The organism is Marinomonas maritima (genome assembly GCF_024435075.2).
GTDB classification, from domain to species: Bacteria; Pseudomonadota; Gammaproteobacteria; order Pseudomonadales; family Marinomonadaceae; genus Marinomonas; species Marinomonas maritima.
The window spans coordinates 345,344-460,686 of record NZ_JAMZEG020000004.1 but is presented as its reverse complement, the minus strand read 5'-3'; the positions used below and the strand labels follow the sequence as shown (position 1 = coordinate 460,686).

At 43.8% G+C, this 115,343-nt stretch carries 97 protein-coding genes and 1 pseudogene (2 of these 98 running past the window's edge); 41 read left to right on the top strand and 57 right to left on the bottom strand.

Annotated features, from left to right (window positions below):
- A protein-coding gene (locus M3I01_RS17260) for an aminotransferase class V-fold PLP-dependent enzyme (RefSeq protein WP_255897169.1) crosses the window boundary here: on the bottom strand, positions 1 to 549 show its 5' portion. 669 nt of this gene lie to the left of the window's left edge; the window shows 549 of its 1,218 coding nt (coding positions 1–549); it begins with the start codon at positions 547 to 549; its stop codon lies off the left edge, out of view.
- A gap of 207 nt (positions 550 to 756) precedes the next feature.
- On the opposite strand from M3I01_RS17260, the gene M3I01_RS17255 reads away from it, so the two are divergent.
- Entirely contained in the window at positions 757 to 2,355 is a 1,599-nt protein-coding gene (locus M3I01_RS17255; protein WP_255897168.1) for a GntR family transcriptional regulator, read from the top strand.
- A gap of 40 nt (positions 2,356 to 2,395) precedes the next feature.
- Here M3I01_RS17255 and M3I01_RS17250 read toward each other — a convergent pair whose 3' ends face one another.
- The 3 genes from M3I01_RS17250 to M3I01_RS17240 all read right to left on the bottom strand — a co-directional run bounded on the left by M3I01_RS17250 (position 2,396) and on the right by M3I01_RS17240 (position 4,857).
- Positions 2,396 to 3,022: a DsbA family protein gene (locus M3I01_RS17250; protein WP_255897167.1), complete on the bottom strand. Its 627-nt coding sequence runs from the start codon at positions 3,020 to 3,022 to the stop codon at positions 2,396 to 2,398.
- Positions 3,023 to 3,167: 145 nt separating this feature from the next.
- A complete protein-coding gene (locus tag M3I01_RS17245) occupies positions 3,168 to 4,364 on the bottom strand; it encodes an amino acid aminotransferase (protein WP_255897166.1) in 1,197 nt (398 codons plus the stop codon).
- Positions 4,365 to 4,662: 298 nt separating this feature from the next.
- Positions 4,663 to 4,857, bottom strand: coding sequence for a PA3496 family putative envelope integrity protein (locus M3I01_RS17240; RefSeq protein ID WP_176336646.1), 195 nt, complete (start codon positions 4,855 to 4,857; stop codon positions 4,663 to 4,665).
- A gap of 183 nt (positions 4,858 to 5,040) precedes the next feature.
- Here M3I01_RS17240 and uvrD point away from each other — a divergent pair, with 183 nt between their 5' ends.
- The 3 genes from uvrD to M3I01_RS17225 all read left to right on the top strand — a co-directional run bounded on the left by uvrD (position 5,041) and on the right by M3I01_RS17225 (position 9,743).
- Complete coding sequence (gene uvrD / locus M3I01_RS17235) at positions 5,041 to 7,254, top strand: DNA helicase II (RefSeq protein WP_255897165.1); 2,214 nt, start codon at positions 5,041 to 5,043, stop codon at positions 7,252 to 7,254.
- Between the two features lie 81 nt (positions 7,255 to 7,335).
- The gene (locus M3I01_RS17230; RefSeq protein ID WP_255897164.1) at positions 7,336 to 8,394 is read left to right on the top strand and encodes a Gfo/Idh/MocA family protein; all 1,059 of its coding nucleotides are present in this window, start codon (positions 7,336 to 7,338) and stop codon (positions 8,392 to 8,394) included.
- Positions 8,395 to 8,630: 236 nt separating this feature from the next.
- The gene (locus M3I01_RS17225; protein ID WP_275565212.1) at positions 8,631 to 9,743 is read left to right on the top strand and encodes a TRAP transporter substrate-binding protein; all 1,113 of its coding nucleotides are present in this window, start codon (positions 8,631 to 8,633) and stop codon (positions 9,741 to 9,743) included.
- Between the two features lie 100 nt (positions 9,744 to 9,843).
- Here M3I01_RS17225 and M3I01_RS17220 read toward each other — a convergent pair whose 3' ends face one another.
- From M3I01_RS17220 to M3I01_RS17195, 6 genes are all read right to left on the bottom strand, one after another.
- The gene (locus tag M3I01_RS17220) at positions 9,844 to 10,527 is read right to left on the bottom strand and encodes a 1-pyrroline-5-carboxylate dehydrogenase (protein WP_255897163.1); all 684 of its coding nucleotides are present in this window, start codon (positions 10,525 to 10,527) and stop codon (positions 9,844 to 9,846) included.
- Between the two features lie 14 nt (positions 10,528 to 10,541).
- Positions 10,542 to 13,664, bottom strand: coding sequence for a bifunctional proline dehydrogenase/L-glutamate gamma-semialdehyde dehydrogenase PutA (putA, locus tag M3I01_RS17215; protein WP_255897162.1), 3,123 nt, complete (start codon positions 13,662 to 13,664; stop codon positions 10,542 to 10,544).
- Between the two features lie 314 nt (positions 13,665 to 13,978).
- The gene (locus M3I01_RS17210) at positions 13,979 to 14,752 is read right to left on the bottom strand and encodes a helix-turn-helix domain-containing protein (RefSeq protein ID WP_255897161.1); all 774 of its coding nucleotides are present in this window, start codon (positions 14,750 to 14,752) and stop codon (positions 13,979 to 13,981) included.
- 195 nt (positions 14,753 to 14,947) lie between these two features.
- A complete protein-coding gene (locus M3I01_RS17205; protein ID WP_255897160.1) occupies positions 14,948 to 15,910 on the bottom strand; it encodes an NADPH:quinone reductase in 963 nt (320 codons plus the stop codon).
- A gap of 57 nt (positions 15,911 to 15,967) precedes the next feature.
- Positions 15,968 to 17,356, bottom strand: a complete 1,389-nt coding sequence (locus tag M3I01_RS17200) for a TRAP transporter large permease (protein ID WP_275565211.1) — start codon at positions 17,354 to 17,356, stop codon at positions 15,968 to 15,970.
- Positions 17,356 to 17,892: a TRAP transporter small permease subunit gene (locus M3I01_RS17195; protein ID WP_255897159.1), complete on the bottom strand. Its 537-nt coding sequence runs from the start codon at positions 17,890 to 17,892 to the stop codon at positions 17,356 to 17,358. The genes M3I01_RS17200 and M3I01_RS17195 overlap by 1 nt, the downstream gene beginning before the upstream one ends.
- A 947-nt stretch (positions 17,893 to 18,839) precedes the next feature.
- Here M3I01_RS17195 and M3I01_RS17190 point away from each other — a divergent pair.
- The 3 genes and pseudogenes from M3I01_RS17190 (at position 18,840) to M3I01_RS17180 (ending at position 21,379) form a co-directional block, all read left to right on the top strand.
- Positions 18,840 to 19,322: a hypothetical protein gene (locus tag M3I01_RS17190; RefSeq protein WP_255897158.1), complete on the top strand. Its 483-nt coding sequence runs from the start codon at positions 18,840 to 18,842 to the stop codon at positions 19,320 to 19,322.
- A 192-nt stretch (positions 19,323 to 19,514) separates the two neighbouring features.
- The gene (locus M3I01_RS17185; RefSeq protein ID WP_255897157.1) at positions 19,515 to 20,318 is read left to right on the top strand and encodes a hypothetical protein; all 804 of its coding nucleotides are present in this window, start codon (positions 19,515 to 19,517) and stop codon (positions 20,316 to 20,318) included.
- A 72-nt stretch (positions 20,319 to 20,390) separates the two neighbouring features.
- Positions 20,391 to 21,379, top strand: a pseudogene (locus tag M3I01_RS17180) (IS5 family transposase).
- A gap of 644 nt (positions 21,380 to 22,023) precedes the next feature.
- Here the strand turns inward: M3I01_RS17180 and kwaB are convergent.
- The 3 genes from kwaB to M3I01_RS17170 form a co-directional block, all read right to left on the bottom strand.
- Positions 22,024 to 22,989 carry an anti-phage protein KwaB gene (gene kwaB, locus M3I01_RS17175; protein ID WP_255897156.1) on the bottom strand — a complete coding sequence of 322 codons (966 nt, stop codon included), beginning with the start codon at positions 22,987 to 22,989 and terminating at the stop codon, positions 22,024 to 22,026.
- Positions 22,986 to 23,567: an anti-phage protein KwaA gene (gene kwaA, locus M3I01_RS18595; RefSeq protein WP_394358987.1), complete on the bottom strand. Its 582-nt coding sequence runs from the start codon at positions 23,565 to 23,567 to the stop codon at positions 22,986 to 22,988. The genes kwaB and kwaA overlap by 4 nt, the downstream gene beginning before the upstream one ends.
- A gap of 296 nt (positions 23,568 to 23,863) precedes the next feature.
- A complete protein-coding gene (locus M3I01_RS17170; RefSeq protein WP_275565210.1) occupies positions 23,864 to 24,034 on the bottom strand; it encodes a hypothetical protein in 171 nt (56 codons plus the stop codon).
- A gap of 176 nt (positions 24,035 to 24,210) precedes the next feature.
- Between M3I01_RS17170 and M3I01_RS17165 the strand changes: the two genes are divergently transcribed.
- From M3I01_RS17165 to M3I01_RS17140, 6 genes are all read left to right on the top strand, one after another.
- On the top strand, positions 24,211 to 25,179 hold the full coding sequence (locus tag M3I01_RS17165) for a PstS family phosphate ABC transporter substrate-binding protein (RefSeq protein ID WP_255897154.1): 969 nt from the start codon (positions 24,211 to 24,213) through the stop codon (positions 25,177 to 25,179).
- Positions 25,180 to 25,309: 130 nt separating this feature from the next.
- Entirely contained in the window at positions 25,310 to 27,571 is a 2,262-nt protein-coding gene (locus M3I01_RS17160) for an ABC transporter permease subunit (protein ID WP_255897153.1), read from the top strand.
- An 11-nt stretch (positions 27,572 to 27,582) separates the two neighbouring features.
- The gene (pstA, locus tag M3I01_RS17155; RefSeq protein ID WP_255897152.1) at positions 27,583 to 29,283 is read left to right on the top strand and encodes a phosphate ABC transporter permease PstA; all 1,701 of its coding nucleotides are present in this window, start codon (positions 27,583 to 27,585) and stop codon (positions 29,281 to 29,283) included.
- A 36-nt stretch (positions 29,284 to 29,319) separates the two neighbouring features.
- Positions 29,320 to 30,150 carry a phosphate ABC transporter ATP-binding protein PstB gene (gene pstB / locus M3I01_RS17150; protein ID WP_176336631.1) on the top strand — a complete coding sequence of 277 codons (831 nt, stop codon included), beginning with the start codon at positions 29,320 to 29,322 and terminating at the stop codon, positions 30,148 to 30,150.
- Positions 30,151 to 30,164: 14 nt separating this feature from the next.
- Positions 30,165 to 30,878, top strand: a complete 714-nt coding sequence (gene phoU, locus M3I01_RS17145; protein WP_255897146.1) for a phosphate signaling complex protein PhoU — start codon at positions 30,165 to 30,167, stop codon at positions 30,876 to 30,878.
- A gap of 210 nt (positions 30,879 to 31,088) precedes the next feature.
- Positions 31,089 to 31,589 carry a GAF domain-containing protein gene (locus M3I01_RS17140; protein ID WP_255897144.1) on the top strand — a complete coding sequence of 167 codons (501 nt, stop codon included), beginning with the start codon at positions 31,089 to 31,091 and terminating at the stop codon, positions 31,587 to 31,589.
- 5 nt (positions 31,590 to 31,594) lie between these two features.
- Here the strand turns inward: M3I01_RS17140 and M3I01_RS17135 are convergent, their stop codons facing one another.
- From M3I01_RS17135 to M3I01_RS17100, 8 genes are all read right to left on the bottom strand, one after another.
- Positions 31,595 to 31,927, bottom strand: a complete 333-nt coding sequence (locus tag M3I01_RS17135; RefSeq protein ID WP_255897143.1) for an Hpt domain-containing protein — start codon at positions 31,925 to 31,927, stop codon at positions 31,595 to 31,597.
- Positions 31,920 to 33,743, bottom strand: coding sequence for a sensor histidine kinase (locus tag M3I01_RS17130; RefSeq protein ID WP_255897138.1), 1,824 nt, complete (start codon positions 33,741 to 33,743; stop codon positions 31,920 to 31,922). The genes M3I01_RS17135 and M3I01_RS17130 overlap by 8 nt, the downstream gene beginning before the upstream one ends.
- A 4-nt stretch (positions 33,744 to 33,747) precedes the next feature.
- Positions 33,748 to 34,257 carry a hypothetical protein gene (locus tag M3I01_RS17125; RefSeq protein ID WP_255897137.1) on the bottom strand — a complete coding sequence of 170 codons (510 nt, stop codon included), beginning with the start codon at positions 34,255 to 34,257 and terminating at the stop codon, positions 33,748 to 33,750.
- 188 nt (positions 34,258 to 34,445) lie between these two features.
- A complete protein-coding gene (gene oppF, locus M3I01_RS17120) occupies positions 34,446 to 35,447 on the bottom strand; it encodes a murein tripeptide/oligopeptide ABC transporter ATP binding protein OppF (protein ID WP_255897136.1) in 1,002 nt (333 codons plus the stop codon).
- A complete protein-coding gene (gene oppD / locus M3I01_RS17115; protein ID WP_255897133.1) occupies positions 35,447 to 36,436 on the bottom strand; it encodes an ABC transporter ATP-binding protein in 990 nt (329 codons plus the stop codon). The genes oppF and oppD overlap by 1 nt, the downstream gene beginning before the upstream one ends.
- A 9-nt stretch (positions 36,437 to 36,445) precedes the next feature.
- Complete coding sequence (gene oppC / locus M3I01_RS17110) at positions 36,446 to 37,372, bottom strand: oligopeptide ABC transporter permease OppC (RefSeq protein ID WP_255897131.1); 927 nt, start codon at positions 37,370 to 37,372, stop codon at positions 36,446 to 36,448.
- A 12-nt stretch (positions 37,373 to 37,384) separates the two neighbouring features.
- Entirely contained in the window at positions 37,385 to 38,305 is a 921-nt protein-coding gene (gene oppB, locus M3I01_RS17105; protein WP_112135990.1) for an oligopeptide ABC transporter permease OppB, read from the bottom strand.
- Positions 38,306 to 38,412: 107 nt separating this feature from the next.
- Positions 38,413 to 40,023, bottom strand: a complete 1,611-nt coding sequence (locus tag M3I01_RS17100; RefSeq protein WP_275565209.1) for an ABC transporter substrate-binding protein — start codon at positions 40,021 to 40,023, stop codon at positions 38,413 to 38,415.
- Between the two features lie 329 nt (positions 40,024 to 40,352).
- Here M3I01_RS17100 and cysZ point away from each other — a divergent pair, with 329 nt between their 5' ends.
- Together cysZ and M3I01_RS17090 are read left to right on the top strand one after the other, a co-directional pair.
- Positions 40,353 to 41,132, top strand: coding sequence for a sulfate transporter CysZ (gene cysZ / locus M3I01_RS17095; RefSeq protein ID WP_275565208.1), 780 nt, complete (start codon positions 40,353 to 40,355; stop codon positions 41,130 to 41,132).
- Positions 41,132 to 41,974 carry a response regulator gene (locus M3I01_RS17090; protein WP_255897128.1) on the top strand — a complete coding sequence of 281 codons (843 nt, stop codon included), beginning with the start codon at positions 41,132 to 41,134 and terminating at the stop codon, positions 41,972 to 41,974. Before cysZ ends, M3I01_RS17090 begins: the two co-directional genes overlap by 1 nt.
- A 52-nt stretch (positions 41,975 to 42,026) precedes the next feature.
- On the opposite strand, the gene phoR is transcribed toward M3I01_RS17090, so the two are convergent.
- The 9 genes from phoR to M3I01_RS17045 form a co-directional block, all read right to left on the bottom strand.
- A complete protein-coding gene (phoR, locus tag M3I01_RS17085; protein ID WP_255897127.1) occupies positions 42,027 to 43,370 on the bottom strand; it encodes a phosphate regulon sensor histidine kinase PhoR in 1,344 nt (447 codons plus the stop codon).
- Positions 43,367 to 44,062: a phosphate regulon transcriptional regulator PhoB gene (phoB, locus tag M3I01_RS17080; protein ID WP_255897126.1), complete on the bottom strand. Its 696-nt coding sequence runs from the start codon at positions 44,060 to 44,062 to the stop codon at positions 43,367 to 43,369. The genes phoR and phoB overlap by 4 nt, the downstream gene beginning before the upstream one ends.
- A gap of 84 nt (positions 44,063 to 44,146) precedes the next feature.
- Complete coding sequence (gene ubiA, locus M3I01_RS17075; protein ID WP_255897125.1) at positions 44,147 to 45,001, bottom strand: 4-hydroxybenzoate octaprenyltransferase; 855 nt, start codon at positions 44,999 to 45,001, stop codon at positions 44,147 to 44,149.
- Complete coding sequence (locus tag M3I01_RS17070) at positions 44,998 to 45,558, bottom strand: chorismate--pyruvate lyase family protein (RefSeq protein ID WP_255897124.1); 561 nt, start codon at positions 45,556 to 45,558, stop codon at positions 44,998 to 45,000. The genes ubiA and M3I01_RS17070 overlap by 4 nt, the downstream gene beginning before the upstream one ends.
- A 6-nt stretch (positions 45,559 to 45,564) precedes the next feature.
- The gene (locus tag M3I01_RS17065; protein ID WP_255897123.1) at positions 45,565 to 46,833 is read right to left on the bottom strand and encodes an HDOD domain-containing protein; all 1,269 of its coding nucleotides are present in this window, start codon (positions 46,831 to 46,833) and stop codon (positions 45,565 to 45,567) included.
- Positions 46,834 to 46,929: 96 nt separating this feature from the next.
- Positions 46,930 to 47,709 (bottom strand): amino acid ABC transporter ATP-binding protein, encoded by a 780-nt coding sequence (locus M3I01_RS17060; protein WP_112135976.1) that lies wholly within the window; start codon positions 47,707 to 47,709, stop codon positions 46,930 to 46,932.
- Positions 47,710 to 47,731: 22 nt separating this feature from the next.
- Positions 47,732 to 48,832, bottom strand: coding sequence for an amino acid ABC transporter permease (locus M3I01_RS17055; protein WP_255897121.1), 1,101 nt, complete (start codon positions 48,830 to 48,832; stop codon positions 47,732 to 47,734).
- A 10-nt stretch (positions 48,833 to 48,842) separates the two neighbouring features.
- Complete coding sequence (locus M3I01_RS17050; RefSeq protein WP_255897118.1) at positions 48,843 to 50,018, bottom strand: amino acid ABC transporter permease; 1,176 nt, start codon at positions 50,016 to 50,018, stop codon at positions 48,843 to 48,845.
- A 115-nt stretch (positions 50,019 to 50,133) separates the two neighbouring features.
- Complete coding sequence (locus M3I01_RS17045; RefSeq protein WP_255897116.1) at positions 50,134 to 51,156, bottom strand: amino acid ABC transporter substrate-binding protein; 1,023 nt, start codon at positions 51,154 to 51,156, stop codon at positions 50,134 to 50,136.
- 542 nt (positions 51,157 to 51,698) lie between these two features.
- Between M3I01_RS17045 and lrp the strand changes: the two genes are divergently transcribed.
- Positions 51,699 to 52,175: a leucine-responsive transcriptional regulator Lrp gene (gene lrp / locus M3I01_RS17040; RefSeq protein WP_112135968.1), complete on the top strand. Its 477-nt coding sequence runs from the start codon at positions 51,699 to 51,701 to the stop codon at positions 52,173 to 52,175.
- A 40-nt stretch (positions 52,176 to 52,215) separates the two neighbouring features.
- On the opposite strand, the gene M3I01_RS17035 is transcribed toward lrp, so the two are convergent.
- From M3I01_RS17035 to M3I01_RS17025, 3 genes are all read right to left on the bottom strand, one after another.
- Positions 52,216 to 52,902, bottom strand: a complete 687-nt coding sequence (locus M3I01_RS17035) for a helix-hairpin-helix domain-containing protein (protein ID WP_255897114.1) — start codon at positions 52,900 to 52,902, stop codon at positions 52,216 to 52,218.
- Between the two features lie 136 nt (positions 52,903 to 53,038).
- The gene (recG, locus tag M3I01_RS17030) at positions 53,039 to 55,120 is read right to left on the bottom strand and encodes an ATP-dependent DNA helicase RecG (protein ID WP_255897113.1); all 2,082 of its coding nucleotides are present in this window, start codon (positions 55,118 to 55,120) and stop codon (positions 53,039 to 53,041) included.
- 8 nt (positions 55,121 to 55,128) lie between these two features.
- Positions 55,129 to 56,034: a hydrogen peroxide-inducible genes activator gene (locus M3I01_RS17025; protein ID WP_255897112.1), complete on the bottom strand. Its 906-nt coding sequence runs from the start codon at positions 56,032 to 56,034 to the stop codon at positions 55,129 to 55,131.
- A gap of 164 nt (positions 56,035 to 56,198) precedes the next feature.
- Here M3I01_RS17025 and M3I01_RS17020 point away from each other — a divergent pair, with 164 nt between their 5' ends.
- Positions 56,199 to 57,050, top strand: coding sequence for an NAD-dependent epimerase/dehydratase family protein (locus M3I01_RS17020; protein ID WP_255897111.1), 852 nt, complete (start codon positions 56,199 to 56,201; stop codon positions 57,048 to 57,050).
- Positions 57,051 to 57,172: 122 nt separating this feature from the next.
- Here the strand turns inward: M3I01_RS17020 and M3I01_RS17015 are convergent, their stop codons facing one another.
- From M3I01_RS17015 to gmk, 4 genes are all read right to left on the bottom strand, one after another.
- Complete coding sequence (locus M3I01_RS17015) at positions 57,173 to 57,559, bottom strand: RidA family protein (RefSeq protein ID WP_024024215.1); 387 nt, start codon at positions 57,557 to 57,559, stop codon at positions 57,173 to 57,175.
- 52 nt (positions 57,560 to 57,611) lie between these two features.
- On the bottom strand, positions 57,612 to 59,729 hold the full coding sequence (locus M3I01_RS17010; protein ID WP_255897110.1) for a RelA/SpoT family protein: 2,118 nt from the start codon (positions 59,727 to 59,729) through the stop codon (positions 57,612 to 57,614).
- 62 nt (positions 59,730 to 59,791) lie between these two features.
- Positions 59,792 to 60,016, bottom strand: coding sequence for a DNA-directed RNA polymerase subunit omega (rpoZ, locus tag M3I01_RS17005; RefSeq protein WP_112135958.1), 225 nt, complete (start codon positions 60,014 to 60,016; stop codon positions 59,792 to 59,794).
- Positions 60,017 to 60,073: 57 nt separating this feature from the next.
- Positions 60,074 to 60,697, bottom strand: a complete 624-nt coding sequence (gene gmk / locus M3I01_RS17000) for a guanylate kinase (protein ID WP_255897109.1) — start codon at positions 60,695 to 60,697, stop codon at positions 60,074 to 60,076.
- Between the two features lie 312 nt (positions 60,698 to 61,009).
- Between gmk and M3I01_RS16995 the strand changes: the two genes are divergently transcribed.
- The 4 genes from M3I01_RS16995 (at position 61,010) to M3I01_RS16980 (ending at position 66,633) form a co-directional block, all read left to right on the top strand.
- Positions 61,010 to 63,211, top strand: a complete 2,202-nt coding sequence (locus M3I01_RS16995; RefSeq protein WP_255897108.1) for an EAL domain-containing protein — start codon at positions 61,010 to 61,012, stop codon at positions 63,209 to 63,211.
- 4 nt (positions 63,212 to 63,215) lie between these two features.
- Entirely contained in the window at positions 63,216 to 65,102 is a 1,887-nt protein-coding gene (locus M3I01_RS16990; protein WP_255897107.1) for a sensor histidine kinase, read from the top strand.
- Positions 65,103 to 65,251: 149 nt separating this feature from the next.
- Positions 65,252 to 66,103: an AraC family transcriptional regulator gene (locus M3I01_RS16985; RefSeq protein WP_255897106.1), complete on the top strand. Its 852-nt coding sequence runs from the start codon at positions 65,252 to 65,254 to the stop codon at positions 66,101 to 66,103.
- A gap of 20 nt (positions 66,104 to 66,123) precedes the next feature.
- The gene (locus tag M3I01_RS16980; protein WP_255897105.1) at positions 66,124 to 66,633 is read left to right on the top strand and encodes a DUF6622 family protein; all 510 of its coding nucleotides are present in this window, start codon (positions 66,124 to 66,126) and stop codon (positions 66,631 to 66,633) included.
- Here M3I01_RS16980 and M3I01_RS16975 read toward each other — a convergent pair.
- A complete protein-coding gene (locus tag M3I01_RS16975) occupies positions 66,630 to 67,847 on the bottom strand; it encodes an MFS transporter (RefSeq protein WP_255897103.1) in 1,218 nt (405 codons plus the stop codon). The two genes, M3I01_RS16980 and M3I01_RS16975, sit on opposite strands and share 4 nt — an antisense overlap.
- Positions 67,848 to 67,954: 107 nt before the next feature.
- Here M3I01_RS16975 and M3I01_RS16970 point away from each other — a divergent pair, with 107 nt between their 5' ends.
- On the top strand, positions 67,955 to 68,761 hold the full coding sequence (locus tag M3I01_RS16970) for an AraC family transcriptional regulator (RefSeq protein ID WP_255897102.1): 807 nt from the start codon (positions 67,955 to 67,957) through the stop codon (positions 68,759 to 68,761).
- Here the strand turns inward: M3I01_RS16970 and M3I01_RS16965 are convergent.
- Positions 68,758 to 69,075: a DMT family transporter gene (locus M3I01_RS16965; RefSeq protein WP_255897101.1), complete on the bottom strand. Its 318-nt coding sequence runs from the start codon at positions 69,073 to 69,075 to the stop codon at positions 68,758 to 68,760. The two genes, M3I01_RS16970 and M3I01_RS16965, sit on opposite strands and share 4 nt — an antisense overlap.
- A 107-nt stretch (positions 69,076 to 69,182) precedes the next feature.
- On the opposite strand from M3I01_RS16965, the gene M3I01_RS16960 reads away from it, so the two are divergent.
- From M3I01_RS16960 to M3I01_RS16930, 7 genes are all read left to right on the top strand, one after another.
- Positions 69,183 to 70,079, top strand: coding sequence for a LysR family transcriptional regulator (locus M3I01_RS16960; RefSeq protein WP_255897100.1), 897 nt, complete (start codon positions 69,183 to 69,185; stop codon positions 70,077 to 70,079).
- A 99-nt stretch (positions 70,080 to 70,178) separates the two neighbouring features.
- Positions 70,179 to 70,472, top strand: coding sequence for a helix-turn-helix domain-containing protein (locus M3I01_RS16955; RefSeq protein WP_255897099.1), 294 nt, complete (start codon positions 70,179 to 70,181; stop codon positions 70,470 to 70,472).
- Positions 70,462 to 71,751, top strand: coding sequence for a type II toxin-antitoxin system HipA family toxin (locus M3I01_RS16950; protein ID WP_255897098.1), 1,290 nt, complete (start codon positions 70,462 to 70,464; stop codon positions 71,749 to 71,751). The genes M3I01_RS16955 and M3I01_RS16950 overlap by 11 nt, the downstream gene beginning before the upstream one ends.
- Before the next feature lie 236 nt (positions 71,752 to 71,987).
- A complete protein-coding gene (locus M3I01_RS16945; protein ID WP_255897097.1) occupies positions 71,988 to 72,299 on the top strand; it encodes a hypothetical protein in 312 nt (103 codons plus the stop codon).
- A 153-nt stretch (positions 72,300 to 72,452) separates the two neighbouring features.
- A complete protein-coding gene (locus M3I01_RS16940; protein WP_255897096.1) occupies positions 72,453 to 73,619 on the top strand; it encodes a DNA cytosine methyltransferase in 1,167 nt (388 codons plus the stop codon).
- 67 nt (positions 73,620 to 73,686) lie between these two features.
- Positions 73,687 to 76,656, top strand: coding sequence for an ATP-binding protein (locus tag M3I01_RS16935; protein WP_255897095.1), 2,970 nt, complete (start codon positions 73,687 to 73,689; stop codon positions 76,654 to 76,656).
- Complete coding sequence (locus M3I01_RS16930; RefSeq protein WP_255897094.1) at positions 76,649 to 78,415, top strand: response regulator receiver domain; 1,767 nt, start codon at positions 76,649 to 76,651, stop codon at positions 78,413 to 78,415. Before M3I01_RS16935 ends, M3I01_RS16930 begins: the two co-directional genes overlap by 8 nt.
- A 108-nt stretch (positions 78,416 to 78,523) precedes the next feature.
- Here M3I01_RS16930 and M3I01_RS16925 read toward each other — a convergent pair whose 3' ends face one another.
- Positions 78,524 to 79,213, bottom strand: coding sequence for an NYN domain-containing protein (locus M3I01_RS16925; RefSeq protein ID WP_255897092.1), 690 nt, complete (start codon positions 79,211 to 79,213; stop codon positions 78,524 to 78,526).
- Between the two features lie 433 nt (positions 79,214 to 79,646).
- On the opposite strand from M3I01_RS16925, the gene M3I01_RS16920 reads away from it, so the two are divergent.
- Positions 79,647 to 80,480: an ion transporter gene (locus M3I01_RS16920; protein ID WP_255897091.1), complete on the top strand. Its 834-nt coding sequence runs from the start codon at positions 79,647 to 79,649 to the stop codon at positions 80,478 to 80,480.
- Positions 80,481 to 80,490: 10 nt separating this feature from the next.
- Here M3I01_RS16920 and M3I01_RS16915 read toward each other — a convergent pair whose 3' ends face one another.
- A complete protein-coding gene (locus tag M3I01_RS16915) occupies positions 80,491 to 81,357 on the bottom strand; it encodes a YicC/YloC family endoribonuclease (RefSeq protein ID WP_255897089.1) in 867 nt (288 codons plus the stop codon).
- Positions 81,358 to 81,535: 178 nt separating this feature from the next.
- Between M3I01_RS16915 and rph the strand changes: the two genes are divergently transcribed.
- The 4 genes from rph to M3I01_RS16895 all read left to right on the top strand — a co-directional run bounded on the left by rph (position 81,536) and on the right by M3I01_RS16895 (position 86,313).
- Positions 81,536 to 82,255 (top strand): ribonuclease PH, encoded by a 720-nt coding sequence (gene rph / locus M3I01_RS16910; RefSeq protein ID WP_255897088.1) that lies wholly within the window; start codon positions 81,536 to 81,538, stop codon positions 82,253 to 82,255.
- 209 nt (positions 82,256 to 82,464) lie between these two features.
- The gene (locus tag M3I01_RS16905; protein ID WP_255897087.1) at positions 82,465 to 83,256 is read left to right on the top strand and encodes a substrate-binding periplasmic protein; all 792 of its coding nucleotides are present in this window, start codon (positions 82,465 to 82,467) and stop codon (positions 83,254 to 83,256) included.
- A gap of 97 nt (positions 83,257 to 83,353) precedes the next feature.
- Positions 83,354 to 85,690 carry a sensor domain-containing protein gene (locus tag M3I01_RS16900; RefSeq protein WP_255897086.1) on the top strand — a complete coding sequence of 779 codons (2,337 nt, stop codon included), beginning with the start codon at positions 83,354 to 83,356 and terminating at the stop codon, positions 85,688 to 85,690.
- Positions 85,691 to 85,797: 107 nt separating this feature from the next.
- Positions 85,798 to 86,313 carry a hypothetical protein gene (locus M3I01_RS16895; RefSeq protein ID WP_255897085.1) on the top strand — a complete coding sequence of 172 codons (516 nt, stop codon included), beginning with the start codon at positions 85,798 to 85,800 and terminating at the stop codon, positions 86,311 to 86,313.
- A 102-nt stretch (positions 86,314 to 86,415) separates the two neighbouring features.
- On the opposite strand, the gene ushA is transcribed toward M3I01_RS16895, so the two are convergent.
- From ushA to M3I01_RS16860, 7 genes are all read right to left on the bottom strand, one after another.
- A complete protein-coding gene (gene ushA / locus M3I01_RS16890; protein WP_255897084.1) occupies positions 86,416 to 88,023 on the bottom strand; it encodes a bifunctional UDP-sugar hydrolase/5'-nucleotidase UshA in 1,608 nt (535 codons plus the stop codon).
- Between the two features lie 249 nt (positions 88,024 to 88,272).
- Positions 88,273 to 89,382 (bottom strand): ABC transporter ATP-binding protein, encoded by a 1,110-nt coding sequence (locus M3I01_RS16885; RefSeq protein WP_112135287.1) that lies wholly within the window; start codon positions 89,380 to 89,382, stop codon positions 88,273 to 88,275.
- 89 nt (positions 89,383 to 89,471) lie between these two features.
- The gene (locus M3I01_RS16880; RefSeq protein ID WP_112141418.1) at positions 89,472 to 90,356 is read right to left on the bottom strand and encodes a carbohydrate ABC transporter permease; all 885 of its coding nucleotides are present in this window, start codon (positions 90,354 to 90,356) and stop codon (positions 89,472 to 89,474) included.
- 10 nt (positions 90,357 to 90,366) lie between these two features.
- A complete protein-coding gene (locus tag M3I01_RS16875) occupies positions 90,367 to 91,296 on the bottom strand; it encodes a carbohydrate ABC transporter permease (RefSeq protein ID WP_275565207.1) in 930 nt (309 codons plus the stop codon).
- A 90-nt stretch (positions 91,297 to 91,386) separates the two neighbouring features.
- Positions 91,387 to 92,634 carry an ABC transporter substrate-binding protein gene (locus tag M3I01_RS16870; protein ID WP_255897083.1) on the bottom strand — a complete coding sequence of 416 codons (1,248 nt, stop codon included), beginning with the start codon at positions 92,632 to 92,634 and terminating at the stop codon, positions 91,387 to 91,389.
- A 255-nt stretch (positions 92,635 to 92,889) separates the two neighbouring features.
- Entirely contained in the window at positions 92,890 to 94,356 is a 1,467-nt protein-coding gene (locus M3I01_RS16865; RefSeq protein ID WP_255897082.1) for an ATP-binding protein, read from the bottom strand.
- The gene (locus M3I01_RS16860) at positions 94,346 to 95,080 is read right to left on the bottom strand and encodes a response regulator (protein ID WP_255897081.1); all 735 of its coding nucleotides are present in this window, start codon (positions 95,078 to 95,080) and stop codon (positions 94,346 to 94,348) included. Before M3I01_RS16860 ends, M3I01_RS16865 begins: the two co-directional genes overlap by 11 nt.
- 226 nt (positions 95,081 to 95,306) lie before the next feature.
- On the opposite strand from M3I01_RS16860, the gene M3I01_RS16855 reads away from it, so the two are divergent.
- From M3I01_RS16855 to M3I01_RS16825, 7 genes are all read left to right on the top strand, one after another.
- Positions 95,307 to 96,278, top strand: coding sequence for a carbohydrate kinase family protein (locus M3I01_RS16855; protein WP_255897080.1), 972 nt, complete (start codon positions 95,307 to 95,309; stop codon positions 96,276 to 96,278).
- Between the two features lie 447 nt (positions 96,279 to 96,725).
- Complete coding sequence (locus M3I01_RS16850; protein ID WP_255897079.1) at positions 96,726 to 98,078, top strand: ABC transporter substrate-binding protein; 1,353 nt, start codon at positions 96,726 to 96,728, stop codon at positions 98,076 to 98,078.
- Positions 98,079 to 98,192: 114 nt separating this feature from the next.
- The gene (locus M3I01_RS16845; protein WP_255897078.1) at positions 98,193 to 99,203 is read left to right on the top strand and encodes a carbohydrate ABC transporter permease; all 1,011 of its coding nucleotides are present in this window, start codon (positions 98,193 to 98,195) and stop codon (positions 99,201 to 99,203) included.
- Position 99,204: 1 nt separating this feature from the next.
- A complete protein-coding gene (locus tag M3I01_RS16840; protein WP_255897077.1) occupies positions 99,205 to 100,347 on the top strand; it encodes a carbohydrate ABC transporter permease in 1,143 nt (380 codons plus the stop codon).
- Positions 100,348 to 100,419: 72 nt separating this feature from the next.
- A complete protein-coding gene (locus M3I01_RS16835; RefSeq protein ID WP_255897076.1) occupies positions 100,420 to 101,520 on the top strand; it encodes an ABC transporter ATP-binding protein in 1,101 nt (366 codons plus the stop codon).
- Positions 101,521 to 101,617: 97 nt separating this feature from the next.
- A complete protein-coding gene (locus M3I01_RS16830) occupies positions 101,618 to 103,237 on the top strand; it encodes an alpha-glucosidase (protein ID WP_255897075.1) in 1,620 nt (539 codons plus the stop codon).
- A 117-nt stretch (positions 103,238 to 103,354) separates the two neighbouring features.
- A complete protein-coding gene (locus M3I01_RS16825; protein WP_255897074.1) occupies positions 103,355 to 104,431 on the top strand; it encodes a LacI family DNA-binding transcriptional regulator in 1,077 nt (358 codons plus the stop codon).
- A 14-nt stretch (positions 104,432 to 104,445) separates the two neighbouring features.
- Here the strand turns inward: M3I01_RS16825 and M3I01_RS16820 are convergent, their stop codons facing one another.
- The 9 genes from M3I01_RS16820 to M3I01_RS16780 form a co-directional block, all read right to left on the bottom strand.
- Complete coding sequence (locus M3I01_RS16820) at positions 104,446 to 105,162, bottom strand: 3'-5' exonuclease (protein ID WP_255897072.1); 717 nt, start codon at positions 105,160 to 105,162, stop codon at positions 104,446 to 104,448.
- The gene (locus tag M3I01_RS16815; RefSeq protein ID WP_275565206.1) at positions 105,163 to 107,019 is read right to left on the bottom strand and encodes a putative nucleotidyltransferase substrate binding domain-containing protein; all 1,857 of its coding nucleotides are present in this window, start codon (positions 107,017 to 107,019) and stop codon (positions 105,163 to 105,165) included.
- Between the two features lie 27 nt (positions 107,020 to 107,046).
- On the bottom strand, positions 107,047 to 107,613 hold the full coding sequence (locus M3I01_RS16810; RefSeq protein ID WP_255897068.1) for a TMEM165/GDT1 family protein: 567 nt from the start codon (positions 107,611 to 107,613) through the stop codon (positions 107,047 to 107,049).
- 297 nt (positions 107,614 to 107,910) lie between these two features.
- Positions 107,911 to 109,500: a BCCT family transporter gene (locus tag M3I01_RS16805; RefSeq protein ID WP_255897067.1), complete on the bottom strand. Its 1,590-nt coding sequence runs from the start codon at positions 109,498 to 109,500 to the stop codon at positions 107,911 to 107,913.
- 441 nt (positions 109,501 to 109,941) lie between these two features.
- A complete protein-coding gene (gene hemW / locus M3I01_RS16800) occupies positions 109,942 to 111,111 on the bottom strand; it encodes a radical SAM family heme chaperone HemW (protein WP_275565205.1) in 1,170 nt (389 codons plus the stop codon).
- On the bottom strand, positions 111,108 to 111,716 hold the full coding sequence (rdgB, locus tag M3I01_RS16795; protein WP_255897065.1) for an RdgB/HAM1 family non-canonical purine NTP pyrophosphatase: 609 nt from the start codon (positions 111,714 to 111,716) through the stop codon (positions 111,108 to 111,110). Before rdgB ends, hemW begins: the two co-directional genes overlap by 4 nt.
- 79 nt (positions 111,717 to 111,795) lie before the next feature.
- Positions 111,796 to 112,386 carry a methionine biosynthesis protein MetW gene (gene metW / locus M3I01_RS16790; protein WP_275565204.1) on the bottom strand — a complete coding sequence of 197 codons (591 nt, stop codon included), beginning with the start codon at positions 112,384 to 112,386 and terminating at the stop codon, positions 111,796 to 111,798.
- Positions 112,386 to 113,543 carry a homoserine O-succinyltransferase MetX gene (metX, locus tag M3I01_RS16785; protein ID WP_255897064.1) on the bottom strand — a complete coding sequence of 386 codons (1,158 nt, stop codon included), beginning with the start codon at positions 113,541 to 113,543 and terminating at the stop codon, positions 112,386 to 112,388. The genes metW and metX overlap by 1 nt, the downstream gene beginning before the upstream one ends.
- A 226-nt stretch (positions 113,544 to 113,769) precedes the next feature.
- Positions 113,770 to 115,343, bottom strand: partial view of a methyl-accepting chemotaxis protein gene (locus M3I01_RS16780; protein WP_255897063.1) — the 3' portion only. The gene runs 313 nt beyond the window's last position; only the last 1,574 of its 1,887 coding nucleotides appear in the window; its start codon lies beyond the right edge, outside the window; the stop codon is at positions 113,770 to 113,772.

Genomic DNA, 115,343 nt, shown 5'->3' with positions numbered 1-115,343 from the left:
GATTTGCAGTGGTGTGCTGGTGCCAATGGCATTGGAAATTTGCGTCGCGGCAAAAATACGAGTGCGATCGGTGAAGTAATGACTGAACTCCGGCTCCCATTCGCCCTTAGAGGTTAAGGGCAAAATGCGTAATCGTGCACCGGTTCGAAACGCCAGTTGTTGCCAAGGAACGAGATTCGCATGGTGTTCTAGGCTGGTAATAAGGATTTCATCGCCTTCTTCCAAAAGGTGTTCTAAGCCAAAGGCCACCATGTTGATGGCTTCTGTGGCGCCTTTTGTCCAAATAACATGGCTTTGTGCTGGTGCATTGATAAAACGCGCAACGGTGTCTCGTGCTTGCTCAAAACGATTGGTCGCTCGGTCACTGAGGAAGTGTGCGCCACGGTGAACATTGGCATTGGCGTTTCGATAGTAATCTTGAATGGCATCCAACACCAATAGCGGCTTTTGCGTAGTGGCCGCATTATCCAAATAGGTTAAAGGATGATCGTGGGCCTGCAGCGACAAAATAGGGAAAAGGGGGCGAAGTGATGAAGGGTCAAAAGCCATGGATACTCTACTTTGTATTTGAATAATCAGGATGTTTAAAGGGCTTTTAGCTTAAGAAAAACCGTAAAAATAGCCGTAAACAGAGTGAAATTGTACCTTAACTCCCATCAAAATCGCGAATTATTGGCCTTTTACTTGCGTTTTCTTAAGACAGCTATAATGATTGATAACAGATACTAGATAACAAACTAGAAAAGGTACAAAGCGGTGGCGGATTTTTTATACAAAGGGGTGGTGGATTGGTTTTTGGATCAAATGTCGCAAGACGCGATTTTGCCTGGCGATCGGATGCCATCCTTACGAGTGTTATCGAAACAATTGGGTCTGAGTTTAAACACCATTATTCATGGTTACGAATTACTGAGCGAAGACGGTTGGATCGAATCACGTCCTAAATCTGGTTATTTTGTTTGCCATCGCAGTGAGACGAAGCCCGCGCTTTTACTGACGGGTGAAGCATTAAGACCCTTAGGTAATGATGGTACTAAGCCAGCGTGGTCTTGTCTTGCTCACCGCGGTGCTTTAGTTGATCAAAGTGATACCTTTTTAGCGCCAACGGTTCGCCAAGAAGAGGTGCATTTACCGGTGTTGGGCAAGGGTCATTTAACGGCGCGTGAGTCGGTCAGTGATTATTTGAAAGGGCTGGGAATCAAAGCGCATGCGTCGCAACTTTGGTTGGGTCATTCGCCTTTGGCGATGTTTACACAGAGCGTGCAAACGCTGACGCAACGAGGCGATGCGGTTTTAGTACTGACGCCGTGCGATCCAAGAATCACCACCACATTACAAAGCTTAGGTAGACACGTTATTGCTTTAGGAGCGGGTGAGCGAGGTGTCGATTTAGATTTAGTGATTCGTTGTCTACGCGATGACTCGATTCGTTTGATTGTCTTACCGAGCCAGTTCTCATTTCCCGCAGGGCAACTGATTAGTAATTTAAGCCTGCGCCGTTGGCTTGCCATCATTGAAGAAACCAAGCTGCCAGTGATTGAGTGGGATATGTGCTCGCATTTGGCTTATCGTGCGGGCTCCATGATGACTTACAAGTCTTTGGATTCGTCCGATCACATTGTTTATATTGGTGGTGTGGAATCGAAAGGCGCGGGTCGGTCGGCTAGTTGGTGTCTGTCTGGTCGACATCATGCTGTGTTAGAAGGGGCTTTTTTAGGCGCCGACATGTCGTTGAGCGATGCTCAACAGACAGCATTAAGTGATGCGCTGCAGCCAAATAGTAAGCGGTCATTAACTCGACGAGCGAGAGAAGTCTGGGCCAATTCAGAGCGTGTTAAAGCGCATTTGGAAGCGCGCCTTGGTGAACACGTCAGTTTTGCGGCAAGCAAAGGGGGAATGTCTCTCTGGATGCATTTATCCACGCCATTGGGCATTGCAGGCACCACTGCCTTATTGGCCAATTTTAGACATGCTTTTGTGCCGGGGACATTGGTGAGTCATGAACCGGATGCGAAACATTGGTTGGCGGTGAATGTTACGTTAGACGATGTACAGCCGTTGGCAAAAGCCTTGGCTGAGCATTTGATACCTGATGATAATCAACTTATTGAAAGGCCGCTTGATGAGGTGGTTTCCGAGACTATTGAAGCAAGTAATCCTATTGAAGAGACCGAGCAAACAGAAGAAATAGTCGAAGCCATTGAGAATGATTTAGCGCCGTCTGACGCTATTGAAGAGGAAAAAGAAGAAAAGACTGTTGCGGCAACGAAAGCGGAAGATAAAAAACCTCGAAATGCGACCACGGAGCCACTTTATAACCCGATGTTGGATTTAATCAATCACGATTTTGGTTAAAAAGAAGCGTATTATTTATCTTAATAAAGCTAAAAAGGCGCTAAGACAGCGCCTTTTTTATGGCATTCAACATGCTTGAGTGATCTTTATAATCTAATGGAATTGGCGTAAGTTTATCGCCGATGAGTAATGTGAGAGAAGGAAATGAATTCAGACCAAGATGTCTGGCTTGTTCTATTTCTTCTTCCAATAATCGCTCACTTTTAACGTGCTGCATATTTTTCTGAAAGCCATTTGGGTTTAGCCCTATGTGTTCTGCGCACTGTGTTAATGTATCGAGATCCGACGGGTTTTTCGCTTTCAAGTAGTAGGCTTCTTGAATGGCGTGATACATCTCTTCTTCCAATCCCATGTCTCTTGCGACATAACACGCTCTGCAGGCGGGATAAGTGGAGCGACGTGGTGACGCAGTTCGCCAAAAATCAAAATTAAACTCCGTTCCCAGTGACGACTGAATGTTTTTCCAAGAGCCCTCTAGCTTGTCTTTCATGTCTTCTGCCATAGGCGCATCGGAATCAATCGCGAGGCCACCCAGCATTGGTTGAATGGTTAACTGGTCTGAATCAATCAAGCTCTGCAACGCTTTTTGCAGCTTTGTCCACGTTGGGCGGAATCCCCAGCACCAGCTACACATTGGGTCATAGCAATAGATTAGTGTGGCGGTCATCGATGGCTCCATTATTGAATTGGGTTTAAAAAGGCGAGGCCATAAGGTAACAGTCTCTTTGGTGATAAAACAACTGACAGAAATAATAGTCGTAAAAAAACGGCTTCAGCTCGCGAGCTGAAACCGTTTTATTCACAACCTTAAATTAATCTTTCAAGATGGCGGCAATGGCGTCACACAGTGGGCCCATATTGTCATGAGTCATTCCTGCCACACTAATGCGTCCAGAACCAACAATATAAATACCGTATTCTCTACGCAGCTGAGCAACTTGATCTGGTGTAAGACCAGAAAAAGAGAACATGCCTTGCTGGTTTGAGATAAAAGAGAAGTCTTGCTTAACGCCTTTTGCTCGCAACGTGTTCACAAACAAACTACGCATTTCATGAATACGAAGGCGCATGTCTTTCAGCTCACTTTCCCATAGGGCATACAGCTCTTTATCATTGAGTATTTCAGCAACAATCGCCGCGCCGTGAGAAGGTGGATTTGAGTAGTTTGTACGGACACAACGTTTGATTTGTGTGAAGGCGGTTTCAGCTTGTTCTGTTGTTTCACACAAAATAGTGAGCGCGCCAACACGTTCGTTATAAAGACCAAAGTTCTTTGAAAACGAGCTTGCTATCAACATCTCAGGAACGTGCTCTAGGAAGGTACGTAACCCTTGGGCATCTTCCGTTAATCCTTGACCAAAACCTTGATACGCAAAATCAAACAATGGTAAGAAACCTTGTTTGCTGCAAAGCTTCGCCAATTGATACCATTGCTCTGGCGTTGGGTCTATGCCTGTTGGGTTATGGCAGCAACCATGAAACAACACCACGTCGCCTTCAGGAATTTGCGACAAGCTAGCCAACATGGCTTCGAAATCTAACGATTTAACATTGGCGTCGTAATAGGCGTAACTGCCCACTTCTAAACCAACAGATTGGAAAACAGACTGATGATTTGCCCACGTTGGGTTACTGACCCAAATGGTAGCTTCAGGCAAATGCTTTTTAATAAATTCTGCTGCGACGCGTAGTGCGCCTGTGCCGCCAGGAGTGTGAGCTGTTTGAGCAAGCTGCTTGGCAATAATAGGGTGTTGGTTACCAAATAAAAGCGTTTGCACGGCGGATCGGTAAGCGGGTGCGCCTTCGATGCTGAGGTAACTTTTGGTTTTTTCTTCAGCCAACAAACGTTCTTCTGCTTGTTTTACGGCTTTTAAAATGGGTGTGTTGCCTTCTTCATCTTTAAAGACACCAACGCCCAAGTTGATTTTATTGGGATTTGGGTCTTTTTTGTAAGCGTCATTCAGACCAAGAATTGGGTCTGCTGGTGCGGCTTGGATATGTTCAAACATAGTAACTCCCCCAAGAGGGTTATTTTCTTTTTATTATGGATTAGAAGATTTAAAAAATCAGTGCGTATGGTACTCCAAGACGTGAATAACCGCCATAAGTTGAGAAAACGAGGAGATAATTGCGATGTAAAAATGCGGTAATAAATGACATACAATGATTTTTTACCCACAAATAGACAGATTACTCATCTATTCATGGGCAAGGCGCTTTGTTTTTTTTGAGTGAAACGAATCTCTAAACCTAGCCATAAGCTAAGTCGAGTTGATTCCGCTGACTGTGTCGTTTGGTTAGATAACGCTAATCATCCCAACCGTTCGATATATCATGGTACAAACGTTTTTGCTCTAAATGCTGCTCAATGGCACGTCTGGCTTTTAACAACCGTAGCGCCTCTTCTTTTTTACTCAGCTCTTTTGTTTCATTTTCTAAGCTAATGGAAGCGTGCATTATGTCAGTTTTTACTTCAGTTAGTGTTTCAGTAAAATAGTTCATCGTTATACCCTTTTGGACGTTCGACGACATGAAGTGCATAGATCACTGTCATCGACAGATAAAAAAAGTCAAAATAGACAGACAATTCATTTCAAGCTAATAAAAAACGGAATTAGATTAAAAATCAACCTATTTTTACACGCTTGATATGACAAAAATATTAATTAACCATGGCAGAATGTAATGGACGTTTCTTTTATCCTCGACTCACTGAATGACAAACAGCGTGAAGCCGTCGCCGCGCCGTTGCAAAATAGCCTTGTTTTGGCGGGGGCTGGGTCAGGTAAAACCCGTGTCTTGGTGCACCGTATTGCGTGGTTGATGCACGCTTATGAACTATCTCCTTACAGTTTGATGGCGGTAACCTTTACTAATAAAGCCGCGCGTGAAATGCAAGGACGTATCGAACAACTTGTTGGCGTTCCTCCTCAAGGCATGTGGGTGGGGACTTTCCATGGTTTGGCGCATCGATTGTTGCGCGCTCATTGGCGTGACGCAGGACTGAAAGAAAATTTTCAGATCATGGACAGTGATGACCAATTACGTCTCATCAAACGCATTATGCGTGAGCTCAGTATTGACGATACTCGCTGGCCACCGAAACAAGTGTCTTGGTTTATCAATGGACAAAAAGATGAAGGTCGTCGTGCGGCTCATGTGCCAGATAGCCATGATCCCTTCACCAAAGGGATGCGAGAACTGTATTACCATTATGAAGAAGCTTGTGAACGCAGCGGCTTGCTCGATTTTGGTGAGTTACTGTTGCGTGCCCATGAGTTGATGCTCAGCACGCCGGCGTTACTTCGTCATTACCAAGATCGCTTTCGTCATGTGCTGGTGGACGAGTTTCAAGACACCAACACCATTCAATACGCTTGGTTACGCATCATGGTGGGTGATCACGGCACGATTACCGCAGTGGGTGATGATGATCAGTCTATTTACGGCTGGCGTGGGGCGAAAATCGAGAATATTCAAAGCTTTACGAAAGATTTTAAAGACGTTGGCACCATTCGACTAGAGCAAAACTACCGCTCTACCGGCCATATATTGAACGCGGCCAATGGCTTAATTAAACATAACGACGATCGCCTAGGGAAAGAGCTTTGGACCGAAAGCGGTGAAGGCGATCCAATTTCGCTTTATGCGGGGTTCAATGAGCAGGACGAAGCGCGCTTTATTGTTGGCATTATTAAACAATGGCGCGACAAGGGCACATCGTTGACTGACATGGCGATTCTCTATCGTTCTAATGCGCAATCTCGAGTCATCGAGGAATGCTTGGTTAGGGAACAGATTGCTTATCGTATTTACGGTGGACACAGATTCTACGACCGTCTCGAAATTAAAAACGCCTTGGCGTACGCTCGTTTAGCGCTTGATCCTAATGACGACGGCGCCATGGAGCGTGTCGTCAATGTACCGCCACGCGGTATTGGCGAGCGGAGCATTGGAACATTGCGAGAATTCGCCCGTGATCATGGCTGTTCTATGTGGAAAGCTGCGCAAGAAGTGGTCAGTCAGTCATTAATGACGGCTCGAGCGACCAATGCCATTAAAACGTTCCTGTATCTTATCGAAGGTTTGAGCACCACGGTGCAACAGCCAGATTTGAACTTGAACGACATTTTTGAGCAAATCATCGAAGAAGCCGGTCTGATCCCTTTTCATGAAAAAGAGAAAGGTGAAAAGGGCGAAGCGCGCATTGAAAACTTAAAAGAGTTGGTTGGCGCGGCGGGTAGCTTTAGCTGGAGCGACGAAGACGAAGAATTCAGTTCACCCTTGATGGCATTTTTAGATAAAGCTGTGTTGGATGCTGGCGATGCCCAAGCAGATGAATACCAAGATGCAGTGCAATTGATGACACTTCACTCTGCCAAAGGTCTGGAGTTTCCATTGGTCTTCTTAACGGGCGTGGAAGAAAATATTTTCCCAAGCAAAATGTCGTTTGAAGAACCAGGACGACTCGCAGAAGAGCGTCGTCTTTGTTATGTCGGCATTACCCGAGCGATGGAAAAGCTGTACATCACCTACGCCGAATCGCGCCGTTTGTTTGGCAGCGAATCCTTTAATAGTCCATCACGCTTTATCAAAGAGTTACCGCCGGAATGCTTGGAAGAAGTGCGACTTCGTTCTCAAGTCAGTCGACCTGTTTCGATGCAACGACCGGATTACAATTTTGAAAAGAACAAACTGCAAAACAGCAGTGTGTTGAACAACTACAAAGCGCCAGAAATTACGGTCAGCATGGGCGATCGCGTGAATCACCCCGTGTTCGGTGAAGGTTTGGTCATCAACTATGAAGGCCAAGGCCCACAAGCACGGGTGCAGGTTAACTTCGACGACGAAGGCTCAAAATGGCTGGTGTTGTCGTTTGCTAAGTTGGAAGTTATTTAGTCTATTGTATTCTGGTTTATGTCGAGTTGTTTATCGATAAAACTGTCCATAAATATAAAGTTTAGGTGAAGAGGGTAAGGGATGGCTATTTGTGTTGGTTTGATCGGTTTTGGTTTGTCTGGGCGTGTTTTTCATGCGCCGTTTGTGATGAACGACCCTAACATGACGATGTCGTATGTTTGCAGTTCTAAGGCAAGTGAGGTGAAAGCGGTATTGCCTGATGCCATGGTTGTGTCGTCTGCCGAGGCTGTGTTTACGGCGTCGGATGTGGATTTGGTGGTGATTACGACGCCGAATGCGTTGCATTTTGATCAAGCCAAACACGCGTTGGAAAACGGTAAACACGTGTTGCTAGAGAAACCCTCTGTCACTGATTTATCTCAGATAGAAGCTTTGTGTACCCTTGCTAAGAAAAAAGGCTTGGTATTTTGTGTTTATCAAAATCGTCGCTTTGATGGCGATTTTCTGCGTCTTAAAGCCTTGATCGAAAGCGGAGAGTTGGGTGAGTTGAAGCATATTGATTCTCGCTTTGATCGTTTCCGTCCGACAGCTCAAGCGCGTTGGCGTGAAGAACCTGGGGTGGGAACAGGGATTTTTTGGGATCTTGGCCCGCATATATTAGATCAAGCTTTATGTTTGTTTGGGCCGCCAAAATGGATGCACGCCAGTATTGATCGTTTGCGTGAAGGCAGCCAAACCCATGATTGGTTTGAAGTTGAGTTAGGCTACGATGATAAACGTGTTCGTATTGCGTCAACGCCGTTTGAAGCGGGTGAAATGCGCCGTTTTAATGCCAGATTCACCAAAGGCAGTTGGCAATGTGTTGGCTTAGACCCGCAAGAAGAAGCACTACGTGCAGGGCAAATGCCGTGGGATGAGAGCTTCCCATCACGAGCGGCACAACAGCGAAATACGCGATTTGTGGCGCATTCCCAAGATGATATTGATATTGTTCTAGAAGAGTCCACACAAGGCGAGTACGCCGCGTTTTATGCTCAGCTGCGTGATGCGATTCTTGGCAAAGGTGAGGCTCCGGTATCGATGGAACACGCTTGTCAGTTAATTTATGGTTTGTGTTTAGCGGAACAGTCTGCAGAGAGCGGTCAGCGTATGTCGTGGAGTTATACTCCAACGCTATGAGGGGTAAATGAATAATAACGAGGCACATAAAAAAAGAAATAAAATTAAAAAGGCCTTGAGAGCTGAGACGGCAATTCATACTATCTAATGCACTTAGTGCACAGAATGTGTCTAAAGGGTCAATATTACTTCATAATGCTGACCCGAATCGCACAATTAGGGTTGTGTGATGAGCTGAGCTGGAAGGCTTGGTCTTATAACAATAAATTTAACGCGTCTCCTGAGGGATAAAGTGAATGAATAAAATAAAGTTGTGGAGCAAGCTGGCATTAGTCGGTTTGACAGCAGCCACCTTGGTGGCTTGTGGCGGATCCGAAAAAGCGGAAGAAACGGCAAAAGTAGAGAAAAAAGTCGACGTCATTAACTGGAAAATGGTCACAACGTGGCCAAAGAACTTTCCGGGTCTGGGAACGGGTGCAGAAGCCCTTGCCAAAAATATCAATGAAATGTCCAATGGTCGCTTAAACATTAAAGTGTATGCGGCAGGTGAACTTGTTCCACCATTGGAAGTGTTTGATGCGGTATCTCGTGGTACGGCGCAAATGGGTCACGGTGCAGCGTATTACTGGAAAGGTAAAGCGCCAGCGGCTCAGTTCTTTACAGCAGTGCCATTTGGTTTTACAGCACAAGAGATCAACTCTTGGATTCACCATGGTGGCGGTTTAAAACTATGGGAAGAAATTTATGCACCGTTTAACCTAATTCCAATGGCCGCCGGTAACACTGGGGTACAGATGGGCGGTTGGTTCAATAAAGAGATTAATTCCCTTGAAGACTTCCAAGGTCTAAAAATGCGTATTCCAGGTCTTGGCGGTGAAGTCTTGAAGAAAGTGGGTGGTACACCAATTAACTTACCTGGTGGCGAAATCTTCACTTCTTTGCAGACTGGCGCTATTGATGCGACGGAATGGGTTGGACCATACAATGATTTAGCATTTGGCTTATACAAAGCGGCGAAATACTACTACTACCCAGGTTGGCATGAGCCAGGTTCAACAATGGAAGCGCTTTACAACAAAGAAGCGTTTGAAGCTTTGCCAAAAGACCTTCAGTTGATCGTGCGTGCGGCGACTCGCCAAGCGAACGCTGACATGCTTGATGAGTTCACTGCCTTGAATAACACGGCACTAGAGACGTTGGTTAATGAGCATAACGTCATACTAAAACCTTTCCCTAATGATGTCTTGTCGGCGCTGAAAAAAGCCTCTACTGAAACATTAGAAGAAGTGGCAGCAGCGGATCCGATGAGCCAGAAAGTGTATGACTCATTCAAAGACTTTGGTAGCAAAGTAAGAGCGTGGCACGAAGTGTCTGAACGCGCTTACATCAATGCTCGCGAGATTGATTAATCTTTTTTAGATTAATGTTGTGAAATGAAATAAAAAAACCTCTTTGTTTCCAAAGAGGTTTTTTTGTATTTGTTGCTTATGAAAAGTGAAACTAAAGGCTTTAGTCGTTCATGCTGCCCAATTCAAGCAAGGTCGCGTTGCCACCAATTGCTGTGGTGTTGTTCGACACGGTGCGTTCGGTAACAAAGCGCAGTAAGTAATGCGGTTTGGCGATAACACTGAGGTTCTCGCTGTCGACTTCTTCGATCAACTGACAGATGAGACCGCCTTTCGCGGCAAGACGCTGGCTAAGCAATTGCGCTTGTATAGGGTTGCAAAGCGTTGCAATTCCAGCCAAGTGATTGGCTTCAATCAAAGAGTCTTGTGCGGATTCCGCGATATTTTGGATAACGCCTTCTGGCACGAAAGGTGAAATCAGGTCCATGATTTCTTGGCCCGTTGGGCCAACGGTAATCACGGGGTTTCCCGCGATTAACGCGGTAAACACCTGACCCACCAAACCAACTTTTGCTTTGCCGCTTTCTACGAAAGACATGCAAAGGAACGGGCCACGACCTTGGTTTGATAGCTCGTTGCGTTCACCGGTTGGGCCAGGCATCACGCGAGTTTCAGCTATTTCTTTTTGTGCATTATTGATCTGCCAAGTGGCCATTTTCTTTTCTTCATTAGAAAATGACGCCAGTGTGTTAAGCAGTTTTTCCGCTCGACCATTTACCCCAATCTTGTCCCATGATTCGAAGACTTTTTGAGCGACCTGAATTTGGATAGGTTGTACGATTGTCATGATAGTGTCTCCCCTTAAAGGTCTTGCTCAATGGCGAAGCGTTGTAGATAGTGCGGGCCACCAGCTTTTGGGCCAGTACCTGACAAACCTTGTCCACCGAAAGGCTGAACGCCAACCACGGCACCAACTTGGTCGCGGTTGATGTACAAGTTACCCACGCGGGCTCGGCTTGCAATACGAGCACAGGTGGTTTCGTTACGGCTATGAACGCCTAACGTCAGACCAAACCCTGAGTTGTTAATCGTATCGATGATTTTATCTAAGTCGCGTGCTTTGTAGCGTACAACATGAAGAATTGGTCCGAATTTCTCATCGGTAAGCTGATCGATACTGGCGATTTCAAATGCCGTTGGCGCAACATACGTGCCTTTGTTTGCAAACGACGGCAGTTCTGATTGAGCAATCAGCTTGGCTTCTTTTGTCATGTGTTCGATGTGTTCTAGCAACATGGTTTGTGCTTTTTTATCGATCACTGGGCCCACATCCGTGCTGTGCAAATACGGCAAGCCTACAGACTGCTCTTGCATCGCGCCTTTGATCATCGGAATAACTCGATCGGCAATGTCTTCTTGTACGAACAAGACACGCAATGCGGAACAACGTTGACCAGCTGACGCGAAAGCAGAACGAACCGCATCGCGTACGACTTGTTCTGGCAATGACGTAGAGTCCACCAACATGGCGTTTTGACCGCCTGTTTCTGCGATAACAGGCACAGGCGCCACACCACGTGCCGCAAGTGTGCGGTTAATCAATTGTGCCGTGCCTGTCGAGCCCGTGAACGCCAAACCTGCAATGCGTTTGTCGCTGGTGAGCGGAGCACCAACCGTCGCGCCATCGCCTGGTAGAAGATGCAGAACATCGCCCGGTACACCAGCTTGATGTAACAACTCAATGGCACGAAAAGCGATTAAGCTAGTTTGTTCCGCTGGTTTTGCCACCACGGTATTACCAACCACAAGTGCCGCCACTATTTGGCCGGTGAAAATCGCCAATGGGAAGTTCCAAGGGCTGATACAAGTAAATACGCCACGGCCGTTTAGCTTAGCGTGCTTTGCTTCGCCTAAGAAATCTGTGTAGCTGGTTGGATTGGCAAAGTGACTACGAGCTTGTTGTGCGTAGTAGCGGCAAAAGTCCACAGCCTCACGTACTTCATCGATGCTGTCTTGAATGGTTTTACCCGCTTCACGGTGGCAAAGTGCCATCAGTTCTGCGTAGTTTTCTTCCATCAAGTCTGCCATTTTGTCTAAGCAATCAGCACGTTCCGTCGCTGGACGAGTAGACCACGCAGGGAAGGCCGCTTCCGCAAGGTCAATGGCTTTTGTGACGATGGTTGTGTCTGCCCAGTCAATTTGACCCGCAGACTCACTGTGATCGTAAGGGCTAAGTACTGCGTGAGTGTGTCCTGTTTCTACCTTTTCACCGCCCACGATGGGGAAAGCGCGCCATTGGGTGTCTTGTCCCATGAAAACGTCGATTTTGGCTTTGAATGGTGTCCAGTCAGAATCGATCTCAATATTGGGTCCAAATGAATTTTTACGATCGTCAAACAAGCCTGATGGCAGGCTAATATGAGGGTTAGCCAATGATTTACGACTTTCTAGCGTCGTCACTGGGTGATCGATCAAATCCGCAATTGGGTAGCTGGCGTCGATTAAACGGTGCACGAAGGAGCTGTTAGCGCCGTTTTCTAACAAACGACGAACCAAGTAAGGAAGCAAGTCTTTGTGACTACCGACTGGCGCGTAAATACGTACGCAAATGTCGCTGTCTTTGATCAAACGGTTATAAAGCGCATCGCCCATGCCGTGTAAGCGTTGGAATTCGAATTCTTTTGTCGTTGCGCCCAATTGTGTTGCGATGCAGTTAATGGTCGCAATGGTGTGCGCATTATGGCTGGCAAACTGTGGAAAGATATTCGCGCGAGTGTGCTCGCTGAGTAAGAAGTGAGCGCAGGCTAGGTAAGACACATCGGTCGATTCTTTGCGTGTGTAAACAGGATAACCATCAATGCCGCGTTGTTGGCAAAGTTTGATTTCAGAATCCCAATAAGCGCCCTTTACAAGGCGAACAGGCACTCGATCGCCATATTCTTTGGCAAGAGCAGCCAACCAAACTAAAACAGGCAGAGCGCGCTTTGAATAAGCTTGTACCACTAGCCCAAACAAGCCCCAGCCTTTTGTTGCTTCATCGCGGTACAGTTTTTCAAATAAATGCAAAGAAAGTTCTAGGCGATCTGCTTCTTCCGCATCGATAGTAATGCCGACGTTCAAGGCGCGAGCCTTAGTGATTAAGCCTTTAACGCTGTCAAAAAGCTCGGTCATTACACGTTCTTCACAACCCACTTCATAACGAGGGTGAAGGGCTGATAGCTTAATAGAGATCGTTGGGCGGTGGCCTTTGCTGTAGGTATCTTTGCCTACAGACTCGACGGCTTGCTCATAAGACTTGAGGTACTTATCGGCATCGGCGGCGGTTAACGCCGCTTCACCCAACATATCAAAGGAGTAGGTGTAACCTTTGTCACGGTAGCTTTTACCACGAGACAAGGCTTCTGTGATACTGCGACCTAAAACAAACTGATGACCCATGACTTTCATCGCTTGGTTCATCGCTTTACGAATCACAGGCTCAGAAACACGGTTTACCATCCGATTGACAAGGTTGGCTGGTGTGCCGTCTTGGTTTTCGTCCATGGTGACGATTTTGCCTGTCAACAAAAGACCCCATGTGGACGCATTAACAAAAAAGGAATCAGAATTCTTAGCGTGAGAAGCCCAATCGGCCACACTCAAACGGTCTTTAATAAAGGCGTCTGCGGTTTCTTTGTCTGGTACACGCATGAGCGCTTCAGCCAAACACATCAACAAAATACCTTCTTTGGTGTCTAGACTGTATTCCAACAGTAAAGCGTCAATCATTGACATGCTATCGTCATCGTTACGTACTTCAGCAATGAGTTTAGACGCCGCATTAGTGTGCTCAGCGAGCGCCTCGTCTGTTGGTTTTGCTAAAGGTAATAACTCTTTCAACCACTTTTCTTCATCCATCTTATAAAGAGGGGAAATCAGCTGCCACAATTCATTTAGTGGTCGCTGGATAAAGTTAGGTTGTAACACCTCAATCGCTTTAAACATGGTTGGACTCTCCCGCGTTAACATAAAAAGCTGCATGGCTTTTTATTAAGGCCGCGCATATTGTTATAGAGCATAAAACACTTTTTTGATTATTTTTTATCAGGTAAAAAATGAAAAGCGCATATCTGGATAATATTGACACTTTAGTGACAGAAGGGATTAAGTGTCTTTCGAAAAAGTCGTTTTTTTTTATAAGAAAGTCCGACTTATTCAGAATACGTTGAAAGATGTCGTGTTCTTGTGACGATATAAGGGGAAAAATGAGAGAAATGATGACAAGCGAAAAAGTTTCTTAACGTGGAAGAAAAGACACGTTAGCGGCCACCAAATTGCTTCTGGTATTTTAAAGGGGTGATGGAGAGCGTTTGAGAGAACACATTGGTCATCGCACTTTGGCTCGAAAATCCACACATTTCGGCGACCTGTATCGGTGGATGGCCTTCTCTTAATAGCGATTGAGCGCGTTCTAAGCGTTTGCGCATTAAGTATTGATGAGGCGTCATCCCCGTTCGGTCTTTAAAGCGCTCATGAAATTGGCTGACACTCAAAAAACAGAAGTTAGCGAGTTGGTCGATGTGGACGCGACGCGACAAGTTGAGCTCAATAAATTGATCGAGTTTGTCGATATCAAGGTGATTACCTCGAGTACGAACATCTTTGTTATTGATCTGATGACGAATGGCACTGAGTAACGTGTTGCCGCACGCTCGGGCCAAGATCATGTCATTTGGGTATTGTTGTAATTCGCCGGACAATGCCGAGGCTAAGATTTGTAAGCGTGGGTTTAACTGAAAATACGCCGCTTGATCAAACAAGCGAGACACAATTTCATATTCTTCGTCGGTAATGCCTTTTTGCGGTGGAATAGGCAGGTTAATCACCATGATTCGATTATCGCCTAGACCCGCAAACGCATGGCTGTTCTCTGACGGAAGGATACACCCTTCGCCAGTATGCAGTTGCTTGCCTTTGCCTTGAATATCGAAATCGGTATTGCCATCTAATACGACCACCAATTGATGAAAGTCGTGATCATGGATATCCGCTTCATTTGGCAGGCTGAAAACGTCGGAATCAGGCTGAGTCAAAATGTGCCTTTTGGATAGATTAAGTCGAAAGTATAGCGGCCTTATAGACGCTTTAGTAGCGTATTTTTTTGAAGATACCCGACTTTAGGGTGTTTTTACTACTTTCGAGGGCGGGATAGTTAGATAAATAGGTTAGGAAAGCAAACTCGACGTTTTGTCTTATCAATGCGTCGAGTTTGCCAAAGTGCGTACTTACTACTCGCCAATACGAATAACAAGATTACCCAATGCGCCAGACTTCAGAACGTCTTCATGGGCTTGTGCTAGTTCCGTTAATGCGTAGCTATGACGAACCACAGGTTTTAATACGCCTTTTTCAAAAAGAGGGCGCAAAGACTTCGCGATCAAGGCGAGTTCTTTTGGCTGCACATTGGCCAAAGCGACACCAACGACAGATGCATCACGCGCCATCAGGTCACGAGGGTTAATCTCAACCGTGCCACGGTTACCAATCACGGCCACACAACCACCAAAGGCCAAGGCTTTTAAATCTTGGTCCAAGTTATGGTTAGCAAGCATTTCAATGACGATGTCGAAACCGCTGGCTAACGTTTGGAAAGGCGCAAGGTGATCGGCTTCATTGTGCATGATGACGGTTGTAACACCTTGCTGACGTAATAAATCCGCGCCTGCCACTGTGCCGGCACTGGCCACCACTTCCATACCTGCCGCTAACGCCAATTGTACAGTCGCAATGCCAACCGCACCGGTCGCACCATGAACTAAGACTTTATCGCCCGCTTTGGCATTGGCTCGGCCAAACAAAGCACGATGAGCCGTTGTGTAAGGTACGCCTAGACAAGCGCCTTCTTCGAACGACAAGGCATCGGCCAAAGGATAAGTATGAGTCGCTGCACACACAGTGAATTCTGCCGAAGAACCGCCAAGATTACGGCTAAAGTAAACGCGCTGACCCACCTCAAACTCGGTGACATTTTTGCCCAACTCAACAATGGTGCCTGCGCCGTCAGAACCCGGTGTATGGGGAAACGTCGTTTTGTAATTATTAGTGCCTGAGCGAATGTAGGTATCGACTGGGTTTACACCTGCTGCACCAACTTGAACCAACATTTGATCTTCATTAATGCTCGGTTTATTGGCGTCAGCCAGTGTTAAATCGCTGGCTGGACCGTAGTCTTTCATTTGCATTGCTTTCATATTTTTGTCCTCACGTAATGAGTGTCTGTTTTGCTATGCCAAAAATTATTTTGTTTATCAGTTTGCGTAGACTTGTTCTGGTAACCACGTTGCCAGTTCAGGCCAGACCGATAGCATTAATAGCACGAAAAGCTGAATCAAAATAAACGGCAATACGCCTTTGTAAATCGACTGTGTCTTAAGTTCTGGTGGCGCTACGCCACGTAAGTAAAACAGAGCGAAGCCAAATGGCGGTGTTAGGAAAGACGTTTGTAAGTTGATCGCCATCATAATGCCTAACCATACTGGATCTAGACCCATTGCGAGTAAAACAGGTGCAACAATCGGTACGACGACGAAGGTAATCTCAATGAAGTCTAGGATAAAACCAAGGAAGAACATCAGCAACATCACCACAATCATGGCGCCGACAACCCCACCCGGAAGTTGAGAGAAGAAGTCTTGAATCAATTCTTCGCCACCAAAGCCACGGAATACCAAGGAGAAAAGCGACGCACCGATAAGGATCATGAACACCATACAGGTGACTTTCGTGGTCGAATGCACGGTTTCTTTTAAGGTTGGGAAACTAAGTTTGCCACTTCCCCACGCCAACAACGCCGCGCCTAATGCCCCCACGCCCGCCGCTTCTGTTGGTGTGGCAATACCGCTTAGGATAGAACCTAGTACCGCAAAAATAAGCACCAAAGGCGGTAATAAGCCTTTTATAATTTGTATGGCAAGAGGTTCCGTAGAGCCGTTGCGTAATTCCTCACGAGGTACGGCGGGGGCTTTGTGAGGTTGCAACCAGGCCACAACGACGACGTATAAAATGTAGAGAGCAACAAGGATCAATCCGGGAATCAGCGCACCAACAAACAAGTCGCCCACAGAAATGGTTTTAGGTGAAAAAATTCCCATTTCCAACTGCGCTTTCTGGAACGCATTGGACATCACATCGCCCAATAAAACCAACGCAATAGACGGCGGAATGATTTGCCCCAATGTACCGGTTGCGCAAATGGTGCCGGCCGCTAGCGCTGGGTCATAACCGCGACGCAACATAGTCGGCAGCGAGATCATGCCCATGGTAACCACCGTCGCACCAACAATACCGGTACTCGCGGCCAACAGCATACCGACCAAAATAACCGAAATGCCTAAACCGCCACGCAAGGTGCCAAATAACATTGCCATGGAATCGAGTAACTTCTCAGCCAGCTTTGATTTTTCTAGCAGGACACCCATCAATACAAAGAGCGGCACCGCCATGAGAGTTTCATTGCCGACAATACCAAACAAACGGTTGGGCAATGCTTCTAGAAAAACGCTGTCGAAGGTTCCAAAAAAGGAACCCACCGCCGCAAAAATTAACGCGGTGCCACCCAATGAAAACGCCACAGGGTAGCCAAATAATAAGCAGACACAAACACCGGCAAAGAGCCATAAAGGAATAAATTCAGCCATTAGTTTTGTCCTTTAGCGTGTCTAGTAATGGGGGAGCGAGCCGCGTTTACAACGCCAATATTTTTCAGAATATCCGCTGTACCTTGAATGATCAGACTAATCATCATCATTGGAATCAGCGTCTTTAATAGATACACAAAAGGCAAACCACCCGGTTCTGGAGACGTTTCGAATACGCGCCAAGACGCACTCACGTAATCCATACTTAAATACGCGGTATAAAGCGTAAAGGGCAATAGAAAGAAGATACCGCCAATGATATTGACCCATGCTTTTTTAGAGGCAGAAAAACCACGATAAAAAACATCAACACGAACGTGTTCGTCGTCTTTAAAGGTATAAGCCGCGCCCAGCATAAAAACCATCGCGTGAAGATAAAGAACAGACTCTTGTAGCGCGATAGAACCGATGTCGAAACCATAGCGCAACAGTACGATGAGACAGGTAATTAGCATCATCGCTAACGTAAGCCAAGCAACACATTTCCCCGTGTAATAGGAAATGGCCTCAGCAGAACAGACCAGTTTGTTAAACATTAAAGTACCCACAGTTTTAATCATTATTATCGGATGTGTCTCTAGTGGACTTAATCCGGACGGCTAGTCTATTGGATAACGTCACGCTTGGGAATATTGCAGGCGCCTACATATAAGGCCTTCGACGCCTTTATCGTATAAAACAGCTCTGAAATAGGGTGTTCATACGATTTAAGCACTACGTTCCCTCCCTTTACTTCACAAGGGGAGGGTTTTTCTGATTTCCTCGTTCCCATACTTTTGGAGCCAACCAACCCCATTCGCTTTGCTCACGTTATTGGCTTGATGTTCTGCTACTCAACCTTTGCAAGTCGATGGGACTCTTTCTTGGTTCTTGTAGGCATGATTAGACGAGGAACGAGGCGTAATCAGGCAATCAAAGGAGTGCGCAATCGCAGATTAATCGTATCCTCGTTCCTGAGTTGGAATGCATAAGGGCTTTGCTCCATACCTTTGGAGCCAACCAAACCCATTCGCTCGACACTATCGTTTGACCTCGCTCATCGGCTTTGCTTTGCGCTTACAGCGTCATTTCAATACAACAAACGGATTTTAAAGGCACCTCAATTTAGGTGATCAATTCACCATAGGAAAAAACAATTAAGAGAAAGGTTATTTTTCACCCCGTCTATTTTATGCTCGTTTTGTCTAAAAAATAATCACTGCTTTGCGCGTTTATACTGGTAGATAAATAAAAAGTCTTTTAATATCAATGGATAAGCATTTTCAGTGCAGAGATAACACGCTGGGGATAAAAGGAATAACGCGCACGCTCGTTTAGCCAGTTTTGGACTTTATGAATAATTTTATAAAATACTGAAAATTCAGTTAGTTATAGGGATATTTAAAGAGTTTTACAAATGTGTAAACGCGCATGCGCACTATTAAAGATGTTAGAGCTTTAGTATTCAATTCAGTCGTATTTAAATAAATTAACAAGGAATAAAATGGAAAGTTTTTTATCGTATGGTTCTATAGGTGTTGGACTAGCAGGTATGATTATCGCTGTAAAATTGCTTTATACGGAGCAAAAAAGAGATGTGCCTAGAACCTCTATGTTGATGGGGTTTTATACTCTAATTTTAGTTACATGTGTACTCGCTGGTTTTGGTTTTATGAATGAGCGTAGTGAGCAAGTTAGCGCGAGTAATACATTACCAACATTTTCAATCGGTAAAGGAAGCCATGAAGAGTCTCCAGATAAAAAACTAGTGGTGCTGTTAGATCGTGTGTATATCGGTGTAAATGATAATGTTTATGCCGATATTAGGTTAGGCGTAGCGCCAAACGAAAACAATGTTTATAAGCTTATTGTGAACCAAGGTTACTCTGATGTATTCAGTATTAATGGAAATGAATATGCTTTCACAATCAATGAAATTAGTGAAAGTGGAAACTTAATAACAGTAGGCTGGGGCAAAAAACTCTAACAAGTTGCTCAAACGGACAAAAAACAGCTGGCTTTTGCTCGTTCCTCGCTAATTTTAGCCAGCTATTTTATTGCCGCTTAGCAAAGTGTTAGGTGTCCCAATGTTTATCGTAGCTAAATCTTAGCCTGAAAAGCTAATTATTATTTAAGAGAAAATTTCCTTTATCTAAAACTTAAAAAAGTGATGTTCATTATGGCAAATTACATAATTGAAAAAAGAAATATGTTCAATAAAGATTACTTAAAAGTAATGCTAAAAGATAATACTCATTTAGCTACTATTCAAAAGCTATTGCAAGAAATTCAATCGATTTCAAAAGTGAATATAACTGATAATAAAAGGACAGATATAACAATATACCCATCTGAATTTTATTCAGCTGAAGAAACTGAGGAGGAAGTAAAAATACAATTGGAAAGCTTTTATACTTCTCAGCCCTTAGATCCTATTTTTGAAGCCGATCTATTGTCAAAAATTAGCAGTAAAGCTTATGATCAAATAATTAACGAAATAAATGTTTTTGGTCTAAATCTAGAAAAATATAAATCCCTCTATTCTAAGTTTGATGAAGAAGGGTTTAGAGATTTTTTCTTGCCTCACTTAAATTCAATTTCTCGTAACCACACTGCAACAGGTGAAACATTTAATAAAATTGGAAAAACAGATATGTTAATCCAAGATAGTATTGGGCAAAATGTATTTATTGCCGAATGCAAAATATGGTATGGGGAAAAAGAACTACTTAAGGCAGTTGATCAATTACTTGAAAGGTATGTCACGTGGAGAGATGAGCAAGTAGCCCTAATTATTTTTAATAAACACAATGCTGGTTTCACTAGTATTCTAGAAAAATCTAAAGAAGCAATGAAGACCCATTCAGGTTATTCATCACTTGTAAAAGAAAACACACAAACTTCTGTTTCCTATTTATTTATGAATGCAGATGATAATAAAAAGAAAATTAAAATTGAACTCATGATTTTTAATTGTAGTTAAAAAACACCTAAGGAACATGCGAATAAGTCCCTCTCATGAGACAATCTCTTTTTAAGTCTTCGAGCCTCAACCATGTCACTCCAACTCACCTTTGCCGACAGCGAATTTAACAACAAACGCCGTAAAACACGTAAGGAAATTTTCCTTTCTCGCATGAATGAGTTGATGCCTTGGGATCAACTAGAAGCGGTTATTGAGCCGTTTTATCCTAAACCAGGGAATGGCAGAAGACCTTATCAGCTATCAACAATGTTCCGCATTCACTGCATGCAACATTGGTACAACATGAGTGATCCAGCGATGGAGGACGCCTTGTATGAGATCACGTCCATGCGCTTATTTGCTGACTTATCGTTAGATAACCCAATTCCTGATCACACGACCATCATGAATTTCAGACACTTATTAGAAAAACACAAACTCTCGCGCCAGCTTTTTAAAGAAGTGAATCGATGGCTGTCTGATGCAGGCATTTATCTCAAAGAAGGCACCATTGTGGATGCGACTATTATTGAAGCGGCCAGCTCAACGAAAAATAAAACCAAAGAAAGAGACCTTGAAATGCATCAAACTCAAAAGGGTAAGCAGTGGTTCTTTGGCTTAAAAGCCCATATTGGTGTTGACGCTAGAACGGGGTTAACTCACAGCATGAGTACAACGGCGGCCAACGTTCATGACATCACAGAAACAGCGAACCTTCTTCATGGCGAAGAGTGTTTTGTCTCGGCGGATTCTGGCTATCGTGGCGCTCAAAAGAGAGAAGAGTTAAAAGGTGTCAAAGCAGACTGGTTGATTGCAGCTATTTTTCGAAAAGAAGGGCAAGCAAAATAAAAACCTTAAAAAATCACCCTAGGAAAAATAAACAGCCCATCCGAACGGAATACATAAAAGCCAGTATTCGAGCAAAAGTCGAACATCCCTTTAGAATCATCAAGTGTTAGTTTGGTTTTAGAAAAGCTATTTATCGTGGGTTGGCTAAAAATGACAGTAAGCTCGCCATGCTGTTTGCTCTTGCAAACGTGTTTCGAGTTGACCAGATGACCCGAGCCGCAAGGAGTTAATCCGTTTACAAACCACTAAACAAGGTTCAATTATCTTGTTTAGTGGTAGAAAAGTGATAAACCAGCCACATTACTGACTGCCATTGGGCTTTCAGAATGTTAAGGCGCGCAGTTTGGCTTGATGGCATGTTCCCTAGCTAAGCAATTCACTTAGAAAGATACAAGGTTAGGATGGGATTATTCTTTGTACTGAGCCTTTGTTGTCATCGACCGAATAACATTTCTCCTCGAAACTACCGCCTACCTCGCCGAAATGTTGTTTACCCTTGATGTGTTTTTGCTTCCATACACGAAGCTCCGAAAGGGTCGACCCCCTTCTTCCTTTAAGACACTTCATGAATGTAATAAAAACTGATGAAAAAGGGCTTTGACCCAGAGTATATGGTGGAGGATGAAAAAGAGTCATAGTATCAAAGGGATAAATCAGAGATCCTAGTTAAGTACTGTATGTCAGAGGTAAAACTAACTAGAAAATCATTTAAGAATATTGCGGGGGAATCGTTAAATCATCAATATAACAACTAAAACTTATAGTGATAGAGCAAAAGCGCCTCTATTTGTGAGGCACTTTTACGGAGAACGTTTATGCACAGAAGTACGTAGTTACCCTGTCGATTAGCAGAAAATTCTAACGGGAGTATATGTTAAGACTCTTCAACTGCAACATTGTCATCTGCACCATCTTTAGCAAGACTTGTATAATGAAATTTTGTTAACTCTGATGTCAGAAAATCATCCATTAACAATTGTATAAAAAGGGCTTTAGACACCTTTGTATCAAGTTGTATTTTATCACCATCTGCATTAAATTTTATTTTACCTTTCAATCTTGGGAAAGACTTACAAAATTGAATTATTTTATCATTTTCAATTCCTGATTTTAGAACAGGGGATGCTTTAGCTACTTTAGTGAGCTTTCTTGCTGTTGTTACATTATCTATTAGTTCATGTAATGTTTCAGGGTTTTCTACTAAAGAAATCGCTTCTATAGCCTCTACACCTAATTTAGCTTCCTTCTTTATTATTTCCTGAAAACCAAATGATTTTTCTAACGTATCTAAACTTAAAACTAATAAAGAATTATCAACTTGGAGTAAATGAAAGTTAGGACTTATCCGAAAAAACTCTTCTTTTAACTCCTCGAATCTTTGAGGAGATTTCTTTAAGAAAAAACTCGATCTTCCATAAATATTAATCTGAGCCATTGTTTTAAACAAAACAACTTGCTTCTGTTCATCACCTAATTCGATAATCATTGCCACTACTGAGTTAATATTATCATCAGCTAAATCAAACATTTCATAATCATCTGAACTAGTAATATGTTGCAAACATTGGAGAGATTCAGGAACTTCAATGTCATATTCATATATAACATTCTTTCTTTCATCTGATGTAGATAGTAATACGACTGAAACATCTGTATTCGATATGATTTCACTACCTATACTATCAACAAACATCTTTTTAATGTTAGGTAGATCATCCGATTTAATATCAAGTTTTTTAGGAGTTGTTTCACCTTTAAGCAGAACGTAAACAACAGCTTCAATCTGTTCTATATTATCTTGAAGATATTTCAACTTCGTATTCAATTCTTCCTTATTCATGATTTAATCATCGCTCCGTAATAAATTCTTTCATCGAGTTTAATATATGATATTCGTTCGTTTTTACTTAACTTCGATCTCGTGATAATAATAATATTTTCCCTAGTATCATTATTCTTAAATAATCCATCAGCTTTATAAATATGAAATCCTAATAAAGCTAATGAGGGGTTTGCATAAAACAAATCTGTTTTAATGTAAATTACGCCCATGAAAATTAATAATAGAGTTAATACAATTAAATATCTAACACTTTCAAAGTCAAAAGTTACTAATGGAATTATATATGTAGCTAAAAAAGTTAGGTGTTCATAATTAATACTTTCAACTTTAACTAATTTAAAAGGAATATTAGTCGAACCCTCAATATCAAACTTGAAACGCTTGAACTCGTATATCCCCCACAGCAAGCAAACCGAACAAATTATAGGTATTACTATTCCAGTATTAAGTTGATCAAATCCAATAAAATGACAGTTATCCCCCCAACAAAAAGGAATTTTTACCGTTATGATAATTACGAGTAAAAACAGAAGCCATAGTGAAATAACATATAATCCAACCTTCCTGCGTATCATCAAAGCCTCCTAACTATAAAGTGAACCAATTTAATTTTTTCCACAGGAGTATCCAGAAAATAATGTAAAAAATAAACCTGTTAATACATTGGTAACAAATCATTTCATGAAGCTTACATCTCAATAATAGTCATAGAAGAGATAACCAGTTCCTTATGTGTTTCAAGTACCCACACAATTTAGCAAGGTGACCTATAAATGAACAACTAATATAAGCAACTTACTCAGAAAAAGCGATACCAAACTCAGGCCTTATAAAGAACTAGGATTCTCGGCTCTTAAATTACAAGATAATTCTAACGTAGCAAAGCCATTTTTCGTGAACTATATTTTTCAGGAATAAAGTCTTGCTGTGCAGAAAAATCGTTTTCAACCTCATCAGTGACAATACTGTGTTCCTGTACTGCACCGCCTACTGACCAACTTTGAATTATTCTAAAGTGCTCGTTATAGCTGAATTTAGGCATGGTGGTTTCCGGTGTTTTTTGGAAGTGAGCTTTTAGCAGTAGATCACTGCTTAAATTTTTTTGAAATATTTCACTGTGTAACATTTTTGTCACAAGACTTTTTTATAGTAGCTCTATCGAACGAGCTATGGGCACTTGCTCATAAATATTTGACTATAACCACTGAGGTTTATGTGATGAAAAAACTAGTTGCAGGTTTAGCAATGACAGCAGCAGTAGGCGTTTCTTTTAACGCTTTTGCCGATGTTGATTCAAATTTAATGTCTTACAACAAGGCAAGCGGCGTTTCAGGAAATATTTCAAGTGTTGGCTCTGATACTCTAGCGAACTTGATGACATTGTGGGCAGAAGACTTTAAGCGTCTATACCCAAATGTAAACATTCAAATTCAAGCGGCCGGCTCTTCTACTGCGCCACCAGCATTGACGGAAGGTACATCAAACTTCGGTCCTATGTCTCGTATGATGAAAGACAAAGAAATCGCAGCGTTTGAGAAAAAATATGGCTACAAGCCAACTGCAGTCCCAGTGGCAATCGATGCGCTAGCGGTTTTCGTACATAAAGATAACCCAATCAAAGGTTTGTCACTTCCAGAAGTGGATGCGATCTTCTCTTCTACACGTAAGGGCGGTCACAGCGAAGACATCACTAACTGGGGTAAAGCTGGTCTAACGGGTGCTTGGGCAAACCGTGATGTTCAGTTGTTTGGCCGTAACTCAGTGTCTGGTACGTACGGTTACTTCAAATCAAACGCACTTTTCAAAGGTGACTTCAAAAACAGCGTAAACGAGCAGCCAGGTTCTGCGTCTGTTGTTCAGTCTGTTTCTACTTCTCTTAACGGTATTGGTTACTCTGGTATTGGCTACAAAACGTCTTCAGTTCGTGCCGTGGCATTGACTAAGAAAGAAGGCGGCGCTTTTATTGAAGCAACCTCTGAGAACGCAGCAACGGGTAAATATCCTCTGTCTCGTTTCTTATACGTTTATGTAAACAAAGCACCTAACAAGCCACTTGCTCCATTGCAGCGTGAGTTTGTTAAAATGGTCCTTTCTAAAATGGGCCAAGAGGTTGTCGTAAAAGACGGTTATGTACCTCTACCAGCAAAAGTAGCGAATAAGTACCTAAAAGATCTAGGTATTAACTAAGCAACGCTGTAGCGAGCTTACGGATGAGATGCTAATAATAGGAGGGCCGAAACGCTCTCCTATTTTTCTTGTTCCGTTAGCTGTCACACTACTGTCATATAAAAACATCACACAACTAAGATGAAAGCGGATGACTAAATCAACTGACCATCAGATGCCTGAACTGGATTTCAATACACCAGCTTTAAAGCGTCATCGTAAAATTCGCGCCCTGAAAGACCGCATGGCTGGAATGGGTATTGCGCTAGGAGGCAGCAGTGTTATTTTGGCTGTGCTGCTAATTTGCTTTTATTTACTTTACGAAGTGGCGCCTTTGTTCTCAAGCGCCAGTATTGATGCTGAAGCCAGCTATACGCTACCAGCAGAAGATCAAGGTGAAAGTCTTTACTTAACGACAGAAGAACAAGCTGAAGTCGGCATGCGCGTGACGAGCAATGGCAGTATTGTGTTCTTCTCTGTTGCGGATGGTAGCGTGATCGACACGGTTAAAAATCGTCGCACTGAAAAAGTCACCGCCTTTGCCGTTGAATCTGATACCAGTCACTTGATGGCGTTTGGTTATGAGGATGGTAAAGCGTTAATTGTGAAGCACGATTACCGCATTTCCTATCCAGATGGGAAACGAAAAATTACTCCCATTGTTGAATACCCTTACGGCGAAGAGCCTGTTGATGTTGCTGATTTCTTGATTAAGAAATTAACGATTCGTGATGGCAGCGACAGTTTAACCATGGCGGCGATTGGCGAGTCGAGTAGTGCTATTACTAAGGTGACGAAAGACGTTAATTTTATCACCGAAGAAGTGGAACTGAGTGAACAAAGCGAGCCGTTACCTTTTGTTCCAAATGCCGCGAGTATGTTGCTGAGTGGTAATCAGCGTTACCTTTATGTGGCAACACGTTCTGGTGCGATGAGTGAATTTGATCTGCGTGATTTTGATAACATTGAACTGAAAGATGAAGTTCCCTTATTTAAAGACGCCAGTACTGAGCTTGTTTCGATGAGCTATTTATTGGGTAAGTCTTCTATTATGGTGGCGGATTCTTCTGGTCGTGTGAGCCAGTGGTTTAACGTTCGAAATGATGAGACAAACGAAGAAAAGCTGACGTTTATCCGCGATGTAAAACAGCCCATTACTTTAGTGGACTTAGCGATGGAGCAACGTCGTAAAGGTTTTGCAACGCTGGACGAACGTGGTCTAGTCGCGATTTATAATGCGACGTCGACTCGACAAGTGGTCAATGAAAAGTTGAGTGACAACACGGCTCGTATGATCAGCTTTGCACCGCGTGCGAATGGTTTACTGTTGGAAGACAGCAAAGGTTTGCACTTCTTCCGAGTGGACAATGAGCACCCAGAAGTATCTTGGTCTTCTTTGTGGGGCAAAGTGTGGTACGAAGGCTATCAAGAGCCGACTTACACCTGGCAGTCTTCCGCAGCAAATAACGACTTTGAACCTAAATACAGCTTGATGCCATTAGCATTTGGTACCTTGAAAGCGGCGTTTTATGCCATGTTGATGGCGGTGCCCTTGGCTATTTGTGGTGCGATTTACACTGCTTATTTCATGGCGCCAGCGCTGCGTCGTAAGATCAAGCCGGTGATCGAGTTAATGGAGGCCTTGCCTACGGTAATTTTGGGCTTCTTGGCGGGTTTGTTCTTCGCGCCTTTTCTGGAAGAAAACCTAGTGGCTACTTTCAGCATTTTGGTGATATTACCAGTCGGTATACTTCTTTTTGCCTACCTTTGGTCTCGCTTACCTCAGAACATTCGCTGGTTGGTGCCTGAAGGTTGGCAACCATTGGTGTTGATTCCTGTGGTCGTTTTCCTTGCGTGGTTCTGTTTGGCATTGAGTCCGGTCATTGAATTGAACGTCTTTGACGGTAACGTTCGAGGCTGGATCACGAATGATCTGGGCATTACTTTCGACCAACGTAATGCGCTGGTGGTGGGTTTTGCGATGGGCTTTGCGGTTATTCCAACTATCTTCTCTATTACCGAAGATGCGATCTTTAGTGTGCCGAAAGCGTTAACTCAAGGGTCTTTGGCATTGGGTGCAACCTACTGGCAAACCATGACTCGCGTGGTGCTACCAACCGCGAGTCCAGGGATTTTCTCTGCGGTCATGATTGGTATGGGGCGCGCTGTTGGTGAAACCATGATTGTCTTGATGGCAACGGGTAACACGCCAATTATGGACGTGAATATCTTTGAAGGAATGCGGACTTTAGCGGCCAACTTGGCAGTGGAAGTACCGGAATCTGAAGTGGGAAGTTCTCACTATCGTATCTTGTTCTTGGCGGCCTTTGTGCTCTTTATCTTCACCTTTATTGTGAACACAATCGCCGAAACCGTGCGTCAGCACCTACGCAAAAAATACGGGTCGCTATAATGAGTACTGAGATGAAAATGAAGAAAAAGTCCGTATCCGAATGGGTCAAATCAGGTGATCCATGGGTGTGGCTGAATGCGGGTGCTGTGGCGATTTCGGTCATCATGGTGGTGGGTTTATTATTACTGATTGCGGTGCGAGGTCTTGGACACTTTTGGCCAGCGGATGTTGTGGAGTCTCATTACGCTTTGCCGGGTGAATCTGAATACAATATCGTGGCGGAACGGGTAGAAAGTGTTGAGGTATCGGCTGCGCAGTTACGCGGAGCAGGAATCGATATTCCTGACGAGCATCAGTTGATGCAGCGTACCTTGATGAAAACGGGTAACCGTGATGTGTACGGTTCAGATTTTCGTTGGGTAATCGACGAGTACCTCACGAAAACACAGCGTCCGGAAATGCTATTCACAGCGGAACGTCGTGAGTGGGGGAACTTGTACGGCTACTTAAAAGCCGTAAAAGAAGATGGAAACATCGTTTCTGAAACAAGCGATTTGACCCCTACCGAGTCCGCTTTGGCGACGTGGAGTACGTTTGAGAAAAGTATTGAACGCGTAGAGAGCATTCACAATGCCATTCATGACATTGAGAAAGGCGATATTGGTAAGATTAACCATGCTCTTGAGCGTATTCGCTTAACACAACGCCGTCTTGAACTTGAAGGCAAGTTAACGCCAGCGGCGCAAGCAGACCTTGCGGTAGAGCGAAGCCAATACGACGAAGAGTACAAAGGGTTACAGCAAAGCTTGATCGACTTATATGCCCAAATTAATCGTGATACGTTCGTGGTACAAGTGATGGACGGTACTGAGCACGAATTGCCAGTGGCTAAAATTGTTCACGCTTTCCGTGCGAACTCGATGAATATTGGTCAGAAGATGCGTTTTTACTTCACTAAATTGTGGGAGTTCTTGTCGGATGAACCTCGTGAAGCCAATACAGAAGGTGGTGTGTTCCCTGCTATTTTCGGTACGGTGATGATGGTGTTGTTGATGACTGTTCTGGTCACACCGTTTGGTGTGGTGGCTGCCGTGTATTTGCGTGAATACGCATCGCAAGGTTGGGTGACTCGTATTATTCGCATCGCGGTAAACAACTTAGCGGGCGTGCCATCTATTGTTTATGGTGTGTTTGGCTTAGGTTTCTTTATTTACTTCCTAGGGTCAGGCATTGACCAAGCGTTCTTCCCTGAAGCCTTACCGTCACCAACATTTGGTACTGGTGGTTTAATGTGGGCGTCTATCACTCTGGCTCTCTTGACAGTCCCTGTGGTGATTGTGGCGACCGAAGAGGGATTGTCTCGTATTCCTCGTAATGTTCGTGAGGGGAGCTTGGCATTGGGTGCAACGAAAGCGGAAACCTTGTGGCGTGTGGTGTTGCCGATGGCAAGCCCTGCGATCATGACGGGTGTTATTCTTGCTGTTGCTCGGGCGGCCGGTGAAGTGGCGCCATTGATGTTGGTGGGTGTGGTGAAACTCGCGCCATCATTGCCGTTAGATGGCAATTATCCCTACATCCATTTAGACCAAAAATTCATGCATTTAGGGTTTCATATTTACGACGTTGGTTTCCAAAGTCCGAATGTGGAAGCGGCACGACCTCTTGTGTACGCCACGGCCTTATTGCTCGTGATTGTTATTGCTTTGCTTAACCTATCAGCAGTAACGATTCGTAACCATTTACGTGAAAAATACAAATCGCTGGAAATGTAAGCGGCTAAGACGAGATTACTTTAAGAAGAGAACAGTATGAGCGACGTAAAAACACACTCTATCGATATTTCAGCATTGCAGCGCAGCCAACAGGCATTGCGCATTGAGAATGAAACTGTTTGCCTAGCGGTGAATGATTTGCACCTTTATTACGGTGAAAAAGAAGCGCTAAAAGGGGTGAATATGATTATCCCTGAGAAAAAGGTAACGGCATTTATCGGACCGTCCGGTTGTGGTAAATCGACGTTATTGCGCTGTTTTAATCGTATGAACGATTTAGTCGACGGTTGCCGTATTACGGGTGAAATCAATCTACGTGACCAAAATATCTATGCAAAAGGCACCGATGTAGCAGAATTACGTCGTCGTGTTGGTATGGTATTTCAAAAGCCCAACCCGTTTCCAAAAAGTATTTACGAGAACGTCGCTTACGGCTTGCGCATTCAAGGCATTAATAAAAAACGCCTGTTAGACGAAACCGTTGAATGGGCCTTACGTTCTGCCGCGTTGTGGGACGAAGTAAAAGATCGTCTACATGAAAGTGCGTTGGGTATGTCTGGTGGTCAGCAGCAGCGTTTGGTGATTGCGCGCACGGTCGCGGTAAAACCTGAAGTATTGTTGTTGGATGAGCCTGCGTCGGCATTGGACCCTATTTCAACTTTGAAGATTGAAGAATTGATTCATGAGTTGAAGAACGAGTTTACCATTGCGATTGTGACTCACAATATGCAGCAGGCGGCGCGCGTATCTGATTATACGGCGTTTATGTACATGGGGGATTTGATCGAGTTTGGTGATACCAACTCTTTATTTACGAATCCAAGCAAGCAGCAAACAGAAGACTACATCACGGGTCGCTACGGCTAGAGGGAGGACGCATTATGAAAGAGTTAACAACGGATCATATTTCTAAGCAGTTTAATAATGAGCTAGAAATGCTACGCCAACACTTTTTGACCATGGGTGGCGTTGTTGAAACGCAGGTACAGTATGCGGTTCAAGCCTTGCTCGACGGCAATGGTTCTTTAGCTGAAGAAGTAAGAGATAAAGACCTGACGGTGAATCAATTAGACGGTCTTATTGATGAAGAGTGCCGACGAATTTTAGCGAAACGTCAGCCTGCAGCGTCAGATTTACGCATGATCTTATCCATCAGCAAAGCCGTGAGTGAATTAGAGCGCATTGGTGATGAAGCGAAGAAAATCGCTAATCTTACCTTGAACTTGGTTGATGAAGGCGAATCTCCACGCGGGTATGTGGAGATCAACCGAATTGGCCAAATGGTGTCACGTATGATTCATGACACTTTGGATGCCTATGCTCGTCTTGACATAGGTGCGGCCATCAAAGTCGCCAAACAAGACCGTCTTGTAGACAAAGAATATAATACAGCCATGCGATCCTTGGTAACCTACATGATGGAAGATCCGCGTAGTATTTCACGTGTGATTAATGTGATTTGGGTACTTCGTTCACTTGAACGTATTGGTGATCATGCACGTTATACTTGTCAGCATTTGATTTTTATGGTCAAAGGAATCGACGTTCGCCACATTAATGCGAATGACCTTGCTCGTGAAATAGAAGACAAATAGTACAAGAACGGTTCTGTGTTACTGAAAGTATGAGCCATCGCTCTCTTGTGACTTGTTGAAAACGAACAAGGGAGTCGATGGTTTTTTGCGCCTTTTTTATCGATACGGTCTTCTTGGCCTCTATTTTTCTTTCATTCGCAGTGTTTAGTCGTTGGCTAAGGTGTGGACTTTGCTATTATCAGACTTTCGTTTTATCTGGTGCAAAATGCGATGTTTACCATAGAAGTTGATTCAACCGCCTCCCTTGAGATTACTTATCAAGAGCTCAATGCCCAGCTGGCGGCGTTATTAAGCGGAGAGCGAGACCTTATTTGTAATGCGGCTCAGTTTTCTGCCTTTGTCATGCAAACGATAGTGGATCTGAATTGGTCTGGCTTTTATTTTGCTCGTAACGAAGAGTTGGTTCTGGGGCCTTACGTGGGAAAAGTGGCCTGTACGCGAATTCCATTCGGTCGTGGCGTATGTGGTAAAGCGGCTCAAACCTTACAGGTTCAGCGCATTGATGATGTTCATGCATTTGATGGGCATATTGCGTGTGATGCCATGTCGGCCTCTGAATTGGTGGTTCCGGTTGTTGTAGACGGTAAGCTGGTGGCTGTTTTTGATATGGACAGCCCAAAAGTAGGCCGGTTTTCTGAGACCGATCAAGCTGGAATTGCGTCCTTTGTGGCGACGTTCATCAAGGCCACAGACGTTACTTGGTCACTATGAATGCGTTATGAAAAATACGCTGCCAGCGCTTTTAATGAGATTTTATGCAGGGCAAGCAGGTCATCTATGATGGCTTGTATTTCCTGTTCATTGTGTTGTGATGCAAAATTTTCGATCAGCTGACATTGTTTAGCAAATACTAACATCGCCATATTTAAGCTGGAGGATTTGAGTGAATGACTCACGTTCTGCAACTCTTGATAATTTCTTTCCTCCCAAGCGTCCAATAATATCGTCATTTTTTGACGGCTGTCTTGAACATATTCTAAGCGTATTTGATTTATGGTGTCTTTGCCTAATAACTGGGTGAGCGTGTCCAGCTGTGCGTGATCAATCATGGTTATTAGCCTTTTTCGATCTGCTTTGGTGAGTAAACACACTCGCAATAAGCGGCTCTAGTTGGCTTTGTGTTAACGGAAAATGCAACGCTATGACTGGGTATTCTGGGGTGTTAATAGCCTGAGGGTGATAGCTGAATATCGGACATGCTTTTGCTTGTCGCTGCGAGATTGCGTCGTTGGCTTCTCGTTCGAATTTTGGCGTGTTACCTATGATGACAAGATCAAAGTCTTTGTGTTCTTGGAAACTGCCATCCTTTGAAAAGGCAACATCAATATTAAATGTCGCCAGCTGTAAGCTGATCACTTTTGCGAGGTGTGCGTCGGTTTCTATGAGTAAGGCGTGTGTTTTATCTGGACAACGAAAAGTGGTTTGTTGTGCTGTTAGGCTGGTGTTCGGTACATAGAATGGGATGTCAATCCAGAACTCAGAGCCTTTTTGTGGCGCGCTGGAAAAATGCATTTCACCTTGCATCAAGTAAACCAATTTATGACACAGCGCCAAACTTAACCCTACCTTGCTTGGCATAGGCCCTTCTTTTTGCATGGGTAAAGCTGGGTTGATTCTTAAATTCTGCTGTAAATCATTTGGCATGCCAAGGCCTGTGTCTCGAAGGGCAATTTGCAGCACACTTGCTTCTTTCATACCAGTTGGGAGCGATATTTTAGGCGCACTTAATGCGGATGGTCTGATTTGTAAACTGATGCTGCCGGAGGGTGTGTGCGCAATGGCATTTTGCAGTAAGGCAATGATGATTTCTTTGGTGCGAATAAAATCTAAGTGGATGAGCTTAGACAGAAGAGGGTCTATGTAGACAACACTCTGCAGATCTTTGCGAGCCATCTGAGGTTCAAAAAGAGTAAGACAATCTTCGATGATACTGGGTAGGTGTTCAGTGGTTGGGGTTAGTGTCAGTTTTTTTGCGTCAATAAGCGCCAGATCAGACAGCATTTCTATGGTTTGAAGAAGCTGATGCCCTGACTCTTCAATATGTTTCGAAAGGACTTTCGTATCGTTTATTGAGGTGGGGTGATTTAATGTGTTAGCGACACCCATAATGACATTAACGGGGAAGCGTATTTCTTGGTTAATAAAGGACAACATGTTGGCTTTGTCTTCATGAACGGTCTGTATGCCTAGTGTGAGGTTTTTATTGTGCCTAAAGACCCTTCTTAGCTCTGATAGTCCCTTTATGGTAAAAAAACAGAAGAGCAATAAGCACACTAAGAGCGCCATCGATAAAAGCTGAATGTAGTTTAAATTCTTTTGAAGTATTTGATGTTCAGCCGTGATGTATTCATTGCTGCCTTTGTTGACTAGAGTGACAAACTCATTAATTTGATCTTCAATACGTTGAACACGATCAATTAAATTGGGGAGATAAGACGAGTCGCCGCCCTCCATTCTGGACAAATTGAAACTGAGTAATTCGAGTTCACCGTTAATAATGTTCAGTAGTCTTATTGTGCGTCCACCCTCAAAGGTGCGGATAAGTGACCCTACCGCACCCTCTCTTAACAGGTCGACTCGGCTCATTAACAAGTCATATTCAAAGAACGCGTTACCGTTAAGAGGGTAGTCGTTTTCATCTAGTGCAATTAAGTAGTTGAGAAAGCGATAAGACTGCACTTGAAGTTGCAGGGCATTCCATAAAGAGCTTTCAAAAACGCGACGGCTGTTATCTTTTGAACTGTCATTGGTGTAGGTAATGATGCCAAACACGGCGATAGAAATAGTAATGATAAAAGCAATAAAGCCGTAAAGTACCGATTGCTTAAATTTTGATTGCCAAGCACTTTCTTTGAATAAGCGCATTTTTTTACTCCGTTAACGCAATCAATTTGATGCGGTCTACTTGCCAGATAGAGCGACCGTAAAACACTTCAGATTTTAGCTCTTCACGCTCATCAAACGGGTAGATCACCATAATAGGACCAAGACCTCTAACGCTCATCGGCTTGCCGTCTTGATGCGTGGCAAAAATAGCCCCGTTTTCTATAAAATCGCTGAGTGGGATTTCCGTCATGTACTCATTGAGTGCAGTGACTTTCAAGAGAGTGCCTTGGCTTTCTAAGCGTTTTAATAGGTCTATGGCAGAAAAACCTTGATAGGTATGTATGCCTTTTGTCCATGGGTTATGGGTGGTGATCACGTACTGAGGTAATGCTTGTAACATGGCCATATCAAACGTTGCATACTGTTCTGAGTTGGTTGTTTTAATTACCCCCGATACCGTTAGCATTATTCTGCTGTTCGGTTTTTCTAAAGCATAAGACGAAGTAGAACTAAGACCGAAGAAAAGAAACACAAGAAGATAGAGTGGATGCATAGATGAGGACCTTAACGCCATTGAGTGAGAAAAAGGTACATGATAGACAAAAATAGCGGGCTTTTGTCGTTAATACTAGGTGGATATGAAATAACATCGTATTCGAAACACAAAAAAGCCGCTTTGACGTTAATCAAAGGAGTAATGTCAAAGCGGCTTTTTATGTCTTGATTGTATTTACTTTCCCGTCATGTAATTTCAGCTAAACGCGAACAGGCCACCTGATGTTCTTTGGACAGCACTTGCAAGAGAGGCTTTTGTTGCGCACAGCCTTCGTTTGCATGCGGGCAACGGGTACGAAAGACACAGCCCGAAGGCGGACTAATCGGAGACGGTAAATCTCCCGTTAATAACTGGATTTTTTTACCGCGCTCTACTTTTGGGTCAGGTACTGGCACTGCTGATAGCAATGCTTTGGTGTATGGGTGCTGAGGGTTGTCATACAGTGTTTTTTTGCTGGCTAACTCGACGGCGTTGCCTAAATACATTACCAAAACGCGGTCTGAAATGTGTTTTACCACACTTAAATCATGGGCGATAAACACCAAAGACAAGCCCATTTCCGCTTGTAGCTCTTTTAGTAAATTGACCACCTGAGCTTGGATGGATACATCCAAAGCAGACACGGGCTCGTCGCATACAACTAACTTGGGTTTTAGAATCAAAGCACGCGCAATGCCAATACGTTGGCATTGTCCACCTGAGAACTCATGTGGGTAGCGGTTAATCACATTAGGTAACAAACCTACGCGATCCATAATCTTACGAACCTCAGCTTTCACCTCGTCTTTTGAAAGTTCTGGTCGAAAGGTATTGAGCGGTTCGGAGATAATGTCGCCCACCGTCATGCGAGGATCAAGCGACGCTAATGGATCTTGAAAGATCATTTGCAGTTCTTGGCGTTTGCTGCGCATTTGTTTTTTATCAAGATCCGTTAGATCTTGGCCAAGCCACACTACATTGCCTTCCGTAATGGGCACAAGACGTAACAAAGCGCGGGCAAGAGTCGATTTACCACAACCAGATTCGCCCACGACACCGAGCGTTTCGCCTTCATAAATAGTGAGATCAATGCCGTCAACGGCCTTTAACGCTTGGCCCTTTTCCCACGGCCACGCGTTATCGGATTTGATATTGAAGTGGACTTTCAAGTTGTTCACTTCCATTAAAATAGTATCTGAGGTGTTCATTAGGCAACCCACCCATCAAGGGATTTATGACAAGCACGTAGCTGACCCGGTGCAAACTCTTGCAAGGGCGGCATACTTTCTAAGCAGCGATCTTTGGCGAATTCACAGCGCGCATGGAACGGGCAGCCCGGTGGTAAATGCAATAAGTTAGGCGGATTTCCTAGAATGGTAGACAGCACCTCGTCATCGGCATCTAGGCGTGGAATGGCTTTTAGCAGACCTTGCGTATAAGGGTGTGTTGGACGATAAAACACGTCTTCTGCGGTGCCGTATTCCATGGTTTGCCCAGCGTACATCACCAATACTTTGTCACATAACCCTGCGACCACACCCAGATCATGAGTGATCATAATGATGGACGTATTGAAGTCGCTTTTTAATTCGTTTAACAAGGTTAAAATCTGCGCCTGCACGGTGACATCGAGGGCTGTGGTTGGCTCATCGGCAATCAGCAGCTTAGGTTGGCACAGCAGTGCCATGGCGATCATCACGCGTTGTCTCATTCCGCCGGAAAACTCGTGCGGATACATGCTCATGCGTTTTCGTGCTTCGGGCATCTTGACGGCGTCGAGCATCTTGACCGAGGCTTCAAATGCCTCCGCTTTGCTCATGCCTTTGTGTAGGGTCAACACTTCCATTAGCTGCTTGCCAACTTTCATATAAGGATTCAATGACGTCATTGGGTCTTGGAAGATCATCGCAATTTCTTTAGAGCGAATGCGATTCATCGCTTTTTCATTTAGGGTAAGAATATTTTGCTCGTTAAAGCGCGCTTCTCCTTCGATAACGCCATTGCCGGCCAGCAAACCCATGAGAGCAAAGGCGGTTTGGCTTTTGCCTGAACCCGATTCGCCAACGATACCTAACGTCTCGCCTTGCGCTAAAGTAAAATTTAGGTCATTCACTGCTGTCACAAAACCATCTGGCGTTCTGAAATTCACGCGCAAGTTAGTGACCTCTAATAAATTTTTTGTCTGTAATGCGTTCATAAGGTCTCCTTAGCGGTCTTTTGGGTCAAGCGCATCGCGTAAGCCATCGCCGAGGAAGTTAAAACAAAATAAGGTGACGACTAAGAAACCGAGCGGCCAAGCCAATTGCCAGATAGCAATTTCCATATTCTGAGCGCCTTCTGATATCAACGCCCCCCAGCTAGTCATAGGTTCTTGAACCCCTAAGCCTAAGAAGCTGATGAAAGATTCCAGCAAAATCATGTTTGGAACTAACAGTGTGGCGTAAACCACCACAATCCCGAGCACATTTGGCACAATGTGACGCATAATTATTTTCGGCGTCGACACGCCACACGCGTAAGCGGCCTCAATGTATTCTTTGTTCTTCAAGCTTAAGGTTTGTCCACGAACGATCCGCGCCATATCGAGCCAAGAGATCGCGCCGATGGCGACAAAGATCAAGAAGATATGACGACCAAATAAGGTCATCAAAATGATCACAAAAAACATAAAAGGGAATGAGTTAAGAATTTCTAAGAAGCGCATCATCACACTATCGACACGCCCGCCAATGTAACCAGACGTAGCACCGTAAAGTGTACCAATAACAATGGCTACGGCGCTGCCCATGATGCCGACCAGTAATGAGATTTGGCCGCCTTGCATGGTACGCACAAAAATATCGCGACCCAATGTGTCGGTACCAAAGTAGTGACCGTTTTCTATGTTTGGACGGCCCAGTACTGCAATGTCAGATAACGCTTCCCAATCGATGTCTTCGTAATGCCATTGGCTGAATAGCGGCGCCAGTAGAGCTATGGCAGCAATCAAAGTGAGCATAATTAAGCTGATCACCGCGGCGTGGTTAGAAAAAAAGCGACGACGTGCGTCTTGCCATAAACTACGACCTTCTACGTCCACCACTTTTTCGGCGAACTGTTCGACGGCCTGAATTTTGTCTTTTGTAGTCATCATATTAACGAGGCCTTAGTAGCGAATTTTTGGGTCAATAACAGCGTATAAAACATCGACGATGGCATTGAAAATAATCGTGAGTGTGCCAACCAAAATAGTGACCCCCATGACCATGGAATAGTCGCGATTCAATGCGCCATTAATGAAATGCTGGCCAATACCGCCAGTTCCAAAATACACATCCACAATCACGGAACCTGTCACAATGCCGACAAACGCAGGCCCAAGATAAGAAATGACGGGTAGCATGGCGGGACGCAACGCATGCTGGAGAATAATTCGATATTTCGGCAAGCCTTTTGCCCGCGCGGTGCGGATAAAATTGGAATGCATGGTTTCAATCATGCTGCCGCGAGTGATGCGGGCGATTTGTGCAATATAGCTGGTGGACATGGCGATCACCGGCATAACCAAATAAGGCCACGCGCCGCCATTCCAACCACCTGGTGGAAGCCAATGATTATAAATGGAGAAAAATAGGATACACAAAGGCGCTAAAACAAAATTAGGTAACACAATCCCGAGGTTGGCAAAGCCCATGACACTGTAATCCAGCCATGAGTTCTGGCGCAATGCGGCGACAATACCGCAACCCACACCAATAATAAGCGCGATAAGAAAAGACCAAATACCAATTTCAGCAGAGACAGGAAAGCTCTGCGCAATCAGTTCGTTAATGGTGAAATCTTTATAGCGAAAAGACGGACCTAAATCCCCTTGCAGTAAACCGCCTAAATAGTAAAAGTACTGGTTAATCACCGGCTCATCTAAGTGATATTTTGCGTTAATGTTTGCTAACACTTCAGGTGGCAAGGTGCGCTCGCTAGAAAACGGACTTCCTGGCGCAGAATGCATTAAGAAAAAAGAAACCGTGATCAAAATTAACAAGGTTGGAATAGCTTCTAAAATGCGTTTTGAAATAAATGTAAACATAAAAATTACCTGATTAGGTCTGAAAGCAATAAACAGGAGCTAATACTAGGACTCAATGAAATAGAAAGGAGCCCGATACAGCAATCTGTATCGGGCAGATAACACATTTAGTGCTTGATGATGTACATATCACGCGTGTAGATGCTGTCTTCTGGATTTGGCGCATAGCCGCCAACATAGGACTTAACCAAACGCTTAGATGTGTATTGGTAAATAGGTGCTACCGCCATGTCTTGCTCGATAGCAACTTTCTCCGCTTTGTTGTAATTCGCGGAAGGGTCTTGCATGGTGCGAGCATCGTGCAATAACTCGTCGTATTCAGCATTGCTGTATTTGCCGTCGTTATTACCATGAGTTGAGGTTAGCAAATCCAACATAGTTGACGCTTCGTTGTAGTCACCAATCCAGCCTGCGCGAGCCACATCAAACTGCTGATGCTTTTTCGTTTCTAGGTAGGTTTTCCATTCTTGGTTTTCAAGTGTCACGTTGACTCCCAACGTCTTTTTCCACATAGAAGAAACCGCGATGGCGATTTTCTTGTGATCTTCATTTGTGTTGTAAAGCAAGTTGAAAGACAGAGGATGGTTTTTATCGAAGCCTGCTTCTTCTAACAGTGCTTTGGCTTTTTCGTTTCGCTCTTTTTGTGTCCATGTGGCGTAATCTGGTGTCTCAGGTGAAAAACCATTCACTATTTCTGGCGTAAATGAATAAGCTGGGATTTCTCCTGTGCCCGTTACAAATTTAGCGATGATGTTACGGTCAATGGCATAAGAAAGCGCTTTACGAACTCGAACATCATTGTATGGTGCTTTTGTTGTGTTGAATTGGTAGTAATAAGTACCGAGTTTAGGGGTGACCACCACTTCGTCTGGAATATCACGTGTTAATTGTTTGAAGTGATCATTTGGTAATTCGTAACTCATGTCCATTTGTCCCGCTTGGAAACGCTTAAGTTCAGCGTTTGGCGATTCAATAGGTAGGAAGGTTACTTGGTTAATAACGGTTTTAGCATCATTCCAGTAGTTTTCATTACGGGAGAAAACCATTTTTTCGTTGACGACCCAGCTGTCCATTTTGTAGGCACCATTTGAAACAATGTGCTCTGGTTTCGTCCAATCGCTACCCCATTTCTCAATCGTCGCTTTCGGTGCAGGAAACATGGTTTGGTGCGCGGTCATTTTTACAAAATAAGGGACAGGGCGCTCAAGAGTGACTTGGAACGTGTAATCATCGATTGCTTTTACGCCTAAAGTCGAAGGCTTTGCTTCCCCTGCGATGATTTTAGATGCATTTACGATAGAGGGAATTTCGATAAACCAAGCATAGGGTGACGCCGTCATTGGATCGACAGCGCGAGTAAAACCATAAACAAAGTCATGAGCGGTAACAGAATGACCATTTGACCATTTTGCATCTTTGCGTAAATGGAATGTGTATTGGGTATTGTCGTTGTTCGCTTCATAATGCGTTGCGACACCTGGAATAAGATTGCCGTCACCGTCTAGGCTATAAAGGCCTTCAAATAAATCTCGTGCACGTTGAGAGCCTGGCGTACCTTCGATTTTTTGTGGATCAAGTGTTGCCGGCTCAGAACCTCCACCGCGGATAATTTCTTGTTTCGCGGCTAACTCTACACCGGCTGGTACGTCGGCAGCTTGGGCTTGCAGAGCAATAAATGACGTGGCCATGATGGCACTGGCGAGCAATGTTTTTTTCATTTTGATAATGTCCCTTTTTAGTTATTTTGGGTGTGCACTTTTTTATATCTAAAAGCTATATCTGCACGGATTTTTATCAGTCTTACATTTCCATAGTTCCCCAATTCATTAAAGGTCACAATCGAAATTGCGTATCAGGTTATGCGTCTGATAAAGGTAAGATTAATAAGCGTATGATGAAAAAATGACTTCTTATGCCTATCAGGCTTGAAAATACGATGGATTCGGATGATTGACTTCTTTAATTGGAAAGGCGTTGTGGAGCCGTGAAAGTCCTCATGATATTCTTCACTTCTTAATATAAATTAGAAAAAAGGTAATACGACATCGTGATAACACACCCATTTAAAGCCGCCGGGGCTTTTTTAAGAGCGTTCCCCTTGGTCTTATCGAAAGAGTTAAGGTTGTTTATATTGGCGCCTTTATTGGCAAACTTTATATTAGTGGGCCTGTTGTATATGGTTGCCTTTAGCTATTTCCAAGCGCTAATGGACTCTGCAATGGGGTATTTACCGGAATGGATTTCTTTTTTGAATTGGCTGTTTTATCTGATTTTCGCCGCTATTATTAGTGTGCTTTTGTTTTATAGCTTCTCTGTAGGCGTTAATATTTTAGCCGCGCCTTTTATGGCATTTTTGGCAGAAAAAGTAGAAGAAAAAGAAACAGGAAAAGTCTTTGATGAAAGCCTAAGCACCAGTGTTATCATGGCTATTATAGGACGTAGCCTACAAAGGGAGTGTCAGAAAATATTGTATTTTTTACCACGCTTTATTTTACTGCTTTTGCTGTCTTTTATTCCGCTTGTTAATGTCATTGCGCCTGTATTGTTATTATTATTTTCAGCTTGGATGTTGTCGCTTCAATATATGGATTATGCCTTTGATAACAATAAGGTTAAGTTTCATGATATGAGAATGGCGCTGCGTTCTAAGCCTTTATTATGTTGGACGTTTGGCGCAATAGTCATGGTTGGCCTGACGATTCCGTTCTTCAATTTATTTGTTATGCCGATAGCTGTTGTGGCAGCCACGTTGTTGTGGATTTCGGTTTTCCGGTCAGAGCATGGCGATTTTTCCGCTTTGTTAGATCGCACTAATGGTACTGTTTAATGTCGTTAAAAATTTTGGTAGTAGATGATGCCTCTTTTACACGTGACTTGATTCGACGAACCTTGCGTAAGCAGTTTCCGGCGGTTGAAATCGAAGAAGCGGTGAATGGTCGTAAAGCTCAGCAAATGCTGACGAAAGCACAGTTTGATATGGTGTTATGTGACTGGGAAATGCCTGAAATGACAGGTGTCGAGTTACTTAAATGGTGTCGAGAACAACCAAAATATAAAAAAGAAGATGTCCCTTTTGTGATGATTACCAGCCGTGGTGATAAAAGCCATGTGGTGGAAGCGGTTCAGTCGGGTGTGACGGATTATCTGGGTAAACCATTTTCGAGCGAGCAGTTAGTTAATAAAGTGATATCTGCTGCGAAAAAGCACAACCTTGATGGTAAATTGTCTTCACAAAAACCACGTGATTCTAATGCCCCTGGTGGCGTTAGCTCTGCATCATTGGATGTATTGATGGGGGCTGGAAAATCCGCGCCAGTGCAAGCGACGAAGTTTATAAACCCTGATGCTCCTGTCGCGTCGGTGAAAGATGTCAAAATCCCTACATTGGTACGATTTGAAGCCAAGCAGTTCCGTTGTATGATTGTCCAGTTTAGTAAGACCGAAGCGACCATGTTCATTAAAAGCGACGATGTGGTGCCACAGGTGCTGGGGCAAGCGGTATTAGATTTGGAATTTGGCGGAAAGATAAATAGGCTTAACTACTACATACAATCGGTTGCCACGACAGAGAAAAAACACGATTCCACGTTTTTGACTGTGATATTGAGTTTGATCGATCAAGACAGTGAGAAAGAAGCGTTTATAAAGCAGTTATTTGACAGTTTATAACCCCACCCTAACCCTTGTATCTCTCCCCTTAATAAGGGGAGGGGGTCATATTTTATTCTTGAGCATTTGAAGGTATTTCATTGTGGGATGTGATGGCGGGAATATTGTCCGTGCGTGTTCTACTGGCGGGAAAATGACAGGAAAAAGTGCTTCCTTGACCGGGCTCACTGCGTATTTGCAGTTTGGCGTCATGGTGTAATAAAACATGTTTTACGATTGCCAATCCAAGACCCGTGCCGCCTGTCTTTGATCCTCGACCCTTATCCACTCTGAAAAAACGCTCTGTTAAGCGTGGAATGTATCTTGGATCGATACCTAGTCCAGAATCTTTGACTGAAAAAACGCCGTTGAATTCACTCGATTCCCACTTAATCGTGATATCGCCGCCATCCGGTGAATATTTAATGGCATTGACGATAAGGTTCGAGAAGGCACTGTATAGCTCTTTATAGGAGCCGTACAGACGGGCTTCCTCAGGGATATTGACTATCAGCGTATGCTTTGCGTTCAAGATGGCTTCTGTGGCGTTGGTAACGGACTGTACTAAGTCTGAGACCCTGTGCCACTGGTTTTCTTCGCGCTTGTCGTCGCTTTCTAAACGAGACAACAGTAAGAGATCTTCAATCAGTTGCTCCATCCGTTCAGATTGCTCAGACATATTCACAATGCCTTTCTGCATGCTTTTCGGCAGACTGTCTTTAAACATGTCGAGCGTTTCTAAATAGCCTTTTATGACGGTGAGTGGCGTTTTTAATTCATGGGAGGCGTTGGCAACAAAGTCTTTGCGCATTTGTTCCAGTAAATGTAAGCGGGTCACGTCACGTACAAAAATCAGGTGATCGTTCTTATCGTACAAAGTGGTTTGAATTTCCAAATAGACGCCGTCTTTCGCTGGAGATTTGATAATCAAGGGTTCGCCAAATCGCTTTTGGCTGAAATAACGGAAAAACTCAGGACTACGGACAATATTAGTGATTACTTGGCCGCGATCTACTGGGCGCATCAGGCCAAGAAAGTGTGCTGCAGAGTTATTCCACCACTCTAAATTGCCTTGGTTGTCGGCCATGATAACGCCTTCTTTTAAGGCGGTTGTGGAGCTTTCTATTCGCGTTAGTGCTTGGCGCATACGGCGCTTGGACTTGCGCTGTTTTTTATGCAAACGATATACGGCATCAAAGACTTCGCCCCAAATGCCGCTGGCTTCTGGTGGCGCTGCGCGACCAGAATGGCGTAACCAATAATGAAATTGATACAGTTGATACAGCTGCCAGTATAAAGACCCCAATACGTACAGCAGTAAAACACCTAACAATTGCCCAATAATAAGGCCTATCACAACACAAGCCGCGAGACCTGCTAACCAAGTAATAATGGTGTTTCGCCAAATCGTTTTCATAGGGGCCTTTTTGCTGAGAAGCGGTAGCCAGTACCTCGTACTGTTTGTATCAAGGAATCGTGAGTGCTACCAATGGCTTTTCGTAAGCGACGTATATGAACATCAACCGTACGCTCTTCAACGTAGACATTGCCACCCCATACTTGATCCAACAGCTGAGCTCTTGAATAAGCACGTTCTTGGTGGGTCATCAAAAATTTTAATAAGCGATACTCTGTTGGCCCCATTTCTAATGGGCGAGTACCAATAGTGACTCGTTGGCTGATCGGATCAAGGATCAAGCCTTCTATTTCGATAGGCTCATCAACGCCTTGAGGTGTCGCTCGTCGTAATACAGCCTTGAGTCGCGCAACCAGCTCACGTGGTGAGAAAGGTTTGGTGATGTAGTCATCAGCACCTACTTCTAGACCTTGGATTTTATTGTCTTCTTCACTTTTTGCGGTCAGCATAATGACTGGAATTTCAGCGGTTGTGCTGTCTTTTTTGAGTCGGCGAGTCAGTTCAATACCGCTACCACCAGGCATCATCCAATCGACCAAAATAAGATCTGGTCGATGATCGACAATGATTTCATGGGCTTGCTGAATGTTTTCAGCTTCTAAATATTCGTAGCCCGCCATTTCGAGTGCTATAGCGATCATTTCGCGTATAGACGACTCGTCATCAATAATTAATACTTTTTTACCGGTCACAGGATTTATCCTCATCTCAGGAACGGTTTCATTAAAGCGGCCTAATGTGACAGTTTGGTTAAAATGTCACAACTTTGCCATATATTACAAAAAATAGTTTACTGTTAGGCCGATGAAAACACAGAAGCCAACGCGATTATTGTCTAAAAAAGAGCGAAAACAGGCTTGTCTATCGCGATTTTTTGCTTGTTTAAACTGCAAATAAAAGAGTACTACACAAACTAGCAAAGACACAAAATAGGGCCAACTCAGTCCTGCGAGTAAGCCAATCCATGTTAATAAGGACAGGGTTAACCCTTGCAAACAAAGAATGACGAACAAGTCGTATTCTGCAAATAATATAGCAGTAGATTTCACGCCAATTTTGAGGTCATCTGGACGATCAGTTATTGCATAATACGTATCGTATGCAATCGTCCAAAAGCAGTTTGCTACGAATAACATCCATAATTCTGGGTTGGTTAAATCACCGCCTTGCGCACTGTATGCCATAGGGATAGCCCAAGAAAAAGCCAATCCAAGAAAAAGTTGTGGCAGATGAGTGTATCGCTTCATAAAAGGGTACAGAGCAGCCAGCCCTAAGCCGACGAATGACAGCAATATGGTCTGTAAATCGGTAAACAGTACCAAAATAAAACTCAGTACGCAGAGTGCGGAAAAGAGTAAAAGGGCTTCTTTTTCTGACACACGACCAGAGGGTAAAGGCCGATTCTTTGTGCGATCAACGCTTCCATCGACTTTTCTATCGGCGTAATCATTGATTACACAACCCGCTGAACGCATGCTAAAAACGCCCAATATAAAAATGATGAGCAGATGCCACTCAGGCATGCCATCAGCGGCAAGCCATAATGCCCACAACGTCGGCCACATTAATAAAAATGAACCAATAGGGCGGTTAAATCTCGTTAATTCTGCGTAATTTTTTAGTTTACTCATAAAAATCCAAACAGCGGTTTTAGGTGGTTAATATCATCGAAGAAGGCTTCGTTCACTAATATGCCGGGTCCAAACTGATGAAATACAGAGCGTCTTGCCCATAAAGCACTTTGTTGATTGGGAAACATGCTTTTTGGCAATTGCGTTATTTCAATGCCGCTTCGAGTCAATGCTCGATGTTGAAAAAGATAGCCGCCTAAGGGCTTGTCTTTTAGATGCTTTACTTGACGCCAATGGCCTCGTAGAGATTTGGCTGGGATAATTGAGCGAGCATATATGACGGCCTTACCATCCACCTTAAGCAGTACGGTGCGAATTCGAGCCGCCTCCCTTGGGCGTAACTTGAGACACTTTCGCTCTCGAGCTGTTGGTGCCCCCCAAGCGTCCTCTATGACGTGAACCGTTAATGTGCCGAGGCTTTGTAGTTTTGCGGTCAAAGAATCGTGAGTGACCAACCAAGGCCAGAGTGTTTTAGGCACTTTAACTTTATTGATCCGATGAACAGGTGCCCATCGATAATCAAATTGCTGGGCGGCAGAGGGGTTCATTAATGTCATAAGAGGTTAAGCATTCATTTTATTAATCAAAGCGACCATTTTATGCAGCTCTGTAGATTTTTGATAAACCGCATCACGGCACGCTTCGGCCTCTTCTAGTGTCAGGCCTATTTCCTGCAGAACGGATGGCTCAATGATCCCTTCATTGCGTAACTGGAATGAGACATACAGCAGTTTTGCTAAAATGGCATGTTCGCCGTAATAGTGTGGTTTTTTGCTGTATCGGATGGCGGTCCAAATATTGTCAGGCAAGCTCCAGTAACGCAATAACCAAGAACCTAATTGTTCTTTGGTAAAGTGCAGTATCTGCATTTCAATCAGCTCAGAAGGCAAATGCGCGTTCGCTTCTTGATACCGAGACAGGATAGAAAAATGTGGTGGTAGAATAGTGCTTATGGCCAAATAACCAAAATTATGTAGCAACCCCGCAAGGTAGGCGTGACCGATTTTTGGGCGACTTTTGTTTGGCATGGCTTTGACCAAGGACTCCACAAGCACGGCATTAGAGACAGAGTCGAGCCAAAAGTCTTCGTAGTGACGTGGACCGTCTTCGGGCGCTTGAAATGCATTTCCCATCGAAAGCCCAAGCGCTAGATTCATTACCATATCAAAGCCTAGGACTCGAATAATAGCGTCCTCTACTGATTCTATGTCGCCTGGAGCACCATAATAGGGTGATGACGCCCAACTGACGACTTGTGCCGCTAGGCTTGGGTCAAGAGCGATGACCTCACATAGTTCATTGGTTCCCGCCTTTGTGTCAGATGATAAGCGAATAATTCTATGTGAAGACGCCGGTAAAGGAGGGATTTCTAATGTTTCTTCTAACCGCTGTTTAAGCCTAATAGATTGAAAGCGTCCGAGTGCTTGAAGAATCTGTTCCTCATCGTCTTCATGATTGTCTACGGGGCGTTTTATTAGTTGCGTACTAATGGAAATGTTTTCGAAGCGGTTTAATGGGCCAGAGAACATACTCTCTAATTCTGCCGATGTCGTATCGCGATAGAACCCATTCACTTTTGTTCGAATTGACACAGAAGCTTCTTTGAGAATATTGGCTTCTAATATAGTCGTTATACTGTTGGGTTTGATGAGAGGGTCGCCCGAACTGTGATAGTTGGTAACGGGCTCAAAACGCCGCTTAGTTATTCGTGATACCGCAGCAATATCGAGCATATTGCTATCAGGAAAAATAACCTGCAATCGACCTGTGTGATCAGCTAAATGCACAACCCGTAATTTTTTGTTTGGCTGAAGGTCTCGAGACGGTTCCATTCAATTCCTTGTAAAACAATGGTTAAGCTGCAGAAATAAAAAAGCCCCTAACAGGGGCTTTTGTCAATATAACAGATTTTAAAACCAAGTAACTATTTAGTGATTTAGAATTTGGCTTAAAAACATTTGTGTGCGGTCATGTTGCGGGTTATCAAAGAATTGATGTGGCTCATTTGCCTCAACAATTTCCCCTGCGTCCATGAAGACAACACGGTCGGCAACGGTTTTCGCAAAGCCCATTTCATGTGTTACACATATCATGGTCATGCCTTCTTCCGCTAACTGAACCATAACATCCAGTACTTCTTTGATCATTTCTGGATCAAGTGCTGACGTAGGTTCATCAAACAACATGATGCGAGGCTGCATACAAAGACCGCGAGCAATCGCCACACGCTGTTGTTGACCACCAGATAACTGACCAGGATATTTCAATGCTTGGTTGGCGATTTTGACGCGTTCCAAGTAATGCATCGCCATTTCTTCAGCTTCTTTTTTAGGTGTTTTACGAACCCAAATTGGTGCTAGCGTTAGGTTTTCCAGAATCGACAAGTGTGGAAATAGGTTGAAATGCTGAAAAACCATGCCCACATCCTTACGGATTGCTTCAATGTTTTTCAGATTGTTGTTCATTTCAACACCATCAACCAGAATCGAACCTTTTTGGTGCTCTTCTAAACGGTTGACGCAACGTATCATTGTCGACTTACCAGAACCAGAAGGGCCACAAACAACAATGCGCTCGCCTTTTTTGATGCTGAAGTTGATGTTCTTTAGTACGTGAAAATCACCGTACCATTTATTAACATCGTTAAACTCGATGATTGCTTCTTCGCCCTGCTCAAGTTGGGCACGAGCCATATTTGTATCTGTCATTATAAAGACCTCAAATTCTTAACTAATTTCGCTTGTGCCCAGTTTCTAACTTGCGCTCGATTCTCATACTGTAGCGTGACATACCAAAGCAGGCCGCCCAGAAAACAAAACCAGCAAAGGCATAACCTTCAATTGTTGTTCCTAACCAGCTTGAATCATGCGTAGCGGCTTGGACCCTACCTAGCAAATCAAACATACCTACAATGTAAACGAGGGTTGTGTCTTTAAACAAACCAATGAAGGTGTTTACGATACCAGGTATAACCAATTTCAATGCTTGTGGCAAAATCACCAAAATCATGGACTGCCAGTAGTTTAATCCCATTGAATCAGCGGCTTCGTATTGACCTTTTGGAATGGCTTGTAAGCCACCACGAATTACTTCTGCCATGTAAGCAGAAGAGAACAAGGTAATACCGATCAGAACACGTAATAGCTTGTTGAAGTTCATACCTTCAGGCAGGAACAATGGAATCATTACTGACGCCATAAACAAGATAGTGATCAAAGGAACAGCACGAACGGTTTCAATGAAGACGATACAAATAGATTTCGCTATCGGCATGTTTGATTGACGACCAAGTGCCAACAAAATACCTAAAGGAAACGAAGCGACAATACCTACTACACCGATGAGTGTGGTTAAGAACAAGCCACCCCACAAAGAAGTTTCAACGACTTCCAGTCCGAATACACCGCCAGCAAATAGGAAATAAGCAATAACTGGGTAAATAATTAAAATCCCAATGGAAAGGAATAGTTTATTAACCGTTTTTACTGCGAAAGTACCAATCAAAACCACCAATAGAATCAAGGCTAAGTTAATACGCCACGTTTCTTCTGATGGATATAGACCATACATAAACTGTTCAAAGTACACACCGATGAAAGCCCAGCATGCTCCTCCACCCGTACAGTCTGCTTTAGATGCCCCTTCAAATGTTGCAGTAAGAATGCCCCATTCTATTACCGGTGGAACAAGCAAGTACAAAACATAAAAGCTGAACAAGGTTAAAAATATATTGAGAGGGGACGACAATAAGTTTTGACGAACCCATGCCACAGCACCAACAGAATTCACTGGTGGTGGAAGGCTTGGTGATGGTTTAAATTCAATAGCCATGATCTTCCTCCTAGCGCTCTGTTAACGACATTTTTTTGTTGTACCAATTCATAAATAGAGAAATAGTCAAACTCAATGTACCGTAAACCAGCATACAAAGACCGATACTTTCTACTGCTTGACCTGTTTGATTCAGTGTCGTGCCCATAACTACAGCAACTAACTCAGGATACGCAATAGCGGCACCAAGTGATGAGTTTTTCGCTAAGTTTAGGAATTGGCTAGTAAGTGGTGGAATAATAACTCGTAATGCTTGAGGTAAAACAATCAAACGTTGAGTCAAGCTGTCTCTTAGCCCTAAAGAGCGAGCGGCTTCAGTTTGTCCCCAATTTACAGACAAAATACCAGCACGAACGATCTCTGCAATAAAAGCACCAGTATAAGTAGACAGTGCGACAAGCACAGCAACAAACTCTGGTGGAAGAACCATCCCGCCTGTGACGTTAAAGCGGCTTTTTTGTGGAAGATCAAACTCGATAGGGAAACCTGATGCTGCTAACGCTAAAAAGGTAATAACAACGATCATACCTAAAGAAGCCCAATAAGCAGGAAACCAAAGGCCTGTTTTTGTTTGACGTTTCTTCGCCCAAACGACTAAAGCAATAGATGCAACAATCGACAGTACAAATCCAGCCACTACAAAACCAAAACCGTCTTGGATCATTGGGTTTGGAGAGTAGATTCCACGTTTATTTAAGAAAAAATCCGCAAATACTATGCTGTTTTTAGGTATGGGTAAGGCTGCAAGAACAGCGAAATACCAGAAAAACATTTGTAACAATAAGGGAATATTACGCAGAGTTTCAACGTATACCGTTGCTAAGCGCGCTACCAACCAGTTATTAGATAGACGGGCTAAGCCCATGACAACACCAATAATGGTCGCTAATACGATTCCCATTAATGAAATAACAACCGTATTAATTAGGGCAACAAAAAACGCTCGTCCGTAGGTGTCAGCCTCAGTGTATTCAATTAGGTGGATAAGAACGGGAAATCCAGCTGGTTGGTTTAAAAACGCAAAACCAGTAGAAATACCTTGGTCAGCTCGGTTTGCTTGTAAATTACTAAATAAATAATAACCTACGAAGACAACCGCTGCTAGAAGCACAATTTGAAAGATTAAGGCGCGAGTACCGGCGTCATTCAAAAGGCTTTTATTACTTGAAGTTGTTTTATCGCTCATCTTAGTTCAGGCAATTGAAATGCTCGTCAGATGTGTAAGGAAGGGGGGAGAAACCCAGCGACTCTAGTATTTTAGAGTCGCTGGGTAAATACCCGAAGCAGGTAGCTTTTAGGTATTAACGTACTGGTGGCGCGTACATAACTCCACCGTCAGTCCATAATTTGTTAATACCACGTGGAAGATTTACTGGAGTAGATGGTCCAACGTTACGTTCAAACACTTCAGCGTAGTTACCGACTTTAGCGATGACGTTGTAAGCCCAATCAGCAGATAGGCCTAGTTGAGCACCCATATCGCCTTCAGCACCTAGTAAACGCTTGATACCTGGATCGTTAGTTTCTTTTTTGATTTTAGCAACATTCTTAGAAGTAATGTTCATTTCTTCAGCATTAACCTGAACGAACATTGCCCACGTTACAATATCTTTCCACTGGTTGTCGCCATGACGGACAACAGGGCCTAGAGGCTCTTTAGAAATAGTTTCTTCAAGAATAATGTGAGCGGCTGGATCAGCTAACTTAGAACGGTGAGCTGCTAGACCTGATTTATCCGTAGTGAATACGTCACAACGACCTGAAGCGTACGCTGCCAAAGCTTCATCTGCTTTTTGAACAACAACAGGAACGTAAGACATTTTATGCTTACGGAAGAAGTCAGCCATATTTAATTCTGTCGTTGTACCCTGTTCTGTACAAACTGTTGCGCCATCAAGATCGAGTGCAGACGTAACCCCAAGCGTTTTACGAGCCATGAAACCTTGGCCGTCATAGAAGTTAACCGCAGTGAAATCTAGACCTAGAGAGGCGTCACGAGTATAAGTCCACGTCGTGTTACGAGTTAGAATGTCGATTTCACCTGACTGTAGCGCAGTGAAACGCTCTTTCGCTGAAAGAGGAGTGAATTTTGCTTTTTGAGCATCACCGAAGATTGCAGCAGCGGTTGCGCGACAAGCGTCAACATCAATACCAGACCAATTACCATTTGAATCGGCGTTAGAGAATCCTGGTACGCCTAGGCTTACGCCACATTGAACAAAACCTTTTGCTTTTACATCTTCAAGAGTTGATGCAGCTGCACCAGCGCTGATAGTTGCGGCGATGGCTGCAGTAGACAGTAGTTTACCAACATTCGATTTCATTATATTGAGCCTCCCAGGCGTTTTTATATATGTTGTTATCTTGCTGAACTTTAGATACCAGATCCTAAGATCTGTTTGTTAATCAAAGCAAAGTTAGTGCCAACATTTAATTATTCTTGTTGTTTGGAATATGTAGATGATTCCTCTACAAAGGTCATCACATTCCCCTATAGAATTACTCTTTGGAGGCGTAGTCAAGGATAAAATATCAGTAAGGAGGTGTTCTATACTTATTTTTTGCACTTTCAGTTAATTAAAGCGTAATTTTTTATATTTTTGTGAAGGAGATACGATTTTTTCAAAGGCGCGGAGAGCAAGGGCTGTAGCCTATTCCGAATAAGAACGGTGCACAATAGTGGGGCAATTATGACTATGACGTGTTCTATTTTGCTCGAAAATATCTTTTCGCGACATTTTGGTGCTTTTTTGTAACCGGTTCAAATACCCGTATTAAATATATTGAATAAAGCACTTTCCATACTTCGTAACCTGCATGGTAGACTTAAACTTCAATTGAAGTCATGTAAGGAGATCCACATCAGATGGATAACTCATCAAAACCGCTCGATCGCCTAGATAAAAAAATTCTACGTGAACTGCAGATTAATGGTCGCTTATCGAATGTTGAATTGGCGAGTCGGGTAGGATTAAGCGCCACTCCTTGTTTAGAGCGAGTGCGTCGTTTAGAGCGTAATGGTTATATTACAGGCTACTGTGCTTTAGTAAATCCAAAGAAAGTTGACGCGGGATTGCTTGTTTTTGTCGAGATTCGCCTTAAGACAACGTCACCTGAAGGTTTTAATGAGTTTAAAACGGCCGTTTCAGAAATTCCAGAAATCTTAGAGTGTCACCTCATTGCTGGAGACTTTGAATACCTTCTAAAAGCACGTGTATCCAATATGGATACGTATCGTCTGCTATTAGGAGAAACGTTATTAACGCTACCGCATGTTCGAGAGTCTCGGACCTATGTCGCAATGGAAGAAGTAAAAAACACTACGGTCGTTAATATTCCTTAGGTAATTAACGAATGGCTGCTGATTCGAAATAACGTATTGATTAGTTTGTTAACTCGACGATTATTTTGCTTAACATGGCAGGCCCCATTCCTTTGACATTGAGTACGGCCTTTTCTGAACGAAAAGGGCGCTCTGCTACTAACTTATCGAGTAATTTTTTCGGTACCCCTTTCACCTTTAAAATCTTTTCCACTTTTGATTTGTTGATGGCGCGATAGCCATCGGCGTAACCAATGGCGTTTTTTTTTACAACTTTTTGTGTTGTAGGTATTTGTGGAGATGACGTCACGCTTTCTTCTACTTTATCATCAACATTCGTGGTCGATTCAAAATTAGCCGGAATGGCTTGTACCTGATAAAGCGTATCGAAATAGGCAGAATTGCACAGCGTGTAATCTGCTCCGTCCCATTCGCTGAGTTGCAGTGCTAACTGCCAAGTGCCGGTAGTTGGCAGTTGAAAAAATAGGTCATAGTGACAATCGGTAAGAAAGTGTTGCCCTTTTATTTCACCAATAGTGGTAGACGCTAATACGAGCGGTTCTGAACGGTTGTCCACATCCTGAAGAAATGCGCATAATTGAAGGCGTAAAGTACCACTTAGATTGCCTTCCGTTCTCTCGTTACCAATACGCTGAATAGAAATAATGACACGATCATTTTCGATCCTATAGCCACAGTCCTTCAGGGTTAGGCTCGTATCTTGAGGTGCCTGATTTAAAATAGTCATGTTAGTTCCTTCTAGCGAATCAATTAAGTAAGAGAAAATATGGATTCTTTTAAGCTAAGTGAATTCTTGATCAAATTTCACTCATCTGCAAGTAAATACAATGTTTCGTTAGATGAATATGTCATCATTGAGGTGTTTAGACATTTAAGTATTGATCGTGGTTAGGTAACCATCTAGATAGAAGTGGTGAAATACGGTCTGGATAACGGTTATACAGAAGTGCGGCGGCTTTTTGAACGTCATCCAGTAAGTTTTTATCGCGTTGCAAATCCGCTACTTTAAATTCCCAAAGTCCTGTTTGTCTTGTGCCAAGTAATTCACCAGGCCCACGTAACTCAAGGTCTTTTTCTGCGATTTTAAAACCATCGCTGGTTTCTCTCATGGTAGAAAGGCGTTCTTTACCTTGTTGTCCTAAAGGCGCTTTATAAAGCAGTACACAGTGACTTGCCGCCTGTCCTCGACCAACACGCCCACGCAGCTGATGAAGCTGTGCAAGCCCTAATCTCTCAGGGTTTTCAATTACCATTAAACTGGAATTTGGCACATCCACACCCACTTCGATCACGGTTGTGGCCACTAAAAGCTGAATGTCACCGGCCTTAAACTTTGCCATGATGTCGGCTTTTTCTTGTGCCTTGAGACGACCGTGCACCAAGCCAATGGTTAAATTACCAAGCTGTTCTTGTAATAAGATAGCAGTGTCTTCTGCTGCTTGGCATTGCAGCGCTTCAGACTCTTCAATCAGTGTACAAACCCAATAGGCTTGTTTGCCTTCTTCGCAGCCGCTTTTCACCCGATCAATGACCTCTTGTCGGCGATGATCCGATACGACAATGGTATTGACGGGGGTTCGACCTGGAGGTAATTCATCAATGATTGAGCAATCTAAATCGGCATAAGCGGACATGGCCAAAGTACGAGGAATAGGCGTCGCCGTCATGATCAACTGATGTGGTTGAAAACCATGCTTCATGCCTTTTTCGCGTAAAGCCATACGCTGGTGAACCCCGAAGCGGTGCTGCTCATCGATGATGGCCAGCGCTAAGCGATCAAAATCGACTGAGTCTTGAAACAAAGCATGAGTCCCAACCACAATTTGAGCTGCGCCAGAAGCAATATCAGCGCGCTCTTTTTCTCGAACCTTACCTTTAAGCTTGCCCGTCATCCATGCGACTTTAAGGCCAAGAGGCTCAAACCATTGAGTGAAATTAATATAGTGTTGCTCGGCAAGAATTTCCGTTGGCGCCATAATGGCAACTTGATAGCCAGCCTGTACCACAGAGGCCGCAGCTAACGCGGCTACCAAGGTTTTCCCTGATCCTACGTCACCTTGCACCAAACGCAGCATCGGGTGGCCAGTATTCAGGTCATTGAGAATTTCTTGAAAGACACGCTGCTGGGCGTTAGTTGGCGAAAAAGGCAATTGCTGCAAGAATCGATGACTTAATTCACCGGCGCTCTGTACTTGGATCGCCACATCTTGCTTTGCCTTCACTCGCTTACCGATGAGGGACAGCTGATGCGCCATGAGCTCTTCAAACGATAGGCGATATTGTGCGGGGTGGCTTCCTGATCTCAGCAGTTCTAAATCGGCGTCTCGTGATGGATGATGTAGAAACTGAATGGCATTACAAAGCGGTGGTAAGTTGAACTGCTCACGTATTTCGTCAGGCAGCCACTCTTGTAGGTTATAAGGTGTTAAGCGTTCTAGTGCTTGCTCACAAAGTTGACGGATTTTAGTTTGTGTCAGTCCTTCGGTAAGCGGATAAATTGGCGTAAGCTGCGCCGACTCTTCTTGTGTTTCTTTGTCACCAATGACCTTGTACTCAGGGTGATAAATTTCAAACCCTGAGCTGCCTCGACGAATTTCACCAAAACAACGCACACGCTTACCGGACTCTAATTGTTTTTTTTGTGCGGCAGAGAAATGGAAAAACCGCAAACATAATGTGCCGGTATGATCTTTGATTCGACACAGTAGACTCCGGCGCTTCCCCATCTTTATTTCGCTGCCGGTGACTTGCCCTTCAATGACAGCTTCGTCACCAAAGTGAAGTTGGCCTATTGGCACAACTCGCGTTCTGTCTTGATAGCGAATAGGCAAATGAAACAGCAAGTCTTGTACTGTGTTCAGGTGGAGCTTAGCCAGCTTTTCGGCCATCGCATCTCCAACGCCTTTTAGGTCACGAACATCTTGAGTATCTAATCCGTCGATCATACTGGTCTCTATAGATTTAGATGTTTACACGCATCACGAATCGATTGGCTAACGGCTTCAATGGCTTTAGGCCGTGGAAAACTGACTCGCCAAGCTAATGCCACCGTACGTTTTGGTGCAGGAGCCGTAAAGGGGCGTACTTCTAACAAATCATGATTGATATGGGTTACGGCGGATTTTGGTAAAACGGTCACACCTAAGCCAGAAGCTACCATGTAGCGAATGGTTTCTAATGAGCTGCCATTAACGATGGTACGGCCGTCCCCAAATGCACTTTCTGTGACCAAAGGACACGCTTCTAATACTTGTTCACTAAAGCAGTGACCTTTGCCAAGCAGTAATAGATTGTCGGTAGAAAGCTGGTCCGTTTGTATGCTTTCAAGCTTGGTCCATGGGTGATTTTTTGGCATCAGCACCACAAACTCTTCTTCGTAAATTGGTTGCGTCACCACATCGGTTTCCCGAAAAGGCAGTGCCACAATAATCGCGTCTAGTTCGCCGTTACGGAGTTTAGGTCGTAAGTTTTCGGTGAGATCTTCTTCAATGATCAATGGCATCCCGGGGGCCATTTTATTTAAAGATGGAATCATAAAGGGAAACAAATACGGTGCAATAGTGAAAATAGCCCCAACTTTGAGGGGGCCTTTTAATTGGTTTTTACCGGAGTTTGCTAGCTCTTTTATCACGCTTGCTTGATCTAAAACACGCTTGGCTTGCGTAATAATTTGCTCACCCAGCGGTGTGATATAGACAGAGCTTTTACTGCGTTCAAAAATCGCTGTGCCGAGCTCTTCTTCTAGCTTTTTAACCGCGACACTTAAGGTTGGCTGTGAAACATAGCAGCGATCTGCAGCGCGGCCAAAATGTTTTTCATCTGCCAGCATTACAATGTATTTCAATTCCGTTAATGTCATATCGCACCATTTACCTAGGCTGATTCATTGTTAATAACTATGATAATACATAATTTGATAAAGTATACTTGTTCCTTTTGATTGCTGAGAATTTCTTTTTTAAGGCGGCTTTATCAAAGCTAGACAGGTCACGTTAGCTCATCGTAAGGATTTGGAGAAGATAAATGGCAAAGATACTGATAGCAGGTTGTGGTGATTTAGGCTCCGGTTTGGCAACGAACATGGTGGCACAAGGCCATACGGTCACCGGTATTCGTCGAACAAAAAGCGACTTTCCCTATGGTGTTAAAGGCCTCACTGGCGACCTTGTTGGAATGAGCGATGACACGTTGCCAGATGTGGATCTCATTTTTTTGATTATGACGCCCAACGGTCGTCATGAAGCGGCTTATCGTGCAGCTTACTTTGATACGGCGCAGGTGTTGATTCGTCGATACAAAGACATGTCCAAGCCGCCTATGGTCTTTTTCGTTTCCAGCACCAGTGTGTACGGACAAAGCCAAGGTGAATGGATCGATGAAACCACACCAGCGCAACCTAAGTCGGCAACCGCTAATATTTTACTTGAAACGGAGCAGGCTCTGGCGGCTGCCTTACCCAGCGTGGCGATACGTTGCTCTGGCATTTATGGTGCCGGACGGTTTAGATTGTTAGAGAAAGTACTGAGTGGGGAAGATTGGCAAGCGAACAGCTGGACCAATCGAGTGCATCGAGACGACGTTGTATCGGCTCTCGTGTTACTGGCAAACGTGGCACTAGCGAACACGGCGCTGGCGGACAAATCATTGCCTCAACAGGTGATTGTGACCGACCAGACACCGGTTTCCATGTGGGAAGTTAAACTCTGGCTGGCTACTTGTCTTGGTGCAAAAGTCGCAGTGAGCGACAGTTGCCAATTTACGCCAACATCAGGGAAACGCATTCAAGGTCAATACCTGCTTTCGCAAGGCTGGACATTGCGTTATCCAAGTTATGTCGTCGGCTATCAGGCTTTATTGGCTGAATTTAAGCCATAAAAGCGCTTCTTTCTCTTTTTTAAGCACAATATGTTTTAAGTACAAGATGCACAGCATAAAAAAAGAGGCCGAGGCCTCTTTTTTGTTTTATTGCTTTATTTCTTCATGTGATTTTGAAGCGTTTAGTCTTCTAACACCATTATGCCTTCAATTTCTACCTGAACGCCTTTTGGCAATGCACGAACACCCATTGCAGCACGAGCAGGGTAAGGCTGTTTTACGAATTGAGTCATGACTTCGTTTACGGTGGCGAAGTTACCCAAGTCAGTCATGAAAATATTGAATTTCACAACGTTTTCTAATGAACCACCAGCGGCTTCGCAGACTGCTTGTAGGTTTTTAAAGACCTGTGTCGTTTGCTCAACGATGTCTTCACTGATGACTTCCATTGTTTCAGGAACCAAAGGAATTTGGCCGGATAAGTAAACTGTATTACCAGCGCGAACGGCTTGTGAATATGGGCCAATAGCAGCTGGTGCGTTTTCTGTATGAATTACTTGTTTTGACATAATGAGCATCCTTTTCGGGAAGGTGATAAATAAAAGGGTAAATAAACGCGAGTTAGCGCCCCACGATGGTTTCGCGTGATACTTTTTCCACACATCGTACCGCTTTTATACGACGCATGACATCGGCCAAACCAATGCGACTGGAAATGGTGATGCTTAATCGTAAGCGGCTGACTCGGCCTCGTTCAATAATATCGAGGTTTGATACTTGGAAGTCTGTGTCACTAATAGAGCTGGCTATTTTTGCTACGGCGCCGCGCTCGTTGATGTAAGTGACGATGAGGCTAATGTGTAGCTCTTCTTCGATGTCTTTACCCCATGCCATATGAATAAATCGTTCAGGGTTGGATAGATGGTCTTGAACATTTGGGCAATTAAGGTGATGAATGACGATGCCTTTATCCACCTGAACATAGCCAACAATCGGATCGCCAGGTATAGGGGCACAGCATTTCGCATAGGAAATCAGCATGCCCTCAGAGCCATTTACTTTGAAAGATTTTGGTGTGATAAGGGTGTCTTCATCAATGTTAGGGAACAGTTCACGAGCCACCAGATAACCGACATGACGACCTTTACCAATCGATTCCAACAGGTCATCCATTGTGACGATTTGATGGTTTTCTAATACTTGTGCGATTTGCTCGGTGGTCAATTCTTCAACATTGGACTTAAATGCATTGAGAGAACGAGTTAACAGACGGTGACCGATAGAGATCGCATTTTCGCGTTGTTTGTCTTTCAAATAATGACGAATATTGGTGCGCGCTTTACCCGTAATCGCGAAGCTAAGCCAAGCGACATTCGGCTGAGCGTTTTTGGCAGTAATGATTTCTACCGTTTGGCCGCTTTCTAATTGAGTGCTTAGTGGTGCAAGGCGGCGGTTTATACGACAAGAGATACAAGTGTTGCCGATTTCAGTGTGAACGCCATAAGCAAAATCGACGGGTGTCGCACCTGACGGTAATTCAATTATTTGGCCATTGGGAGTGAATACATACACTTCATCAGGGAATAAGTCGCTTTTTACGTTATCGACAAACTCGATAGGGTTGCGTGCTTTTTGCTGAATTTCTAATAAGCTTTTGACCCACTTGGTCGCTCGGTCATGGTTGCTTGGCATGCTGGAAGAGCCGCCAACCTTGTAAGCCCAATGAGCCGCAATGCCATTGTTGGCCACCAAATCCATTTCTTCTGTTCGGATTTGAACTTCCATTGGAATGCCGTTGGTGCCTAATACGGTAGTATGAAGCGACTGGTAGCCATTAGATTTTGGGACAGCAATGTAGTCTTTGAAGCGGCCTTCGATCGGTTTGAAGAGCGCGTGGATAACGCCAAGAATTCGGTAGCAGCTGTCATGGCGATCGGTGACAATACGCACACCCATAACGTCCATGATTTCATCCAAAGATCGACGTTTTTTGTCCATCTTCTGATAAATACTGTAAATGTGTTTTTCTCGAACACTGATACTGGCTTCGATATAGTCGGCGGCCAGTTCAGATCGAATCGTGTCTTCCAGTTTTTGGGTGTCTTTAATGCGCTGCTGGCCATATTTTTTATGGATAGCCCGTTGTAGCATTCGAGCACGCATTGGGTAATAAGCTTGAAACGCGAGAGACTCTAAATCAACTCGAACCTTGTACATGCCCAGACGATTTGCGATGGGCGCATAAATGTCTAAAGTTTCGCGGGCAATACGGCGCTTTTTATGGGCTGGCATGGCATCTAATGTGCGCATGTTGTGCAATCGATCTGCCAGTTTTACCAAGATGACACGAATGTCATCGGCCATGGCCATGGCCATTTTTTGGAAATTGTGGGCTTGCTTTTCGATTTGGCTATTGAATTCAAGATGCGTCAGCTTACTGACGCCATCAACAAGACTTGCGACACCTTCCCCAAACTGTTCGGTGAGTGCTTCGCGGCTGATGCCAGTGTCTTCAATTACGTCGTGCAAAAGTGCCGCCGTCAATCCATCACAATCCATCCGAAGTTCAGACAAAATTTCAGCGACAGCGAGAGGATGGGTGACATAGGGCTCGCCACTTTTACGCCGCTGCCCATCATGGGCTTGCTCGGCATAATAATAGGCGCGTTTTACCTTAGCGACTTGGTCGTAAGGTAAATATTGACTCAAGGTCAGTGCTAAATCTTCAACGGTATACATCGCTCACCTCACAAAGGTAAAAAGGAAGTGCGACAGTTGTGCTATGAGCGACACCATTGAGATTAAAACTCGTGAATTGGGCGTTTTTGCAGATCAACATTGCCTGCGTTGATCAAGTTTGCTGCTATTTCACGTAGTGCAATAACAGTTACTTTGTCCCCTTCAGCAGGTACTTTCGCTTCTTCACCACCAGTTGCTAGTTGGCGTGCGCGTTTTGATGACACCATCACTAATTCGAAGCGGTTATCAACGTTTTCTAAACAATCTTCTACGGTAACTCGAGCCATTTTGACCTCTGTATTCGGTTATCTATTTATCCAAGGGTAATTCTACTTAACGGCTTCTCATAATGACAAGAGATCATTTATAAGATTGCCTCTTTTTTCTTGCATAACGGGTGTTTTTGCTCTCATTGCCATAAATATGGCCGCCATTTGAGAAAGTGCAGCATCAAAATCATCATTTACGATGACAAAGTCGTATTCGTGATAGTGAGACATTTCATTTACGGCTTTCGCCATGCGGCGCTGAATGACATCGTCTGTGTCGGTTGCTCTGCTTCTGAGTCGTTCTTCTAAGGCGAGTAATGATGGCGGTAAAATGAATATACCGATGGCCTCAGGGTACAACTGACGGATTTGGCGTGCGCCTTGCCAGTCTATTTCTAAAATGACATCTAAGCCTTGTTCCAACATGCCAAAAATAGATTCTTTCGACGTGCCGTAATAATTATCAAAGACCTGAGCGTGCTCGAAAAAGGCGTCTTCCGCAATCATGTCTAGGAAGGATTCATCGTCGATAAAATAGTATTCTCGACCATGTTCTTCGCCGGTTCTTGGCGCACGGGTTGTATGAGAAATCGAAATACGCACCTTGTTATCTTGGCTTAGTAGTGCCTTGTACAAGGTCGATTTACCTGCTCCAGAAGGGGCTGATAAAATGAATAAATTGCCTTTATGTTTGTCCATGAGGTTCTTTTAATCCGCCTGCCAGTGTCTTTTTCAACGTTGTACTATATCACAAACAAAGCATCTGAATATTGGTGTCTAGTGTCGTGAAAATTCTCGGAAAAATGATAAACATTAGCGTTTCTTGATATAAGAAGTTGATGTGAACACGAACAAATTTACGAGCTAAATTGTCAAAGAGTTATAACGTAGGCATTAATTATATTTTGTTACAATTTTTTTATTGTCCTATGAGGCAGTTTTTATATAAAGCGCTAAGCTTCAATAACTATTTAATAGATAAAACCACGAAAGACAAGGATGGGAAATACAATGGATTTACCCTCTGATACAACGCAATACCAATCAAGGTTTAATTCCAAGAAATACTGTAAAGTCTTATCGGTAGAGGATGATCCTGATTATCAAGCGGCGTTAATGAACGGTTTAAGTGCGCTTAATTATGATGGTAAACAGGTAGAGTTTCTTGTTGCATCGTCCGCCAGCGAGGCAGCGACCGTGATTGCGGCGAACCCAGATATCTCGGTAATCTTCCTGGATGTCGTGATGGAAACGGATAAAGCTGGCTTGCGCTTAATTCGTACTATTCGTGATGTTATTGGAAATGATTTGGTACGGATTGTTTTGTTGACAGGGCAACCAGGTATGGCGCCAGTGGATGACCTAATCGGACAATATGATATTGACGATTATTGGTGTAAATCGGATCTTACTCAGGCGCATTTGCAAACGATAGTGTTGAGTAATCTACGCACGTGGGAGCACCTTTCAGACATGAAAGAAGCTCGTCACGGTATGCAGTTGTTGCTTGCAGCGAGTCAACGCATTGCCTCAAAGAGTGATATTTTAGAATACACGCATTCTATTTTGGATGAAATTAGCCTGCTCTTGAAAATGAATCAAGGCGGCATTGTGTGCTTTTTTCACCCTGAAGAAGAGTTGCTAGATAAAGCATTAATTGTTGCGGCCAGTGGTGAGTTTACACCTCATATACATCGATATGTTTTATCCGTCATTCAAGAAGTCGTTTTAAAAGAAGCGATTGAGCAAGCGAATACAAAGAAGAGTCATGTTTTTCTTGATGGCTTCTCTGTGTTGTATTTTTCGAACAAAGAATTAGACGGTCGTGAGTATATGATCGTGGTGAAGCTGGACCGTAGCCTCGCCACAAATGAAATTAACTTACTTCAAGTTTTTTGTGAAAATATTAGTGCTGGTTTTCGTAATGTCGCACTACACAGTAAATTAACCGAGTTGGCTTATATTGATCCCACTTTAGGCATTCACAATAAAAACTGGTTGATACGAGAAATTCGTGACATGTTCTCTTGGGAGCGAGAAAAAGCCACCTTATTAATGTTATATGTCGAAGATTTGGCGTATATCGAATCGGTTTTAGGGTCTAAGTATTGCGACCAGCTTACTGTGTCTTTGTATGACCACTTGAGTCATTTTTTCGACAAATCGGTTGATATTGCGTTACTAGAGCGGGACACTTTAGTCGTGATTGTGTATGACGATAAAGATTACTGCGAATCATCACTAGAATCTATTATTCATACCAGCATTGAAGTAGATAGCTCCACGTACTCTCTCGACTTGACCATTAGTTTGGTGAAGTTTTCAGACTTTCCTTCTTATAAAGCCGAGCAATTAGTCAGTGTCGGAAAAAGTACGTTAGAAAGAGCCAAATATGAAGGCGTTTCTTATTTGGCCTTTTCTGAAGCACTCGCCTCCGCCATGTTTGGCCGTTATGAATTATTAAAAGATTTGCGCGAAGCGATCTTAAATAACGATATCGTTGCTTATTTCCAGCCTAAAGTAAGCTTAGAAGACAACACACTGATTGGGTTTGAAGCGCTGGCTCGATGGACACATAAAAACGGCAGTTCTATCCCACCAGATCAATTTATTGTGTTGGCCGAAAACAGTGGCCTTATTGATAAATTGGATCAACAAATGTTACAGCAGTCTTGTAAAGCCATTAATACGCTTAAAGGCATGGGGATTCATGTGCCTATTTCTGTCAATGTCGCTGGTAATGAAATCATCCGTCCTAATTACTTCGATCACTTTAAAGCGCTGCTTAAAGAAGAAGGTGTTCCCAATGAGATGATAGAGCTGGAAATTACCGAGTCTCAATTCATTAAAGAGAAAAGTTCCATTAACAAACACTTATCTGTTTTAAAAACGTTAGGCGTACGGGTCAATATTGATGACTTTGGCACGGGTTATTCTGCCTTGGCCTACTTATCTACCTTACCTGTTTCTACCATTAAGATAGACCATAGTTTTGTGTGGAGAATGGAGGAGTCTGAGAAAGACTGGAAAATTTTGAAGATGATTATAGAGCTGGGAAATTCTCTAGGGCTGAACGTTATTGCTGAAGGTATCGAGACAGAGCAGCAAAAAGAGCACCTTCTTGCTTTGGGCTGTGGCGATGGGCAAGGCTATTTATTTGCCAAGCCGATGTCATTAGACGATACGATAAATTGGATTCAATCAGGTCTGTAACCTTATGATTTTTGGTAAATTTTTTTCACGGAAGACACCATTATTGCTGGTGTGTTTATCCGGCATTATGATTTTTATATTGTTGCTTAGCTGGGGAGGTTATCGGTTCTTTTTAGACAATAAAATCAGTCAGTTGGCGTGGAATGAATCGGAAGTTCTGTCCCGTAGCGCGACTGTTTTTAGTCGTGAAATGGGACACATCAAGCGTGTTACCTTGTTGTTGAGAAACAGCGTTAATGCGCGATTGACATCGAAAAACCAAACCGCTTTTTCGGCTGATTGGGAGGAGCTGGTTGTCGATGAGTTTAGCCAATTTGCTCGAACGTCTAGTTTGATTTCACAAGTACGTTGGATTATGCCAAATGGTCTAGAGCGAGTTAGAATCAACTCTCAAGCGGGCGTAATTACTCGTGTTGACGACTCTCAGTTACAAGATAAATCCGATCGAAACTATATAAAAAATGCCCCCCGTGCTACAGAAAATGATGTTTATGTCTCATCTCTGGATTTGAATATAGAGAATAAAGAAATAGTTCGTCCTTTTCAGCCAACGGTGCGTGGTGTCGTAAAAATTACCGGTGATCAGTCAGGTTTTTTGGTGGTTAATTACGACTTGAGTAAGTTGTTTGAACTGATTCGCACATTTAGTACTGAAGAGGTGTCTTTAGAAATAGTGGATGCAAAGGGTCAGTGGGTATTAGCAGCAGACAGCAGCCTTGAATGGGGGGCGTTACTTCACTCTAATGACTCTCGGCTTAATATAAAAACGCACTTGCCTATTATTTGGCAATCAATGAATGCGACCGATGGATTAGAAAGGGTTTTCAATAATGGCCGCTTATGGAGCTTCCTTAAACAGAACATTGATGATGTAATAGGTACTCAAAGCGAACAGGTTTCTTCTTTGTATTTTGTTGCTCGTTCTTATTCTGAGGCGTTTTCCATATGGCAGGGGAAATTACTCCTCGCTATTATTGGGATTGCAGTGTTTTGCTTTATCGCTATTGCTTGGCTTGTTTGGCGACAAATTACCGCACAATTTGAGACCTATCGATTATTAACATTGCTCCAAGAAGAAAAGGCTCAAGCGGAACATGCTAATCGAAAGCTTAATCTAACAAATAAACGGTTGGTAGATCTACAGGATGAGCTAGTAGAGACCAGTAAGCTGTCTTCCTTGGGTATGATGGTCGCAGGTTTAGCCCATGAAATGCATACGCCGCTTGGAGGCGTCAGAATGGCGATGTCATCTTGTAAGGTCTGGCTAGACAAAGAAATCGGCCGATCACCTTCTGATGGTCTAGATAAAATGAATGACTCTCTTCTTATCGCAGACAAGAACCTCACTCGAGCGCTCGATATTGTTTCTAGTTTTAAACGAATTGTTTCGGATAGAACGGCGCAAGATGCACAACTTTTCTTTTTTCATAATGTGTTAAACGATATTGTATTAACCTATAAATCCACCTTTAAAAACCGTGTAGGGATTAGCCTTGTAATCGAATGTCCAGATGACATTGAAATGATAGGGTATCCTGGCGCGATGTCTCAGATTATTCAAAACCTCTTTGATAATGCCTTTGAATATGCTTTTCAGCGGTCAGCAAAAGGCCAGATAACGATTACGGCCTCAAAAGAAAAGGAGAATTTAATATTCTCTTTTGAAGACAGTGGCAATGGAATATCGCCAGATGTTTTAGGCAGTGTTTTTGAACCATTCATCACCACTGGCCGTCAAAATAACCACACCGGTTTAGGGTTGCACCTAGTGAACCAATGGGTCTATCAACTGATGAAAGGACACATTGAGGTCACTTCTGAAGTTGGGGTTGGAACTAAATTCATCTTCACCATTCCTTTAAAGCAGAGCCTTGAAGACGGCGCAACCTAATTCGTCTTTTAGGTCTGTGGTCGCATTTATATCTTCTAAGGTTTTCAGTGCAGCAACTTTGGTCAGGTTTTTGGTTATTTTTTGAGAGATACTTTATGGCTACTTATTTGGGTGGCTAAGCATCATGAAAATGGTATTCAGTGGTGGCAATGAAATATTATGAAAAGCGCATGCACATTGTATGCGATTATATTTATAAACATTTGAATGAAGAACTTACGGTTGACGCATTATGCAATGTTGCCGGCTTTTCTAAATATCATTTTCATCGACAGTTTTCTAACTATATGGGGATGGGGGTCTTCAAATTTGTGCAACAACTGAGGTTGAAAAGGGCATCCTATGAACTTGTCTTTTATACCGACAAACGCATTATAGACATCGCAATGGACGCTCAATTTGATCATCCTGAGTCCTTCTCCAGAGCCTTCAAAAAAGTGTTTCTACAGTCCCCAATGGCGTTTCGTCGACAGCCTGACTGGTTACAATGGCATCGAGAATATAGAGTCGTCGAGAACCGCATGGCGCTCAATCTGGATGTTAAGTTGGTGAACTTTGTTGGCACTCAAGTTGCGGCCTTTGAACACCGAGGTCCTGTTGAACGAATGCTAGAGTCTTCAGCAACCTTTCGAGGGTGGCGACAACGTACGGGGATTTCACCTATTGGAACAAGCCGAACCTTTGGTATTATTTATGATAACCCTGAGTGCGTACCTGCAGAAGACTTTCGTTTTGATATTGCAGGTGAGGTACATCAGACTATTGGAGATAACCAAGAGGGTATTGTAAATAAGTTCTTGGCGGGAGGCCGCTGCGCCGTTGTGCGTCACTATGGTACGCACGACAATATGGGCGACGTCGTCTGCGCTTTATATGACGTATGGTTGCCTAACTCTAACGAAGAGTTAAGGGACGCACCTTGTTTCTTTCATTGGCATAATTTCTTCCCACATGTGGCGGAGCACGAATTAATTACGGATATCTATTTACCACTTAAATAATGTTTAGCAGGGAGGCTTTTATGATAAAGGCCATTCTAGTCAACACTCCTATGTGGGTGTGGCTTTTGTTATTGGTATTGATTTATCTTGGTTGGATGCAGAGCCGTGATCGTCACGTCTCTAAAAATAGAGCGTTTACGTTTCCCTTGATTATGATAGTACTTTCTTTATACGGTGCACTGTTCAGCTCTGGTGATACCGAAGAAACGCTGTTGTTTTGGTGTGTGGGTTTTGTTGTCGCGACGTTATTGGGTGTTCTCATCTTTCCTTTACGAACCGTACGTTATGATGCCCAAACAAAACGTTATTTTTTTAGTGGCAGCTGGATGCCAATGCTACTGATTTTAGGTATTTTTATAATAAAATACTGTGTTGGTGTTCTAGAAGGGATGCAAAGTCCACTTCTAGAACGTCCAGATATAATGAATGGATTGTCGTTAATTTATGGTTTACTTAGCGGCGTTTTCGCGGCTCGAACGATTGGATTGCTGTCTTTAAGTTCGAATAAAACTGTTCTTTTTGAACGTTAGTTTTTTGGCTTAGGGCTGGCCATCCACCCCAGCATTATCCAGATAACACAAATTACAAGAATGACATACAAAGGCGCTTGCCAAGATCGCTGCCAATCATAAAGCGCACCAATCAATACCGGTCCGACGGCCGCAAGTGTATAGCCAATGAGCTGCGCCATACCGGATAACGCCGCCGCTTGCTTTGGACTGTTTGTTCTTAAGCCAACGAAAGATAATCCTAAAATAAAGCCCATACTGTTACCAAAGCCGAAACAAACGGACCAAAGACCAGACCAGTTGGGTAGAAACAAAAAGCCAAAAACACTCAAGCAAGTTAAGCTCGTCGCAGATAAACAGAGCCGTCTATGGCTTCCTAAACGACTGAGAAAAGGCGCTAGAATCAACGATGGCAACGCTCCTGCGAGTTGCAAATATCCCTGATACAATCCTGCTATTGAATCAGCGTAGCCATTGCTTATTAAAATAGAAGGCACCCAAGCCACCACAATGTAATTAATTAATGAATTGAACGCGAGGAACCCAGTCACTTGCCAAGCGGTGATGGAGCGCCAAAGCTTTTGAGTGGTTTCGACTGTGCCTGTTTGCGGCATTTGATGTTGAGTGATTTTAAAACAAAACCACGCGATCAAAGGTAAGAGGATCAGCGCCATTTGGCAGATTAGCGCAAATGACCAACCACTCATGTTCGATGACGTCATCGGCAACGCGATGGGGTTTTGCTCTGCAAACAGGCTTAATGGCACGGCGAAGCTCGACATCAAAAAACCGCCGATACTCATCATTAATACGTAAATCGCCGTAAGCTGAACAATGTGATTCGGGAACTCGCGCTTTAATAAACTGGGCAGCAACACATTACCAATGGCAATCCCGGCGCCAATAAACACGGCACCTAAATACAAGGTGCTGATTGAGCCAAAAGATCGAATGATCATACCAATGGCAATTAGGCCGACGCCCGAGGCCAGAAGGCGTTCAATTTGAAAATACCGTGTGAGCCAAGAGGTAACAGGTGCGAACAGGGCGAATGCCAGTAATGGCAAGCTGGTCATCAGCCCCAATTGGGTACTGCTTAGCTGCAAATCTTGGCTAATTCGATCCAATAATGGCGGGAGCCCTGTCACCGGCCCGCGCAAATTTAAAGCCACTAAAAAAATAAATAACAATAAATACGCAGCATCGTGTTGCGCTAAGCGCTGTAAACGTTTCATCTCTGTTCCATCAAGGTATTGGGTAAATACAACCCGTAAAGTGTGGTTGTTGGGTGCGTATTATAGGTGTTAGTCTCTTAACTTAATTGAGCTATTTGGACAAAAAATTGCTAAATACAGACAATGATTCATCGCGTCTTGTAACGGATCTAAGTTTTGCAGATGAGTATCCCCAACGAGTGTTGGTATTACGCTCAAAAGCGGCTCCGCATATCGAAGAAACGCCGTGGCACCAACATCAAAAAGGCCAGTTGGTCATGCCATTGACGGGTGTTGTGACCAGCTTTATTGATGATAAAATGTGGTTGGTTCCGCCACGTTGCGCTGTTTGGATTCCTAGCATGGTAATGCATCGAAATCAGATTTCATCCTGTGCGGATGTTTGTATGCTATTTGTGGATTCAACCGATCTTTCTATGCCGGATAAAGCCTGCACCTTAACGGTCTCGTCGTTATTAAGGGAGCTGACCACGTCATTGGCCACCCAAGAACCAGACTACGAAGCAGGCTCTGCGACAGACAGACTGGTCACGGTTTTGCTCGATCAATTGGTTGAACAAGAGCGCGAAGCGTTTGATTTTCCTATTCCTGATGAGCCAATACTTAATCGTCTTGCTTTAGCCTTGCTCGCCAAACCCAGTGAAAAACGCACGTTGGGGCAATGGGCTAACGATTTTGCCATGAGCGAGCGAACGTTGGCACGGATGATTAAACGCCATGTTCAACTCACTTTTGGACAATGGCGCAGTCAGCTTCACATTGTTCTCGCGTTGCAGAAACTGGCGGTTAATACACCAGTGCAAACCATCTCAGAAGAGCTTGGTTATGAATCCGTTAGCGCGTTTATTACCTTCTTTAAAAAAGCGTTGGGGAAATCTCCAAGACAATATCGGGTAGAGCGATGGGGGCGTTAGTGTGCAAACTTCAATACAACCACGCCGAGAATGATGAACAATACGCCAAGATAACGCGTTAACGACGTAGGGTCACCATACAGCCAAATTCCTATCAGAAAAGTGCCCGACGCCCCAATTCCAGTCCAAACAGCGTAAGCGGTCCCCATGGGAATCTCTTTTTGCGCCAACCAAAGAAGCGTACCGCTTATAGTCATAAAGAAAATCGCGATGGCAATGCCCGTGATTTTCGATTCTCCAGATTGCGCCATCTTTAATCCAATAGGCCAACCCATTTCTGTAATGCCAGCAAGCAGCAAATATAACCAGCTCATTTTTATGGTTCCTTACGATGAATATAGGAGAGTGAGTGAACGAATTTGATTTTTATACTATCAATAATTATGATGTTTAAAAGTTAATAACCATCGATATTATTCATATGTTAAGTTTAGAACAAATCAAAATGCTGGTGTTATCCGCAGAGCTAGGGTCATTTTCAGCGTGCGCAAGAAAGCTGGGAAAAGTGCAGTCTGCTGTTAGTCATGGGATAAGCAATCTAGAAGTCGATTTGGGCGTCGAGCTGTTTGATCGATCGTCACGCAGTCCGATATTAACCCCAGAAGGAGAGCGCTTACTGCGCAGCGCGAAAGCCCTTTTAGCGCAATCTCATGAGTTTGAAAAAATCGCCGAATCCATCCTACGCAAAGAAGAAAGTGCGCTCACCATAGCTGTGGACGATGCGTTATTGGCGCCCAATGTGTCGGCGGCTCTCAAACTATTCGCGCTTACCTTTCCTTATGTTCAGCTCGACCTCGTGTCTCTGGCCTCCCCCGACATCATCCATGCGGTTGCCGATGGCAATGTCGATATTGGCGTGATGTTTTCAGAAGTGGAAGCGAACAAACAAGTCGATTTTTGCTACGTGGGTGGTGTGGATTTTATTGCCGTATGTCATGTGGATTTTCCGTTGGCGGCGCAGCGAGTATTGTCTGAATCAGACCTTGTACCATTTCGACAAATTGCCGTGCGCGGATCGCTAAAAAAAGAACCCCAAGCCCTGATTAGCATGACACCCAGTGCATGGTGGTGTTCTAGCAATTACGCTGTTTTGGAACTGGTGAAACAGCAAATAGGCTGGGCCTACTTACCTGCATCTTTGGTTCATCCGCTGGTTGAACAAGGTGATATTTGTAAGATTGACGTAGCGTTTGACCACAAACCGTGGTCAGCACCCGTGGATCTTGTGTTTAAAAAAGGCGCCAAACGCGGGCCTGCACATCAATGGCTTTTTGAAGCATTAAAAAATGCGTTCTCGGTGACGGGATGGAAAATATAAATAATAATAAATTATTCAATAGATACAATAATGTCCAAAAAATTCATTATTAACCTATAATAGATACCATTGTATCTATTTGGATGAACGCTTATTTCTATGAATCACTTTCTGTTACTGGATGATAACGATGTACAGCACGCGTTTGCGGCTCATCTTCGTCGTCTGCGGAAGCAGGCAAAGCTGTCTCGCGATGGGTTGGCCGAGCGCAGTGGTGTACCCGCGTCCACCATTAAAAAGTTCGAACTGACAGGACAAATTTCCTTTCGCCAGTTATTACTACTCTGGCAAAGCCTCGATGATCTATCGCGGCTCTTTGCCCTGACTCAAAACACCAGCAACCAACCTAGCATGCCAACGTCCATAGAAGAGGTGCTGAAAGATGGCTTTTAAACCGATTCAAAAACTAGTGGTTCAGCGCACTCTATCAACAGGAAATAGAGTAAATGTTGGAAGATTAGCGCAAAACCAACAAGGCGTTTTTTTTCAGTACGACGCGGATTATATTCAGCAATTTGGTAACGTATCGCCTATTACTCTAAACGCTAATACTGATTTACAACGGGCGCCAAAAACGCCCCATCACGGTGTTCATGGTGTGTTTGGCGACAGCTTACCCGATGGCTGGGGGCTGCTATTACAAGACAGAATATTTCGTCAGCATGATATTTTGCCTGCACAAATTACGGCAATGGACAGGCTCACTTTTGTCGGAGATTCTGCGATGGGTGCGCTTTCCTTTAGCCCTGAGTCGGACTTTAAGCAATACGATGATAGCGATATAGATATTCAGATACTTGGTTTAGAAGCGCAAAGCCTGTTTGACGGACAAACCGAAGAGGTATTGGCTGCTTTGGTTGCTGCTGGTAGCTCTGGTGGAGCAAGGCCAAAAGCCCAAGTGTATCTTGGTCCAGATCAACCAACTTGTTGGCGGACTCAAGCTCAAAAAAATGATGAAGCTTGGTTAGTAAAGTTTACCTCAAAAAATCTAGCGCTCGGTCATGAAGAAGGGGGATGTGAAGCGGCTTACCTATCATTGGCAGCAAAAGCAGGACTTCAACCTCAAGAGTGGAAGCTAATAGAGGCGCCTGCGAAATCTGGCGCTAGCCATTGGCTGGCTTTAAAACGCTTTGATCGAGTGTTAAACAGACAAGGTTCGCTAGGTCGATTACACATGCACAGTGTATGCGGCTTATTAGATTCTGACTTTCGGACGCCAAGTTTAGATTACGAAGACTTGATTAAACTCAGTCGACACCTTTGTAAATCGCCTATGGTCGGTCAAATGCAATTTCGTCGTGCCATGTTTAACCTATTTGCCTGTAATCAGGACGACCACAGTAAAAACTGGGCCTTCTTACAAGACGATAAGGGCACTTGGCAACCAGCCCCTTTTTACGATGTTACTTTTAGCCCTCATCCATTTGGCGAACAAGCCACGTCATTTGCGGGTTACGGCAAAAAACCACCATTAAAAGCCATTCAAAAACTCGCCACGACCGCCAGCTTTGCGAACTGGAAACAAGCCCAACACGCGATAGAAGAAGTCGTAGAATCTCTTTCTGGCTTTCGTGACGTCGCTTTATCGTTAGGCGTGAAACCCGATACCGTGCGTTTGATCGAGAAACAACTGGATGCCTGCTGGCAAGACAATAAAGGCTTGTTGGGGTGATTTTAGATATGTTTAAAAAACACGAAAAAATAGACATGTCATAAGGATTTGCTCCTTATCATGTCGAAAAAGTAAAAGAATTTCGACATGACAACTTGATGTGTCGATGACATCGACATACGACACAAGATAGCAACGACGTGAGTTCTCACGATGCAGAGTGAGTCTTGGGATCTATTGCATTACTTTAACTTGGGAAGCCGTTTTATATACCGTTAATATGATTTTAAGGATAAATGATGAGCCGATTTGAGTTGGGTTTTAAGTCAAGCGATCTCCCTGTTACGTTAAAAGATTGCCGCTATGAGAATGACACTTGTGCCTCATTCTATTTTCGAGTGGACGATCAGTACTACCAGCTATGGGTGGATTACAAAGAAAAAGCCCAACGAGAAGACCCTGATAGTCCTCGTTACACGGTGTGTAAAGCGATTAATGAAGGATGTGACGCTTCCTCAGAAATCTATACGGATCATGATTTTAAAGACCTTTTTCAAACGGAAGAGCCAAGTGCGATGATTCGGTTTGTGAGTGAGATGCAGCAATAGATATGTATAAAAAATCGGCTCTTCTATACATATTTGCTAACTAATATATAACAAAGAGAGTTTTGTATACGTGCAACGTGTTTGTTGTATTGTGCTATGACAATAAGCTTGCCTTACGTATAATTACGTCATTTTTGAACTCGCGAATTTACGATGGCACAGAAACTGACGGCAATAGATTTATTTTCAGGGGCAGGTGGTTTTTCACTTGCTGCGCATAACGTCGGTGTTAATGTGCTTGCTGCTATTGAGTTTGACCAAAGTGCAGCTGAAACCTATCAAAAGAATCTAGTTGAACGGCTAGGTGCTCCTACTCAAGTGTTTGCTCAAGACATTACTAAATTTGATATCGACTCGCTTATACGTGATCAAGGTATTAAAAAAGGTCATTTGGATATTCTGCTTGGTGGCCCGCCATGCCAAGGCTTTTCATCTCACCGTTTTAAAGATTCTGGGAAAGACGACCCAAGAAATGCCTTACTTATACGTTACTTCGACTTCGTTGAGCACCTAAAGCCCAAAGCGTTCTTAGTTGAGAATGTCCCAGGTTTATTGTGGCCACGCCATGAAAAATATCTTAACGATTTTCTCCAGCTTGCCAAAGATCATGGCTATCGAGTGATTACTGGTGCGCCATTGATCTTAAATGCTAAAGACTATGGTGTTCCGCAAAACCGTAGGCGCGCTTTCATCTTTGCTTTACGCAATGACGTGATACGGGACGATATCGAATGGCCGCCGAAAGCAACACACTACAAATCTGGTGACTGCCAATGGTTAACCGCTTCATCTATTTTTGAAGAGCCAAAGCCTTCGACGTTAAATGAATTCAAACGCCGGTTAGAGGAGAAGTTTGGCTATACTGAAGATGAGTCAGCTAAGAGAATGGCATCTTTAAAGTGGGGTAAAGAGCTAAAGCCAGAAGACCCATGTAATTTAAACATGGTGCACTCAGAAGCACTGACTCAAGTTTTTGAAAATACGCCATTACTGGGTAGTAGAGACGAGTCTGGACGAGTTTTAAACTGCCATAAAGGCGATTATAAAGGCCACAAAGATGTATATGGCCGCATCTTTCCGCATCAACCTTCAAACACGATTACAACAGGATGCAATAACCCTTCAAAGGGGCGTTTTGTACATCCTTGGTTACCACATGGTATAACCTTACGTCATGCCGCACGTTTACAAACCTTCCCAGATGATTACATGTTTACTGGTGGGTCAATGGCGATGGCGAAACAGATAGGGAACGCAGTACCTATAAAACTAGGTGAGGCCCTTATATCTGAAATATCTAAGTTATTATCAGCTTCATAAAAAAGGCCACTTTCTTTGATTGTAAGATAGCGGTATTTTTAAAGGACAATATTCAGGAAGATGCACAATGACTGCCCCAGTTACTTTTCAAACACGAGCAAGAACCATAGATCACCTAGGCCGAGAGCAGATAGCAGACTGTCCGACCGCTATATCTGAACTTTGGAAAAATGCCTATGATGCTTATGCTCAACATGTTGAGCTGCATTTATTTGATGGTGATGTCAAAGTGGCTGCTATTTTTGACGACGGCCACGGTATGAACCGCCAAGAGTTCGAAAGTAAATGGCTAACCGTTGGCACAGAATCCAAAACTAATGGGTTTGAAATTCCTGAAAAAGATCGTAATGGATTATCTCCTAGACCTAAACAAGGACAAAAAGGCATTGGCCGCCTTTCATCAGCGGCATTAGGCCCTCTTCTGTTACTCGTTTCGAAGCGTAAAAATGAAGACTTCGTTGCCGCTTTGATTGACTGGCGATTGTTTGAAAACCCCTTTCTTTACCTTCACGATATTCGTATTCCAATTACTGGTTTTTCTAAGGCTTCTGACCTTATAGAAGAACTGCCTGCATTATTTGATCAGATGATGGGTAATATCTGGGGGGATGCGGATGATCCAGCACGTAACCAGCGGTTAGCAGAGGCTTGGAAAGCCTTTTCTGAGCAAGAAGAAAAAGATGGAAAAGATGAGCTAACGAAAAAGCTAATAGAGCACACGCTTATCAAAGAAGTCTTTTCAGAGGAACAGCTAAATAAATGGTCTGTTTTCAACGGTGAATCCGAGCACGGCACAGCGATGCTGATCGCAGAGATTATGTATGACCTTGAAGTACAGCTTTCGACCATTCCTCTTTTAGAAGCGGATGAATCTGAAAAGTTAACTAGAGAACGTTTTTTCCAGACCTTATCAAATTTTACCGACCCTTTTTCCAAAGGCTCGGAGCCTATTGCAAACGACTTTGGTTGTTTAGTGCGCTGTTGGCGTAAAGGTCTCCCATTTGACTTAATCGGTGAAGGTAGAGAGTTTGACCTGAAAAATCTCGAAGACCTTGAACATATATTAGAAGGTCATGTGGATGAAGAGGGCTACTTTCATGGTCGAGTAAAAGTGTTTGGTGAATGGATTGAAAACTACACTGTGAAGCCTAGAACAGCTTATAAAGTTCGGAAAGATTCTCTATTTGGAGCTTTTGACTTAAGGGCTGGAACCTTTGAGCAGCTAATCGGCAGTACTTCCTTATCCGATCAACAACACGCCTCATTTATGGCTCAGGCGGATAAATACGCGGGCTTTAGAGTATATCGTGATGGCTTACGGGTAATGCCCTATGGCCGTGTTGATAGTGATTATTTCTCGATAGAGGAACGTCGGTCTAAAAATGCTGGCCGTTATTTTTGGTCAAGCCGGAGAATGTTTGGCAGAGTATCTATATCAAGAGAAAACAACCCCAATTTAAAAGATAAAGCTGGTCGTGAGGGGATTATAGAAAACCGTGCAGCCAAGCTTTTTAGGGAAATCGTTGAAAATATATTACAAGACTCAGCAGACAAATATTTCGGAAGAAAGTCTGATAATAGAAAAGTCACAATTGAAAATATAAAAGAGCAAAAAGCATTAGAGAAAGCGGAAGAAGATCGTAAAAAGATCCAGTCCAAAGAGCGAACTAGAATTCGCTCCTCTATTAAGAAGAATCTTAATCAGCTAATTTCACACGTCGATAAACTATCGGAGTTGAAAAATACCTTTGAAAGCCGCCTATCGCTCAATTCCATCGATGAAATTCAAGAACTTAAGTCAGAGGTGGATAACTTCAATGAAACAACGCAAGCGTTTTCATTAAGCCCAGTACCTGCCAATTTAGGTCGTTTAGAAGACGATTACCGTGGCTATCGCAAGCATGAGCTTGCAGCGAAAGAGCTAGTCAAAGAGCTTACTTTTGTCGTTAACAAAGCGCTTGCTGAATCCAAACAAAAATCCGATTACGAAAAAGCCTCCGAGGTATACCGCAGCAAACTAGCCAGTCTAAATAACAGCATTACACGCTATGCGGCACAAGGTAAAGCTATGCTAGCCAAGCAACAGCAAGAGTTTGATGAATTAGTGAAGCATTGCCGAGAGCAATACAAACTTGCTGTAGAGGAGGATCTAGAAGATCTAAGGCTTGAAAAAGGCTCATTAAGTCTTGCGCTAGAAAAGCTGGATGACATGCAAGCTAAAGTCGAAATTGAGAACGCCCAGAAACTTTCTCCCTACGTGACGGCTCTAGAACGAATTAGTGAAGAGATAGATCTAGAAAATCTGGCAGTTCATAGCATGAATCAGACAGAAAAATATCGTGAAGAGATTGCGAGGCTGCATTCGCTGGCGCAGCTTGGCATTACCGTTGAAATCATCGGCCACGAGCTAGAAGGATTCGATCAAACCATAGCATACGGCTTAAAACATCTAAGCTCGGATGCTTTGACGGAAAGACAAATTTCTCTGCTGGAAAGTACTTCTCATGCGCATCAGGCGTTGACAGAAAGACTGCGTTTTCTGTCGCCGCTTAAACTTTCGGGTAGGAAAACAATAGAGAGAATTAAAGGCTCCAAGATTACTGAATATATTCAATCGTATTTTGGCGATCATTTTGAGAAAGCAGGGATTACCTTTGAAGTCTCTGATTCTTTTGACTCGATAGTGATTCAAGAAGTGCCTGCACGCATCTATCCTGTTTTTATGAACTTGATTAACAACTCTCTTTACTGGTGTCAGCGTGGTGATACTGATAACAGAAAAATTGCTTTAGATGTTAAAGATGGTGACGTCTACATATCAGATACAGGGCAAGGTGTGGATCAAGACGATTATGATCAGCTTTTTACTCTTTTCTTTACTCGCAAGCAGCGAGGTGGGCGAGGAGTAGGGCTGTATCTATCTAAGCAAAACCTACAAGCTGGCGGCCATAAAATCCGTTATGAAACACGCTCCGAGAAAAAATTATTATCAGGTGCTAACTTTGTCATTGAGTTTAAGGGACTAACGCATGAGTGATACGGCAACAACTTATCAAGACCTAATCAAAGAAGCATTTATTGACCCTATCAGAACCGTAACAGTAATTGACGATGAATATCCGACATTACAAGAGCTGCTACAGAATTCAGGCAATACTCCTGACACGGATAACCCAAATATAGCTCGTTTGATAAATATTACAAAGATGTGTCATGAAAATCACAAATGGAGTTTAGACGTCTTTAATGGTAAGTCTCCAAAAATAGATGATGACAACTATATTCCTGAACATTTGCATCACAGCGATCTATTGATACTGGACTACCATTTAGATGGTAATCAAGATGATGGGAAAAGAGCTAGAAAGATCATTAATAAACTAGACTTTAACAATCACTTTAATATTGTTCTTGTTCATACCAAAGGTGTTGCTGACGATAATATCAAGCAGGTTTTCGAGGAAATACTTGGGGATTTTTATACGGTTAATGGTGATATTTTCTCGTCTTTGTCTGAGAAGAAAGAGCTTATAGAAGAATGGCTCTACGAAAATTCTGATAGCTACAAATGGTTAGATAAAGAAAATGTTTATTCAATAAAAGAGGTTGTTGAGTTTGTTTCTAATGGGAGTCTAAAGAAGTATAAAAAACCCGAACATATTTTTAATTCGTTTTCCGATGAAATTTCTGCGATAAATGAAAGTCTACCTCCTGTAAGTAATATAGGATTTTCAATAGGCGATCTAATTCTATTTCGGCTTAGAGAAGTAATAGCTCATTGTGAAATGAGCATCGGAGCGATAAGAAATGATCTAGTCTGGAAGTGGGAAGACAACAACTTGAACTATATTTCCACAGGAAAAGTTTTTATTTCTGTTGTGCATAAATCTTCAGATGACCCAGAAGAAGAACTTTATACAGCTCTATGTGACTCTTTAAATCATTTTAATGCGTCCCCTATGCATCTACTGATGGCGAAGATACGCCATGAAATAGATGAAAGAGGTTTGGAGCAAGCCCAAAGTATTCTCTTAAATCGCTCTGCCCAAGCGGGATGGCTATATAGTCTGCTATCAAATAGTAAAGATACTCTTGCTCACGATAAGGCAATTGATCTTCACTGGGAGCAATTGGGAAGATCTTCTAAGAGCTCACTTCGAGAATTTTCAATCCGCCTCGCTTCAGTTCTTTTATCTGAAGACAAAAAAGTTGTTATCGAACGTTTCTTTAAAGAGTGTATTGAAAATGTAGACCTTTCCTGTGGGCATCTCAATGCCTTCACCTGTTCCATGCCCGTGATCGGTAAACACCTCAATACAGGTACAGTTTTTTCTGTAAATGATGAATTTTGGGTCTGCCTAACTCCTGCATGTGATTTAGTGCCAGGACAAAAATCAGCTCCGTGGAAAAGTAGAATTGGTACCCATTATTTAGCTTTTAAAGCCGTTAAACTAAACAATGCGAAGCTTCCTAGAGCAAACGAAGATGCAAATACAAATGAATTTGTTTATTTAAACTGCGAACTCTTCTCTGAACCCAAAGCTTTTGCTTTTACTGGAGGAGGAAGTCCAATTTGGGATACGTTTTATGCATCTAATCAAGGGCTTTTTACAGAAGAAAAAAAGATTGGTTTGGCACAGGTTAGAGAAAATGAAGGTAATCTAAGTATTAAGAAAGTTGAAGCCCAAGTAGTTGCAGAGCTTCGTTATGAGTATGCCCTTAATCTTCTACAGAGGTTTGGAGCAAATCAAACGAGAGTTGGTTTGGACTTTATTCAGAAAGATAACCTTTGGTAGATAATAAAGCCAGTGACCACCAAATTAATCCGCAATAGCACGGCTGAGTTTGCTAGGCGGTATTTGTTGTTTATAGAATTGAAGCAGCGTTTGGCTATTTCAAAGCATCTACCAGTACTTAGGTTTAAAAATCGGTTTTTTATGAGTTGGTATTCTGTCTGGAAACTGATGAGCTTCAAGCTCGACATCTTTAACAACGGTCCGCATCCAGTTTGCTTGATTCTTTAATGTTCCTGGTGCACCACGATTGATGCCTTCTCTATGCGGAAGAATGACCCCAATCGTTATATGAGGAAAGTCTTCTTTGATTGCTCGAAGAGCAGGGCCAATATCAGTATCTGCAGAAACCAACACAACTTGTTGAATTTGATCTTCCATATGTAGAGCTTGTTGCTTAGATAAGAGGCGATACATGCTGACCGCTAAATTAACATCTGTTTCTTTTTCTTCTAATTTCCAGATATCAACCTTATCTTGTCGGGAAGGTCGAGTCGATTTGTCAATAAACCTTGGAGCTTGCGCTGGTTCGAGAGTGTGTCTACCTAGTGTAACCGTTACGTGATTTACTTTTAGCGCTCGGATATAAGAGTCCTGCGCTTCTTTTGATTGAGTTCCTCTACTAGCCAATTCTGGCTTTACTGGTGAGCTAAAGTAGTAGATTTCTGCTGTTTTTGCTTTAGGGTTTTCGATTGTAGTGATGTGCGTAAGTAAGGTGGGTAGGTCGAGCCACTTATAAGGAGTATTAGCGAGCAAGCCGTAAAACAGGTTATATCCATCAATAAAAAAAGCCGTTCTCATTTTATCTATCCTTAGATGTGAAAAAACCGGCTAAAGCCGGTTTTTTCACCTTAACAGCCAGCGTAACTTAATCGCTGCGTACAAGGCTGAGTTGTAAGACTTATGATAGTTACCACTATGATAACTTTAAATTTAATATAAGCTATCTCTTTAATCTTAATCTATAGTTTTAAACTATAATAAGATTGGTTAATTCGTTGCTCCCATAGTATAGATAAAGCGGTATGACGATGTTGGTTTGTTCCCGCGTTTTCCTTAATAACATCCACGGGAAGCAGGGCGTTTTCACCATCCTCTAATAGGTCAATTTGTTTACATCAAAAGAGATTGACCTTCTTCTTCTCTGGCATAAAATGGCGTCAATTTAATCCCAGTATGGGACAGTTTAGGACAGTTTAGGACAGTTTAGGACAGTTTAGGATTGAGGTAGCTCATGGCCAGTACATCGCTTGTTTCAACAGATTCCATTCGTCAGCGTTTGAAGATGTTCATTGAAAACATTAGGATACAGCGTTTTTTATTGGCGTTGATTTTAATCAATGCCATTATTCTCGGTTTAGAAACCTCGCCTGAGGTGATGACAGCCGTTGGCCCGTTTTTAATGGCATTAGATAAGGCTATATTGGCGGTGTTTGTTATTGAGCTCACCATTCGTTTGCTTGTACACCGTTTTGCTTTTTTCAAAGATGGCTGGAATGTATTTGATTTTATTGTCGTGGGGATCGCATTAGTCCCTGCTAGTGGCCCGTTTGCTGTGTTGCGTGCGCTCAGAGTATTGCGAGTATTACGCGTACTGACTTTTGTTCCGTCGATGCGAAAAATTGTCGGGGCATTGATCAAATCCTTGAATGGTATGTTGTCCATCGCCATGGTGTTGGGGCTTGTGTATTACGTGGCCGCCGTGATGGTCACCAAATTATTTGGTGAGGCGTTTCCGGACTGGTTTGGTAGTCTAGGCGCTTCACTGTATACGCTGTTCCAAGTCATGACTCTAGAAAGCTGGTCCATGGGCATTGCACGACCCGTAATGGAAGCCTTTCCTTATGCTTGGGTGTTTTTTATTCCCTTTATCCTCATTGCTACCTTCACCATGTTAAACCTCTTCATTGCTGTCATCGTCAACGCAGTACAGACCATGCATGACGATGATAACAAAGACGAGCTAGACGCTGAAAAAGCCACACAGCAACAGCTATTGGAGCAAATGCAACAACTCCAGCTGGAGCTACAGGCGCTGCGTCGAGATATGAACAAGCCGCAAGAATAAGAGAGAATAATTACTCAATATTTTGGATCTGCTCTCTCATTTGTTCGATTAATACTTTCAATTCCACGGCGCTTTGGGTGGTTTCTACGACGATGGATTTAGATGAAAGGGTGTTGGCTTCACGGTTGAGTTCTTGCATTAAGAAGTCTAGACGGCGGCCGATTGGGCCTGTTTGTTGTAGCTGACGGCGTACTTCTTTGTTGTGTGTTGCAAGGCGGTCGAGTTCTTCGGCGACATCGGCTTTTTGTGCCAATAGTACGATTTCAGCTTCGACGCGCATTGGGTCAAGGTCGACTTTGGCCGCTTCTAGTTTGTTGATGAGGTTTTGCTTCTGCGCGGCGATGATTTCTGGCAGCTTGGCTTGAACTTCAACAACGATGGCGTCGATCGCATCGAGGCGCTGTTCGATTATTTCTTTCAGTTGAGTACCTTCGCGTAGTCGAACTTGAATTAGCTCTTCGACAGATTGGTTAAAGAGTTCCACGACCGCTTTTTTCATGATGTCAGCGTCTGTGCCTGAGTCGCTTAAAATACCAGGCCATTTTAAAATGTCGAGCGGGTTGGCTGGGTCTAAGTCTTTGAACCACGTGCCAAGTGTGTCGATGGCGTTTGCTAGGGCTTGGGCGTTGTCAGGGTTAATGGTCAGGCTGGTAGCGGCTTTGTCGACGGCTTGAAAGCGCAGTTGGCACTCCAGTTTGCCTCGGTTGATTTTCTTACGCAGCACGTCACGAAATGCAAACTCAAGCTCGCGAAAGTTTTCTGGCAGGCGGAAGTTAGGTTCTAAATAGCGTTGATTTACTGAGCGGACTTCCCAGCTGATGGTGCCCCAATCGTATACGGCTTCTTGGCGTGAGAAGGCGGTCATGCTTGCAGTCATGTTGAATACCTAAATGTAGAGGTGATGTGAGATAAAAGTAAAGGCGATAGTGTAACGCAAGGAAGGCGTGTTCGACAGTTTCGCTTATTGTTGTGTTTTCCTATCGCTGGGGGCGCAATTTTGTGTAGGTTCGTTATAATTGCGACTTTATGATGGTTGACCAATAGAGAGAACCAGTATGCGCCCAAGCGGAAGAGCAGTAGATCAGTTACGTCCCCTTAAAATCACTCGTCATTTTACAAAACACGCGGAAGGTTCCGTTTTAATTGAGTGTGGCGATACCAAAGTTATTTGTACTGCTACCGTGGTTTCTGGCGTGCCGCGTTTTTTGAAAGGCAAAGGCCAAGGTTGGATCACGGCAGAATACGGTATGTTGCCTCGTTCAACACACAGTCGTATGGACCGTGAAGCGGCTCGAGGTAAGCAAAGTGGCCGTACTGTTGAGATTCAGCGTTTGATTGGTCGTTCTTTGCGCGCGGCGGTGGACCTTAAAAAACTCGGTGAAAACACGATTACAATCGACTGTGATGTTATTCAAGCAGATGGTGGCACTCGCACGGCGTCTATCACTGGCGGTTTTGTTGCTTTGTCGGACGCAATGCGTGTTTTAGTTGGAAAAAAGAAGGTTAAAGAGAACCCAATTGTTTCCCAAATCGCGGCGATTTCTGTTGGTGTTTATAAAGGCGTACCTGTTTTAGATTTGGATTACCCTGAAGATTCTAATGCGGAAACCGATATGAATGTCATTATGAACGACAAAGGCGGTTTCATTGAGATCCAAGGCACCGCTGAAGGTGAGGCCTTTAGTGATGAGCACATGATGGGCATGCTGGCGGTGGCGCGTAAAGGCATTACGGAAATAATGGAAGCGCAACGCGCGGCTTTATCCGATAAGTAATGGATGTGGTGTATTTAATAAAATCTAGCTTCGGCTAGATTTTTTTTGCGTTGTGTTTAGTCATTGGGCTCGTTTTTTGCTGATAATTAAGAGTATTAATGCATTTATAATGCTTGAGTCGGGTTGTGTTCTGCTTCATATTTAAACATCGTGAAATGGGCGTAAGTTGGCTTATTTCAACGAAAAATTGAGTGACGGGGAACATAATAATGATAAAAATACGCCGTTTTTTACTTTCTTTTGTGGTGATAATGTTGTGCGTGCCAAAGGTTTTGTACGCTGAAGAAATTGTATTGCATACGATACATTTTCCTCCTCATGTTATTGATGCTAATAAGTTGCCGCCTTCGTCAAACTTTGGAGTGGTGGATACTGTTTATGGTTTTGATGTCGATGTGCTACGTGCCGCATACGCTACTCAGGGCGTGACGGTTCGAATCGAATTAATGCCTTGGAAACGTATCATGCGTGATGTGGAAGCGGGCTTGATATTAGGCGCTGTATCGTGTCGACCCATTCCTATTCGTGAAAAATTTGCACTATTTTCTGACAACCTGAGTGATTCTGCCAATACGTTTGTGACTCGCCGATCTTTTCTGGATGATGAGATTCCTACTTTAGATATTCTCAAAAAATACAATGTTGCGGCTGTAAATGGTTGGTCTCAAACCAACATTTTAGACAGTGCTGATATTCCTTACTCTTCTGTGTCAGGGCTAGAGCAAGGAATTAATGTGTTATTACGTCGTAATCAAGATGTTTTCATGACGGAGCGTGATAGTGCTATTTTTGCAGCTAAACGTATGCAGGTTATCGATTCCCTTAGTTTCTATGATGTGTCAGAGTTGGGTTTAGACCATTACTCTGTCTGCTTTAGTAAATTGCATCCAGAAGCCGAAAAGTGGCGTAATGTATTAAATAAAGGTTTGGATACATTGAGCAAGAGTGGCAAGAGAGACGAAATACTAAAGAAATACGGTTTTTCTTTAGTAACTCAATAGCCGTATAGAGTGAGGGATTATGTTAGCTCTGCGTAAGCGACTGTCGTATAAACAAGCTAAATGGGCCTTGGTGCTTTTGTTGCTATTAAGTCTCTTAATGAGTACTTTTCAAATTGCTATTGATTGGAAAGAAGAGCAGGTAATCATTGAAAATCAGATCATGTCGACGTTACGTATTGTCGAAAGTTCGGCATCAGAAGCGGCTTACTATTTAGACGATGATTTAGCCAAGACTGTTTTGACTGGCTTAATGCGCTCCAATAGCTTTCATAAAGCAAAATTAGAGGATGATTTAGGTTACGAATTGGCAAGCATGTATCGGTCATTAGCTCCTTTACCGTTACGCTGGTTATCTTCAAAAATTTTTAGTGGGTTACCCGCACGTTTTACCTTGCCTTTAAAACGTGACGATCAATTGGTGGTGGGTACTCTTGTTGTTTCAATTGATAATGCAGCAGCGACGAATGGTTTTATTCGACGAAGTATTCGCTTAGTTGCTACGTCCTTTATATCCGCGTCTTTACTCAGCCTAGCCATGTTTATGCTGTTTTATTTCCAAATTTCGAGGCCGCTTTATCGTGTGATTGAGCAACTAAATTGGCTGGAAAAAGAAGAAGACGAACCAGCCGAATTGAAGTTTAAACAGACGTCCCGTGAAGACGAACTGGGTATCTTAGCGCGTACTATTACGGCACTTTGGCATAAACGTAAGAAAGTAGAGAGTGAACTGGCGAAAAGCGAGGCGTATTTTAAAGCGGTGCTGCACCAATCCAGCGAATGCATGTTACTCACCAATTTAAAAGGCCAAATAGTGGATTGTAATAGCGAAACTTGCCGACTATTAGATTATGACACTCCCACGTTACTGACGTTAAATATTCAAGATATCGATCCAGAGCAAGAGCCGAGCACATTGAAAGGGTGGACGAGTAATTCGCAGGGAGATCCCAAAATATATGAGACGAAATACCATAAAAGTAATGGTGATTGCTTTCCTGTGGAAGTGTGTGGAAACATCATTACGCTAGACAATGAGGCCTTTTTCTTAGCGTCCTTTAGAGACATTACCCAGCGTAAAAAAGACCAAGAACAAGTGAACTTTTTGGCCTATTACGATGCGCTAACTAACCTACCCAATCGACGGTTTTTAAATCAAAACTTACAGCAAGTCATTACCACGGCTCGGGATAATGGACAAATAGGAGGGTTGTTATTTATTGATTTAGACCGTTTTAAAAATATTAATGATTCCATGGGGCACCATATGGGGGATGCCCTTTTAGTTGAAGCGGCTAAACGTATTGTTTCCTGTCTGTCTGAGGCGGATACGGCGGTGCGCATTGGTGGCGATGAATTCGTTTTGTTGATACCAATGCTTGATATAGAGCTTAATGAAGCACAGAAAAAAGTAACCTCGTTGGCTGAGACCTTGTTGGCTCAGATGTCTCAAGTGTTCCATTTAGAGAAAGCTGATTTATTTATTTCAGTAAGTATTGGCATTAGCTTGTTTCCTTTAGACGATGCGGATGACATGGAGGCTCTACGTCAAGCGGATACGGCTATGTATGAGGCGAAAGAGGGCGGCCGTAACGGTTTCCGCTTTTATCGTCAAGAAATGCAAGCGCAAGTAGCCGAACGGGCCACGTTAGAAAAAGCCTTACACAGTGCGGTTCGCAACGATGAATTCTATTTAGTCTATCAACCACAAGTGAATAAAAACGGAAAATTGATAGGTTTTGAAGTGTTGTTACGTTGGTTTAGTGAAGAACTTGGCTTGGTTTCTCCTTCGCGCTTTATACCCATTGCAGAAGAACTTGGCATCATTGATGATGTCGGATACTGGGTGTTAGACAACGCCTGCCAGCAATTAAAGGTATGGCAAGACTTGGGGTTACCGGCATCTTTTGAAGGCATGGCCATTAACATTAGCCCTTATCAATTCGCCAAGGACAGTTTTGTAGGCACAGTGAAAGAAGTCATAGAAAACACGCAGATAGAGCCTAGATTGCTCGATTTAGAAATCACTGAAGGTATGTTGGTTGAAAACATCGCGTCGGTCGCGGAAAAAATGGGGCAGCTTAAAGAGCATCAAGTTCGGTTTTCTATTGATGATTTTGGAACGGGCTATTCTTCATTGCGTTATTTGCAACATTTCCCTATCAATCAATTAAAGATAGATCAATCCTTTGTTCGTGACCTTTCTAACGATCCAAACAGTCATGTCATCATCAATACGATTGTGTCGATGGCGAATCACATGAATCTGTCTGTCTTGGCTGAAGGGGTAGAAAGCGCGATAGAAAAAAATATTTTAGAAAAAATAGGTTGTGCGAGATATCAAGGTTATTACTTCTCTAAACCTGTTACCGGTGATATTGCCACTCAATATCTGTGTGGCAGCGTGTCTTTCCCATTAGAGCGTCAAAGCATCTAAAGCCACCTTCGTGGCGCTAAATGTCAGTCATTGTGCGCGTTTTTGCGCCTTACAATCTTGCGGTTCTTTGCGATCATCTATTCACAATAAAAATAAGGAGAAGTAAGGTGAATAGACTGATTGGTGTTGGTGTATTAAGCGTTGCGCTCAGTTCAGGTGTACAGGCTGCGGGCGTAGACTTAGGTGGAAAGTGGATATTACAAGATGCTGACAGCACGCAAGCTAAGTTAGATGTCGCTGTTGAGAACGTGGCCCAGGAGATGAATTTCTTTATTCGCGCTTTGGCGAGGCCTGTATTAAAAAAACAGACGCAAATCTGTCATCAGTGGCTATTGGGTTTGCAGGAGACGCAATTTCAGTGGCAATGTGATGATGCGGAAGTGGATACCATTCCACTAACGGCCAACGCAGAAGTGATTAAAAAAGACGAAGAAGGTGTTGAAATCTCCGGCACTTATCAGCAAACGAGCGACTCGGTTGTTGTTATCCTTGAGTCCGAACGAGGCAAACGTACCAATACTTGGAAACAGGTCGGTGACCAAGAATTACTGTTTACCGTTAAGTTAGAGTCTGAAAAACTACCGACACCGCTGACTTGGTCGTTAACCTATAAGAAGCAGTAACCTTTTTTTGATTTTGTGACGTATTAAGCGAAAAAAGCGCCAGTAGATGAATACTCTACTGGCGCTTTTTTTATATCTGTTATTTATTCGTGTTTGCTGATATTAACGCTTCACTGCGCCCGTTGGCGCAAACTTAGCACCATCAAGCGGGGAGTGTTTTTGAATGTATTCCACCAACACATCAGCATCAACATAACCTGAGTTTACATAGTTTGGATGATCAACGATTTTAGGGTAACCGTCACCACCTGATGCGGTGTAATTGTTCATCGCGATACGGTAGGTTTTGCTAGCATTCAGCGCTTTACCATTCACCATGATGTTGGTTGCTTTGCCGTCTTTTAGCATTAAAGAAACGCCATCAAACTGTGCAAAAGCCCCTGTACCTGCTTGTTTTGCCGCTGCGGCAGTCAGGTAATCCGTTAACTCTGTTGCACTAAAGTCAACATAAGACACCATGTTTCCAAAAGGTTGTACTTTCAATACGCTTTTGTAAGTAACGATGCCTTTTTCTAAGTTGTCACGGATACCGCCAGAGTTCATGACACCGATGTCTGCACTTACTTTTTCTTTCATCGCAACAGAAATCAAGTTACCTAGGTTAGTTTCTTGATTACGAACAATGCTACGCTCGCCAATGAAGTCGTCGGTTGAAAAACCGATTTCAACATTCAGTTCGTCCTGGCCTTTTTCTTGGAAAGGCGACAACATTTCAAGCATCGTCGGGTCTTGTGCGATTTCGTCTTCAATGAAAACACGCACAGACTTGCCTTCAGCGTCTTTGACTTTTTTCTTCAAATTAACAGGGATTAATTGGTATTCAGACCACACAATAGCGCCATTTTTATAGACAAAGTCTAAACGTCCAACGTATTTACCCCATTCGTGTGCTTGCAAAATCAACGTGCCATTTTGCTCGTCTGGCTGGAATAAAGGGTTCTGAGAGTGCCCACCCACTACAACGTCAATACCAGGAACCGCTCGTGCTAGCGCGACATCACCAGGGGCATTACCGCCGTGATTACCATCTTGATAGTGGCCCATGTGGGTTACCGCGATAACGATGTCGGCTTTTTTACGTAACTCTGGAACCAACTTCTGAGCCACTTCAATCGGTGACTCGATTCGGATACCTTCTAAGAATTCTGGGTTACCCAATTTCACCGTGTCGTCTGTGGTTAGGCCCATAACAGCGATTTTAAGGTCATTTACTTGGAAAATCTTGTACGCTTCGAACAGTGGTTTGCCTGTTTTCGCGTCTAGAATGTTGGCAGATAGGAAAGGAAAGCCTGCCCAGTCATGTTGTTTTTTCAATACAGAAAGCGGGTTGTCGAACTCATGATTACCCAATGCCATGGCATCGTATTTCAGCATGTTCATGCCACGAAAATCTGGTTCAGCGTCTTGAAGATCTGACTCTGGAACGCCGGTGTTAATGTCTCCACCGGAAAGCAACAAAGAGTTGCCATCGTCTAGTGCGACTTCTTCACGGATGTTATCGATTAATGTTTTGCGAGCGGCCATGCCGTATTCGCCATTACTATTTTGCCAAAAGCGACCGTGGTGATCATTGGTGTGCAAAATAGTCACGCGGTATTCTTTGTCTTCTTGCCAGTCTGGCTTTTGCGGTCCCATCATAGAACACGCAGTTACGGAGAGCGCGACACCAGTAATGGCTAGATGCGTGATAAAACGCTTTGGTAATTTCATGGTTTAGTTCCCTTCATGATATTCGTCGACAGTACTTCGATTCTTGATAATCAAGTGTCACTATAGAGTGGCTTGTTTGATTACAGTTATGAAAATGTATCTCATATTTGTGACAAATTCGAGAGACTGTGCAGTAATTTTGACCATTTGTGCAGTAATACAGTGTTTTTGGCAAAAAAAAGCCTGCGAGAGCAGTAAACTCTGTCGCAGGCGTGCTTTAAATAGCTAAACCGTTATAAAAATAGACAATTAGAGGTCTAGACGTCGACCTGATTCTTTATCAAAGACAACCGCTTTGGAGGTATCAAACATCATCTTGATGATTGAGCCTGCTTCAGCTGGGTACATAGGGTTAGAGCGACAGTTGATTTCTGCATTGTTCACACGCGTCAGGATCATGGTGTCGGCACCCATTGGTTCAGTCACTTCTACTTCTACGTCGGTCGTAGTAACAAAAGGCTGACCTTCTTTGTGTGGCTGAGGTTCAGTGATCATTTCTGGGCGCAATCCCAATAGGATGGTTTTGCCTACGTACGCTTTTAGCGATTCTGGTTTAGGGAATGGCAAGGCGACGGTTGTGTTGGTGGCCAGTTCCAACATCGGTACGCCATTTTGTTCGACGACTTTGGTTGGAATGAAGTTCATCGCAGGCGATCCCATGAAGCCCGCAACAAACAGATTGGCTGGGTTGTCGTAAATTTCTTGTGGCGAACCTAGCTGTTGCACTTCACCGTCTTTCATTACCGCAATGCGATCTGCCAAGGTCATGGCTTCAATCTGATCGTGTGTTACATAAACGATGGTTGTGCCTAGTTTTTTGTGCAGCTTCTTGATCTCTGTACGCATCTCTACACGCAATTTAGCGTCTAGGTTAGAAAGTGGCTCATCAAATAGATAAAGCTGAGGGCGACGAGCTAAGGCGCGCCCCATGGCAACACGTTGGCGTTGACCACCAGATAATTGTGCTGGCTTACGATTTAGCAAATGATCAATTTGTAACATATCAGCAACACGCTGTACTTCGATTTGACGCTCTTCTTTTGGCACTTTGCGCATTTCTAAACCAAAAGAGATATTTTGCTCTACCGTCATATTTGGATACAAAGCGTAAGACTGAAACACCATTGCAATATCACGGTCTTTCGGGCTTGTGTAAGTCACGTCGTTATCGGCGATCAGAATGCGGCCTTCGGTGACATCTTCAAGACCGGCAATTGAGTTCATCAGGGTGGATTTACCACAACCAGAAGGCCCCACCAAAATCAGGAACTCGCCTGCTTTAATGGAAATATTGATGCCTTTTAGTATCTCTGTGCTGCCGTAGCTCTTTTTAACATTTTCAATGACGAGGTTTGCCATGTTATTACTCCAAATTTTATCGAGTCACTCGTGTGGTAAAAAATGAAAAGCACGAGTGCGTTGTTCGCTAGTGTTTGTAAATGTCGCGGTTAGCCTTTCACCGCACCGGCGGTTAAGCCACGGACAAAGTATTTTCCAGCGAATACATAAACAGCCAGTGTGGGCAAAGCGGCGATAATGGCAGCGGCCATGTCGACATTGTATTCTTTACCGCCAAAGCTGGTGTTTACCAAATTGTTTAATGCCACGGTTACTGGCTGAGTATCAAAGCCAGAGAACGCTACACCGAAGAGGAAGTCATTCCAAATTTGAGTGAACTGCCAAATCACGGTGACCACAATAATAGGGGTCGATACTGGCAAAATAATGCGGTAGAAAATAGTAAAGAAGCCAGCGCCATCAAGGCGTGCCGCTTTGACCAATTCATTCGGGATTGACTGGTAGAAGTTACGGAAGAACAGTGTCGTGAACGCCACACCGTAAACCACATGCACAAATACCAAACCGGAGGTCGTGTTTGCAATGCCTAACCAGCCCAATGTACGAGCCATTGGCAACAAGATTACTTGGAATGGAACGAAACAACCCAACAACAACAACGCGAAGAACAAATCACTTCCACGGAACTTCCATAGGGAAATCACGTAACCGTTAATCGCACCCAGCAGTGTTGAAATCAGCACGGCTGGTATCACGATTTGAAACGAGTTCATGAAGTAAGGCGAAATACCGCCACAGCTACTGCCTGTACAAGCGCTGGACCACGCTTTTACCCAAGAATCAAAATGCAATGAAGCCGGTAGAGAAAGTAATGTTCCAGTACGAATCTCTTCAACGTCTTTTAGCGATGTAATGAGCATGACGATAAACGGGATGAGATAGAAAGCCGCAACGATGGTCAATACAGTGTACAAGGCAACGCGTAATACTTTGTCTAGGCCAGATGTTTTACGGCCAACGGTACTTTTATTCATAGAATGACCGTTACTCATGGCGTTCACCTCGCAATTCTGAGTACAAATAAGGAACCAAAATCGCCAACACACAACCCAACATAATCATAGCAGAGGCAGACCCTAGGCCTACTTGGCTGCGGGTAAAGGTATGGGCATACATGAAGTTCGCTGGTAGATCAGAAGAGTAACCCGGACCACCATTGGTTAACGCGGCTACCAAGTCGAAACTCTTAATCGCAATGTGCGACAGGATAACCATGGCGCTAAAGAAAACAGGTTTTAGTGACGGCAAAATGATACGACGGTACGTTGTAAATATACTCGCGCCATCAAGGTGTGCGGCTTTAATAAGGTCGCCATCAACACCACGAAGACCGGCTAAGAACAAGGCCATAACAAAGCCAGATGCTTGCCAAACAGCGGCGATAACCAAACAGTAAATAACCATGTCTGGATCCGCTAGCCAATTAAACGTGAAGTCTTCGAAACCCAAATTCACCATCATTTTTTCTAGGCCATTGGTTGGATTTAGCAACCATTTCCACGCGGTACCTGTGACGATGAATGAAATCGCCATAGGGTAAAGATAAATAGTACGAAGTGCGCCTTCTGCGCGAATTTTTTGATCCAAGAAAATGGCCAGCGTAACGCCAAGGAATAAACAAATAGCAATGAACATCCCACCGAAGACACCTAGGTTGGTCAGTGCCACCATCCAACGGTCATTGTTGAAAAGGCGTTCATATTGATCAAAGCCGACAAAATCATAAGACGGCAACATGCGAGAGTTGGTGAAAGAGAGGACGGCTGTCCAAATCATATAGCCATAAATGCACACCAAGGTGACGATCACCGTTGGGGCCATGACTATTTTCGGCATCCAGTCGGCCAAGCTTAGGCGTGCAGGACGTCCTGACTGAGTCTGTCCTGACCCAGAATTGGCGGCTTTAGTATTCATAATTGATGCTTCACTACAGGGAGAAACGAAGAGACTGGCCAGAGGGCCAGCCTCGTATGTTTACTGCAAGCTACTGTTGCAGATTAGATCTTACATACTTGCTTTAACAGCGCGAGCTAGTTTGTCTACGGCTTCTTTTGATGTCATAGACTCATCATTGAAGAAGTTAGTCACAACGTCAAAGATAGCGCCTTGAACCATAGAGTTCACTGCCATGCCGTGAGCCATACTTGGTACTAAGCTGCCTGTTGTTGAGCTTGCTAGGAAGGCATCCATTGAAGACTGCGCACAAGCGTCAAACTTATCACGAGGCATGTTCAAGCGAGTAGGGATAGAACCCTTGTTCAGGTTGAATGTTTCTTGGAATTTAGGCTCAAGAATCAAACGAGCAAGATCTTTTTGCGCCGCTTGTTTGTCTTTACCATCGACTTTAAACATGGCTAGAGAGTCAATGTTAAAGGTGAATGCACCGCTTGTACCTGGTGCTGGGTAACAAACGTAATCAACGCCGGCTTTTTTACCAGCAGCGGTAAATTCGCCTTTCGCCCAGTCACCCATGATTTGCATTGCTGCGTCACCATTGATAACCATTGATGTTGCGATGTTCCAATCACGTCCAGAGAAACCTGGATCAACGAATTCACGCATTTGTTTGAAGGTATCAAATACGTCTACCATCTCTTTGCTGCGTAGAGCTTTATCAGACAAGCCGATGAACGCGCTGCTGTAGAATTGAGCGCCTTTAGACAAAGCAATGGCTTCGAATAGAGTCGCGTCTTGCCAAGCTTGACCACCATGAGCAAGTGGCGTGAAACCCGCTGCTTTGATTTTTTTCGCTTCAACGATGAATTGTTTCCAAGTCGTCGGGATAGATGCGCCTGACTTACGGAATACTTCAGGGTTTGCCCACATCCAGTTTACACGGTGAACGTTAACTGGTGCCGCAACATAATGACCGCCGTATTTCATTGTATCGCTAACAACGCGAGGAAGAACAACATCCCACTCGCCAGCTTTTGCAACGTCATCAAGATTTGTTAGGAAGCCTAGATCGCCCCACTCTTGAATAGTTGGGCCTTTGATTTGAGCCGCAGAAGGAGGATTGCCTGCAATGGCGCGAGACTTTAGAACTGTCATGGCAGATTCACCACCACCACCGGCAACTGCGAAGTCTTTCCAAGTGTGGCCTGCACCAACCATTTCTTCTTTAAGCACATTGATCGCAGCGGCTTCGCCACCTGATGTCCACCAATGTAGAACTTCTACTTCACCAGCTTGAGAAGTAGCTGCGGCTAGAGAAAGTGCAACTGTGGTTAAACCGAAAGCAATTTTTTTCATGATAGCAACCTTTGTTATTGTTATGTCGTCTAATCAAATACATCAACATGTTTTGATATTGCGTTATTCGTCTCGACGTCGCTGTCTGAATATCAGCGTATGCGTACGTTCGAGTTACAGAATTTAGCAAAGGAATTAACAAGTAGGGGTAAAGTAGAGCAACCTATTGTAACGAAGTCTTGCAAGGTTGCTTTTTTATGTCGATTTTATTGCGCTTTAATTGCACAAATATAACGTATCAAGTTCCACAAGAAGTTAGTGTCTTGGCAGCCAAAGTTTTGCTTCTAGCCCTTGTTCAATATGGTTGCTTAGCGTCACTTCGCCACCATGGGCGCGGGCAATATTTCGGGCAATGCTGAGCCCTAATCCCATACCGCCTGGGTGACCTGAGTGGTCAGGAGTAAGCCGAGTGTAGGGTTGAAAAACTTTATCCATTTTATCAATCGGGATGCCGGGACCTTGATCACAGATGCGAATACACACTTCATCTTCATCGTCTTCGATGTAAACCGTGGCGGTTTTGCCGTAGTACAAAGCATTGTCGACCAGATTGCCGAGGCAGCGTTTAATCGCAAGGGGTTTACCAATAAAAGGATGCTCTAATTCACCGACAACAGTGAGTTTAGTATCGTGTATGTTCGCGGTGGACTGCATGTCTGTGAGCATTCGAGAAATATTGACTTCGATACGATTTTCATGAATATCGGTTTCTTTTACGCTTTGCAGTGCGCCTTTTACCAGCATATCCAAATCTTCCAAATCGCGGATCATCGCATCGCGAATGTCATCTTCATCCAGCATTTCAGCCCGCAAACGTAGACGTGTAATCGGGGTTTTTAAGTCATGGGAAATGGACGCAAACAATCTTTCTCGGTCATTCAAATAGCGCTGGATACGTCGCTGCATATCGTTAAAGGCTTTGGCGGTATTGCGCACTTCGACACTGCCAACTTCTTTTATGGGTTTCCAATCACCTTGCCCAAAGCGTTCTGCCGCGCGAGCGAGTGTCGCTAAAGGACGAGTGACGCGTCTGAGTATAAGAATAGTGAGTAGCAGTACGGTAATGACGGACATTGCCATGGAAAACAAACGGTCACCACTGAGTGCCGATGTACCCTCTAAGAAATAAGGGTCCGGCATTAAACTGGCAAGATACAGCCAATCGGTGTCATTGACGGGAATTTGAATGACAATAATCGGTGGCGTTAATGGTTTTACTAATAAGCTGTGGTGTCCCCAGCGTTCTGGTAAATCCACTAAGCGAGTTTGGTTGTTGATGACGTGTAGGTCGCTTGGGCTAGAGAAGGAAATTTTAGCATCATGAATGCCCAGCTGTTTTACTAGGGTTGATTGAACTTCGTTTTTGACAATGTCTTTGAGTGGAGAGTCGGGAATGTTATTGATGCGAATCTCTTCCTTGTTGAGAGTCACAAAGAAGCGTGTTCCACCCATGTCTTGCAACTGATCGATGACAATGTGGCGATAATTAGTGGGTAAAGATTTGAAGTAACTGACTGTGGCGGCGATACGAAATGCCATGTGTTTAGACACTTCACGTACGTTTTCTTCGGTATCGGATTCGAGTTGTCGTAGCCAGATGGTCGAACTAATAAATTGGGCACTGGCAACACCCAGTGCCATGATGATCAATATTTGCCCAGTAAGCGACTGAGACCAGCGCTTGATGCGCGAGCTTTTGCTCAGCGGCGTGCTAGTGGGCATTGCTGATCGTTTCGACATTCGCGGTTAAAATATAGCCTTGGCCACGAACGGTTTTAATTAATTGTGGGTGGCGAGCGTCTTCTCGTAAACGTTGGCGCAAGCGGCTGACATGCACGTCAATAAAGCGATCAAGTGGTGCGCTGTCACGGCCACGTGTATTTTCCGCAATCAGATCTCGCGTTAGTACGGCACCAGGATGGGTTAAAAATAACATAAGAAGGTTGTAATCAGCGCCGGACAAAGACTCTTTTTCGTCCTCAAAGTGCAGCTCACGCGAGATGGTATCCAGTGTGAAGTGTGAGAACCGGTAAAAGCGATGGGCAACGGGCGCCATCTCCACGACTTCACTGTGTTCCATGCGTCTCAGGATTGCTTTGATACGAGCGAGCAGTTCACGAGGGTTGAAAGGTTTCGCAAGATAATCGTCGGCGCCAATTTCTAGGCCAATAATTCGATCCATTTCATCAGAATTTGCCGTGAGCATGATCACAGGTACTTGCGATTGTGTTCGTAAAGAACGACACACCGCAAAACCATCTTGACCGGGCAGCATGATGTCTAAAATGACAAGATCAATATTTTGCTCTGCTCGAAAATCGGCTAAAAATGCTTCGCCAGAATCGGCGGTTAACACCGTAAATTGGTGTTTTTCTAAGTAAGTTTTGAGCAGGGTGCGAATCTCGTCGTCATCGTCTACAACATAGATACATTTAGCGTGGTTCATTCTCTTGCTCAGTGAAAGGTTAAGGTTTTATTTATTATAAACAGTATCGCATGATTTTGAGTCTAACAAGAAAGTGTTAGGGAACCAATTACCCATATTAGCTTGCTAGAGTAGTCTCTTAAATAAATTAAATTGATTTAATGTCTTTGTCACTGCATAATTTTTAACCTAACCTTATTTATACCCGCGTAGCGACTGCCTGCGTACCAAAAAAGAGAACATAATAATGACAACAAAAGTAATGGCGTTCGGCGAAGCCTTAATCGACTTTCTTTCTAATGGGACCACTCAAGCTGGAGAGCTTGAATCCTTTACTAAGTTTCCGGGTGGCGCGCCGGCGAACGTTGCCGTTGCCGTTGCCCGTTTGGGTGGTAATAGTCATTTTGTGGGTCAAGTGGGTGACGATGCGTTCGGCCATTTTTTGAAAACCTCGCTGAATGATTATGGCGTGAATACCAATAACATGCTGATGACGAAAGAGGCTAAAACCGCCTTGGCGTTTGTTAGCTTGGATAACACTGGCGAGCGTAGTTTTGAATTCTACCGCAGCCCGTCGGCTGATATTTTGTTTAAAGAGTCGGACTTTGATGTGACTTGGTTTGCAGATAGCAAAGGCGTTTTTCACACTTGCTCTAATACGCTGACCGATGCGGATATTACCAAGGCGACGTTGGCCGGTGTCAGCATGGCGCGTGCGGCGAATTGGATTGTCAGTATCGATGTGAATTTACGCATGAATCTTTGGCCGAATGAGCAAGTCGATACTCAACGAGTAATCGATTGGATGCAAAGTGGTGATGTTGTAAAAGCCAGTTTGGAAGAGCTTGTTGTGTTAGCAGAAGACCCATTTTTGTTGATTGAACAAACCCTTGCGGCTGGCGTGACCTTGTTTGTGTTGACGGACGGCGGTAACGCCATTCGATTTTATACGCTGGAGCACGGAGTCTGTGAGGTGGTTACGCCTAAAGTAGAAGTAAAAGATACCACCGCCGCAGGCGATGCATTCGTTGGTGGTTTACTGTATCAATTGGCAGAAAAAGGCGGTGACCGAGCCTCTTTAGCGGTATTTTCTCAGCAGCAACTCGTGGATATTATTCGTTTTGCCGCCGCTTGTGGTGCGGATTCAGTAACGAAATTAGGTGCTTATCCATCATTGCCGTCTTTAGAGCAAGCTCAGGCTCAGCTAGATCGTTTTTAATAATCAAAAAATAGGAAGGCGTTTTAGTTAAACGGTTAAGAACCCATTTAGTGCGTTAAGTTGAACGATAAAGCGTGGCCATGTCCACGCTTTTTTTATGCCTATCAATCTTTTTTTAATGTGTAAGAAAAAAGCAAAAAAAGGATGTTTTTGATAGGATTTTTTGTACTTAACTTGCTGAATTCATAATAAATTCTCTTATCTGCTGGTTTTTTGTACAAAACAGACTCGTAAAACGAGATTCGCACTTTCGTCATAATCTACTAAATTTTAAAAACAATTAAGTCGATATTAAGGGGATTGGGCGCTTGAAGCTCTGTGTTTGATTGTGAATAATCACATTCCTTCTTAATCCTTATAGAAGACATGTTTTACCTTGTTTCGTCCTATGATAATAAAAACAAAGGCGTGCTAGGGACTTCCCGAGCGAGCCTGTAAGGAGCAATGATGAAAAAATCTCTATTGTCCGCGGCAGTAGCCCTGACACTTTCCGTAAATGCTGTGCATGCAGCAGACCTATTATTTAAACCAGGTGAGGATTCTCGCTTTAGCTGGGGCGCTTATGAAGCGTTAAAATCCGTCGACCTTTCTGGCGAAACAATTTCTGTATTTGGTCCTTGGACTGGGGATGAAAAAAACAACTTTGAGCGCGTTACTGCTTACTTTGAAAAAGCCACTGGCGCTAAAGTGAAATACGCTGGTTCAGATTCTTTTGAACAGCAAGTCGTGATTGATACGCAAGCGGGCAGCGCGCCGAACATTTCGGTTTTTCCTCAGCCGGGTTTAGCCGCAGATTTGGCCGCAAAAGGTTTTCTCACGCCGCTTAGCGACACCGTAAAAAATGACGTTGTAAAAGACTACGCAGCGGGCCAATCTTGGGTTGATCTAGCAACCTTTAAGGACAAAAAAGGCGCAAAAGAATTTTACGGTGTATTTTACCGTGCTGATTTGAAATCCTTGGTTTGGTATTCGCCTGACAACTTCGAAGATGCAGGTTACGACGTACCAGAAACCATGGAAGATCTGAAGGCGCTAACGGAAGAGATCGTCGCAGATGGCGGCACTCCTTGGTGTATTGGTTTGGGCTCGGGTGCCGCAACAGGTTGGCCTGCAACAGATTGGGTAGAAGATTTATTGCTTCGCACACAACCTGCATCGGTTTATGACAAATGGGTAACCAACGAGATTAAATTTGACGACCCTCGTGTTGTCGGTGCTATCGAAGAGTTTGGCTGGTTTGCTCGTAATGATGCGTTTGTTGATGGCGGTGCCGGCGCGGTTGCGTCTACAGATTTCCGTGATAGCCCAAAAGGCATGTTCCAATCACCGCCTAAATGTTATCTACATCGTCAAGCCTCATTCATTCCTGCTTTCTTCCCCGAAGGAACCAAGTTGGGTCTAGACGCCGATTTCTTTTACTTCCCAGCGTACGCCTCTAAAGATTTGGGTAACCCAGTATTGGGCGCCGGAACCTTGATGAGCATCACCAATGATTCTAAAGGTGCACGTGCCTTTATTGATTTCATCCGCTCGCCAATCTCTCATGAATTGTGGATGGCGCAAACGGGCTTTATCTCTGCTCACTTGAAAGCGAACCCAGAGGTTTACTCAAGTGAAGCGGCGAAAAAACAAGGTGAAATTATACGTTATGCAACGACGTTCCGTTTTGATGGGTCGGATTTGATGCCAGGTAAGATTGGTGCCGGTTCCTTCTGGACAGGCATGGTCGATTACACGGGTGGTAAAGACGCCAAAGAAGTCGCTCACGACATCCAAAAAACATGGGATGCGTTGAAGTAATTTCGTCTGAAGCCCTAGCGCGAACTCTCGCTCTAGGGCTTTTTTATGTATTTTATATGTGAAGCAGATGACGGTTTTTAATTTGTCACTGCATTGATATTTTTTGGAGATTCTATGGGACAGCTTGCCACAGCGTTAGTGACCATGATCCTAGGTGTTATGGGATGTGCCGCTTATTTTTATGGCTCAAATTTCCTGCTAGATAAAATTTTCCCGACGAAAAACTGCCCCGCTAACGTGGTCACGAAAAATTTACGTGCGTCGAATGCGATTCGCCCTTGGTTGTTTTTAGGCCCAGCGGTCTTACTGCTAACGTTTTATCTGTTCTACCCTGTGATTGAGTCTATTCGCTTGTCCTTTTATGGTCGTAGCGGCGAAGAGTTTGTCGGACTTGCTAATTACAAATGGCTATTTGGCAGCGATGAGTTTTATGAATCTTTTCGTAACAACATGCTTTGGCTGATTGTTGTTCCAACGGCAGCGACTTTTTTTGGCCTTATCATTGCGACCATGACGGATCGTATTTGGTGGGGCAACATTGCCAAAAGCCTGATTTTCATGCCCATGGCTATTTCTTTTGTTGGCGCGTCGGTTATTTGGAAATTTATTTACGATTTTCGCACTGGTGGTGAAGACCAAATAGGGCTGTTGAATGCCTTGGTCGTGTTCTTCGGTGGAGAACCTCAGACTTGGCTTACTATTCCGATTTGGAATAATTTCTTTTTAATGATTATTTTAGTCTGGATTCAAACGGGTTTTGCCATGGTGATTTTATCCGCGGCATTACGGGGTATTCCGGATGAAACCATTGAAGCTGCCGTATTAGACGGCGCGAATGGTTTTCAAATTTTCACTAAAATCATGGTGCCACAAATCTGGGGAACCATTGCCGTTGTTTGGACCACCATTACTATTTTGGTTTTGAAGGTATTCGATATCGTCTTGGCGATGACGAATGCTCAATGGGGAACACAAGTATTGGCTAATCAAATGTTTAGTTGGATGTTTAATGGTGGTGGCGACTTTGGCCGTGGCGCGGTGATTGCGTTGGTTATTATGGTGTTGGTTATTCCTATCATGGTGTGGAACATTCGTCGCGCCAATGCAGAAATGGAGGGGCGTTAATATGATTACCTCCTCTAAACGCACGCCGTTAACCTATTTAGTTCATGCGACTGTGCTGTTCCTTGTCATTATTTGGACTATTCCTACAGCAGGTTTGTTTATCTCGTCGATTCGAGATAAAAACCAACTGTCTACGTCTGGCTGGTGGACCGCATTGTCGACGTCAGAACAGCGTCTTATTGCTCGAGCGCATGAACCAAAGGCTCAAGTGCAAGAGGGCGACCGCTTTGTTATTCGCGGTAATCTTTTCGAAGGATCGGCAGGCCAAATAACGCAATTTGGTTCTAGCTCATTAAGACCGGATGAATTTGATGTCGGCACGGTGGCGGAACTTAAAAAAGGTGAGACTTTACAGGTTTTGGAAAATGGCGATTATGCATTTTCTTCGCCGACGCAATGGAAGGGCTCCCGTGGTGACCGTATCTTCTACACCGCCGAGGTTCCACCTCGCTTTACCTTAGAAAACTATCGTGAAGTATTAAATGCTGAAGGTTTGGGTAAGTCTTTCATTAATTCGTTAACCGTCACAATACCAGCAACCATTATTCCTATTTTGGTGGCGGCATTTGCGGCCTATGCGCTTGCTTGGATGCGTTTTCCTGGTCGTGCGTTACTGGTGGCCGCTGTGGTGGGTTTGCTGGTTGTGCCGTTGCAAATGTCACTGATTCCATTGCTAAAAAGCTACAACATGATTGGTGAGTTTTTTGGCGTAGGCTCAAAAACCTATGTGGGGATCTGGCTTGCGCATACGGGCTTTGGTTTGCCTTTAGCGATTTATTTACTGCGCAATTATATTGTTGGTTTGCCGAGGGAAATTATTGAATCGGCGCGGGTTGATGGCGCTTCAGACTTTGATATTTTCCGTAAGATTGTGCTGCCTTTGTCTTTCCCTGCATTGGCGTCATTTGCCATCTTTCAATTCCTTTGGGTATGGAATGATTTGCTGATTGCCATGGTGTTTCTTGGTAACGATGCTGAGCACATGGTGTTAACCGGTCAGCTGCGTGAGTTGTTAGGTTCGCGTGGTGGTAACTGGGAAATTCTCACGGCGTCTGCGTTTATTACCATTATTATTCCTTTGTGTGTCTTCTTTAGCCTACAGCGTTATTTAGTGCGCGGTTTGCTGGCAGGCTCGGTGAAATAACACAACCTAAGCAGGTGGGTGGAGCTTTTGCTCCCCACCTAAGGTATGAATTTAGATTGAGGCAGTAGAATCATGGCTGATGTTAAGTTAACCCACGTTAAGAAAATTTATTCGAATAACGTTGAAGTATTAAGCGATATCAATTTGGACATCAAACAAGGCGAGTTTATCGTTTTTGTTGGTCCATCCGGCTGCGGTAAGTCAACTTTGTTGCGGATGATTTCTGGCCTAGAAGAGATTTCTGCAGGAACGTTAGAGATTGATGGAGAAGTCGTGAACGACACTCCTCCAGCATTGCGTGGTATCGCCATGGTGTTCCAAAGCTATGCTTTGTATCCGCACATGACGGTGTACGACAACATGGCGTTTAGCTTGCAAATTGCTAAGGTGAAAAAAGCCGATATCGATCAGCAAGTGCGTAAAGCCGCTGACATGCTGCAATTAACGCCGTATCTTAACCGTTTGCCAAAAGCGCTTTCGGGTGGTCAGCGTCAGCGTGTGGCGATTGGTCGTGCGATTGTTCGTCGTCCAAAAGTATTTTTGTTTGATGAACCCTTGTCGAACTTGGATGCGGCTTTGCGCGTGGCAACGCGTATGGAAATTGCTAATCTGAAAGACAGCATGCCTGACTCGACGATGATCTATGTAACCCACGATCAAGTGGAAGCCATGACCTTGGCGGATCGTATTGTGCTTTTGTCCGGCGGTAACATAGAACAAGTGGGTTCGCCTCTTGAACTTTATGAGCACCCAGCCAATGTGTTTGTTGCTAAGTTTATTGGCTCGCCTGCGATGAACATAGTGCCTTGTCATATTGAACAGGCGGGTTTACAAACCTTAGTTTCCTTATCTGCCTCCGCATCGATTCAGACGGCTATCGTGACTGAGCCAAGCGAACAAGCCAAACCTGCGTTCTTTGGTATTCGCCCAGAAGATCTGATGGTCGTGGCGGCAGAAGATAAGAGCCTTTTCTCTGGCGATGTTGCGTTTGTTGAATCTCTAGGGGAAGCGACCTTGCTGTACGTGAGCATACCAGGCGCTGAAGAGATGGTGATCGCAAAGCAAGCGGGCACATTGGCTATTAAGCGGGGCGATAAAGTGTATTTATCCGCATCGCCTGAAAAAATGCATTTGTTTGATGAGAACGAACAGTCTTACCTGCGTAAAAGTTAATGAACTAAGATGTTTTTGATTCGTTAACAATACTGTAATTTTGAATGAGGTAATGCGTTGGCATTGCCCCATGTTTTATCTTTTTTGGAGAGTCTTGATGACAACCAATCTGAATTGGTGGAAAGGTGGGATAATTTATCAAATTTACCCACGTAGCTTTATGGACGCGAATGGCGATGGTGTCGGCGATTTGGCAGGCATTACGAGTAAGCTGGATTATGTCGCGTCATTAGGTGTGGATGCGATCTGGTTATCGCCTATTTTTACGTCGCCAATGAAGGACTTTGGTTACGATGTATCCGATTATTGCAATATCGATCCAATGTTCGGCAGCTTAGCGGATTTTAAAACCTTAGTTGACCGTTCTCATGAACTGGGTCTCAAAGTCATGATTGACCAAGTAATCAGTCATTCAGCAGATGTTCATCCTTGGTTTGAGGAAAGTCGTCAGGATAAAACGAACCCTAAAGCCGATTGGTATGTTTGGGCCGACCCAAAGCCAGACGGTTCACCGCCAAACAATTGGCTGTCTATTTTTGGTGGCAGCGCGTGGAAATGGGACAGTCGTCGTTTGCAGTATTACCTGCATAACTTCTTAGAGTCTCAACCGGACTTTAATTTTCATAATCCAGACGTTCGTAAAGCGCATTTGGATAATATGCGTTTTTGGTTGGAATTAGGGGTTGAAGGCTTCCGTTTGGATACGGTGAATTTCTATTTCCACAGCGAAGGGTTGGAAGACAATCCTCCTGTGCCAGCAGGTGAGCCTAAAACCATGGGCGCGCCACACGATAATCCATACACCTACCAACGACATGTGTACGATTTGAGTCGCCCTGAAAACTTGGATTTCTTAAAAGACTTACGGGTCATGATGAACGAGTTTCCAGGCAGCACCATGGTGGGTGAAATTGGGGACGATTTCCCACTGAAACGCATGGCAGAATACACGTCAGGTGGCGATAAGTTACACATGGCGTATACCTTTGATTTCTTGAATACGCCGCATTCACCGCAGTATATTCGTAAAACTTTGGCGGATATGAATAACATTGTGGGTGATGGCTGGCCTTGTTGGGCATTGTCTAACCATGACGTAGTGCGTTCTCGCACTCGCTGGGGAGCGGATGAAGACGGCGAAGCGTATCCTCTTATTGCGTTAGCGTTGATTCTGTCGTTGCGTGGCAGTGTGTGTCTGTATCAGGGTGAAGAGTTAGGTTTGCCGGAAGCGGATGTGCCGTTTGAGCGGATTCAAGATCCTTATGGCATTCCATTGTGGCCTGTCTTTAAAGGTCGTGATGGCTGTCGTACGCCGATGGTATGGGAAAATACAGCACAAGGTGGATTCTCAACGATTGAACCTTGGCTGCCAGTTGATAACGCGCATTTGCCTTTGAGTGTGGCTGTGCAAGAAGCGAATCCAAATTCCTTGTTACACAAGGTTCGTCAGCTGATTCATTGGCGTCAAGCGCAACCCGCTTTGGTCAATGGTGAGTTGTCACAGGCTGATGTAGGTAATGACCAACTTGTTGCGTTAATACGTGAATACGAAGGTTCTCGCCTCTTGGTAGTGCTAAATATGACAAGTGACGCTCAACACGCGACATTAACCACAGATGTGATGGATGTCTTACAAGGTCATGGTTTTTCGTCGACACTAGAGGGTCAAAATTTGACATTACCGGCTTATCAAGCGTTTTACGCTACGTTGTCTTAAGCCGTATTACACCATTCCATGAGCTTTTAATGGATGTTCTGTAATTAATAAGCCGATTTTCGTTCTACGTAAATCGGCTTGTTTGTCAAAGTTCTTTATTGCTTACGAGTCGTTAGTATGACAAAAAATATAAAAAAACTGACTTTAAAAGACGTTGCAGATCGACTGAAGGTGTCCACGGCAACCATTTCGAATGCCTTCAATCGACCAGATCAGTTATCGGCTATCTTGCGTGAAAACATTCTTAGCGAATGCGAAAAAATGGGCTATTTTGGTCCTAATGCGGCCGCTCGGAGTTTGCGTACCGGTCGTACCGGCATTGTTGGTGTGGTTTTGTCTGATGATTTGAGTTACAGCCTGACAGACCCCGTTGCTAATCAATTTTTGAAAGGCATGGCGGAAGTGTTTGAGGCCAATGAGTACAATATGTTGCTGCTGTCTTCTGATCAAGTTGAGCAGGACGCACAAAGTCGTATGCAATCGTCTATGGTGGACGGTTTTATTGTTTATGGTCATAAACCTCAGCAATGTATCAATGCGCCTTGGTTGATGCCTCATAAAAACATCATCACCGTTGACAGTTTTCTCCCTGGAACGACCTCGGTAAACATAGAAAATCACAGTGGAGCCTATACGATTGCCTGTCACGCGTTGACTCATAAACCCAAAAATATCGTTATTTTAGGCTTATGTCTTTTGGACACTGATCGCGTATGTCGGGTTCGAGAGGATGAGATGTATGATCGAGCCGCATCGATTTCCATTCAACGGCTATATGGTTATTTTGACGCATTGAAGGAGCACGAAGCCTCGGTTTCTTCAGAGCATATTTGGAACATACCTGAAAACAATCACAAGTTAGCGTATCAGGCGGCACGTGAAGCGCTGACCATGGCACATCGTCCCCAATTGTTATTGTGTATGAGTGATTGTATTGCGATTGCGGCGGTCCAAGCCGCATTACACATGGGCTTACGTGTGCCAGAAGACTTACACGTTGTTGGTTTTGATGGCATTGCTGAAAGTGCCAATATTCACCCTTCAATCACCACGATTCACCAGCAAACGGTAGAAAAAGGTCGCGTTGCTGCTGAGGTGTTTTTAGGGCTTCGAGAAGCAAAAGATGTGGTGTTAGAAACAGAGCTGATTATTCGCGAAAGTTGCCCTTCGTTCATTGAACCAGCGTCTGTCTAATGTTTATAGAATCATCAAACCCAATAGTTTGAAATATTGGCAGTAGGGTCGAGATGATAAGCAATTTGCGCTTGTAATAATTCTGCCGAAGATAAGGCGTCTGTTAGGGCATGATGCGCCTTGTAGCGAGGTAATTTATAACGCTGGCGACAAGCATCTAAGCGCAGTGATGGCGGTCTTCCAAAACGTTTCCACCACGGTTTATAGACGACTTGACGCTCAATATCCATGGTATCAAGCACGGGGAAATAGAACGGGTAACCGTATATGTCCATGGCGGCTTTGAGTAAAAATTGGCGTTCAATGGCAACGCAATGAACGACAATGACTTGGTTGGCTAATGCCACCAATATTTCATCTAAAATGGCGTGCAGAGGAGGCGCTTCAGCTAATTCTGCATGAGTGATTTCATGAATAGTGACGGATTCTGCATTAAGCGAACGTTCTGGTTTCGCCATCCAATATTGTGCACCTTGACAACGAATAGTTTTATTATTAAGCGGAATTAAGCCAAGACTGATGATTTCATCTGTGCTGGGATCGAGGCCTGTGGTTTCTAAGTCCAATGCCAATAAGGGCGTGTCTTTCAAAGCCGTATTAGGTGGAACCATTCCCGCTTGATAATAGCGTTTTAAAGGGCCTTCTGGCGCTTCTTCGGCCCATTCTGCAAACATGGATTGCCAGTCTTGTACATCGACTTTAGGCTTGTTCTTCAATGCTACTCTCCCCATTTAACTACGCTTTCCAGCGTAGCGGAATTTAATAAATTCTTGTTGGCGAGAAACGATGTGAAAAGCGTCTCGTAAATGGCGTTTTTCGAATGACGACAAGTTTTCAGGATTGACGTTATTATTGGGTTCTTCCCCTGCTTCTATTTGATCTTTCTGATTTCGAATGCGAACCATGCCGATCATTTCTAACGCCAAAGCAAGGTCTTTGGCACGACCATCAGGTAATAACCCAGCGGCTTCAATATCTTCAATACGTTCTAGTGTGTTGAGTTTATCGCTGCCACAAGCAAGGGCATGCACGCGGACGATATCAATAATCGGCGCAATGCCTCTTTCCTTGAGGTTGAAAGTGCGTGACTGCTTGCCTTCACCATCTAAGACAAATTGTCTAAAAAATCCCAAGGGCGGTTTTCGTTGATTGGCGTTACGGGCCATAAAGGTTAAGAAACCAGAGTGTTGCTTGGCTTCTTTGCGTATATGTTGGTTTAGCTGTTTTGCTAAGGTTTTATCACCGTAGATACCGCGTAAATCAAAGAAGATAGACAGGCGCAGTAGCGCTTCTGCTTTGGGCTTTTGAATCCACTCGCTGAAGTTCTCTTTCCACACGTTAAGAGGCTGACGCCAGCGTAAGTTAGATGCCATGATGTCGCCAGTACAAAGCGTATAGCCGCAAAGGTCGAGGTTTTTACAAACCCAGTCGCTCAGATTTTTGAAGTATTCCCCATGCAATGACTCATCGTATTTATTGCTTAAAATTATGGCGTTATCTTGATCCGTTTTGATGGTTTGTTCTTCTCTTGCCTGTGAGCCAAGGGCAATAAAACAATAGGGGACAGGTGCTGGGCCAAATTTTTCCTCACCAAGCTGTAAGAGACGCTTCACAAAGGCCGTACCAATGTGCGTCATGGCATTACCTATCATTTGTGTATTGGCGTCTGCGACGACAAGCTGGTTAAAGGTATGAGTCATCTTATGGCTAATGGCTTGTAAGCCATCAATGCTGCTTTGCTTGAAAATATCACTGATTAAATAGACGCTGCCATGGCTCTCTTTTTGGATGATATCACCCGTACTCACGACGCCTATCGGGCGGCCATTTTTAATAATGGGTATATGATGGACGTTGCATGCCATCATTTTCAATACCGCTTCAGAGGCGTAGTCACCACTGTCCATGACAATGGGATCCCGTGTCATGATACTGGAAATGGGGGTGTCATAAGCAAGGCCTTTGGCAACGGCCCGGGTGCGTAAGTCTCGGTCTGTCACGATGCCGATGAGCTCGTCGTTATCGGTAATCAATAAGCTGGAGACTCTATGTTCTGACATGATTTGTGCTGCTAGACGAATATCAGAGTCAATATGTGTGCTAATAGGAGGTCGTCTCAATAAGCTGATTATCGGGCAGGTCATTAAGGACACATCTGAGCTTCTAGAGTCCATTGCTACTCGCAGGCGCACTTCGCGAGCGAGTTGAAAAAAATCAGAAAAAGTATCGTTTTCTTCGTACAACTTGAGAAACCAACGGGCTGGAATGCAGTACAGCAAACTGTCTTCTATGGTGCGCATGGATTGTGACGATTTCCCGCCACGTAAGAGAGAGGCATAGCCAAATAGCTCACCTTCATTCATACGTCGAATTAATTTTTCTTCTTTGCTGAGTACTTCAATGGCGCCGCTACGAATAAAGAAAAGTGTGTTGTTTAACGCGCTGGGAGCGATGACCCACTCTCCCGCTCTAACATACTGAATCTCTATTTCTTTTGTCATATCATTGAGTTGCGGGTCTTCGGCAATCTCATTGAAAGGCGAGTGCTGACAAAGTGCTTCGAGTATTTCTGTTAATTCGACGTCCATTTTACCATTCCTGTTCAGTGAACCAATTTATTGAAGCAGTGGTGACACTATGGTGACAACACCCATAATGAGAAAGAGGCAACAGGCAAGCTGTCGAGTTCGATCAGCATTGACCCTATCCATAATCCATCGACCAGCAAAAACAACGGGCACATTCGCTAGCATCATACCAAAGGTTGAGCCTAACAAGACCATCCAAACACTGCCATAGTGAGCGCCTAATAAAATCGTGGCGATTTGTGTCTTATCGCCTATTTCAGCAAGAAAAAACAGCACAAACGTCGCGCCAAATGCGCCAAATTTCAGCATGGTATTTTCTTCGCTGTCATCTTTATCTGGGATTAATAACCATAAACCCACAGCAATAAAACTTAAACCGATAATCCAACTGATTGCACTGTCGGGAATCCAGCGTGCAATTTCGACGCCGAGCCAAGCTGATAAAAGATGATTGAGTAGAGTTGCAAAAAGAATACCTAGAACAATCGGCATTTTGGAGGCAAATCGGGTGGCAAGAAATAAAGCTAAGAGTTGGGTTTTATCGCCCATTTCAGCCAGAGCGACGGTAGAGATAGACGTGAGTAGAGCTTCCATTTTTGATAGGTCCTAGGTGGGCTATAAAACAAAAGACAATCTACCTGTGCCCACCTGAGCCAAGTCATTGTCTTAAGTCTCACCAATCCCGTCGATTCACATCGTATCAGGACTTCTTTGCCACGAGCTTGAGGCCCAATTATGTTGACAAAGAATCTTTGCAGTACACAGATTCGCACGTACAAAGAAGATTACTCCCCTAAGAAGGCGCTGATAATAGAGTATTCGGTAAAAAAAAACAACGCGAGCGGTAAGGACCGCTCGCGTTGTTTTTAGTAACAATTGCTCTTTATAATTTTACACTTTTTTATAAAGATGTATGTCGCTATGTAAACCTTTCCACAAGCTCACACACATTATCAACATAAGCACGGTGAACGGTAAGCCAATGGTGATGGCTGCCGCTTGAATCGCGCCTAATGCTTCAGAACCGCCACCAACAAGTAGAGCAATCGCAATGATGCCTTCTAGAACGGCCCAGAATACACGCTGGATCATAGGTGCGTCTGTCTTACCGCCGGCTGTGATGCCATCGATAACCAAAGAACCTGAGTCAGAAGAGGTCACAAAGAAGACCAAAACTAGAATGATACCAACGAAGGACGTCAAAGATGTTAGCGGTAGGCTAGCAAACATTTGGAACATCGCAAGCGAAGAGTCCGTGATGCCATTTGCGAGAGAACCGACGCCATTTTCTACTTGCTCAATGGCAGAACCACCGAAAATAGACATCCATACTAAGGACACAGCGGTTGGTACTAACAACACAGCAACAATGAATTCACGTACCGTACGACCACGAGAAACACGCGCGATAAACATGCCGACAAATGGGGACCAGGAAATCCACCAAGCCCAATAGAACACAGTCCAACCATGGTAAAAGGTTTCGTCATCACGACCAATCCAGTTACTTAAAGGAATGATATTTTCAACGTAGCTTAAAAAGAAAGAACCCATTGCCGCGAAGATCGCGCCAGTATTACCAACGATGACAATAAACAACGCCAAGCCACCGGCAATGATCATGTTGACATTAGAAAGCAGTTTAACGCCGCCTTCTAGACCACGAGCCACCGAGATAATGGCCACCGCTGTTACCGCACAAATAACAATGATTTGTGTCATTAATGTATTTGGAATGCCGAATAAGAAATTGAGACCACTTGTTGCTTGCTGCGCACCAAAGCCAAGTGAGGTTGCCAAACCAAAGATAGTGGCAATAACCGCGATTACGTCGATTACGTGACCCACACCGCCCCATACTTTTTCACCTAATAGTGGGTAAAAAGCAGAACGAATGGTCAGTGGCAAACCTTTGTTGTAAGCGAAGAACGCCAAAGAAAGACCTACAACCGCATAGATAGCCCAAGGGTGCAGACCCCAATGGAACATAGTTGCGCCCATAGCAGCATCTTTTGCTTCTGGTGTGTTCGGAAGCACATCAAATGGCGTACCGTACCAGCCTGTATAGTAGGCAACAGGCTCTGCAACACTCCAGAACATCAAGCCAATACCCATACCAGCAGCGAACAGCATGGAGAACCAAGTGATGGTTGAGTGCTCTGCTTTTGCCTCGGTACCGCCAAGACGAATCTTACCCAAAGGAAGAACAATCAAAAGTAGGCAGAAGAGCACAAAGATATTGCCTGATACCATAAAGAACCAATCAAAGTTATTGATTGACCAATTTTTTCCTGCTGACAATAGTGCACTTGCATCCGTTGGGAATAAAATACTACCAAGTATGAAAGCAAAAATGATGATGGCACTTGTGCTAAAGACAGGGTTAAGTACATCTAGGCCAAGGAACTGAACGTTATCTTGCCCTACTTTGTACGACGTGTTGTATTCTGCCCGACCGCTGTCAGGTACCTTGTTACTCATAAATATTCTCCTGAATTAGTGAAATTTTTCAAATCTTCCAAACCTTCCAAACTAAAACCAGCGTGAGCGATTTTTATACAATCCCGCTACCTTACACTAAAAGTATTCCCATTATAGGACTGTTCTTAACACGACGTATTTTGTTCTATTCTAGCAATCAACCGACAATTTAGTGTTGTAAATTCGCAAGTTATGCTTTTTTTAAACAGCGTCCAACGAAGAGGTAGGCAGCATGCTTATAATGATTTTTTTGCTAAAATAGAACAAAACGGCAGTGTTGATTGTAGCGTTTGAAAAGATAATTTCTATTGGAAATTCACTAGATTTGCATTTCCAATGAAGCAAAAAAAGGCCATCAATGATGGCCTTTTTTTGTTCTTAACTGGGCAAGGATTACACCAATTTAGTTAGATGTCAAATTATAGTAAATAAAGTGACGTGTTATGGAAGAAACAGTTCAAGCAATTCATTGAGGAATAGTTTGCCTTTTTCGGTGGTTTTAACACAATTATTTTTCCATGCCTCGGTGTCTAATAAACCCTGTTTCAATGCAGTTTCACAGGCTTTTATCAAAGGCACTGGTAACGTTTGGTAGGTAAATCGCTCATAGTCCTTTAAATCGAATGTTTCGAATAAGCGTAATCGGTTCATCATGAATTCAAGAGGTAGGTCTTCTTGTTCTATGGCGTCTTTAATAACGAGCGCTTCTGGCAGATTGTTAAGGTAATGGTTTGGGTGTCTGGTCTTTCGTGTACGAAATATTTGACCATTACTCAATGTTATCTTGCCATGGGCTCCAGCGCCAATGCCGATGTAATCGCCAAAGCGCCAATAGTTAAGATTGTGTTCGGCACGGCGATTGATTTTTGAGTTGGCTGACACTTCATACTGAACATATCCATGTTGGGTAAGCAGAGCTTGACCTTCATCTTGAATACCCCATAAGGTGTTGTCTTCTGGCAATGTGGGAGGACGGCGATAAAATTCGGTGTTTGGCTCAATGGTCAATTGATACCAAGATAAGTGCTCAGGGTTAAGCTTTATCGCGAGAGATAAGTCTTCCATGGCCATTTCTAGGCTTTGATCGGGTAAGCCGTGCATCAAATCGAGGTTGATATTGTCGAAGCCAGCCGCTCTAGACTTATCCACAGCGTGTATGGCTTCGTCTCGGTTGTGGATTCTTCCTAGGGTTTTCAACAGGTTTGGCTGGAAACTTTGAATGCCAATGGAAAGCCTATTAATGCCTGCTTGGCGAAAATGGCTGAATTTTTCCTGCTCAAACGTGCCCGGGTTGGCTTCCATGGTGATTTCGGCGTTGTCCGCCCACGTGAGTTTTTCGCGCAGAGCGTCCATCAAACGGTAGTAAAAGCCTTCGCTCATTAAGCTGGGCGTGCCGCCGCCAATGAATGCCGTTTGAATCGGACGGCCAGCAACATAAGGCAAATCGGCGTCTAGGTCGGCGAGCAATTGTGCCAAATAAGCGTCTTCAGGCAGCTTGCCATTGGTTTCAAAACGATCAGCTTGATGAGAGTTGAAATCGCAATAAGGGCACTTGCGAACGCACCAAGGTAAATGAACATACAAACTCAATGGTGGCAACTGAATGCTCACAGTTGACTGCTTTGTTGCTGGAACGCTGCGAAAAGTTGCTTTAATGCTTTTGCCCGATGACTTATTTGGTTTTTAACTTCTTTTGGCAGGTTTGCTGCACTGCAACCACATTCAGGAACGTAAAACACGGGATCATAGCCAAAGCCTTCTTGACCTTCGTTTGATGTCATTATTCGACCTTCCCAAACGCCATGGAATACTTTTGGAGTGGGGTCATTTTCATGGCGCATATAGGCTAAAACACAATGAAAGCGGGCGGTGCGTTCGAGTTCAGCGACGCCGTCTAATTTTTCCAATAGCAGGGTGTTATTCGCTTCATTGTTACCGTGTTCTCCGGCAAAACGCGCAGAGTAAATACCAGGAGCACCCTTAAGGTAATCTACTTCAATACCGGAATCATCTGCCAGTGCTGGCAAGCCTGTTTGGGCGCAAGCGTTGCGCGCTTTTAGAATCGCATTTTCAATAAAGCTTAAGCCATTCTCTTCGGCTTCTTCGACATTAAATTCGCTTTGCGGTTTAACATCGATGCCCATATCGCTGAGTAATGCATTAAATTCTTTGATTTTACCGGCATTGTTGCTGGCTAAAACGATGGTTTTATTCACCGGAGTATCCTCTTAATATTTTGTCAAAAAGACGGCTTATTGGCCGCCTTGTTGTTTAATTTAGGGTTCAATGTACGGCTTAACGACTAATGTGGAAAATTGCCGTTTCACTGAAGAGGTTTGGCATAGAACGAATCCACCAGTGGTCTTTTAGGTGCCCATCAACCGCGGCCCAGCGCAGAATTTTGATGTCTTTCTCGCGGCATAAACGCTCAAAATCTTGAAAGGTAAAAAAGTGGATGTTGGGTGTGTCGTACCAGTTGTAGGGTAAAAAATCCGAAACCGGCATACGGCCTTTTAGTGCAAGATGAAGTCGGCTGCGCCAGTGACCAAAATTTGGAAAGGTGATAATGCATTCTTTGCCAATACGTAACATTTCATCGATCAAAAGATCAGGTCGACGAAATTGTTGTAGAGCGTGTGTCATCAGTACTAGATCAAAGCTTTGATCTTCAAAGTTCTGTAATCCTTCGTCTATGTTTTGCTCTAAAACAGAAATGCCTTTCTCTATACAGGTATTCAAATCTTCAGGACGAATTTCCAGTCCATAGCCGTTGACCTGCTTGTTTTCAATCAGGTGATGGAGCAATTCCCCCGGGCCACAAGCCAAGTCGAGTACGCGTATGCTGGGCTGGATCCATTCATCGATCATTTCTAAGTCAGAGCGCATTAATTGGCCTCCGTCGTTAAGCGATTAGCAACGCGAGTTAAAAAAGTACTTAACACCGCCATGTAGCGCGGAATAGGGAAAAGAAACGCATCATGACCTTCTTCAGCTTCTATTTTTGCGTACGAAACAGGTTTGCCTGCTTTGATGAGTGCATTGACAATTTCTTCGCTACGCTCCGGTGCAAAACGCCAGTCGGTGGTAAAAGAAACCAACAGAAATTCGCATTGCGCTTTGCTCAGTACCGCAGCTAAATCACCATCGGCTTGCGCAGCAGGATCAAAATAGTCGAGTGCTTTGGTCATCAACATATAAGTATTGGCATCGAAGCGTTTGGTAAAGGCTTCGCCTTGATAGCGTAGATAACTTTCCACTTCGAACTCAATGCCGTAATTGTATTGGTAACTGTCGTGACGCATTTGGCGACCAAACTTAGCGCCCATGGCATCGTCCGATAAATAGGTAATGTGACCTAGCATGCGAGCAAGACCAAGGCCGTTGGTTGGTACGGATTTGTTGTCTAAATAATTACCGTCAAAAAAATCTGGGTCACGGCGAATAGACTGGCGCGCGACTTCATTGAAAGCGATATTTTGAGTAGACAGTTTTGGTGCTGAAGCGACAATAACCGCGGCTTTCAAACGATCAGGAAAACGGATACTCCATTCTAAAACTTGCATGCCACCAAGACTGCCACCAACAATAGCCGCAAAGGTTTTAATGCCAAGTAAATCGGCCAACCGGACCTGACTTTGAACCCAGTCTTCTACGGTGACAATGGGAAAACTCGCTTCCCAGCGCTGTCCTGTTTCAGGGTTAATGGTGGTTGGGCCGGTAGAGCCACCACAACCCCCTAAATTATTAAGAGCGACCACAAAAAAACGAGTTGTATCGATGGCTTTGCCAGGACCAATGGCAGAATCCCACCAGCCTGGCTTAGTGTCCGTCACGGCATGATAGCCTGCCGCATGATGGTCGCCGCTTAGGGCATGGCAAATCAAAATGGCATTAGACGCATTTTGGTTCAGTGTGCCATAGGTTTCGTAAGTGAGTTGATAAGAAGACAAAGTTTGTCCGCAGCACAGCGCCAACGGTGTGTCGAATTGCGCAATCTGTGGCGTAACAATACCAACAGAGTCGGCTGGAATGACGTCCGGCATAGTTATCCTAAAATAAAGCCCTAAAAGAGGGTGCTCGAATTCCCGTGAAGAAGCGTGGGAGGGTTCATCGATGAATGATGTACACAGTCTAGCGTTTGCGCCTAGTGTCATCAAGAGATTGATAGTGCCATCAAGGGATTGAAGGGAAAAATAGCCATCAATTTAAAAACGCTTCTATCATTCGTCAATGACATGTTAGAAGCGTTTTGTGTGGGGTAATTGTGTTTTAAACGAGCGTAAATACTTGCGTCTTACCGGCAAGTTGCTCTGAAAGTTGCTGAATTTGTTTGGTTTTATCGGCCATAATATTAATGGAGCGAGTGTCCTCATTTAATTGCTGAGCGATTTGCTCCATCTCCGTACTCATTTGAATCGCCGTGCTGGCAACCTCTTGAATAGCGTTTGCCATTGAATCGGTTGATTGTGACCCTGTCATGGCGTTGTTTTCGATGTCTCGCATGGCTTCTTCTGCTTTGCTGCCATTTTCACTGATAATTTTCAGATTATCTTGGCCACTTTCCATGGTAGTGATAGCGGTTTGTGTTGAATGTTGAATCGTATTGACGATGTCGGTAATTTTAGAGGTAGCATCAACGGTTTTTTCTGCTAACGCTCTGACTTCATCGGCAACCACAGAGAAACCTCGACCTGCTTCACCTGCTCGTGCTGCTTCAATGGCGGCATTTAGTGCCAATAAGTTAGTTTGACTGGCAAGATCGTTGATCATTGCAATGACGTTATCGATGTTTTTAGATAAACGACCAAGTTCATCAAGTTGTTGGCTCGTTATATTGACGATATTTACCGTATCCGTGATGCTATTTAGTACCATCTTGATGGTGTCTGCCCCAGACTTGGCGGATTGATACGTTTCGTTTGAGTGAGATTTTAAGGTGTTGGTGGTACTTGATAACTCATTTAACCGACTTGATATGTCATCAGTTGCACTGGCTAATGAATGCGTGCGCTGGTTCACTAACTGATTGCTGTTAGTAATGCTGAGGATAGTGTTGTTTAGGTCAGTCGACATAGTACTAACATGACTTGTTGTGGAGACAACGTCTTTTAGTACGTTCCCAAGACCGTCAGTCATTTCATTTAGAGATTGGCTCAGCTGGTCGAATTCATCATTGCGTTTTTTGTTGACCAGCGCTTTGGAGGACATGTCGCCTTTTTTGACTTTATTTAAATCCGTAATGATATTGTGCAGTGTGCTGTTAACACTGCGCCCAATGGCGATCATTAGTAGTGCCGCAGCGATGCTCACAGCAATACTGACGCCGAGAAGAGTGGCAGTTGCCTTACTTGAGCTTACTTCTGAGTCAGCCTCTGCGCGTAATATTTTTTCTTCAATAAGGCGGTTTGCTTTTAGCTGGCCTTCGTCAAATTGGCTCTTTTTGTCAGTGAATGTCGCTTCTATCGTATCGAGTCCCTCGTACTCTTTACCATACTGAAGGAGTGCATCACGATAGGCGTAGGCTTTTACACCGTGAGTACCCTGAAAACCAAAGTTTTCGATTCGACTGTCAAAACGCATGAAGCTGGCGGTGAATTCTTCTAAATTACTTTCTGTTGGGTCAGACAGGTAACTGGCTTCGCCTTTGCGTACATTCGTGAACTCGCGTTTTAAAAGAGTGAGTTTTTTAATGTCTTCACTGATTTGCAGCCCCATTTGATCTATGTTGCCACGCAGTCCAGAAGACGAGTCAAAACCAATAATATAGCGCTTATTGATCAGTGCAATGAGCGCTTGGCTGTAGTCGTTTATTTTAATAAGGTTTTCTTCGAGGACTTGTTTTA

What these genes read in the sequence shown, in the direction of transcription:
- M3I01_RS17250 (WP_255897167.1), bottom strand. Translation starts at nt 3,022, where the DNA reads ATGACCGCCACACTAATCTATTGCTATGACCCAATGTGTAGCTGGTGC.
- M3I01_RS17245 (WP_255897166.1), bottom strand. Translation starts at nt 4,364, where the DNA reads ATGTTTGAACATATCCAAGCCGCACCAGCAGACCCAATTCTTGGTCTG.
- M3I01_RS17240 (WP_176336646.1), bottom strand. Translation starts at nt 4,857, where the DNA reads ATGAACTATTTTACTGAAACACTAACTGAAGTAAAAACTGACATAATG.
- uvrD (WP_255897165.1), top strand. Translation starts at nt 5,041, where the DNA reads ATGGACGTTTCTTTTATCCTCGACTCACTGAATGACAAACAGCGTGAA.
- M3I01_RS17230 (WP_255897164.1), top strand. Translation starts at nt 7,336, where the DNA reads ATGGCTATTTGTGTTGGTTTGATCGGTTTTGGTTTGTCTGGGCGTGTT.
- M3I01_RS17225 (WP_275565212.1), top strand. Translation starts at nt 8,631, where the DNA reads ATGAATAAAATAAAGTTGTGGAGCAAGCTGGCATTAGTCGGTTTGACA.
- M3I01_RS17220 (WP_255897163.1), bottom strand. Translation starts at nt 10,527, where the DNA reads ATGACAATCGTACAACCTATCCAAATTCAGGTCGCTCAAAAAGTCTTC.
- putA (WP_255897162.1), bottom strand. Translation starts at nt 13,664, where the DNA reads ATGTTTAAAGCGATTGAGGTGTTACAACCTAACTTTATCCAGCGACCA.
- M3I01_RS17205 (WP_255897160.1), bottom strand. Translation starts at nt 15,910, where the DNA reads ATGAAAGCAATGCAAATGAAAGACTACGGTCCAGCCAGCGATTTAACA.
- M3I01_RS17200 (WP_275565211.1), bottom strand. Translation starts at nt 17,356, where the DNA reads ATGGCTGAATTTATTCCTTTATGGCTCTTTGCCGGTGTTTGTGTCTGC.
- M3I01_RS17195 (WP_255897159.1), bottom strand. Translation starts at nt 17,892, where the DNA reads ATGTTTAACAAACTGGTCTGTTCTGCTGAGGCCATTTCCTATTACACG.
- M3I01_RS17190 (WP_255897158.1), top strand. Translation starts at nt 18,840, where the DNA reads ATGGAAAGTTTTTTATCGTATGGTTCTATAGGTGTTGGACTAGCAGGT.
- M3I01_RS17185 (WP_255897157.1), top strand. Translation starts at nt 19,515, where the DNA reads ATGGCAAATTACATAATTGAAAAAAGAAATATGTTCAATAAAGATTAC.
- kwaB (WP_255897156.1), bottom strand. Translation starts at nt 22,989, where the DNA reads ATGAATAAGGAAGAATTGAATACGAAGTTGAAATATCTTCAAGATAAT.
- kwaA (WP_394358987.1), bottom strand. Translation starts at nt 23,567, where the DNA reads ATGATACGCAGGAAGGTTGGATTATATGTTATTTCACTATGGCTTCTG.
- M3I01_RS17170 (WP_275565210.1), bottom strand. Translation starts at nt 24,034, where the DNA reads ATGCCTAAATTCAGCTATAACGAGCACTTTAGAATAATTCAAAGTTGG.
- M3I01_RS17165 (WP_255897154.1), top strand. Translation starts at nt 24,211, where the DNA reads ATGAAAAAACTAGTTGCAGGTTTAGCAATGACAGCAGCAGTAGGCGTT.
- M3I01_RS17160 (WP_255897153.1), top strand. Translation starts at nt 25,310, where the DNA reads ATGACTAAATCAACTGACCATCAGATGCCTGAACTGGATTTCAATACA.
- pstA (WP_255897152.1), top strand. Translation starts at nt 27,583, where the DNA reads ATGAAAATGAAGAAAAAGTCCGTATCCGAATGGGTCAAATCAGGTGAT.
- pstB (WP_176336631.1), top strand. Translation starts at nt 29,320, where the DNA reads ATGAGCGACGTAAAAACACACTCTATCGATATTTCAGCATTGCAGCGC.
- phoU (WP_255897146.1), top strand. Translation starts at nt 30,165, where the DNA reads ATGAAAGAGTTAACAACGGATCATATTTCTAAGCAGTTTAATAATGAG.
- M3I01_RS17140 (WP_255897144.1), top strand. Translation starts at nt 31,089, where the DNA reads ATGTTTACCATAGAAGTTGATTCAACCGCCTCCCTTGAGATTACTTAT.
- M3I01_RS17135 (WP_255897143.1), bottom strand. Translation starts at nt 31,927, where the DNA reads ATGATTGATCACGCACAGCTGGACACGCTCACCCAGTTATTAGGCAAA.
- M3I01_RS17130 (WP_255897138.1), bottom strand. Translation starts at nt 33,743, where the DNA reads ATGCGCTTATTCAAAGAAAGTGCTTGGCAATCAAAATTTAAGCAATCG.
- M3I01_RS17125 (WP_255897137.1), bottom strand. Translation starts at nt 34,257, where the DNA reads ATGCATCCACTCTATCTTCTTGTGTTTCTTTTCTTCGGTCTTAGTTCT.
- oppF (WP_255897136.1), bottom strand. Translation starts at nt 35,447, where the DNA reads ATGAACACCTCAGATACTATTTTAATGGAAGTGAACAACTTGAAAGTC.
- oppD (WP_255897133.1), bottom strand. Translation starts at nt 36,436, where the DNA reads ATGAACGCATTACAGACAAAAAATTTATTAGAGGTCACTAACTTGCGC.
- oppC (WP_255897131.1), bottom strand. Translation starts at nt 37,372, where the DNA reads ATGATGACTACAAAAGACAAAATTCAGGCCGTCGAACAGTTCGCCGAA.
- oppB (WP_112135990.1), bottom strand. Translation starts at nt 38,305, where the DNA reads ATGTTTACATTTATTTCAAAACGCATTTTAGAAGCTATTCCAACCTTG.
- M3I01_RS17100 (WP_275565209.1), bottom strand. Translation starts at nt 40,023, where the DNA reads ATGAAAAAAACATTGCTCGCCAGTGCCATCATGGCCACGTCATTTATT.
- M3I01_RS17090 (WP_255897128.1), top strand. Translation starts at nt 41,132, where the DNA reads ATGTCGTTAAAAATTTTGGTAGTAGATGATGCCTCTTTTACACGTGAC.
- phoR (WP_255897127.1), bottom strand. Translation starts at nt 43,370, where the DNA reads ATGAAAACGATTTGGCGAAACACCATTATTACTTGGTTAGCAGGTCTC.
- ubiA (WP_255897125.1), bottom strand. Translation starts at nt 45,001, where the DNA reads ATGAGTAAACTAAAAAATTACGCAGAATTAACGAGATTTAACCGCCCT.
- M3I01_RS17070 (WP_255897124.1), bottom strand. Translation starts at nt 45,558, where the DNA reads ATGACATTAATGAACCCCTCTGCCGCCCAGCAATTTGATTATCGATGG.
- M3I01_RS17065 (WP_255897123.1), bottom strand. Translation starts at nt 46,833, where the DNA reads ATGGAACCGTCTCGAGACCTTCAGCCAAACAAAAAATTACGGGTTGTG.
- M3I01_RS17060 (WP_112135976.1), bottom strand. Translation starts at nt 47,709, where the DNA reads ATGACAGATACAAATATGGCTCGTGCCCAACTTGAGCAGGGCGAAGAA.
- M3I01_RS17055 (WP_255897121.1), bottom strand. Translation starts at nt 48,832, where the DNA reads ATGGCTATTGAATTTAAACCATCACCAAGCCTTCCACCACCAGTGAAT.
- M3I01_RS17050 (WP_255897118.1), bottom strand. Translation starts at nt 50,018, where the DNA reads ATGAGCGATAAAACAACTTCAAGTAATAAAAGCCTTTTGAATGACGCC.
- M3I01_RS17045 (WP_255897116.1), bottom strand. Translation starts at nt 51,156, where the DNA reads ATGAAATCGAATGTTGGTAAACTACTGTCTACTGCAGCCATCGCCGCA.
- lrp (WP_112135968.1), top strand. Translation starts at nt 51,699, where the DNA reads ATGGATAACTCATCAAAACCGCTCGATCGCCTAGATAAAAAAATTCTA.
- M3I01_RS17035 (WP_255897114.1), bottom strand. Translation starts at nt 52,902, where the DNA reads ATGACTATTTTAAATCAGGCACCTCAAGATACGAGCCTAACCCTGAAG.
- recG (WP_255897113.1), bottom strand. Translation starts at nt 55,120, where the DNA reads ATGATCGACGGATTAGATACTCAAGATGTTCGTGACCTAAAAGGCGTT.
- M3I01_RS17025 (WP_255897112.1), bottom strand. Translation starts at nt 56,034, where the DNA reads ATGACATTAACGGAATTGAAATACATTGTAATGCTGGCAGATGAAAAA.
- M3I01_RS17020 (WP_255897111.1), top strand. Translation starts at nt 56,199, where the DNA reads ATGGCAAAGATACTGATAGCAGGTTGTGGTGATTTAGGCTCCGGTTTG.
- M3I01_RS17015 (WP_024024215.1), bottom strand. Translation starts at nt 57,559, where the DNA reads ATGTCAAAACAAGTAATTCATACAGAAAACGCACCAGCTGCTATTGGC.
- M3I01_RS17010 (WP_255897110.1), bottom strand. Translation starts at nt 59,729, where the DNA reads ATGTATACCGTTGAAGATTTAGCACTGACCTTGAGTCAATATTTACCT.
- rpoZ (WP_112135958.1), bottom strand. Translation starts at nt 60,016, where the DNA reads ATGGCTCGAGTTACCGTAGAAGATTGTTTAGAAAACGTTGATAACCGC.
- gmk (WP_255897109.1), bottom strand. Translation starts at nt 60,697, where the DNA reads ATGGACAAACATAAAGGCAATTTATTCATTTTATCAGCCCCTTCTGGA.
- M3I01_RS16995 (WP_255897108.1), top strand. Translation starts at nt 61,010, where the DNA reads ATGGATTTACCCTCTGATACAACGCAATACCAATCAAGGTTTAATTCC.
- M3I01_RS16990 (WP_255897107.1), top strand. Translation starts at nt 63,216, where the DNA reads ATGATTTTTGGTAAATTTTTTTCACGGAAGACACCATTATTGCTGGTG.
- M3I01_RS16985 (WP_255897106.1), top strand. Translation starts at nt 65,252, where the DNA reads ATGAAATATTATGAAAAGCGCATGCACATTGTATGCGATTATATTTAT.
- M3I01_RS16980 (WP_255897105.1), top strand. Translation starts at nt 66,124, where the DNA reads ATGATAAAGGCCATTCTAGTCAACACTCCTATGTGGGTGTGGCTTTTG.
- M3I01_RS16975 (WP_255897103.1), bottom strand. Translation starts at nt 67,847, where the DNA reads ATGAAACGTTTACAGCGCTTAGCGCAACACGATGCTGCGTATTTATTG.
- M3I01_RS16965 (WP_255897101.1), bottom strand. Translation starts at nt 69,075, where the DNA reads ATGAGCTGGTTATATTTGCTGCTTGCTGGCATTACAGAAATGGGTTGG.
- M3I01_RS16960 (WP_255897100.1), top strand. Translation starts at nt 69,183, where the DNA reads ATGTTAAGTTTAGAACAAATCAAAATGCTGGTGTTATCCGCAGAGCTA.
- M3I01_RS16955 (WP_255897099.1), top strand. Translation starts at nt 70,179, where the DNA reads ATGAATCACTTTCTGTTACTGGATGATAACGATGTACAGCACGCGTTT.
- M3I01_RS16950 (WP_255897098.1), top strand. Translation starts at nt 70,462, where the DNA reads ATGGCTTTTAAACCGATTCAAAAACTAGTGGTTCAGCGCACTCTATCA.
- M3I01_RS16945 (WP_255897097.1), top strand. Translation starts at nt 71,988, where the DNA reads ATGATGAGCCGATTTGAGTTGGGTTTTAAGTCAAGCGATCTCCCTGTT.
- M3I01_RS16940 (WP_255897096.1), top strand. Translation starts at nt 72,453, where the DNA reads ATGGCACAGAAACTGACGGCAATAGATTTATTTTCAGGGGCAGGTGGT.
- M3I01_RS16935 (WP_255897095.1), top strand. Translation starts at nt 73,687, where the DNA reads ATGACTGCCCCAGTTACTTTTCAAACACGAGCAAGAACCATAGATCAC.
- M3I01_RS16930 (WP_255897094.1), top strand. Translation starts at nt 76,649, where the DNA reads ATGAGTGATACGGCAACAACTTATCAAGACCTAATCAAAGAAGCATTT.
- M3I01_RS16925 (WP_255897092.1), bottom strand. Translation starts at nt 79,213, where the DNA reads ATGAGAACGGCTTTTTTTATTGATGGATATAACCTGTTTTACGGCTTG.
- M3I01_RS16920 (WP_255897091.1), top strand. Translation starts at nt 79,647, where the DNA reads ATGGCCAGTACATCGCTTGTTTCAACAGATTCCATTCGTCAGCGTTTG.
- M3I01_RS16915 (WP_255897089.1), bottom strand. Translation starts at nt 81,357, where the DNA reads ATGACTGCAAGCATGACCGCCTTCTCACGCCAAGAAGCCGTATACGAT.
- rph (WP_255897088.1), top strand. Translation starts at nt 81,536, where the DNA reads ATGCGCCCAAGCGGAAGAGCAGTAGATCAGTTACGTCCCCTTAAAATC.
- M3I01_RS16905 (WP_255897087.1), top strand. Translation starts at nt 82,465, where the DNA reads ATGATAAAAATACGCCGTTTTTTACTTTCTTTTGTGGTGATAATGTTG.
- M3I01_RS16900 (WP_255897086.1), top strand. Translation starts at nt 83,354, where the DNA reads ATGAGTACTTTTCAAATTGCTATTGATTGGAAAGAAGAGCAGGTAATC.
- ushA (WP_255897084.1), bottom strand. Translation starts at nt 88,023, where the DNA reads ATGAAATTACCAAAGCGTTTTATCACGCATCTAGCCATTACTGGTGTC.
- M3I01_RS16885 (WP_112135287.1), bottom strand. Translation starts at nt 89,382, where the DNA reads ATGGCAAACCTCGTCATTGAAAATGTTAAAAAGAGCTACGGCAGCACA.
- M3I01_RS16880 (WP_112141418.1), bottom strand. Translation starts at nt 90,356, where the DNA reads ATGAATAAAAGTACCGTTGGCCGTAAAACATCTGGCCTAGACAAAGTA.
- M3I01_RS16875 (WP_275565207.1), bottom strand. Translation starts at nt 91,296, where the DNA reads ATGAATACTAAAGCCGCCAATTCTGGGTCAGGACAGACTCAGTCAGGA.
- M3I01_RS16870 (WP_255897083.1), bottom strand. Translation starts at nt 92,634, where the DNA reads ATGAAAAAAATTGCTTTCGGTTTAACCACAGTTGCACTTTCTCTAGCC.
- M3I01_RS16865 (WP_255897082.1), bottom strand. Translation starts at nt 94,356, where the DNA reads ATGCCCACTAGCACGCCGCTGAGCAAAAGCTCGCGCATCAAGCGCTGG.
- M3I01_RS16860 (WP_255897081.1), bottom strand. Translation starts at nt 95,080, where the DNA reads ATGAACCACGCTAAATGTATCTATGTTGTAGACGATGACGACGAGATT.
- M3I01_RS16855 (WP_255897080.1), top strand. Translation starts at nt 95,307, where the DNA reads ATGACAACAAAAGTAATGGCGTTCGGCGAAGCCTTAATCGACTTTCTT.
- M3I01_RS16850 (WP_255897079.1), top strand. Translation starts at nt 96,726, where the DNA reads ATGAAAAAATCTCTATTGTCCGCGGCAGTAGCCCTGACACTTTCCGTA.
- M3I01_RS16845 (WP_255897078.1), top strand. Translation starts at nt 98,193, where the DNA reads ATGGGACAGCTTGCCACAGCGTTAGTGACCATGATCCTAGGTGTTATG.
- M3I01_RS16840 (WP_255897077.1), top strand. Translation starts at nt 99,205, where the DNA reads ATGATTACCTCCTCTAAACGCACGCCGTTAACCTATTTAGTTCATGCG.
- M3I01_RS16835 (WP_255897076.1), top strand. Translation starts at nt 100,420, where the DNA reads ATGGCTGATGTTAAGTTAACCCACGTTAAGAAAATTTATTCGAATAAC.
- M3I01_RS16830 (WP_255897075.1), top strand. Translation starts at nt 101,618, where the DNA reads ATGACAACCAATCTGAATTGGTGGAAAGGTGGGATAATTTATCAAATT.
- M3I01_RS16825 (WP_255897074.1), top strand. Translation starts at nt 103,355, where the DNA reads ATGACAAAAAATATAAAAAAACTGACTTTAAAAGACGTTGCAGATCGA.
- M3I01_RS16820 (WP_255897072.1), bottom strand. Translation starts at nt 105,162, where the DNA reads ATGGGGAGAGTAGCATTGAAGAACAAGCCTAAAGTCGATGTACAAGAC.
- M3I01_RS16815 (WP_275565206.1), bottom strand. Translation starts at nt 107,019, where the DNA reads ATGGACGTCGAATTAACAGAAATACTCGAAGCACTTTGTCAGCACTCG.
- M3I01_RS16810 (WP_255897068.1), bottom strand. Translation starts at nt 107,613, where the DNA reads ATGGAAGCTCTACTCACGTCTATCTCTACCGTCGCTCTGGCTGAAATG.
- M3I01_RS16805 (WP_255897067.1), bottom strand. Translation starts at nt 109,500, where the DNA reads ATGAGTAACAAGGTACCTGACAGCGGTCGGGCAGAATACAACACGTCG.
- metW (WP_275565204.1), bottom strand. Translation starts at nt 112,386, where the DNA reads ATGCGCTCTGACTTAGAAATGATCGATGAATGGATCCAGCCCAGCATA.
- metX (WP_255897064.1), bottom strand. Translation starts at nt 113,543, where the DNA reads ATGCCGGACGTCATTCCAGCCGACTCTGTTGGTATTGTTACGCCACAG.